Raw genomic sequence first — 115343 nt, 5'->3', positions numbered from 1 at the left:
ACTAATTTGACAGTATCTTTTATCAAAGTCAGGGTTTTCAAACCCAAGAAGTCCATCTTCAGCAATCCGGCACTTTCTACCACCGAGTTATCAAATTGGGTCACATACAAATCCGAATCTTTGGCGGTAGCCACAGGAACAAAATCAGTAATATCGCTTGGCGTAATAATCACTCCACAAGCGTGAATACCTGTATTTCTTAGGTTCCCTTCTAAAACTTTAGCTTGCTGAATGGTTTCACCTCCCAAATCATCTTCATTAGCAAGACCTATTAATTCTTTGATTTTATCGTATTCCTCGGGACGAACCGCTTTTTTAATGATATCTTCTTTTTCATTTAAAAAACGAGCCAAATTCCACTTGGACGGCATCATTCCCGGAATCAATTTCGCAATTTTATCTGCTTCAAATAAAGGCAAATCCAGCACACGAGCGGTATCTCGAATGGCTGATTTGGTTGCCATTTTACCATACGTGATAATTTGTGCCACTTGTTTCGAACCGTATTTTCGGATTACATAATCCATTACACTGCTTCGGCCTTCATCATCAAAATCGATATCAATATCGGGTAGTGACACACGATCGGGATTCAAGAAACGCTCAAAAAGCAGGTTGTACATCAATGGATCAATATTGGTAATTTTCAAACAATACGCCACCACCGAACCCGCAGCAGAACCCCTTCCTGGTCCTACAGAAACTCCCATACTTCTCGCCTCGGCTATTAAATCCTGTACAATCAGGAAGTATCCCGGATAACCAGAATTGGAAATGGTCAATAATTCAAAATCCAATCGTTCCTGAATTTCTTCAGTAATTACGGGATAGCGTCTTCTTGCTCCTTCAAAAGTAAGATGTCTTAAATACGCATTTTCACCTCGTACTCCGCCATCAACTGCATCTTCGGGATTATTAAATTCAACCGGGATTTCAAATTTTGGAAGCAAAACTTCACGTGCCAGATCAAAGATTTCAATCTTATCTACAATCTCCGAAATATTCGAAATCGCTTCCGGCAAATTTGCAAAAAGCTGCTTCATCTCGTCTCCCGACTTGAAATAGTATTCTTGATTGGGTAATCCGTAACGGTAGCCACGACCACGACCAATAGGCGTAGTTTGTTTTTCACCATCACGCACACAAAGCAAAATATCGTGTGCATTCGAATTTTCCTTGTCTATATAAAAGGTATTGTTTGTCGCTATAATTTTGACATCATGTTTTCTTGCCAATGAAATCAAAGACGCATTCACCCGATTTTCGTCCTCTTGATTGTGACGCATTACTTCGATGTAAAAATCTTCCTTGAATTCTTTTTTCCACCAAAGCAACGCTTCTTCGGCTTGATTTTCACCAATATTTAAAATTTTATTTGGGATTTCACCATAGAGATTTCCAGACAAAACAATAATATCTTCTTTGTATTCCTGGATGACTTTCCTGTCGATTCTTGGCACATAATAAAATCCTTCGGTGTACGCGATGGAAGACATTTTAGCCAAATTATGATAGCCTTTTTTGGTCTTCGCCAAAAGCACTATTTGGTATCCATTGTCCTTAACCGACTTATTTTTATGGTCTTCACACACAAAAAATTCACAACCCACAATTGGTTTCATCGGAACTTCAGTAGGTTCTTCACCATTTTCTATTGCCGCTTTATTTTTAGCTTCAGCCGCCTTATTGTGGTATAAAATATCGCGCACAAAATGAAAAGCACCCATCAAATTCGCATGATCCGTCATGGCAACCGCAGGCATTTTTTGCTGAGCTGCCGCTTTTACTAATGCCGCAATACTAATTGTAGATTGCAACACGGAAAATTGGGTGTGATTGTGCAAATGCACAAAAGGCGTATCAATAAGCACCTTTTTATTCTCAGAAAGTTCTTCTCTTGAAACCGCAGGCGCTTGTTTTTCTCCAAACTGCTGACGGATTTTATCAGACGCTTCCTTGAGATTAATATGTTTTAAACCAATGAGTTTGATCTCACTTGGATTCTTACTTTGAAAATCTTTAAAATAACTGGCTGGAACATCCAGTTCCTCTTTTGTGAAAACATCACGACGAATTAACTCCAAGAAACAACGCGTAGTTGCCTCCACATCGGCAGTGGCATTGTGCGCTTCGCCGAAAGGTTTATTAAAAAGATAAGAGTGCAATTCCGTTAACGTAGGCAACTTGAATTTTCCTCCTCGACCACCCGGCAATTTCAATAAGGAAGCCGTAACTTCAGTACAGGTATCCAGAATTGGCATCGAACTCATTTGGCTTTCAACACCCATTCTATAAAACTCACAACCCATAATATTGATATCAAAACCTAAATTCTGACCCACAATAAATTTGGCTTTGCCTAATGCAATATTAAATTTTTCTAAAACTTCCGCCAAAGAGATTCCATCAGCTTCCGCTAGTTCCGTAGAAATACCGTGAATTCGTTCCGCGTCATACGGAATATTAAAACCTTCGGGCTTGACCAAATAATCTTGATGCTCGATGAGTTTTCCCATATCATCGTGCAACTGCCAAGCAATTTGAATACAACGCGGCCAGTTATCCGTATCTGAAATGGGAGCGCCCCAACGCTTTGGTAATCCTGTAGTTTCGGTATCGAATATTAAGTACATATCTGGAGTTGAAGTGTTTGTGATTTAAAAAAATCGCAAAAAATGAATTTCAAATTTAGTTTTTTTTGAATAGAATAGAAGTTAAGTTATCAACAAAAAACAAATTTATTTTCGAAGACTATTCTCCTACTAAAACTACAATCACTTTGAACAAATCATCTTAATCGTACCTTGTTATAAAGATAAAAAGAGTCCGTATTGATTTTTTGGATGTCGTAGTATTTCATCAAAAAAAAATACTAAAATACAGCTAAAAAATATGCCATTTATAAAGAAAAACACATTGAAAAATAACTTCAACAAAATTCAAATAGTCAATTTAAAATTAAAAAAAAGTCGATTTTTATTCCATTTAATTAAACATTCACAAATATAACAGCTTTTTATAAGTATTTTTTATCGATTCTATAAATATCAAAAACAGCAAGAAATTGATTTTTTATTGTATCTAAATAAAAAATCACACTAATAAAAAAGAAGCCCAAAAGATAAAAATCAGCAAAGAAATACACTAATACGATTTTGGGTATCGTATATAATGCAATATTAAAAAATAAAGACTTCATTCTTTTTTTAGTTTTGCTTTCATTGTTATCATCTTAGCCAACTTGGCTATAAAAAAATACATTAAAAACATATTAAAATGAGTACTACATTATTTGACAAAGTATGGGATTCGCACGTGGTGCGTAAGATAGAAGATGGACCGGACGTGTTTTTTATTGACCGTCATTTCATCCATGAAGTTACTAGTCCTGTAGCTTTTTTAGGTTTAAAAGAACGAGGGATTTCGGTTTTATACCCAGAACGCACTTTTGCTACTGCGGATCATAATACACCTACCATAAACCAACACTTGCCAGTTGAAGATGCATTATCTGCCAATCAACTAAAAGCATTAGAAGACAACGCAGCAGAATATGGTATTTCGCACTGGGGATTAGGTCATAAAAAAAATGGAATTGTACACGTTGTAGGTCCTGAAAACGGGATTACTTTACCAGGCGCCACTATTGTTTGTGGAGATTCTCATACGTCTACTCATGGTGCTTTTGGCGCAATTGCTTTTGGTATTGGAACTTCTGAGGTTGAAATGGTTATGGCTACACAATGTATCATGCAACCAAAACCAAAGAAAATGCGCATCAACGTAAATGGTAAATTGAGCAAAGGTGTTGGTCCAAAAGACGTTGCACTTTATATTATTTCTCAATTAACAACTTCTGGAGGTACCGGATATTTTGCAGAATATGCTGGAAACGTTTTTGAAGATATGTCGATGGAAGGTCGTATGACTGTTTGTAACTTGAGTATCGAAATGGGAGCTCGTGGTGGTATGATTGCACCTGACCAAAAAACATTCGATTTCTTAGAAGGAAGATTATACGCTCCAAAAGGTGAAGCTTGGACAAAAGCAGTTGAATATTGGAAAACATTGAAAACCGATGCTGACGCCGTTTTTGACGCTGAATTAAACATCAATGCTGCAGACATTGAACCAATGATTACGTATGGCACGAACCCTGGAATGGGAATTGGTATCTCAAAAAATATTCCGAATGCCAACCAAGTAGAAGGTGGCGAAGAAACATATAAAAAGTCTTTGGCCTATATGGGCTTTGAAGAAAATGACGTAATGATTGGCAAACCAATCGATTTTGTTTTCTTGGGAAGTTGTACCAATGGAAGAATTGAAGATTTCAGAGCTTTTACAGAAATTGTAAAAGGGCGTAAAAAAGCTGATAACGTTACGGCTTGGTTAGTTCCAGGTTCTCACGTAGTAGAAGCCCAGATTAAAGAAGAAGGCCTTTTAGACATTCTTACTGAAGCTGGTTTTGTATTGCGTCAGCCTGGTTGCTCGGCTTGTTTAGCTATGAATGATGACAAAGTACCTGCAGGAAAATATGCAGTAAGTACATCCAACAGAAACTTCGAAGGTCGTCAAGGTCCAGGTTCAAGAACATTATTGGCAAGTCCAATTATGGCCGCTGCTGCTGCAGTGACAGGAGTATTGACAGATCCAAGAGATTTGTTTTAAAAGATTTCAGATTTATGATTTCTGAATTCTGAATTCAGATTTCGCTAGTCCACAAATCACAGATTTCTTTAACAGCATTCATATTAGAACAGACAATTTACATTACACAAAATAATATTAGCGCTTAAGATTACATTTTCCTAGCAGTAAATCTAAAATCAGAAATCGTTAATCAAAAATCAAAAATTAAATGGCATACGATAAATTTAATATCCTTACGAGTAGCGCAGTGCCGCTACCGATAGAAAATGTAGATACCGATCAAATCATTCCAGCACGTTTCTTAAAAGCAACCGAACGTGTTGGTTTTGGAGACAATCTTTTCCGTGACTGGAGATACAACGGAGATGGCACTCCAAAAGCAGATTTTGTACTAAATGACGCAACGTATAGTGGAAAAATATTAGTTGGCGGAAAAAACTTTGGCTCCGGTTCTTCAAGAGAGCACGCAGCTTGGGCGGTTTACGATTACGGATTTCGCGCCGTTGTTTCTAGTTTCTTTGCAGATATCTTCAAAGGAAATTGCTTGAATATTGGTGTTTTACCAGTACAAGTGAGTCCAGAATTTGCCGAAACTATTTTCAAGGCTATTGATGCTAATCCAAAAACAGAATTGGAAATCAATCTTCCGGAACAAACCATTTCACTAAAAGCGACCGGTCAACAAGAATCTTTCGCTATATCTGGTTACAAAAAAGATAACATGATTAATGGTTTTGATGATATTGATTATTTGCAAAACATCAAAGAGGAGATTGTTGGGTTTGCAGACAAACTTCCTTACTAAAAAACAAACAATAAAAAAGCAGTTATCTAAAGTTCAATAGTATAATTAAGCCAGAGAACTGCTTTTACCTTTTTATAAAAACACAAAAGCAAGATTTCAAATTACTGAAATCAAAACTACTTTTAGCATCAAATTTATAATGGAAAAAAGAAAAATTGAAATAATGGATACGACACTCCGTGACGGTGAACAAACCTCGGGAGTATCATTTTCTGCTGCAGAAAAACTAACCATTGCGCAATTATTGCTGGAAGAATTAAATATTGATAGAATCGAAATTGCTTCGGCACGTGTAAGCGAAGGAGAGTTTCAAGGCGTAAAAGGGATTATGACTTGGGCCAATGAGAAAGAGTATTCTAATAGAATAGAAGTTTTAACCTTTGTAGATGACGGACTTTCAATAGATTGGATGAAAAAAACCGGAGCTAAAGTCCAGAATTTATTAACCAAAGGATCTTTGAATCATTTAACACATCAGTTAAAAAAAACACCTGAACAGCATTTTACCGAAATTGCTCAAGCCATAGCTTTGGCTCAGGAAAATAATATTGAGACCAATGTATATTTAGAAGATTGGAGTAACGGAATGCGCAATTCACCAGAATATGTGTTTCAATATTTAGATTTTTTGACCAAACAACCTATAAAAAGAGTCTTACTACCGGATACTTTAGGCGTTTTGATTCCTTCAGAAACTTTTGCATTTATTTCGAAAATTATAGCAAGATACCCTGATACTCATTTTGATTTTCATGCCCATAACGACTACGATTTAAGCATCGCTAATGTAATGGAATCAGTAAAAGCAGGAATACAAGGACTTCACGTGACCGTAAATGGAATGGGAGAACGCGCTGGAAATGCTCCACTTGAAAGCACTGTTGCTGTAATCAATGACTTTTTTCCACAAATAGAAATTGGCGTAAAAGAATCTTCATTATATTCTGTGAGTAAGTTGGTCGAAACTTTTACAGGATACAGAATTCCGGCAAACAAACCAATTGTTGGTGACAATGTATTTACACAAACAGCCGGTATTCATGCTGACGGAGACAACAAAAATAATTTATATTTTAATGATTTACTTCCGGAACGTTTTGGACGAAAAAGAAAATATGCTCTTGGAAAAACATCCGGAAAAGCTAATATTGAAAAAAACCTTCAGGAATTAGGCCTTCAATTAAACCCTGAGGATTTAAAATTAGTTACGCAACGTATCATTGAATTAGGTGACAAAAAAGAAACGGTTACCAAAGAGGACTTGCCTTATATAATCTCTGATGTTTTAGACAGTCAAACTTATCAGGAAAAAATTGTTGTTGAGTCCTATATATTATCTCATGCAAAAGGCATGCGTCCATCGACCACTTTATCTCTAAAAATAGACGGCGAAATCATTGAAGAGCACGCACAAGGTGATGGACAATTTGATGCTTTCATGAATGCTTTGGCAAAAATATATAAAAGCAAAAATTTAGAATTGCCTAAATTGATCGATTATGCCGTACGAATTCCGCCAGGAAGTAGTTCTGATGCCTTATGCGAAACCATAATCACCTGGACAAATAATGAAAAAGAATTCAAAACCAGAGGACTGGATTCAGACCAAACAGTTGCCGCAATAATAGCAACCCAAAAAATGTTAAATGTTGTTGCTGCTCAATAATAAATAGAAATACATTAATATAAAATAGACCTAATGAAATTTAACATAGCCCTTTTAGCCGGAGACGGAATTGGACCTGAAGTAATCAATGAAGCTGTAAAAGTTTCGGATGCTATTGCAAAAAAATTCAACCATGAAATCATTTGGACGCCAGCTCTTACAGGAGCTTGCGCCATTGATGCCGTTGGAGTTCCTTATCCTGACGAAACGCATGAAATTTGCATGAAAGCAGATGCTGTTTTGTTTGGAGCCATTGGACATCCAAAATACGATAACGACCCAAGTGCGCCCGTAAGACCCGAACAAGGTTTATTATTGATGCGCAAAAAATTAGGTTTGTTTGCCAATGTACGTCCAACCTTTACATTTCCATCTCTGATTGACAACTCTCCTTTAAAAAGAGAACGCATTGAAGGAACTGATTTGGTTTTCTTAAGAGAACTTACTGGAGGAATATATTTTGGAGAAAAAGGAAGAAAAGACGATGGCGAAACAGCTTTTGACACCTGTACGTACAACAGATCTGAAGTACAACGTTTAGCAAAAAAAGGTTTTGAATTAGCAATGACACGAACTAAAAAATTATGTTGTGTGGACAAAGCCAATGTAATGGAAACATCCAGATTGTGGAGAGAAACCGTACAAGCCATGGAAAAAGACTATCCAGAGGTGGAGGTGAGCTATGAATTTGTTGATGCGGTTGCCATGCGGTTGGTACAATGGCCAAACTCTTATGACGTTTTGATTACCGAGAATCTATTTGGTGATATTTTAACGGATGAAGCTTCTGTAATATCAGGTTCTATGGGATTAATGCCATCAGCATCTGTTGGAGAACATACTTCATTATACGAACCTATTCACGGATCATATCCACAAGCAACTGGATTGAATATAGCTAATCCGTTAGCGACCGTTTTATCTGCTGCAATGATGTTTGAAGATGCTTTTGGATTAAAAGAAGAAGCAGAAGCTATTAGAACAGTAGTTAACAAATCATTGGAACAAGGAATTGTAACCGAGGATTTAGCTTCTAAAGACTCAAAAGCATACAAAACTAGTGAAGTTGGTGACTGGTTAGTTGCTAATCTATAAATTTTAAAAGTTTCATTTGTTTAAAAATTGAGTAATAGCTAAGATTACAACCTAAAAAACAATACTCCCTTTTAGCTTTTACTCAGCTTTAAACAAAATGATAAACAATAAAAAAGGTGTCAATTTTCATTGACACCTTTTTTTATAGCTAGAAAAAAATATTAATATCCTCCTCTGTTTCCACCACCACGGTTTTCTCCACCACGGCTGTTTCCACCACCATAACCACCGCGTGAATCTCCACCACGACTGTTATTGTTAAAACTTCTTCTTTCACCTTCTGGTTTAGGCTCAGATTTGTTTACTACGATTGCACGTCCTTGAACAGTAGCTCCGTTCAATTCGTCAATTGCTTTTTGAGCTTCGTCATCATTTGGCATCTCAACAAAACCAAATCCTTTACTTCTTCCAGTAAATTTATCAGTAATAATTTTAACTGAATCAACTGCTCCGTAAGCCTCGAAAGACTCTCTTAAATCTGCTTCCTCAATACTGAATGGAAGGCTTCCAACAAAAATATTCATATGTACTTATTTAAATAATACAACAAATGTACTGCATTTTTTTTCTAATCTACTATATATTAGCTTATTTATGATTTTATTTTAAATCCTCAACTAAAATGATTCTAACAAAACATCTGAGTTTTGTAATTTAATACTCTAATTTATCATAGTTTATGGAACTTGCGCACTTATTGGAACCTTATAAAAAACGCCCTGTTGAAAATTCAAAACATCACCTGCTAACGGATTGCCATCTGCATTTTCTGCGTTAAATTTAAATGTTCCAGATACGGTATTATTCACATCATCATACTCAGTGATAACAATTTCACCGCTGCCAATCCCAATTCCAGTTGTAAATGAAATTTCATCCGCGCCAACAGTCAATACATAAACGGCTGTTTTAGAATTACTGGTGCCCAAGGGATATCTTTGAGCGGTTGTAGAAGTGGTTCTTAAAGTTAAAACCTCACTTCCAGTATATCCTTCAATTATCAAAGAACCATCAGAACCCAAGAAAGCTTTAGAGTCAACTGCTCTCCAAAACACATTGTCTTTCATACCTTGAAACGAAGGATTGTTAAAACTCACATCTTCCTCACAAGAAAGCGCAGTAAAAATCACTATCAGAAATATCAAATATTTTTTCATAAAAACTCTTTTGAACTAACAAAAATAAGGCAATAAAGCGTAAAAACTAGAATTTCATTAAAGAAAATCCAATCAAAATCGACTTAACCCTTTACTATTCATTAAAATACATATCGAATTAGCATTTATCGATAAAAGATGTATCTTTGCACCCTTAATTAATCGAGGTCGAGTACCTCAAAATTTAATCACAAGATTATGTCAGTAAAAATTAGATTACAAAGACACGGTAAAAAACAAAAACCTTTTTACTGGGTTGTAGCAGCAGATGCTCGCTCAAAAAGAGATGGTAAATACTTAGAGAAAATCGGTACTTACAATCCAAATACTAACCCAGCAACTATCGAATTAAACCTTGATAGCGCAGTAAAATGGTTGCACAATGGTGCTCAACCTACTGATACTGCTAAAGCAATTCTTTCTTACAAAGGTGCTTTATTGAAACACCACCTTGATGGAGGTATCCGTAAAGGAGCTTTAACTCAAGAACAAGCTGATGCAAAATTAGCTACTTGGTTAGAAGCTAAAGCTGGAAAAGTGGATGCTAAAAAAGAAGGTTTGACTAAAGCTCAAGCTGCTGATAAAGCAAAAGCTTTCAAAGCAGAACAAGATGTTAACGCTAAACGTTTAGCTGCAGCTGCTCAAGCAGAAGCTGACGCTATCGCTGCTGCAACACCAGCTGTTGAAGAAGTTGCTGAAGTTGAAGCTGAAGAAGCTCCTGCTGCAGAAGAAAATAACGAAACAACTGAAGCATAATTTTAGAAGGCGAAGATGCGTAAAGAAGATTGTTTCTACTTAGGTAAAATCGCTAAAAAATTTAGTTTCAAAGGAGAAGTTCTTGCCTATTTAGACACGGACGAACCTGAGTTATACGAAAACTTGGAATCAGTGTTTGTTGAATGCAACAAACACTTGGTTCCTTTTTTTATTGAAAGCAGTTCGCTGCACAAAAACGATTTCCTTAGAATTAGTTTTGAAGATATGAATACCGAGGAAGCTGCTGATGCCATTATAGGCAATGCCATTTATCTTCCTTTAAATATGTTGCCAAAACTTACCGGCAACAAATTCTACTTCCATGAAGTAATTGGTTTTGAAGTGGAAGACAAACGTCTTGGTATTGTTGGAAAAATCGAATCGATAAATGATACTACTGCCCAACCTCTTTTTGAAGTTTTAAACGGTGAAGTAGAAATCCTTATTCCTATGATTGACCATTTCCTTGTGAAAATTGACCGGGAAAACAAAAAAGTCATCATGGATTTACCAGAAGGACTTATTGAAATGTATCTTTAAAAGATTTTTAGATTCGCTGCGCTTTTAGATTATTAGAAACGTCTGCGACTTTAGAAAAAATCTAAGTTGTCTAATATTCTAAAAAATCTAAGTTGTCTAAATTCCAATTCAAACAATTTTCAGTAGAACAAGATCGTTGTGCCATGAAAATTGGAACCGACGGCGTTTTATTGGGTGCTTGGACACCAATTGAAAACAATCCTTTTAGCATTTTAGATATTGGAGCCGGAACTGGAATAATCGCTTTAATGCTTGCACAAAGAAGTAACGCGGAACAAATTGACGCTTTGGAAATCGACGAAGAAGCTTATGAGCAATCCGTAGATAATTTTGAAAACTCCCCTTGGAGTGATCGCTTATTCTGTTTTCATGCCGGTTTAGATGAATTTGTAGAAGAACCGGAAGACGAGTACGATTTAATTGTTTCCAATCCCCCATTTTATACCGATAATTTTAAATCTGCAACCGAACAAAGAGATTTAGCCCGTTTTGCTGACGCGATGCCTTTTGAAGATTTGATTGAGGCTGCTGATTTATTACTTTCGGAAAACGGAATATTCGCTGTAATCATTCCTTACAAAGAAGAGCAAAATTTCTTGGCTTTAGCCAAAGATTATGAATTATATCCTTTAAAAATCACTCACGTAAAAGGAACTCCAACTACAGAAATCAAACGCAGTTTATTGGCTTTTAGCCGAAATGAAAATGTGAATTTTATAATTGATGAATTAATAATTGAAACTTCAAGACATCAATACACTCCCGAATACATTGAATTGACTAAGGATTTTTACTTGAAGATGTAAGTATCATAAAACCGAACAATAAAAGATTCTAAATAAATGTAACACCAAAACGCAAACTATTTTTGAATTATTTTAGCAATCAACTCTAAGGAAATCTTATCTCCAGCACCGACAAATTTAATTTCACCTCTTTTATTTAGCAAAACGACTGTTGGATATGTTTTTATATTTAGTTGCTCTATAAAATTATTTCTGCTACTTAATTTCATAAATGCTTGCTGCCATTTGACATTATTTCTTTTCACATATTCTAATACTTTTTCATTTGATTTATCAACAGCAATACCAAGAATACTTATTTTTTTTTCGTTTAAATTATAGAATTCTCTAAGTAGTGGATTAAATTTAAGACAAGGACCGCACCAAGTACCCCAAAATTCTAAAAGTAAAAAATCCTTATCTTTTAAAACATCTTTTAGAATAAAATTATTGTTGTCTAAATCTTTAAAAGAATAATTTAACGGTATTTTATTATCAATTGCAAATCGTTTTATAGACCCTTTTTTGATTGGACTTAGATACAATGAATCCATTTTAGACTGTCTTTTAATGGTGTAATGTGAATTATTGATAGTAATTGTATCATTAAAGGAATATTTGTACTGATTATTAAAAACAAAATCTTCCGAAAAATTAGTGTTTTTATCTTTAACATAGAATTGACTTTTAGCATAAAAATCAGAAAAATAAAACTCATAATCATCTACTTTCCCTACCCAAGCATCTACAAATTTAATAAAGGATAAATAAGGAATATCTTCTTTACTAATCTTTTGGGCTATTGCATTCTCTCTATCAGGTTTTAAAACAAACTTTCTTTCAAAATTTTTAATTTGATTATTTTCAAAATACTCAAATTTATAAACCGGAGGTAAATAACTATTCACCAAAGCTTCCTCGTCAGCATTTTGATTTACTTCATATTCATATTTAATTTCATCACTAAAATCCTTATTCTTATTGGTATCTGCAATTAGTATTTGTTTATTCTTTTTAAACCCTATTAGTATAATTAGTTCTTGATCAATTTTCTTTTGCGATAGGGTTAGCGTATCTATTTTTAATTTTCTAAAATATTCAAGCACTCTTTTCTTTTCGATTTTATTATTTTTAAGCAGATCGAAAGTATTTTGAACATAATCAATTGCCACGAAATGAAATCTTAAGGAATCTAGCAGAGGGATCCCTATGAAATTATCAGTATAGGACAAAGGTCTTAAATCCAACTCATGTTGATTTAGGTTAAAGGTGTCAGCATTACTTGTTAACTTTAATTTTATTTGCTTTGTTTGAGAAATTGAGACTTGTGCTAACAAACCAAATAGAATTACTGTAATTCGCTTTAATTTCATATCCATGCTTAAGGGCAACTTTTTAGTTATTGAAATGCAATAATTTGATTCTAATCATTAGCAAATTAGGTATAAATTACAGAATTTTACCAATATACAAACCTACAAATTTATGATTGTCAAAATAACAAATGATTTTTTTCCAAGAGGTATAAAAGTTGTTTTTATACCAATTCCCAAAATTTCATAGTTTCCTATTTAATTGAACCTTTAGTTGTACTTTAGACACTCGAATTCATTACAAAACAAATCGAATTCGTAAAAATATAACATTTGTTAATGCTTTTGTTATATTTCTTTATGTAAATTTGCAATACATTAAAATTAACATCCATGAAACCAGACTTATTTCAATCTCCAGATTATTACTTACTAGACGACTTACTAACCGAAGAACACAAACTAGTGCGCGACTCCGCACGTGCGTGGGTAAAAAAAGAAGTTTCTCCTATCATAGAAGAATATGCTCAAAAAGCGGAATTTCCAAAACAAATCATAAAAGGTTTAGGCGAAATTGGAGGATTTGGCCCTTACATTCCTGAGGAATATGGAGGAGCTGGTCTTGATCAAATATCCTATGGTTTAATTATGCAGGAGATTGAACGTGGAGATTCTGGAGTTCGTTCCACTTCATCTGTACAATCCTCTTTGGTAATGTATCCAATCTGGAAATACGGAAATGAAGAGCAACGCGTAAAATATTTACCAAAGTTAGCCACTGGCGAATACATGGGCTGTTTTGGATTAACGGAACCGAATTACGGTTCAGATCCAGGAAGTATGATTACCAACTTTAAAGATATGGGAGATCATTATTTATTGAATGGTGCCAAAATGTGGATTTCAAATGCTCCCTTTGCAGATATCGCAATTGTTTGGGCAAAAAATGAAGAGGGAAGAATTCACGGTTTAATTGTAGAACGCGGAATGGAAGGTTTTACCACGCCGGAAACCCATAACAAATGGTCGCTTCGTGCGTCTTCAACTGGAGAACTGATTTTTGACAATGTAAAAGTGCCAAAAGAAAACTTATTACCCAATAAATCTGGATTAGGAGCGCCACTTGGCTGCCTTGATTCAGCGCGTTACGGAATTGCCTGGGGTGCAATTGGAGCAGCAATGGATTGTTATGACACAGCATTACGTTATGCAAAAGAAAGAATTCAGTTTGACAAACCGATTGCAGGAACGCAATTGCAACAAAAGAAATTGGCCGAAATGATTACTGAAATCACCAAAGCACAATTATTGACTTGGCGTCTGGGTGTTTTGAGAAATGAAGGAAAAGCTACAACGGCTCAGATCTCAATGGCAAAAAGAAATAATGTAGATATGGCGATTCATATTGCCCGCGAAGCCAGACAAATGTTAGGCGGGATGGGAATTACCGGAGAATATTCTATCATGCGTCACATGATGAATTTAGAATCCGTGATTACTTATGAAGGCACACATGATATTCATCTGTTGATTACAGGAATGGATATTACTGGAATTCCAGCTTTTAAATAGTAGTAAACGATTATTAAAGTATTTGTAAAATTGATAGAAAAAGCTTCTTGGAAACAGGAAGCTTTTTTATATTTACATAAAAAATACCACCTATGAATATTGAAACAATCAACAATAGCATTCAGCCCCAAAAAGAACTATTGTTACAACATTCTTTATACAAAAAAGTTAGAACCATTGAAGATTTACAGTGTTTTTTAGAAAATCATGTTTATGCCGTTTGGGATTTCATGTCGTTATTAAAAGCACTACAATCTAAGTTGACTTGCACAACAACTCCATGGTTTGCAACTCAAAATCCTCAAACCAGATATTTGATAAATGAAATAGTCCTTGCCGAAGAGTCTGATTTAACACTAGACGGAAACCGTTCCAGTCATTACGAAATGTACATTGAAGCAATGAAAGCTTGTGGGGCAAACACCGCTGGAATTGAAGATTTTTTATCCGAAGTAGATTCGCTTAAAAACATATTTGTTGCCATCAAAAAAAGCAATTTACACCCTAACATAAAAGCTTTCTTAGATTTTACTTTCAGAGTTATTGAAGAAGGAAAATCTCATGAAATCGCCGCCGCTTTTACTTTTGGAAGAGAAGATTTGATTCCAAGTATGTTCACCGAAATCTTGAAAAACTTTCAAGCAAATTTCCCAGAAACGGACTTGAGTAAACTCATTTACTATTTTGAAAGACACATCGAATTAGATGCTGACGAACACGGCCCGATGGCTATGAAAATGATCACAGAACTTTGTGGAACTGATGCGCAAAAATGGTCTGATGTAGAAGAGGTTTCAAAATTAGCCTTAGAAAAACGCATCGGTCTTTGGGATGCAATCGAAGAAACAATTACTATGAATGTTGCATTGGCGTAAATCCAACACACCCAATTAAATGTAACTATTATTTAGAAATGTATTAAATCTAATTTCAAAATAATGAAAAAACAATTCCAAATAATAGTTGCGTTCTTTTTACTGTTTTTTATTGCAAGTTGCAGCACAGAAAACCCAATTCCCGAAACAAATCCGGTACCGCTATTACCAAACCCTACACCCAATCCTGTATCCGTAACCGTTCCACAAACACAAAATCAAACCTTTAGCTATTTAGCTCTTGGAGACAGTTACACAATCGGACAAAGCGTATGCGAAACATGCAGATTTCCGGAACAACTGAGGAAAAGCCTAAGGAACTTGAATCCAAATAACACCTATCCAATAAAACTTATTGCACAAACAGGATGGACAACCACCAACTTAATTTCGGCGATTGATTTACAGAATCCAAACTCAGATTATGACTTGGTTACCTTACTAATTGGTGTAAACAATCAATATCAAAACAAACCTTTTACTTTATACCAGAAAGAGTTTCCTGAATTAGTTAGTAAAGCTATTGCTTTTGCAAAAGGAGATAAAAACAATGTCATTGTAGTTTCGATACCAGATTATGCCTATACCCCTTTTGGCCAAGGATCAGGAAATCCATCCAGAATTTCCAAGGAAATTGATGAATATAATGCTTTCGCCAAAAAGTATTGCAATGACAACACAATTGAATTTATAAATATCACAGATATCACGAGACAAGGTTTAACAAATTCTAATCTTGTAGCCCAAGATGGACTTCATCCTTCAGAATCAGTCTACTCTTTATTTGTGGAACGTATCCTGCCAAAAGCAGCTGTAGCAATACAAAAATAAAAACTCCTTTCTAAATAAGTTATGCTATAAAACCGCTTTAATTAGAGTTTTTATATATCTTTATTTTTTTAAAACAAACAAATGTCTTCTCAAGAACGATTAACAAAAGCCTATAAAGAAGCTGAAAGGATTCCTTTTGACGACCAATCCAAATTCATTCTTTTTAGTGACTGTCACAGAAGCGATAACAGTTTTGCGGATGACTTTGCAAGCAATCGAAACGTATACTTTCATGCAATGACTCAATATTACAATGATGGTTTTTCATATTGTGAATTGGGTGACGGAGATGAATTATGGGAGAATATTTTTTTTAAAACCATCTTTGAAGCGCACAAAAACGTTTATCTTTTACTAAAGAAGTTCCATGATTCAAATAGATATCATAAAATTTGGGGAAATCATGAAATGACTTTTCGGGATAAAGATCATGTAGCAAAAACACTTACAACCTATACAAATACACAGAACGACAGAATTGAACCTTTATTTACCGGCATAAAATGCCATGAAGCTATTGTTTTAGTTCATCAGGAAACTAAGCAGGAACTATTTTTGACTCATGGACATCAAGCTGATTTCATGAATTATGTGGGTTGGAAAATCAACAGATTTATGGTACGTCTATTATGGAAACCGCTCCAAATTTGGGGAATATCAGATCCTACAAGTCCCGCCAAAAATTATGTGGAACGAATAAAAATCGAACTCCGAATTAAAAAATGGATTGAAAACAATAATCGTAAAATAACCATTGTAGGACATACGCATCGTCCCAGTTTTTCCTATCCAAGTCAGAACACCACGCCTTATTTCAATGATGGGAGCTGCGTACATCCAAGAAGTATTACTGGTATCGAGATCGTAAACGGAACAATCACATTGATAAAATGGTCCATTGACACGAAAGAAAATGGCATCCTTCAAGTTGTTAGGGAAGTCCTTGAAGGCCCAACAAATCTTAAGGATTATAAATAAAAAAAAGCGTTTGCTAAGAACAAACGCTTGATCATTAATTTTCCGGAGCCAACTCCAGTTCTAATCCTTCGAGACTTTCGGTGATTGGTATTTACAAACTAAATTCTCTATTTTGATTTCCATATGAATCCATCCAAAATATAATGGGTAAACTGCGGTATGGTAAACAAAGGAACAAGGAATACTTGCCAATTTGAAAAATCAGAATTGTTCCATGAAAATTGTTCATTCCAAACAAATACCTCCCAAACATACTCTTCAAAAAAAGCAATCATCAATAAAAATGCTATAAAGACAAAAAAACCTCTGACTCCTTTTACATAATTTAAAATTCCTAAATCACGTTCCGATTTCTTATCTATTTCATTAAGATAAATCAACGCTATATATGGTATACCGTGAGAAACTACATTAAGTAAAGTAAAAACTAAATCACTATTAAAATATACAATACCAAAATACCATGACAAAAAAGTACCTGTAATAATTGTATTTTTAGGAATATTAAAATACCTTTCCTTAATACTTTTATAAATTGTTCTTACAATATAAAAGATTACAATCAGTCCATAAATCCAGCCCAGAATCCCTAGTAATAATTGATTTTCAAATCGAATAAAATCTTTTTCAGTAAACCAATTGTATGCTCGAGGTGAAGAAAAAAACCAATACAACATTGGGTAAACTGTAGCCGAATAAATAATTAAATTATCAATAGCAACACTGCAATTTGTTTTAACTTCTTTTCTAGAATAAAGACGCATAAAACCATATTGCTGTCTTATAAAATGAAAAACAGCTATGTATGCCAAAACTGACCAAAAAACAACACTACCTAAACTGAAAAGAATTATCCCGACAACAAAACAAACTATCGGCAGTACAATGAGTAATTTACTTCTTTTTTTAAACTCTTCACGAACGAAATAGGTTTTAAATAATGTAGCATAAACATGTGCTACATCTATAAAAACGATTAAAAAAAGCCAGGTATAAAAAGAATATTTAGCCTCAATAACGTTCAATTTATCATGAAACAAAAATACAACAGCAGTAACAAAAAACGAAGGTGCTAAAATAAAAAAACCATCTGTTTTTGCTTTATCAATCCAAGGTTGAGCCATCTATTATTTGATTTACAATATTAATACCTTGATGAAATGCTTCTTCAAAAATTGAAATTCCAGACAAATCTGAATGTGCAAAGAAAATTTTGCCTTCAATATTTTGTGATGCTTCTTTCTTATGTTTTCCAAAAATAAAACCAGGGACAGGACTAATCATTCCGTGTCCTAAAAGATGAATATTTATTTCTTCTGTAACACTTTCAATATTGGGATGTGCAATTTTTAAATCATCAAAGACTAATTGTTTCCAATATGTACTTTTCTTTTGATACAAATCCTTTCTGCTTTTCTTTACATCTGAAGATGAAAAACTATAATAGTATGTAATTACTTTTTTGGACTGTACTTGTTGCAAGGATTGGTGTTGGTCATAAATATAACCTAACCCATTTGCACCATATATCACATTATCCCAACACAAAGGATAGTTACCATTATCCGCCAAATCAGAAACAACCAAAGTTGCCAAAAGCCATGGAGCGTAATGAAAATTTTGAGTCATGATTTTTCTGTTTCTAATTAAATATTGATTCACAAATTGCGGCGTAGCCATAATCACTCTATCAGCAATTATTTCTATTGTTAATTTTTTATCCGCGTCAAAAACAGTGGCTACAACTTTTCCATCTATACTTTTTACTTCATAAACTAAATGATTTTTCAGCGTTTTATTTTCAGCATATTTTTGCAAATGATGGGCTAATCTGGCATTACCTTCCGGCCACGTAAGTACATTATCCTTATTGTCTTGTGTGCTATCTTGCTTTCTTGCTGCGAAATAATGAATTCCTGCCCAAGCAGAAACGTAACTAATTCCCAACCCAAAATCATCCCTACAGCAATAATCTATGTAATCGAATAGTGGCTTCGAATTGAATCCTTCCTCCTCGAACCATTGTTGCATTGTAATTGTATCAAAAGCTCGGATAGTAGCTTCACTGGAAGATAGTGATAGCGGAATATCAAAAAAATATTTGCCATCTGCACCTTTTCCTGTACGGAAAGTATCCATTTTTAAAAAGAACTTCTTGAATTGAATATCATCTTCTGCAGCGTTTCCAATTTTAGGAATTAATCCTTCTTGCCAATTATTTTTATAAAACAAACGTTCGTCAGGTGCAAACGTAAGTTGTTCCTCATCAAATTTTGGAAATCCTTTTGAATCATATCCTATGATTATTTTCTCTTCTTCAAGAAACTGAAGCAATGCTGCATCTTGTTTATTAGGAAGTGGCAAGTAATGAGCTCCCAATGGAAATTTAGAATATTTATTCTCCCCATTTGAGGAATTTCCTCCCAAATGACTTTCTAATTCTATCAATAAAAAATCATTGATTCCTTTTTTTGAAAATTGACGCGCTGCGCTTAAACCAGAGATTCCTCCACCAACAATTAAGTATGGAATATGGATTTGACTAGAAGGTTTTGGAAAGTTTTTAACCCGCAACCGATGTCCTAAAATATGATTTGTCCCTGACAAACGTATCAATAAAGTAATTACTTTTTCTTGACACGATTGCAAAAATGGAATCACAAGTAAGGAAGTAGCAATACCTTTTAGAAAAAAACGCCTGGAATAACTATAATTTTCCCCACTCTTCATCGAAATAACGTACTAGAATTTGATTGTCCAAACGATTAATTTCAATGTCTTTTGAAATCATATCTTTGGAAAAATAATTGAATTTATCAAACTGGAAATTATAAAAGCGCAATCCTTCAACTTGTCTGTTAACTTTGTTGAAATTAGTTTCGAAACCATTCATTGCGATGGAGAAACCCCATTCACCAAATGACGGAACATAAGCGTGATAGGCATCGACTTGAGGAAAAATATCCATTAAAGTTTTATTAATACACCAAAAAGATTTTGGCGCAAAATAAGGAGAAGTAGTCTGCACCACCACTACTGCATCAGAAGCAAGAATACCTTTTAAAGTACTGTAAAAATTCAAGGAATATAGTTTCCCTAAACTATAATTTGATGGATCCGGAAAATCTATAATTACTACATCAAACTTAGATTTACTGTTTTTAGCCCATATAAAAGCATCCTGATTATAGACTTTTACTTTGGAATTATTAAGAGAGTTATGATTAAAATCGGTTAGAATTTTATTTGTTTTAAACAATTTTGTCATGCCTTCATCTAAATCTACAATGGTAACATTTTTAACTTCTTCATATTTTAATATCTCACGAACTGCCAATCCATCGCCTCCACCAAGAACTAATACATTATCTACTTGCTTTGCCATTGACATGGCAGGATGTACTAATGCCTCATGGTAACGGTATTCATCTGTGGAACTGAACTGAAGATTATTATTCAAATACAACCGATAATCACTTTTGTTGTGTGTCAAAACAATGCGTTGATATTGAGTCGAATTTGAATAAATAATATTTTCACCATACATTTTTCCTTCTGAATACGACAAAATAGTATTTGAAAACAAGTAAACAACAAATAACAAAACAAAAGACGCAATTGCTTTTGCTCTAAGCAAATAGACTTTTTTGAGTTCTGATTTTAACAGGAAACACAAAGCAATAGCAATACTAATATTAATCATCCCAAAGAACAATGATGTTCCCATGATTCCTAATTGAGGAACTAAAACAAGCGGAAATAATATGGATGCTAATAATGCTCCAATATAATCGAAGGTAAACACATTAGATACCAAATCTCTGAATTCGACTTTATCTTTCAGGATATTCATTAACAAGGGGATTTCCAGTCCTACCAAACAACCAGTCACAAAAACCAACAGGTAAAGGATAAACTGAAAGGAATACACGCTTTCAAACAACATGAAAAGCACTACAGAACTCAATCCTCCTATTAAACCAACCAGAATCTCAATTTCAACAAAAGTGTTGAGCATATTCTTTGTGAGAAATTTTGAGAAATAAGAACCCACACCCATCGAAAAGAGGTATACTCCAATGATAAATGAAAATTGTTTTACAGAATCTCCAAGAAGATAACTTGCTAAAGTACCCGCTACTAATTCATAGACTAATCCACAAGTTGCAATAGTAAATACAGCGAAAAGAAGTAAATATTCAAATTTTAAAAACTTCTTACCCATGAATAGCTGCGCTAATAATCATTGAAATCCCAATAATAAAGGCTCCAAAAACAATGGCTACAGCAATATTATTTTTCTGTGTCACTTCTTTCCAAGTGTTTTCTGGAGTCAATTTTTCAATAATAAAATAAGCAATCAATAATATAATGATTCCTAAAAGAGAAAAAATAATAGAATTGAAAATTGGTTTTAATGTAAGAATATCCATGATTAGGTAGTTTTAAATTGTTATTTATGATAAAAAGTATTTATTGGTCTTCGACCCAAAGTTTGACCGGAACTGTATTTTTCAGTAGTTTCACAATCACAGATTCTATTTCCTGAATATGTGAAAAACAAATATGCCGAATAAACAAACAATCCTATCGCAATTGAAAACACATTATTTTTCAAAAATTTTAATGCTTCATCCATAGTTTTAATTATAAGGAGAATGATCTGAATCTTCCCATCTTTTTTGTTCAAAATTGACATTTAGATAGTAGAGAGCAACTAGTAGAACTGCCATGAAAATTATGGTTAACCAACGATTTCTGCCTGAAGGCTGATCCCATACTGCTTTTATTGTCAAAGAATTATTTTGTAAATCCTCAGGAGCTTTTTGTGGTGTAATAACCAAATGGTATTTTCCGGCTGCAACGCCACAGATATTAAACTCCTCCGAAGAATTTCCCTCACTCCAGCTTTCGCCATCCGTATATCCATGATAATACTCGATATCTTTACTGGCGTAAACCGCATCATTTGTTTTTTCATTTAATAATGCAACCTGCACATTTGCCCAAGAATTATCCACTCCTGAATTAACCGCAATTGTCATAGGTGCAGAACCTCCTTCTAATATAAATGAGGGACTCACAATCTCTTTATTATTAAAAGCATCAACAGTCAGATCTTTATAAAATACCTGTTTCTCTACTTTATCTTTATAAATGAACCAGTGAGATAACAGAATCAAAATAGAAAATATACAAAAAATAATAGCAGTATTCGTTACATTTAAGAAAAAGGGTTGTACTAATCCTGTTCCTACTTTTGATGGTAATGTAAAAAACGGAAAACCTTTTCGAATTTCCTTTGTAGTTATATGTTCTCCAAAATAAGTCGTCTCTGTATCTCCATCTTTTTCAATAGAGATCATATTTGGTACACTAATATATTCTGTTGAGTGTGTCTTTTTCTTTGGTAGTGCAAAATCAAAGAAACCCTGAGCAGAAACAATTTCAACATCAGTATAATCATACAAATTCATCACAACTCCTTCGTAAGTTAGAAATTTAGGATGATTCGAAACATCAAATTTATCTTCTATTTCTTTTAAAAAAATCCAATGCCCATCTGACTCAGACAGAAACACAAACTTGTTCAATTTATCAGTCAGAACATATTCATTCCAATAATAAGCTCCATACACTTTCTTTGTAAGAATTCCAGTTACAATATATTCAATCCCTTTAAGAATTCCTTTTTGACCAATTTGCAAACCAACATGCGGAATTTTGTGATTGAATGCTCTTTCACGGCGTAATTCTTTGCTTGCGTCTGAGATATAAACACTCTGGCAGTTAGGGCAAACAAAATTTTTGACCTCAAAACCAATATCTATAGTAGTAACCGTATTACATTGATAACAAGAAACATCCATACCTATCTGTTTATCTCAAAATCTTTAATTATGACTGCATCAAAATAATCCATATACGCTTGTGTTACAGCTTTGACCTTTGCTGAATTATCTTGTAAATAATTACATAAATAAACATCTAATGTAAGCTGATTGAATTCCGGCCAAGTGTGAATACAAATATGTGATTCTTTTAGGCAAACAGCAATAGTAAAACTGTCATTATCAAAATCATGCACTATTATACCTACTTGCTCTAATCCGTATTTATCTAAAATTTGATTAGTAACAGCAATGTATTCTTTGCTATCAGTGAGTTTTTCAATAGAATCAACCTGAAGAGTAACTAGTTTATGTAAACCAGGGGAGTAAGAATTTGAATTCATTTAAAAACGTCAATTGATTTGCTTAATACTACAATGCGAATATATAGCATTTATATTACAAAAAAAATCCCTATTAAGGGATTTTTTTTTTAATTTTCCGGAGCCAACTCCAGTTCTAATCCTTCGAGACTTTCGGTGATTGGTATTTGACAACCCAAACGACTGTTTGACTTTACGTAGAATGCTTCGGACAGCATCGCTTCTTCATCATCGCCCATTTCTGGTAAGGGCACATCATTTAGCACATAACATTGACAAGAAGCACACATGGCCATTCCGCCACAAGTTCCTTCTACAGGAAGCTCATAGGCTTTGCATAATTCCATGATGTTCATGGCCATATCTGTGGGAGCTTGTAATTCATGCACCACTCCTTCTCTATCTTTAATTTTTATTAATACATCCATAAATCAATTATGAGTTATACGTTATATGTTGTGGGTTTGCAAATTTGCGTGAGTGATAGCAGCTGGCTACCGAAGTAGCGCGGATAGCCCGACCGTTTTAAGAAAAAAGGCTAATACTCGTTATGTTGAGGAGCCTTTTTTCTTAAAAGGGGCACGCACTAATCATTTACAGGATATTTACAACAGTTTCTATTTGTGGTGCAAACTTTTTGATGGTCGTTTCCACTCCAGCTCTAAGTGTCATTTGGTTGACGCTACAACTGGTGCATGCTCCCTCTAGACGTACTTTTACATGTTTGTCATCCTCGATGGAAATCAATGTGATGTCACCGCCGTCAGAATTCAAAAAGGGTCTGATTTCTTCTAGTGCTTTTTGAACTTCTACAAATAATTCTTCTGTTGTCATTTTCTTTATTTAAAGATTGAAAGATTAGAAAATTGAAAGATTAAAAATCATTTCAAACATTCTAATTTCTATTTTTTTACTGCTGAACAACCGGCCATAGTTGTGATTTTAACCGCCTCAGTCGCAGGTAAATTTTCATTTCTATTTACGGTTTCTTGCACTACATTTCTAGTGATTTGTTCGAAAACGGTTTCAATAACGGAACCGGTTTGCATTGCTGCCGGACGACCGTAATCACCCGCTTCACGAATGGATTGTACGATAGGCACTTCGCCAAGGAATGGCACGCCTAAGTCTTCTGAAAGATTTCTAGCTCCTTCTTTACCAAAAATATAGTATTTATTTTCTGGTAATTCTTCTGGTGTGAAATACGCCATGTTTTCTATAATTCCCAATACAGGAACATTTATAGCTTCAGACATGAACATCGAAACTCCTTTTTTGGCATCTGCCAAAGCTACTGCTTGTGGCGTACTTACGATGACAACACCTGTAATAGGCAATGATTGAACGATTGAAAGGTGAATGTCTCCTGTTCCCGGAGGCAAATCAACTAACATGAAGTCCAATTCTCCCCAGTCAGCATCAAAAATCATTTGGTTCAAAGCTTTAGAAGCCATTGGTCCTCTCCAGATTACCGCTTGACTTGGAGCTGTAAAAAATCCGATTGAAAGAATTTTTACTTCGTAACTTTCAACCGGTTTCATTTTTGATTTTCCATCAACGGTTACCGAAATTGGTTTTTCACTTTCTACGTCGAACATGATTGGCATCGATGGTCCGTAAATATCCGCATCAAGAATTCCTACTGAGAAACCCATTTTAGCCAATGATACCGCTAGATTTGCTGTAACAGTAGATTTTCCTACTCCACCTTTACCAGAGGCTACACCAATAATATTTTTGATTCCCGGTATTGATTTTCCTTTGATTTCCGGTTTGTCCGGAACCTCAACTTTACTATTAATTTTGATTTTAGCATCCGGAGATACTAATTCGAGAATTGTTTTTTTGATATCGTCTTCGGCACGTTTTTTTATGTGCATCGCCGGTGTGTGCAATACTAAATCAACTACAACCTCATCGCCAAAAGTTATCACATTTGCTATTGCGCCACTTTCCACCATGTTTTTTCCTTCTCCAGCTATAGTAATCGTTTCTAAAGCTTTAAGAATATCTTTTCTATCTAATTTCATTTTTAGTTTATTGTTTTCTGTCGGCATTTCATGCCAAAATATTATCTTTATTTAAACTGATTTCAGATTACAAAGATACTATGAAAAGTTCTTATTATAAAGGATTTGTATCGCATTTATTGATGTGAGGATTGACGGCAATTATCAGAGAAATATCGTTTTTTAATCTCAAAAAATCTCGCGTTTTGAATTTTCAGCTTTACACCACCCTAACTTCCGGTTGCCAAAAATGTTTCTCGAAATCTAAAATTTGGTTATCCACCACAACAATTCCTTCGTTTTCCAATAATTGCTGCATCAAATTTGTTCCGTCAAAATGTAATTTACCGGTAAGCAAACCCTTTCTATTCACCACGCGATGCGCCGGAACATCTTCCAGATTATGAGAGGCATTCATTGCCCAACCTACCATTCGAGCAGAACGAGCTGTTCCTAAAGCCTTTGCAATAGCGCCATAAGAAGTTACTTTTCCGTACGGAATTTGTCTGACTATGAAATATACTCTCTCGAAAAAATTGTCGTTTGACATGATGCTGAATCTAATAAAAAGTCTGTTTATTGTTCTTTAGCGGTAAAAAATTATCGCAGATAATACCGTATAATATTGATTAAGGTGATCAAGGATATCAATCCGGTAATGCTTCCTATGATGGTATTCATATTGCGCATCAGATAATCCGTTTTGTCTTGAATTTTTTGAAAGAAAGTGATGTAACAATAAAACACAAAAAAAGATCCTAAAACCACACCTGTTACAAAGGTAAAAACATTGGTCGTATCAAAATAAAACAAATTGTATGACGCCAATGTAACGCTTACAAAAACATAATAAGGGATAGGGAAAAAATTAAGTGCAGAGAGCAACATCCCAAGAAAAAAACGAGTGGAAGTACTCTTTTTTTTCATTTTACCTTTTTTCTTTTTTGGCTTTTTAGCAATCAGTAAGAAATAGATTGTCAATGCTGCAAAAATCCCAAAACCAACTTCGCGCAGCAAAACTATAACATCCGGACGCTCTTTTATAAATTGTGCAAAAAATATAGCAAGTGCCGCCTGAAAGAAAATTATAATTACTGCACCTAAAACAAACCAGTACGCACTTCTTTTTCCTTCCTTGAGATTCACTTTAGCGGCTGTCATATTGATTAACCCCGGAGGCGTAATCCCTACAAAGGCCGTAACGAAACCCAAAAGCAAAGAAGTGATTAAATTCATAGGCAAGGTGCAAGATTAAAAAAAGAAATCTGTTTCAAATATAAAACTATTCTTTGATTTTGAATCGAATATAGGTAATTGCTTTGTTAATTTCTAAATATTGTTTTTCATAGAATGTCTGAAAAGCAGTTACTTCCTCCGGACTTCCTTCATTTACATACACATTATGATTGGCATACAAAACCTCATGCCCTTCTCCATGCAACAACCCTAAAGTATACCCATGCATGAACTCACTGTCGGTTTTTAAGTTTACCACACCGTCTTTTTTGAGGATTTTTTTATACAATTGCAAAAACTCTGAATTTGTCATTCGGTGTTTTGTTCGTTTGTATTTTATTTGTGGATCCGGAAAAGTTATCCAGATTTCATCTACTTCGTTTTCAGCAAAAATATGGTTAATCAATTCAATTTGGGTTCTGATAAAAGCCACATTATACATTCCGGTTTCAACCGCTGTTTTAGCTCCACGCCAAAAACGAGCACCTTTGATATCGATTCCCACAAAATTTTTATTTGGATATCGTTCCGCAAGCCCAACAGAATATTCCCCTTTTCCACAGCCTAATTCCAGCACCAATGGATTTTCATTTTTAAAGAATTCTGAGTTCCATTTCCCTTTCAAAGGAAATAAATCGCCTACAACTTCTTCTCTTGTTGGTTGAAAAACATTGTTGAATGTCTCGTTTTCTTTGAACCGCTTTAATTTATTTTTGCTTCCCACTTTTTTAGAATATTTCGGCAAAATTAAGGAAATATATAAGACCGAATGCCGAAGCGGTAAAAAAATGAAAAAACGTTTTCAAAATCGCTATTTGTAAGCTACTTTTTTATGCAGTTCTTCAAAAAATAACAGCCAAAGTAATGACTTTTGTACTATTTCCATTCTTAACATTCCTGTTAATGCGCTTTTCGCACACAAAATATTACTGTACCTTTATACAAATAAACTTGCTATGAAAAACTTCGTTTTATCTATTGCAGTACTATTATTCAATTTTTCAATTGCTTCTGCTTACCGTCCAAATTCCAAAACGGTTACCAACACTTCTTTTGCTCAATCAATGCTGAAATACAAACCAGAAAGAAATTTCGTCAAAATTGACAGTACAGTTATTTCCAGATTTTTCAAAGCATATCCAAATGTAAAAAAATACAAATCAGATGTTATTGCTTTGTACAAAAAAAGAAATTACAGTTCCATTTGGTTTGACAACCAAGGAATTATTGAGTTTGCCAATTTATTATATTCCAAAGTAAATCAGCTGCAGGACGATGGGTTAAAGTCCCGATTCGCTTATAAAGAAAAAGCCGACCTGATTTTTAATAAAAACCCGCAAAGCAACCTCACGACTACCGAAACGGAACTTTTACTATCCGCAATGTATATTTTTTATGCAAAAAAAGTATACAAGGGAATTGACCTTGAAAAAATCAGAGAGATTGGATGGTTTTTACCCACAAAAAACCTTTCGTACGCGAGCCTGCTCCAAACTTTGTTAGCAGATCCTCAATTATTAGATAAAAATGAGGAACAGCTCTTTAGTCAATATTACAAACTGAGAACTGTTTTAAAAAAATACCGACAAATAGAGCAAAATGGCGAATGGAATTTGATCATTGCCGATTCTTCAAGGAGAGAATACAAGCCGGGTGACAACTCAGCAACCATTAGTCAAATCAGACAAAGACTCGCCGTAACCGGAGATTTACAACACGATTCCAAAAGCACCTTGTACGATGCCGAATTAATGACCGGAATCCTGAACTTCAAGAAAAGAAATGGTTACAAAATAGATCCTATTATTACTTTGAGTCACATTCAGCGGATGAATATTCCCATTGAAAATTATATCAAAACCATTATGGTCAATATGGAACGCTGTCGTTGGATTGCTCCAGAGTTGACAAAAGCGGACGAATACATCATAATAAATATTCCTTCTTTTAAACTAATTTATAAAAGAAACGGCAAAACTGAACTAGAATCAAATGTATTTGTAGGCGGAACTATGAATGAAACCGTAATTTTTAGTAGTAATATCAGCCATCTAATATTTAGTCCGTACTGGAATATCCCAACGAGTATCGTTCAAAGCGAAATAAAAACAGCTATGGATCGTGACCAAAACTATTTGGCTGATAATGATATGGAATGGAACAAAGGAAGAGTAAGACAGAAACCCGGTCCAAAAAATCCCTTGGGGAAAGTCAAATTCATTTTTCCAAGTGCTTCCGATATTTATTTACACGATTCGCCTGCTAAAAGCTTATTTGAATCTGAATATAGAGCATACAGTCACGGATGCATTAACGTGAATAAAGCACAGGAATTAGCATACTTAATTTTAAAAAACAATCCGGATTGGCCCGCAGAACGCATTAAGAAAGCCATGGACAGCGGAAAAGAAACTACTTGTATCCTGAAAAATAAAATTCCTGTTCACATTGGATATTTTACCACATGGGTCAATGATTCCGGTGAAATCAGTTTTTTTAACGACATCTATTTAAGGGATGATCGTCTGGCCGAAATTCTTTTTTCTGACGACTCCAAATAAAACAACTACAGTTAAATTTTCAATTTGATTTATTTAATCAGTTGGATAGAATTCTATTTTTTATTTCAACTTGCTAACAATCAAATAAATACATAGGCGTAACTTTTTTTTAATTATATTTGATATTCTAAAAAACCACCCTATGAAATCAAAACCATATCCAATGAAAACCCAACTTGTGTTGGCATCCTCCATTTTATTGCTAGCTGCTTTTACCACATTTGAAAAAACAGACAAAACAATTTCCGGAATTAATAAAAACAATATGGACACATCCGTTCGACCAGGCGATAATTTTGATGCCTATGTTAACGGTGCTTGGCTGAAAAAAACTAAAATACCGGATGACAAAGCCTCATATGGTGTTGGCTATATGGTCCATGAAAAAGCACAAGAAGACGTAAAAGCCATTATCGAAGCGTCCTCCAAAGGTGATTTTGCAACAGGTTCTGATGAGCAAAAAATTGGGGACTTTTATGACGCCTTCATGGATACTAAAATGAGGGATCAAAAAGGAATTGCACCGTTACTTACTGAATACAAAAAAATTGATGCTATTACCAATTACACGGATTTAGCGGCTTATTTTGGATATGCAAATACCTCCGGAAGCAATATCCCTTTTTCAGTTTCGGTGATGGAGGATTTAAAAGATCCAACCCAGTACATGCTTATTTCCTGGCAAGGCGGTTTAGGATTACCCGACAGAGAATATTATGCTCTTGAAGATGCCAAATCAAAGGAAATCCAAAAGAAATATGTAACCCATATCGCGAAGATGCTAGAAATCGGCGGAGTAGCGAATGGGCCAGATCTCGCCAAAAAAATCATGGCATTAGAAACGGTTTTAGCCGCTCAGCATATGAAAAAAGAACAAACCCGTGACATTGTAAAACTGTACAATAAATATAAGATTACCGATTTAAAACAACTCATGCCTGATTTTAATTGGGACAGTATGCTAAAAAATGCTGGAATTCTCAATCAAAAAAACATTGTCATTGCGCAAATTGATTATCTAAAAGCGCTCAACGGAATCATAAAAACAACTCCTTTAACCACATGGAAAGCGTATCTGAAATGGAATACAATTCACGGAGCGGCAACATCATTAAACACCGCTTTAGACAAGGAAAATTTTGACTTCTATGGCAAAACACTTTATGGAATCCAAGCACAACAACCAATGTGGCGAAGAGGCGTTGATAGAGTAAACGGTAGCCTTGGTGAAATCGTTGGAAAGGTTTATGTAAAAAAGCATTTTTCCCCTGAGGCCAAAGAGCAAGTAACTTTACTAGTTAAAAACTTGCTTAAAGCGTATGGCGAAAGCATAAAAAATCTGGACTGGATGAGTCCGGAAACTAAAAAGCAAGCCTTAGACAAACTCTCGAAATTCACTCCAAAAATTGGTTATCCAGACCAGTGGAGAGATTACGCTGCCTTAAAAGTTGTTCCTGGAGATTTGTACGGAAACCAACAAAAAGCCACCACTTTTGAGTACAACAGACAAATTAATAAATTAGGAAAACCAGTTGACAGAACCGAATGGGGAATGACTCCACAAACCGTAAACGCCTATTACAACCCACCGCTTAATGAAATCGTATTTCCTGCAGCCATATTACAGCCTCCTTTCTTTGATTTAAAAGTAGAAAATGCAGCAAATTACGGTGGTATTGGAGCTGTAATCGGTCACGAAATAGGTCATGGCTTTGATGACCAGGGAAGCACCTTTGATGGTGACGGAGTTCTTAGAAATTGGTGGACGCCAGGTGATTTAGCAGCTTTCAAACAAAAAACGGGCGCATTAGTAGCTCAATACAATGATTTCAAAGTATTTCCAGATCTAAATGTAAATGGTGAATTTACTCAAGGCGAAAATATTGGTGATTTAGGCGGATTATCCATTGCAATAAAAGCGTACAAAATGAGTTTAGAAGGAAAAGCATCCCCGGTTTTAGAGGGATTTTCAGGCGAGCAGCGCGTATTATTGGGCTGGGCGCAATGCTGGTTGAATAAATCTCGTGAGGAAGCGTTACGAAATCAAATCGCAACCGATCCACATTCCCCGGCGAGATTCAGAATTAATGGTGTCGTGAGAAATATTCCTGAATTTTATACCGCTTTCAATATAAAACCCACAGATTCCTTGTATTTAGCTCCAGAAAAAAGAGTCAAAATCTGGTAATTATCATTTTATTTTAAAAAACCTCTGCTAAAAACAGAGGTTTTTCTATGCAAAAAAGTCCAAACCTAAAACATTACTTCCAGAATATTATTGTTTAGACTTCAATGTTTTTATCATCGAATCTTCCAAGGCGGATTTGACTTTTATAACTTCATTCGAGTTATCGTTGGGAATTGTCATCGATAGAACATAGTGTTGAATTTTCCACTGGTTCCCTATTTTCACCAAAACTCCAGAACCACGACAAATTTTCATTTGGGTATCCAGCAATTCATCAAACCAAGCTGTTTTTCCGGTTTTATCAAAAAAGACATGTCGTTCCAGAGCCGTAAAATTCCACGCTTTCCCTTTGTCAAAATGTGGTTTTGCATAGGCTTGAAAAGCTGTCTTATCCCAATTTTCTGTTGCATCGGTACCAATGAAGACAGCATCATCAGTCATTAAACTGAAATAGTCGTTGTAGTTAGCTTGCGCTGCGGCTTTGTGCCAAGCATCGAGTGTTTCATTTACGTTTGCTTTCGAAAGTGTCTGTTGGTCCATGCTGCTTTTGCATCCGGACAAACAAAAAACGATAAGAACTGCCAGTAGTTTTTTCATACAATTAGAGTTTTTCATGATCTTTATTCCATCTTATTTTTATTTTTCCATCGACATCAACGGCCAATAAATGCAGCACAATTCCTTTCGTACGCTTTTCGGCTTTTTCCGCTTCATCGGTGATAAGTTCATCGTTTTTTGGATTTCTCAACGGAATAGTCATCGCTAAATTTGTACCTCTATTGAACGAATAAACGCCATTTACGTCTAAATTCAATACATTGGAACTCACTTTCAAATCATTTACATTTACTAAATCTCCATTAATTTTAAAATTTCCTGACAAATCACTAAAAACGATATGGTTCACATTTCTAAAAGGAAAAGCGAACTTACCTATGTTTGTAATAGGTTTAAAATCGATTAAAGCGCCTTGAGCCACCTTAAATTTAGCAGCACCGGAAAGAGAGTTCGTTTTTAATTCTCCGCCGGAAAGTAGTTTTCCTTTAAGCGCTGCCGAAGCTGTTAAAAATCCCTCTATATTTTTAGGTTCAAAAGATTGAATACCAAAATTATTTAAGCCGGCAAGGAATCGGCCAATGTTCACGCGGTTGATTTTCGCATTAGATTCGAGCAGAAAATCATCTCCATCAGGAACTAATTCCCCATCAAAAGCAATGTTTCCGCCAACGCTTTGAACCCAGCCATTTTTGACAATTAATTTATTGTTAAGCAACAAAATCGTTGCTTTTGCATTCGTCGCCTCGAGTTTACTGTAGACTATTTTGTCCGCTTTAACATTTAACGCCATTTGGCTCATTTCAATCACGGAATACAATTCGTCTGAAAAATCATCTTTTTTATCCTTGGTTTTTGGAGCTTTTTTACCGGTACTTGTAAAAACACCTATAAACTGTTTCACGTCCAAAAAGGGAGCATAAATATCCCAGTTTACCACCATTTTTTCTGGATTCTCGTAATACAATGTCAGGAAATTGTCAATTTTGCCTTCCATAAAAACCATGTTCCTACGGTCTTTAAAATTAATTTTTTTGATTAATAATGCTTGCTCCGTAAAATCAAGCTGAATATCTGTTTTCACAAAAGTCAAATTCCGTGGACCATAATTTACAGTTGCATTTTTAACAGCTACACTTCCAGTGAACAACGGTTTTTGTATTTTTAAATTCACTACATCAAATTTGAAATCCAAATTCACTTTGGCTTGACCGTCAGAAAAATGCATCAAATCCTCATTGACTATCTCATTTAATCTGGAAACGGGAAAGTCAGATTTAAAACTTCCTGCCGCAGTGGTTTTTTCAAAATTGGAAATAATCCCGATTGGAATTGCAAATGGAATAGTTTTGTATTTCCCAGAAAAATCCGTTAAAGTTATGGTCGAGTTAATATCGTTACAGCCTGCTCCTTTTTTATATTGGTTGGTGAATGTAGCGCCAAAGCTGCAGTCCGTAATGATTCCGTCCGGTATTTTGAGTTCATTATTTTTAATTTTTGTCGTCACCACAATTTCAGGATCGCCAGTGACATTCATATCGCCAATAATCGTGCAACCCACGTCAATCGGTTTTTTTAAATCAAACTGATTTATTTTAGTACTGATATTAGCGCTCAATAAAGCGGAAGCATCACGCCACAAAATCGTAGTTTTTATGGCAATATCAAAAGGAGACTTGTTTTTATCCAAACTAAAATGAGCGTTGATATCAAAAAACTCTTCCCCAATTCCGAAATTCTCCGTGGCAACACTAATTTGGTTTTTGGGTTCAGAGAAATCAACTTTCAAAACCCCTTCTACCATTCTATTTTGAATAAAACTTCCTCTTTTAGTATTGAAAGCCATACTTTTGGCAAGCGTTTTCAAATATAAATTCGTGTGCCAATTCTCGTTATCATGATCTATCTGGCTTCGCAGTGCCACGATATTAAAATCAAATAATTTATGTCCCATTTGATTTTCGGAAATAAAATGTACTTGGTCTAAAACGACTTCTTTTACTTTAGAATCGGTGGAGCTTTTTGATTTTTTGCTTTTTGGCTTAGGTCTAAAAATATTCGTATTTACAATTCCATTTTTTCCTTTGAACAAATGCAAAGTGGCCTGCTGGATTTCTATTTTATCGATGTTTATCTCATTAGAAAGCAATCCCAAAACATTGACGCGCACCTCAATTTGTTCCGCTTTGAGTAGCGTTCGCTTGTGTAAAGCCCACAAACTGTCTTTTAATTCTACTTGACTTAACGCCAAAGTCATATTGGGGAAACCCTTAAAAAACTTATAATTAATGTCACCAATAACAATTGTACCCGTAATATTTTCGTTAATTTTCGCATTGATTTGCGTGACAATTTCCTCTTTATTATTCTTAAAATAAACCGATAAAACCGCTGACGCTATCACCAAAAAAGCCACAATTCCCAGAAATAAAAAACCAATTCTTTTGATTATTTTTCGAAAATTTATAGTTTGAAAATAAGACTTTGTGCGCTGCAAATATTGATTCATACGTATTCCTTTACTATTTTAAATAAAGGTAGCTAAAAACATTCGGTTTAGGAATTAATAATCCAAAAACGGATTTCACACCCCTTTTGAACTGCTGGAATGCCATTTTGATTTTTGGGATTTCAGGTTGTTAAACGGCATTTTTAAAACAAAATTCTATCAATTCCCAATCGTTTTTTAAGAGCTATAACGTTCCATTTCTTAAGTTTTTCACTTGACTAAAACCACCTGAAATAGTATAATTATTGGGTTTTATCATCTGATTTTAGTTTGGTAAAAACCATAACATTATTCGGTTTTTTGTCAATAACGAACTTTATTATTATGCTCTTTCAACAAAATTGAGTTGCAGGAACAATTTTACATATCGCAGAACTATTTATTTCATAATTTTTGGATTTCTGAAAATATATTGGACCAAAAAAACTATCATAAAAACAAAATTAAATTCATAACTAATTAAAAAACAATAACTTAATTTAAAATTTAATTCGATAAATATACTTAAAGTAACGATTGAGATGCGCTTTGTAAAAGCACACGCAGTCCAAGGCTGGTAGCACCTCACTGGATTTGATGTATTTTTGTAATGCCTTAAATGCATTCAAGGCGAATTAAAAGTTGATTTATGAAAAAGTTACATTCCCCAATCCTATTGGTTGTATTTATACTGCTGTTTACCATTGTTTCCTGCAAAAAGAAAGATGGAAATATTGTGGCATCCAATACTCAAACGAGTTTAAATGCGATAGAAGTTGCGTTTGACAGCACGCAAATCAAAACATTCTTTGGAAAATATCCAAAACTGCAGCCGTATCAAGGTGAAGTAGAAAAATTATACCGCAAACATCAGTTTCATTACATCTGGTTTGACAAGGATGGTCTTAATGAATTTGCAGGTTTGCTGTACAGCAAAGTGAATAATTTGAGTAAGGAAGGTGTAGAAACCGTGATTCCGTACAAGGAAAAACTGGATGATATCTATGACAATCCTGAAGAAAATCAGAAAGCAACTATTGACACTGAATTGTTGAGTTCTGCGCTGTACTTTTTTTACGCGGATAAAGTATATGATGGTATCGATGCTCAAAAAACGAAAGATTTAGGTTGGTTTTTACCTCGAAAAAAACAATCGTATGTCAATTATTTAGATTCGTTGTTAATCGACCCTTCGTTAATCAACAAAGAAGAAAAAGGAGTGTTGAAACAATATTATCTGCTTAAAGACGTGTTGCAGGAATACCGCACCTTAGAAAAAAAGGGCGGTTGGAAAACCATTGCATTGGATCCAAATGTAAAATCGTATAAGCCTGGCGACAGCGCCACAGCCATTGCACAAATCAGAACGCGTTTGTTTATCACCAATGATATTTCCAGAGATTCTAAAAGTGCCGTATACGATGACGAATTAGCGACAGGAATTTTAAAATTCAAGAAAAGAAGCGGGAATTCGCTCAACAAAACGATTCTGCCGGAACATATCAAATACATGAATGTTTCTATTGCGGAACGCATCAAAACACTGATGGTGAACATGGAACGTTGTCGTTGGATTTCGAATGACATTACCAAATCTAAAGAATTAATTGTGGTGAATATTCCAGCTTATGAATTAACTTTTTTCCGAGACGGAAAACCAGAATTACATTCCAAAGTGGTGGTGGGAAAAGCAATGCACAAAACCGTAATTTTTAGTGCTCCTATGAAGTACATCGTGTTCAGACCGTATTGGAATGTACCCACCAGTATCCTGAAGAAAGAAATTCTTCCGGCCATTGAAAAGAATCCAAATTACTTGGCCGAACACGACATGGAATGGAAAGACAGCAATGTAAGACAAAGACCCGGACCGGAAAACTCATTGGGATTAGTGAAGTTTTTATTCCCCAATTCGAATGCGATTTATTTGCACGATACACCGTCCAAAAGTCTATTTGGAAAGGAAGACCGAGCTTTTAGTCACGGTTGTATTCGTGTCGCCAAGCCGAAAGAACTGGCCGCCGCGATTATGAAAGATGACAAGAAATGGAATCCTGCTAAAATAGAAACCGCAATGAACGGCGGAGAGGAATATTGGTACGCGCTAAAAAATAAAATTCCGGTATACATTGGTTATTTTACCTCTTGGGTTGACGAGGAAGGCGTGGTTCATTTTTATGAAGATGTTTATAAAAGAGATGAAGCATTGGCAACCTTGCTTTTTGATAAGTAAAAACAGAAGCTCTTTTTCCAGAGAATAACAACAAAAAAAAAATGACACTATCTTATTTAGACAGTGTCATTTTTTTGTTTGCCAAAAGGCAACTATTTAATACGTTTTCTTTTTCTCGAAAGTTGTTTCCAACACTTTTTTGATTTTGTCTAAGGCTCCGTGAAAGGCTTTTTCAGTTGTATCCGCATGATTGGTAACCGCTACCGGTTGCATGTTATTTGGTCTTGCTTCAATCAGGCATCGTTTGTCGTTTACACCACCTTTATCGCTGTTTTCGTCACCAAGATGCACTTCTAAACGGGTTACTTTATCTTCAAAACGCGCTAAAGTCGCTGCTATTTCATCGGCTATATACGCTTTCAAACGTGCGTTTCCTTCTACATTGTTGTCTGTGTTGATTTGTACTGTCATGTTTTTATATATTTAATGTTCTCTTTCAAATTTACCGATTGCGGTATGAAAAACCGAACCAATTAATAAAACATTGGGAAAATATAAGAGAGAATTTGTGGAGTTAAGGAAGGGAATGGATTAACCATTTTCTAAATAATTATAAATGAAGTCATTCTCAGTTTCAAACTCTGAATCAAATTTCATTACAAATCGAGAAGTCAATCTATCAACCCAAATTTCAATTTCTTGTTTTGAATTTATATTGTCCAAAAACTGTAGTTTGGAATTTTCTTCAGAAAAATCATCATCAAAGAACATTGTAACGTCAGCTTTGAAAGTGTCAGCGTAATTCTCTTCTGTTTGATTAAGAAGTTGTTCTAAATATTCGATTTTATCAAGTCGTGTCATTAATATAAAGTTTGAATTAAGTTATCCAATTGACATTTTTGCTGATTCTTTCCAAAGATAATTTGGCATTGGCTCATTAAGTTCCCATTTAATACTCATTGGTTTTGACCCTTCTGTTTCTCTAAAATTAGCTTCTCCTATAAAAACATAACCAAGAGTATTTCCGTTTTCATCATTTGCTTTCTCTCTAACAAAAAGAAGTATTTTTTTATTTTGCTTAATATGATTTATATACGACAATCCTTTGCTGGTTTTGGGTCCATAAGCATTATGTGATTGCCAATGAAATAAAGTTTCGCTAATTGCATAATCGTCATACATTGTTGTTGGAGAAAAATTCTCTTCTGATTTTATCAAATTAATAAAAAGAATTTCTGTGTTTAACTTATCATTAAAGGCTGCTCCTTCTCTATTAGATGATTTTTTTTCAAAAGTACTTAAGCCAAAAGCAACTAATATTTGATCTCTTGTGTAACGAGCATGCAATTTTAAAGGCTGACTGTATGGTAATTGTATATCAATTTCTTTAAATCCAATTTTATCAATCAGCATCTCTAATACTTCAATAATTTCATTGACAAGAATGTTATTTTTACCAATTTGTATTATACTTTTTTCTAAAGAATCAAAACCTCCTGCACTTTGCCAAACATCATAATGCAACATTAACAACATGATTTTTTGATTTTCATTAAAATCATTTATTCTAATATTAAAACCTTGTTTTGCAATCTTTAAAATGAAATTGAAATAACTCGTCGAATTAGTTGACAACCATTTATTACTAATAGCTGAATATATTTGCTTTTCATTTATGTTTTCAAAATCTTCGATTACTCCAGCTCTTTGACATAATCTTGACCAACTATCTTTTTTGTAAATAGTTTCAATTGAAATATGGTTTAACGTTATGAAATTATTTAATGTTAAAGGTAAATTAGTTTGATGTTGGAAATTTATAATTTTGGTTATTAATTGATTTACATTTAAAGATGTCGCCTTTTTTATGTTCTCAAGAATTGTTTCTTTTGTCTTTTTCTCTAAAACTATTGAACAGCCTAAAGGCAAATGCGGAAAATCATCTTCAATTTCTTTTTGAACCGAAGTTGTTGTTTTTCCAATTAACGCTCTAAATTTACTTTCAAAATCATATTCAGGTCTTGAATTTCCAACAAAATCTAGAACTGTCAAACAATCTTTTCCTTCTGACAAACGTAATCCACGTCCTAATTGTTGAAGAAAAACCGTCAAACTTTCTGTTGGCCTTAAAAACAAAACTGTATCAATTTCAGGAATATCTACACCTTCATTAAAAATATCAACAACAAATAAATAATTGAATTCTTTTTTCTTGAATTGTTCTCTAATTCTATCTCGCTCACTAGAATTTTTAGCCGTTAAACATTCTGCTTTTAATCCTGCTAAATTGAATTTTTCAGCCATAAAAGAGGCATGTTCTATTGTCACACAAAATCCAATTGCTCGAACATCATTTATATCATTTGTATACTTATCAAGATTGCTAATTATCTCTCCAACTCGAATATTGTTCTTAGTGTATAAGCTCGTTAATTCACTTGCTACATACTTCCCTTTCTCCCATTTTACATTAGTTAAATCTATACTATCAGTAATACCGAAATATTGAAATGGACTTAATAATTTTTTATTTAATGCTTCGGGAAGTCTAATTTCAGCAGCTATGCGATTACAAAAATCTTCAAGTATATTTTCATTATCCATTCTTTCAGGAGTCGCTGTTAATCCTAATAAAACTTTTGGCTGAAAATAATTTAAAAAAGGTCTATAACTAGACGCGGGTCCATGATGAGCTTCGTCTAAAATTATAAAATCGAAATAATCTGGCGATAGATTTAAATCTTTCAGTCTATTATTTAACGTTTGTACTGAAACAAAAAGATATTCATTAGATTTTGGTTCCATTCCATCAACCCATAAATCTCCAAAATTATTATCTTTTAAAACTCCTTGAAATGTGGCTTTTGCTTGTTGCAAAATTTCTTTTCTATGAGCCACAAAAAGTAACTTTGATGTTTCACTATTACTTCTAAAGTTTTTATAATCAAATGCAGAAATAACTGTTTTTCCAGTTCCTGTAGCGGCTACTATAAGATTTCTATATCTATTATGAACCGTTCTTTCAACTTCTAATTTTTCAAGTATTTCATTTTGATAATGAAACGGTTTTATATCAAAATAAGATGTTGTAAAAGTGTATTCTTTTGAAAACTTGCCCTGTTTTAAAGCTTCGACTAATTTTACAGAATGAATATTTTTATCATATAATTCAAATTCAGTATTTTGCCAGTATGCCTCAAATGTTTTCTTGAATTTATCAATTATATGCCCCACTTCTTTAGTCGTCACTTTTAAATTCCACTCTAAACCATCCGTTAAAGCAGAACGGGAAAAATTAGAAGAACCTATATATGCCGTATGAAAACCTGTGTTTCTTTGAAACAAATAGGCTTTTGCATGTAATCTTTCATTGCCTGTATTGTATGAAACTTTTACTTCTGTATTTTCTAAAGAAGCCAAAAACTCTACCGCTTTAGCATCTGTAGCTCCAATATAAGTTGTTGTAATTACTCTTAATTTTCCTCCTCGACTCGTAAACTCTTTAAGTTCACGCTCTAGAATTCTAATTCCTTTCCATTTGATAAAGGAAACTAATAAGTCAATTCTATCTGAAGATAAAATCTCTTTTCTCAATTCGCTTTCAAGAGTTGTCCCTGAATTTCCACCTGTAAAAAGTTCACTGTGAATCAATCTTGTGTAAGGAGTAATTTCTTTTAAATGCAAATCCAAGTCAGTGAAATGAGCATCCACTTTTGTAAAAACAGCTTTTAGAATTTTACCTTCTGTTTCTATTAGATCATCCTCAAACTCTTCTTTTTTTAGTTCTTCTTTCAGAAATAAAATAATCTTGTTAGCGATTTCTATTTGTGTCTCTACAACATCATCACCCTTAAGTAAAGTGAAAGCATGTTTAATTGTTTTACCGATATGTTGCGATAATAATTGAGCAGCTTCGGCTTTATCAATTGAAGTTTTCTTAACCTGAAAAGTATCTTTATCTAATTCGTTTATTTTATAGTTGATTAGCTTAGTAACTAATTCCTCATACAGTCCTTGGTTCATAATTCGAGTTTTAAAAATTCTTCAACGATTGGCAAATCTGCTTCTGCCCAATCAAGACTTAATAGTTCAACTTTTTCTAATAACTTGTAATCTTTATGCTCTGCCAATCTAATTTCACCATAAATATATTTTGCTATAAAAGGAATTAAATTAATTTTAAAAGTTCCATAATCATAAATAGTGTTTGACAATTTTCTTAAAACTTCTATTTCAATATTTATCTCTTCTTTAATTTCTCTTTTAATACAATCTATTTCAGTCTCATTTTCTTCTAATTTACCACCTGGAAATTCCCATTTTAAAGGCAATTTCATCTTTTCACTGCGTTGAGCAACTAAAATTTTATTCTCAACTAAGATAATAGCACAAGTGACGTTTACAATGTTTGACATTTTATGAATAATTATAAGAAAGTAATATTTAATTTGTACGAAAGATAGTCTGTTTTATATCAATATTAAAAAACTAACTGACAAAAAACGCTACTCTTTCGAATAGCGTTTTTTTTAATATTTATCGATTTATGATGTGATTGCCACGTTCCTCGCAATGACAATAGTCTGAGGAATCAAATGCCCTAGCCCTGATAGAAGTGAAAATCCTTTATTTCCGCCTTTTCGGCGGATATAAAGATTGTAACGGATAGCAGGAAAAAGCTTCTGAAATAAATTCAGAATAAATCCTGAAATAAATTCTGTTATTCCAACTCTGGCAATAACACCACTCCCATGTTGAATAAGGTAAAGGCCTGAATATCGACATTTTCCTGAATGGTTGCTGCTACGGATTTTCCGGCGCCGTGTCCTGCATTGATATCAATACGGATTAGGGTTGGGTTTGTTCCGGTTTGTTTTTCCTGTAATTCGGCAGCAAATTTGAAACTGTGCGCCGGCACTACTCTATCATCGTGATCGCCCGTTGTGACCATGGTTGCCGGGTATTGAATCCCTTTTTGTATGTTGTGTACGGGAGAATATCCCTTGATGTAGTTGAACATTTCCTTGCTGTCCTGCGCAGTTCCGTAATCATACGCCCAACCTGCTCCTGCGGTAAAGGTGTGGTAACGCAACATGTCCATCACGCCCACTGCCGGTAAAGCAACTCGCATCAAATCCGGTCGTTGCGTCATGGTAGCGCCCACGAGCAATCCTCCGTTTGACCCACCACGAATGGCCAGATATTGTGAAGAGGTGTATTTTTGAGCAATCAGATATTCTGCCGCTGCGATGAAATCATCAAATACATTTTGTTTTTGCATTTTGGTTCCGGCATCGTGCCATTTTTTCCCGTATTCGCCACCGCCACGTAAATTAGGCACGGCATAAACGCCTCCGTTTTCCATCCAAACGGCATTGGCAATACTGAAACTTGGTGTCAAACTCACGTTGAATCCTCCGTAACCATAAAGCATCGTTGGATTAGTCCCGTCAAGTTTTAATCCTTTTTTGTGGGTGATAATCATCGGGATTTTGGTTCCGTCTTTAGAAGTATAAAATACTTGTTTAGACTCGTATAGCTCGCTGTCGAAATCTACTTTTGGTTTTTCATACACAGCAGATGTTCCTGTTGCTGGTTCGAATGAAAATATAGAACCCGGCGTAATGTAATTTGTGAAAGAATAATACAATGTTTTCTCTTTTTTCTTTCCGCCAAAACCACCGGCAGTTCCGACGCCAGGCAATTGGATTTCACGCACCAATTTCCCGGAATAATCATATTGTTTCACCACCGAAACGGCATCTTTCATATAATTAGCAAAGAAATATCCGCCACCTGTTGATGGAGACAACACATTTTCCGTTTCTGCAATAAAGTCTTTCCAGTTTTCCGGTTTCGGATTGTTGACATCCACAGTAACGATGCGTTTGTTGGGCGCATTCAAGTCGGTTTCTATGAATAATTTCCCGCCTTCGTTTTCGATGATGTTGTTGTCACTTTTGAAATTATCCACAATCGTCACAATAGGACTGTTGGGCTTTGTCAAATCTTTGATGTACAATTCGTTTCCGTAGGTGGAATTAGACGCTGTGATAACCAAATAACGGTCATCCTCAGTCACGCCACCGCCTACATAACGGCGTTTTTGGTCGGCACCAAAAATTACTTTATCATCTTTTTGTGCGGTTCCTAACTTATGGAAATACAGTTTATGTTGGTCGGTTTTTGCTGATAATTCGCTTCCTTTTGGTTTGTCATAACTGGAGTAGTAGAAACCTTCGTTTCCTTTCCAAGACACGCCACTGAATTTTACATCGACAATCGTATCTTCAATAATTTTTTGGGTAATGGCATCCATAATAATTACTTTTCTCCAGTCGCTTCCGCCTTCTGAAATGGCATAGGCAACTTTAGAACCATCTTTAGAGAAATTTAATCCGCCAAGCGATGTAGTTCCGTCTTTAGAAAAGGTGTTTGGATCCAAGAACACGGTTTCGGTTCCTTTGGCGTCTTTTCTGTACAACACCGATTGGTTTTGCAAACCGTTGTTTTTATAGTAATACGTAAAATCTCCTTCTTTGAAAGGCGCTCCTATTTTTTCGTAATTCCACAGTTTTTCCATTCTTGCTTTTAGCAAATCACGAAACGGAATTTGGGATAAATACCCGTAGGTTACTTCGTTTTGGGCTTTTACCCATGCACCGGTTTCGGCAGATTTGTCGTCTTCAAGCCAGCGGTACGGATCCGGAAGCTTGGTATCGAAATAAACATCAACAGTTTCCCCTTTGGTGGTTACGGGATAAGTTACCTGTTTTGGTTTTTGGTTTTGTCCAAAAGTCGCCATTGCAGAAGATACAGCCATTATTAAAAAAGTTTTTTTCATATGTTGATATTTATTGTTTTTCATCGGTCATATGTAATTTGCATATCATCATTGGTGCTTGCGACCCAATTACCGTCATGCTCATTTCATTAGATTCTGTTTTAGGTTGTTACAAAAATAGGGAAATAGTTATTGTTGTAAAGGTGGGAAAGTCTTAAATAAAACAAAAAAAGCGTTTGGTTTATAAATAGCATTTGGTTTGAATGAGATAGCAACTATTTTTTTTGCCACGAATTGTACGAGTTATAGTTTAGGTTTAAAGTTTAATGAATTTTAAAGCCAGTACAATTGTGTCCGCACTGCGGACGTAATTCAAATATGGCCACAGATGACACGGATTGAACGGATTTAGACTGATTTTACAGCGAGATAGCTCTTTATTGAGATTATCATTTGTGTCCAAACGGTGCGTTATTCACTTTCTTTTCCTTGCTCAAAATTCTGGAGTTCTATATTCACAGCTTCCAACAACTGTTGTTCCGTGGGCAGGTATAATTCATATTGACTGGCAACTATATTTTTCTCGTTTTCCGGCAGCGTAAATTTCACGACTCCGTCATTTTTATTAGCACAAAGCAAAATACCAATAGTTGGATTTTCACGAGGCAGTTTTTCTACTCGATCATAATAATTGACATACATCTGTAGTTGACCTATATCCTGATGCGTAAGTTTATCTGTTTTGATTTCGATAATGACAAAGCATTGTAATATTCGATTATAAAAAACTAAGTCTGCAAAAAATTCATCACCATCAATGTGTATTCTTTTTTGTCTGGCTACAAATGAAAAACCATTTCCCAGTTCCAATAAAAAATCTTGCAAATGAGTAATTATGGCGCTTTCTAAATCCCTTTCATAGTAAGCCGCTTCCCGTTTTAACCCTAGAAATTCCAGATACATCGGGTCTTTTATAATCTCTTTAGCATCTGAAGGCAATTTTTCATTTTTGGCAACTGCTAATACGCTTTCTTTATCATTGCTGATTAAAAGGCGTTCGTATAAACTACTGTTGATTTGACGTTCAAGTTGTCTTGACGTCCAATTATTTTTTACGCTTTCCGCAACATAAAATTCTCTTTTATACTGATTTTCAATTGCCAAAAGGAATTTATATTGTGTCCAACTCAATTGCGTCCGCAGTGCGGACGCAATTGGAAACATTCGGTAAAACTGTCGGTATCTCTCTAATTGCCTCACAGAAAAACCACTTCCATATTCTGGCTGTAATTGTTGCGATAGGAATTTAATTAAGTATGTTCCATAATCTGCACGGTCCTTTCCGTCTTGTTCTTCCTCGAAAATACGTTGCCCAATATACCAATACATTAAAGTTCTTTCATTGTCTACAGCTCTAATTGCTTTGTCTTTCGAAGCTGCTATAATGGCTTTAATATCAGGAATTACAGATTGGTTTTGTAGCATCATTATTTTGAGTTATAAAAATTCATTCGATTCTATATACAATAATACGAAAAAAGCACTGAAATAGTAATCAATGATTTTTGCCCTAAAACTAAAAAAACGCTACTCTTTCGAATAGCGTTTTTTTGTTTTTTTGCTCATGCAAATGAATTACAAATTAAAATTCACACCCAAAACGATGTTTCTTCCAATGTTTGGAATGCCATCCGTTTTTAGACGGGAAAGATGTGCAATGTATCTTTTATCAAATAAATTATTCCCGTTGATGTTAACATCAAAAGCGGTTTTACCCAGTTTTACTGTTCCGCCAAAACCTAAATTCACCAAGTTATAGCCATTTGATTCTGTTTCAAATCCGCTTACATTTTTTTGGTTGAATGTGCTGGAAACATTCAAAGTTGCAAAACCATCTTCTAACCAGTTTTTGATTTTGAATTCGGTTCTAATAGTGTTGTTCCAATTGTTAGCCGGTATTAACGGCAAGTAATCTCCGTTTTCTTTTTCGCCGGTCACAGTTTCAAAACTCGTTTCAAAATGCAACCAATCCAATGGATGTGGGTGAAAATGCAATCCGATTTCGCCTCCATATAATTTGGCGTTATTCTGAATATAATCAAACACCGCATTTTCGTCAATCACTTCTCCTGTTGGCGAAGTGTAGATATAATTGTTGATGTGATTGTAAAATCCGTTGACAAAAAACTCAAAATGATCCGTTTTGTATTCTAAATTTAAATCCGTTTGTACGTTTTGCTCGGTTTCTAAATCGCTATTTCCTACTTCATAGCGATTCGTTCCCTCATGCACTCCATTTGAAGTTAACTCAGCAAGATTTGGCGCTCTAAATCCAGAAGCTACATTCAAACGCAACGTCAAATCATCGGCCAGATTGGTTTTGTAACCCAACGACGCATTAAAACTGTCGTATGATTTATCGATGGCTTCAAAAGAACCTTCTTCTCCTGCAATTCCCTGTGCATCCGTAGTAATATTTCTATTGTCGAAACGCAATCCGGCTTGCAACACATTTGAATTCCACTCATAATTAGCCGTTCCAAAAACACCAAAATCATTTGTAACAGCATCCGGAATTAAATATTCTTCTCCTGAATTTGTGTTGGTTTGATGCATTCCCTGAACTCCCACAATGGTTTCTATTTTTCCCATTTTTGGAAAATGGTATTTTGCATTGTAATTGAATGTCTTCAATTTCATATGTAAAACGGCCACATTGCTGTCTTCAAACTCACTTCGATCATTAGCAACATACCCTAAATCAAGATCTAATTTTGATTTTTCGAAAAAGAAAATATTGTTTAAACTCAATAAATGGTTAAAAACACCTTGTTTTGGAAATCCGGTTTTCTTGCTCGTCGTTTGATCTGCTATGCCATCTTCCGGAATTCCTAAATCCAATTCATTGTAATTGTAACGCAATACACTTGAAAATTTAGCATTGCTGTAGCCAATTCCTGTTTTGAAATCGGTTTCATTGTAACGGGTATTTGTCACTCGGTCACCATCTGCAATTTTATAATCAGAATGCGTGTTGTAACTTCCACGAGCCATGAATTTCCAGTTGTCTGTAGATGTTTTCAAACCCAAAGAAGAACTGCTTCCGGCAGTATTCGAGAAATATTTTTGACTGAAGTTTGCTTTAAAAGTATTCGCATCGGCAAATTTTTCCGGGTTAAAATACAAAACACCACCCAAAGCATCTGAACCGTACAATAAAGAAGCTGGCCCTTTGATTACCTCAACACTTTCTATTCCTGAATCATTCAATCCCAAACCGTGTTCGTCACCAAACTGTTGATTTTCTATTCGAACGCCTTGCGAATACACCAAAACACGATTGCCGCTCAACCCGCGAATTACCGGTTTCCCGATAGAAGTTCCAGTAGAAACCTGAGAAACTCCCGGAATAGTAGCCAATCCTTCGATTAAAGTGGCCGTTCCTTTTCGTTGCAAATTTTTGATGCTTTCATGCTCCACTTTCATGACGTTTTGCGATTGAATTTTGTTGAAAGCCGTAGAGACGATTACTTCGTCCATTTCGAAAATTGCTTCTTCAAGAATAATATCAAGTGTGTTTTCTTTTTGAAGACTGTTTATGGTTTTATTTTGGGTTGCAAATCCTACGAACGTAAAGCTGATTTTTAAGTTTCTATTTGGCAGATTTGAAAACGTATATTTTCCGTTTTCATCTGTTGTGGTTCCTTTATGCAATTCTGATGCATAGACTGAAACACCTTTTATGGGTTGGTTTTTTAAATCGGTTACGGTTCCCGAAAGGGTATTTTGCGCTTGAAGCATCGCCGAAAACCCCAAAAATAGGGCTATTATAAATTTTTTCATTGAAAATGATTGTAGTATCCATTATATCGGCTTTATCCAAAGAAAGTTTACCGAAATTGGAATTATTTAGTAAATAAAAATGCTTCCAACAAAATCAAATTATTGAAGTTGTATGGAAAATAAATTCAACAAAAGCTGAAAAGTATTCAGCCTAAATTATTTACCGGAGGACCTCTGAGGGAATACAAACTGCCTGAAAACGAAATAACCGTTTCCGCTGCAGTAAAAAAATAAGGGATTTCTTCAATAGTGGAGTACAATTGATAGGAGAAATCTTTTGGGGTAATGTAACTTCCAAAAGCAAATTCACAAACATAACAATGCTCTAATTTGTGATGTTGGTGCGTGATTTCAGTACCTGTAACATTGTATTTATGGTGACACTGCTTTTGCGTAAGCTGTTTTTCTAAATGCTCATACGTATGCCAAGACTGGAACAGCATTGAAAACAATACTGTAACAACCAGAGAAAGACTTAGTATGAGTTTATTCTTTTTCATTCGAGCCAAAGGTAATAAAAACAAGAAAAAAAGAAAACCATTTGTGTCACAAAATATATTTTTGCGAAACAAATGGTTTCATTTTAAAAATAAAAATTGATTTACACCAATTTAGCTGCAATCAAATATTCAGCAATTTGGATTGTGTTTGTTGCTGCCCCTTTTCTCAAGTTGTCTGCAACAATCCACATGTTCAATGTGTTTTCCTGGCTTTCGTCACGACGAATTCTACCTACAAAAACGTCATCTTTTCCTTGTGCATACATTGGCATTGGGTACGTATAAGTATCGTTATTATCCTGAACCACTACGCCATCGGTGTGATGCAAAATGTTTCTTACTTCGTTTACGTCAAAATCATTCGAGAATTCTACGTTTACCGCTTCACTGTGTCCGCCCACAATTGGCACACGAACCGCAGTTGCTGTAACGGCAATCGTATTGTCACTTAAGATTTTTTTAGTTTCACGAACCAGTTTCATCTCCTCTTTGGTATATCCATTTTCTTCAAAAGAATCACATTGTGGAATCGCATTTCTGTGAATTGGGTACTTATAAGCCATTTCACCTTGAACACCTGCGTATTCATTTTCCAATTGCTGTACTGCTTTTACACCTGTTCCAGTGATGGATTGGTAAGTAGAAACAATCACACGTTTGATGTTGTATTTTTTGTGCAAAGGAGCCAAGACCAATACCATTTGTATTGTAGAACAGTTAGGATTTGCAATGATTTTATCTGCTGCAGTCAATTCAGATGCATTAATTTCCGGAACGATTAATTTCTTGGTCGGGTCCATTCTCCAAGCCGATGAATTATCTATAACAGTTGTTCCTGCTGCCGCAAATTTTGGAGCCCACTCCAGTGAAGTATCGCCACCCGCAGAGAACAAAGCAATATCTGCTTTCATATCAACTGCCGTTTGCATGCCTACTACTTTATATTTTTTACCCTTGTATTCAATTTCTTTACCCACTGATCGCTCAGAAGCAACCGGAATTAATTCTGTTACAGGGAAATTTCTTTCTGCTAAAACTTTCAACATTACTTCGCCAACCATTCCGGTAGCGCCTACAACTGCTATTCTCATCTTATATTTATATTATTGAATATTAAATTTGAAGTACAAAAGTAAGTAATATTAAAATCAAAACAAGTGACCTCACAAAAAATAACAAAATGTTAAATTTATAACACTTAAATAAAAAACATGAAAAAAGAACGTAAAATTGTTTTAAATACTTGTTTTCTTTTTGAATAGCAAAGCTTGTGAAATAACGTTCTATATAATTTTTGAACCATTACGAAATTAAGAAGATTAAGTTTTAAAGTGCTTTGTAATGTAACTTAATTTCTTGATGGTAAAAAAGCCGATACTGTTTTAGACAAACTTTTAAAGAAAAACCGCTTCGGTTATGAAGCGGTTTAGTCCTGAAATGAATTCAGGATAAATTAAAATATATAATGTAGCGGAATTTACTTTTTCAATAAATCTCTAATCTCAGCAAGCAATTGTTCTTGAGTAGGGCCAGCAGGAGCAGCCACAACAACAACTTCTTTTTTCTTAGCTTTTTCAGCAGCTCTTAAAACCACAAAAATAAAGAAAGCGATAATAACGAAGTTAATAATAGCTTGCACCAAATTTCCATAAGTTATCACCGCAGCTCCTGCAGCTTTAGCAGCAGCTAAGTCAGCATAACTATTACCATCGAGTGTTACGAATTTTTGCGTGAAATCAATCCCACCAGTAAGTAATCCGACGATTGGCATAATTACATCATCCACTGCTGAACCCACTATTTTACCAAAAGCACCACCAATTACAACTGCAGTAGCTAAACTCAATACATCTCCTTTCATTAAAGAAGCCTTAAAATCACCGAAAAATCCCATAATTTTTTTTTTAAATTGTTAAACATTAGAAAACGAAAATAATAAAATTTTAACATACTTTTAATATTTAACATAAAAAACCAAGTTTTATCGATAAAAGACCCGTTTTACACGCTGAGAAACACTAGTAAGGATTTCGTAGGGAATAGTATTTAATTTTTCGGCGATAAAAGATACCGTTGGGTTTTCCCCAAAAATAAGTATTGAATCGCCCTCTTTACATTCGATTCCAGTAACATCAACCATAAGCATGTCCATGCAAATACTGCCAACTATATAGGCTTTGGTGTTTTTTATCATTACAAATCCTAAACCATTTCCCCAGCCTCTAGAAATCCCATCGGCATAGCCAATAGGAATGGTTGCAATTTTTGTTGGTTTTTCAGCTACAAAACGGCGACCATAACCCACGCTTTCACCAGCTGCAATGGTTCTTATTTGTGAAATCACTGATTTCAGCGTACCTACATTTTCGAGTTGTTTTTGTTCCTCGGCGTCATTTGAAACGCCGTACAATCCAATTCCCAATCGCACCATATCGTATTGCGAATCTGAGAAATTACTGATTCCCGATGTGTTTAAGATGTGTCGCAACGGTTTTATTTGTAATTCGGACATCAATTTAGATGACAATTTTTCGAATAAATTAATTTGTGAATGAGCAAAATCCATGAGTTCAAGATCATCACTCGTGGCCATGTGTGACAAAATACTTTTTATTTGAACTGTAGTATTTCCTTTCAGCGCGGCTATCAGTTCATCAATCGTGTTTTCCTCAAAACCCAATCGATGCATTCCCGTATCAAATTTAATATGAATCGGAAAGTGCTCTAAATTTTTCTTTTTCGCTATTTTCAAAAACGCATAAAGTCCTTTCAAGCAGTAAATTTCCGGCTCTAATTGATGTTGGATGATGGCCGAAAAACTCGTATTCTCCGGATTAAGAACCATAATTGGCACCTGAATCCCTCCGTTTTTCAATGAAATACCTTCATCGGCAAAAGCCACTCCTAAATAATCAACCTTATGATATTCCAGTAATTTGGCTATTTCGAGTCCACCATTTCCATAACCAAATGCTTTTACCATCACCATAATTTTCACCTTTGGCTTAAGCTTGGATTTAAAAAAATTCAAGTTGTAACTGATTGCATTCAGGTTGATTTCCAAAACCGTTTCATGTGTTTTCTCTTCTAACAAATACACAATTTCTTCAAACTGGAAGGATCTCGCCCCTTTTATCAAAATGGTTTCATTACCAAAATCCAAGTTTTCAAAATCAGCGACAAATGCAGCAGTATTTTCGAACGTTATACAATTGGTAAATTTATTTTTAAAAGCCGAAATGGTTTCTCCAATACCAATAACACGGTCAATTTTATTGGAAATGATCAACTCGGAAACTTTAGCGTAAAGCGCCTCCGTAGCCAAACCACTTTGGAAAATATCAGACAAAATCACCGTTTTCTTCTTGTATTGTTTTTGACTTTCGAGAAAATCCAATGCAATTTTCAACGACTGAAAGTCCGAGCTGTAACTGTCATCAATAATACTGCAATTATTAATTCCGTTTTTGACTTTCAAGCGCATTTCTACCGGATACAGCAATTCCATTCGGTTTTGAATGGTGGCTGCATCGTATTCAAAATACAGCAAAACCATCAAACAGGAGATGGCATTTTCGACCGAAGCCTCGTCTTGAAACGGTATTTTAATCTCAAAATGGTTCTGCCCAAATTCAATATTCAAAACAGTCTTGTCTAAAACGTTATTTTTGGAAACAAAAACAGATGCACTTTTATCATTGAAACTCCAGGAAAACAAATTGATTTCCGGATTGATAAGAGCATCTATACTTTTATTTTTATGATAAACTAAAACCTCAGCGTGCTCAAAAAGTTTTAATTTTTCGATAATTTTTTCTTCTGTGCTTGCAAACCCTTCATCGTGTGCAGTTCCAATATTCGTAAGAATTCCAATAGTCGGCTTGATAATTTGCTCTAATTTATCCATTTCAGAACGGGTAGAAATACCCGCTTCAAAAATCCCTAAATTGTGTTTTTCATTAATCGCAATCACGGACAGCGGCACTCCAATTTGGGAATTATAACTCTTTGGACTTCGAATAACGTTATAATCAGGACTCAATAAAAAATTGAGCCATTCCTTGACAATCGTTTTACCGTTACTTCCGGTCAGCCCGATAATAGGGAAATCAAAAAGACTGCGATAGTTCGCGGCAAATTGTTGTAAAGCAGCCAATGTATTTTCAACAACATAAAAATTCGCTTTCTCCTTACAATCATCCGGAATATGGGTCACAACAAAGTTTTGAACGCCATTCGCTATTAAATCTTTGATATAAAAATGTGCATCAATGTGAGCGCCAACCAATGCAAAGAACACCGTATGAGGGCCGTTTTGCAACGAACGACTGTCTATAGAAACACTGTCTAAAGTTACATTTTCTTGATTACCAATATATTTGGCGGTGATTCTTTGAAGGCTATTTAGGATTTTTTGACTCATGGAATTAAAAGAGATTGAGATGAATTTCTTTTCTGGAAAATATATTTATTACAGTTCTTACTGCTCTATAACTTCTCCAAAAATACCACTTCTTTTCAAAACGAGAACCTCGATATAATATAATTATCAGCAATTCCGTTTATAAACCATAAAGAAACAACAGAATTATGCTGTACTGTTTTTGACAGATTGCTTATATTTGTTTTTGAAAAAAAAATAACTCTTGAAAAAAATTCTTCCCTTTTTCTCTTATGTTTTCCATCCGATATTCATACCGGTAATGGCTACATTGTTCTATCTTTTTTTTAATGGAACTGAATTTGTGACTCAAGAAAAGTTGTTTGTTTTTTTCCAGATTTTAATAGTAACTATATTTATTCCCGTCCTGGTTTTCCTGCTTTTGCGGGCAACAGGAAATGTTGATTCGGTTATGGTATCCAAAGTGTCACAGCGTAAAATTCCGTTGCTATTACATTGCTTTTTAATCATCTTGCTAGTTCGAAAAAGCATTACCATAGATCGCTATCCCGAACTGCATTTTTTCTTGTTGGGTGGACTTTTGAGTAGTCTCTTAGCACTGATACTATTGTTTGGAAATATAAAAGCGAGCCTTCACATGATTGGCATGAGCTCCTTGACCGTCTTTATAATTGGCTTGAGCATGCATCTGCAAATCCAGAGTACTTTTACTATTGCAGCGTTGATTCTCCTTAACGGAATTGTAGCTTCGTCCCGCCTGGAAATGAATGCACACACTAATAAAGAACTGATTATTGGCTTTATTTTAGGCGCAATCCCTCAGTTACTTTTATTAGTTTTATGGTTATAAAATATAGAATATAATTCCAAAATTCAGTGATTTCATATCAACGGATTCACCATCGACTTTAGCGGATTGAAACAACGGGTTCAAACCATAATATGCATATAAATTTATCGTATTGTACCCAGATGAAATATAGGCACCGTACTGAAATTTATTCAAATCTTTGTTTCCGGTTAGTACTACTTTGCCGGTGCTACCATCAAAAATAGACTTATCATACAACAAATAACTGAACTTTATTCCGGTATAGATACGCCAGAACTTGTGGCTTTGATAGGTCGAAGTTCTCCATCTGAATTCAAGCGGAACATCCACAGAGAGTAGCGAGAATTTATTTTTATTATATTGGGTATCTGAATCAATAATGGTATAAACCGGTGTTTCGGCAGTAGAAGAAATCGCCAGATTCTGATTGTAATTGTTATAAGTAAAACCTACACCGGCAGCAAGAGCAACTCTTCGGTTCTTATTGATGGGCATGTCTCTCAAAAAACCCGCTGAGAATCCTGAAGAAAATTTACTTTGCGAAAAACCCGCAGGCTTATTGGTTAGCGTGTTATATGTTATTGCAAAATAAAATTGATCTTCTCGATACAGAGAATCCACTTTTACGAAGACCGAGTCTTGAGTTGCCGTATTTTCTTGGGAAAAAACATTCAAAACCGATAAAAGAAGAAAACAACTAAGAAAAATTCGCATATTGTTTTGGGTTTAAATTGCTCAATGGTTGTTTAAAACACCTTCTAGGTTTCAATTCTCATTATAACGTTACAAATATAACATTTTGATGGTTTTCTTATAGATAATGGTGACAAATAAACTTTCACAAAATGAATCGATACAAAACCAAAAAATAATTAACATATTGACTCTGCCAAGTTTAATATTTTTCGAATAAATTGCTTGTTAAAAAATTAAAACCAATATTTTTACTTTAAAATATTTTTACGATTACTCAAAAACGTCTTCAAATCAGACTTAAAACAATACAACGATGCAAATTGGAATTATAGGATTAGGAAAAATGGGCTTCAACCTTGCCCTTAATTTACAGCGAAATGGCTACGAAGTAGTAGCCCAAGATGTCAATACTGACTTTGTTACAAAAATTGGTCAGGAAGGAATCACAACCGCACTTTCCGTGAAAGAATTATGTCAAAAATTGAACAATCGAAAAGTGATTTGGTTAATGGTTCCTGCAGGAGAAATTGTAGATGGAGTAATCACTTCATTGCTTCCTTTTTTAGAAAAAAACGATATTATCATTGACGGAGGAAACTCTAACTATAAAGATTCCAAGCGTCGTTATTCACAACTAAAGGAACTTGGTATTGACTTTTTGGATTGTGGAACTTCAGGCGGAACTTCGGGAGCTTTGAATGGCGCTTGTACCATGATAGGCGGAGAACCAGCCGTATTTGATTATGTCGCGCAAGTTTTCAAGGATATTTCTGTTGAAAATGGTCATTTATATACTGGTGCAGCCGGAAGTGGACATTTTACTAAAATGGTTCACAACGGCATCGAATACGGAATGATGCAATCTATTGCTGAAGGTTTCGAAGTTTTTGAGCATTCTGAATTTGACATTGATTTCGAAAAAACAGCCAAACTTTTCAATCACGGTTCCGTGGTGCGCAGTTGGTTAATGGAACTCACCGAAAATGCCTTCTCAAAAGACCCAAAACTAGACAGCATCAAAGGAATCATGCATTCCTCCGGCGAAGGAAAATGGACTCTGGAAACCGCTTTAGATTTAGGTGTTCCAACTCCTGTGATTGCTTTATCGATAATGATGCGCTACCGTTCCCAGATGCAAGATACGTTCTCCGGAAAAGTGGTAGCGGCACTTCGCAATGAATTTGGCGGTCACGCTGTCGAAAAAAATGAATAATTGATTACACAAACTAACCAATTCGAATATCATTTCTAATTTTTCAAATTCAAGTACATGTCAATACTGATCTTAATTGCAAGTATCCTTTTATTACTTGTCTTGATATCCGCAGTAAAACTCAATGCGTTCATCTCCTTAATTATCGCTTCTTTCTTTGTGGGAATTGCCAAAGGCATGCTATTTCCTGACATCCTAAATTCCCTCCAACAAGGAATTGGCAGCACTTTAGGTTCTTTGATTTTGATTATTGCTCTTGGAGTTATATTGGGAAATATCCTTTCAGACAGTGGTGCGGCACAACGAATAAGCTCGGTGATGATTCGGTCTGTTGGAGTGAAACACATCAAATGGGCAATGTTACTTACCGGTTTTGCCGTAGGAATTTCTATGTTTTACAATGCCGGTTTTGTGATTTTGATTCCAATGGTTTTCGCTGTCGCAAAAAGTACGAAGCAGCCTATAATCTATCTTGGAATTGCCATGGCATCTGCACTTTCGGTAACTCACGGTTTTTTGCCACCTCATCCGGGACCTACAGCCATTGCGGTAATTTTCAAGGCTGATATTGGCAAAACGCTGCTATTCGGATTGATAATTGCCATTCCTACTTTATTGATTGCGGGAATTGTGTTCCCAGAGTTTATTAAGAAGATAGTCGCTAATCCACCCAAAGGATTATTCGAAAGTAAAACATTCGCTGAAAACGAAATGCCTTCTTTCATGATCAGTTTTATAACGGCTCTGATTCCTGTTATCTTAATGGCTATGGCAACAATAAGCGAGTTGACCTTACCTGAAATATCTTCTATACGTCAGATTCTTGGATTTATTGGAAGTCCAACCACTTCTATGCTTCTTGCAGTATTGTTTGCAATTGTTTTTTTAGGCATCAATCGCGGTCGAAAGATGCAGGAAATTATGGACAAATCCAGTTCAGCACTGAGTTCCGCCACGATGATTATTATGATTATTGCGGCCGGAGGCGCTTTCAAACAAGTACTGATTGACAGCGGTATTGGTAGTGATTTAGCTGTTTTTTTCGAAACCTCAACACTTTCTCCATTAGTATTGGGCTGGCTTGTGGCAACTATTATCAGGATTGCTCTGGGCTCAGCAACTGTAGCGGGATTAACTGCGGCAGGGATTGTACAACCTTTAGTGATTAGTTCTGGGATAAGTCCAGAATTGATGGTGTTATCAATTGGAGCCGGAAGTTTAATGTGTTCTCATGTGAATGATACGGGATTCTGGATGTTTAAAGAGTATTTCGGAATCAGTATTTCGGATACCTTTAAAACATGGACTGTAATGGAAACAATCATTGGAGTAATGGGATTGATTGGTGTACTATTACTGAATTTACTAGTGGGATAACCCCAATTAAACTAAAAAATGGAGCAATTTTACATTGGAATAGACATTGGTACCACAGCAACAAAAGCTGTGTGTTTTGACAGAACGGGAAAAGTGATTCAGGAATGTAGTAAATCCTACTCTATGTATCATCCTAAGCCAGATTGGAGCATTCAAAAACCCGATGAAATTGTAGCGGCTGTTTTAGGATGTATCCAAAAAATCACAAAAGGAATTCAGCCTGAATTTATCAGTTTTAGTTCGGCTATGCAAAGTATAATAGCAATCGACAACAATGGAAAACCGCTCACCGATGCTATCATTTGGGCCGATAATAGAGCGCATGCATTAGCCGAAGCGTTAAAAGCATCCGAACAGGGAAAAAATTTCTATCAAAAAACAGGAATTCCTATTCATACCTTTTCACCCATGACCAAAATTGCTTGGTTAAAAGAACACGATACAATCACTTTTTCTAAAACGTATAAGTTCATTAGCATCAAAGAATACATTTGGCATCATCTTACCGGCGAATATGTAATTGATTCATCGATGGCATCAGGTACAGGTTTAATGAACATTCATACAATACAATGGGAATCGGATATTTTAGATTATTTGAAAATAGAAGAATCATACCTTTCCACCATTGTTAGCCCAACCCACAAAGCAAAAGGACTATCCGATGGTTTTGATTATATTTTGGGTGGCGGTGACGGCGTATTGGCAAATTTAGGAACCGGAGCTATGCAAGCCGGCCGAATGGCGTTATCCATTGGAACCAGCGGCGCAGTTCGTTTACCAACTGAGAAACCTTTTATTGACCCGGAAATGCGAACACAATGTTACCATTTAATGGACAATCACTATTTGAAACTGGGAGCGGTCAATAATGGTGCAATTGTTTTACAATGGCTCAAAGAATCCATATTAAAAACAGATGAATCTTTCGAAGAATTATTTAAACAGGCTGAAACTATTGCTGCCGGATCCGAAGGCTTGCTTTTTGTTCCTTATTTATTGGGAGAAAGAGCGCCTATTTGGGATGCTTCTGCACAAGGAACTCTTTTAAGAATCCGAATTATCCATGCCAAAGCGCATTTGATTAGGGCAACACTGGAAGGTATTTTATTTGGACTATTGAGCATTACCGAAATCTTACTCCCAAATCCTGAGGAAAGACACAAAATCACCATAATGGCGAGTGGCGGTTTTGGAAAAAGTGAACTTTGGCTACAAATGGTCGCTGATATTTTTCAAATGAAAGTAATCGTAGCCGAAACAATCGAAGCTTCTGCTTGGGGAGCTGTTTTGATTGGTTTTAAAGCTACTGATATTGCCGTTCCATCCGAAAATAAAGTTGGAAAAACTTTTTTACCAAATATAGATTCCAAAGAAATCTACGAACAAAGCTTTGAAAAATTTAAAAAGATTTATTCTCTGTTGAAAGATATTTAAAAAGAAGAAACTAATGCTCGGCATTTCATGCCTGATCTTTTTTTGTTTTATAGCTTAAACAAACTAAAAAGTTTGCCAAGCCATAAAACAAAAAATGCTTCCCTTTCGGAAAGCATTATTTTTTTGCAGAGAGGATGGGATTCGAACCCACGATGCAGTTACCCACATACTAGCTTTCCAGGCTAGCTCCTTCAACCACTCGGACACCTCTCTATTTTATTTGAGGTTGCAAATAACAATAAAAAAAATGAGTTAGAAAAGTAAAATCGAACTATTATGCTATTTCACCGCGCAAAGAAGTTTCAAAAATAGTTTTGAAATCTTTTTGATCTATTTTTTGGCCTAACAAATACATTAATTTAGTGATTGCAGCTTCAGTTGTGATGTCTTTTCCAGAAATCACCCCTATTTTTTTCATCCCTGTACTCGTTTCATACTGTCCCATACTCACGCTTCCACCGGAGCATTGTGTTACGTTGATAATATGTAAACCTCTACTGATTGCTTTTTTTAATAAGTTTAAAAACCAATCTTCCGTTGGTGCATTTCCCGCTCCGTACGTTTCTAAAACAATTCCTTTAAGATTTGGAATATCAAAAATCGCTGCCAAAACTGCTTCGCTAATCCCTGGAAACATTTTTATAATAGCAACATTGTTATCTAAATTTTTATGAACCTTGAATTCTTCATTTTCACTTTTAGCCAGAAATAATTCTGGATTCAATTTCAAATGCACACCAGATTCTACCAATTCAGGATAATTTGGAGAGGTAAATGCTTTAAAATGTTCCGCATTTATCTTTGTGGTTCTATTGCCTCGGTACAATTTGTATTCAAAATAAAGACACACTTCGCTAATAACTGGCTCATCATTGTTTCGTAAAGATGCAATTTGAATTGCCGTAATCAGATTCTCTTTGGCGTCCGTACGTAAATCTCCAATGGGTAATTGAGATCCGGTAAAAATTACAGGTTTAGATAAATTTTCAAGCATAAAACTCAAAGCCGATGCCGAATAGGACATCGTGTCTGACCCATGAAGCACCACGAATCCGTCAAATGAAGTGTAGTTATCCTCAATAATAGTCGCAATTTTAGCCCATTTTTCAGGATTCATGTTCGAAGAATCAATTGGATTTTCGAAAGAAATAGTTTCTATTTCACAATCCAATTGTTTTAATTCCGGAATGCGCTGCAACAATTTACTAAAATTGAAAGCTTTGAGCGCTCCCGTCTCAAAATCTTTTCTCATACCGATGGTTCCTCCGGTATAGATTAAAAGTATTTTGGCTTTATACAACATCGTGGTATTTTAATTTATTCACAACCGGGTTGGCATACATCGCCAGAAAACCGTCTAAGGCCACTGGATTATCGTGATCAATTCGCATTTCAAGTCTACGCTCGAATAACGACTTTTCATTTTCGGTGTATAAATGAGCAAAGCGATTGGTCTTATTTACAATATCAAAGGCGATGAAATTTGTTGGCCACAATTTATAATTGCTCAATATGGCATCATCAATTACTTGTGCCAAAGCTACTATTTGCTTATTTGAACTGTCATTTTCAGTTTTTATGGCTTCAATTTCTTGATCTAAAACTTTGCCTACATGAATATGAATTCTTTTCTTTTGTCCCAAAGCACCGCTAAGAATCGTCATGAAATCTTCATTTTTCTCTTTAACGTACACTTCATTATTGGCTTCAGCCATTAATTGCGGCATTTTCAAAGCATCAGTAGGATCGTATTCGTATGAAATAGAAACCGGTACAATTTTTATTTTCTTAAAATAATCCATCAAATTCTTTTCATCAGAACCCATTCCAAGCATTTTCAAAACACCAGGATTTGTCTCGTCATTACCGTCTTTAGTCCTTCCTTCGCGTTGTGCAATCCAAACGGAACGGTTTTCATGAAGCAACAAATTCCCAATATATTCTGCCAATAGCTTTGAACTTTGCAGCATTTCCCTTGGCGTTAAGCCACGTTGCACCAGAAAGTTCCGGTTCAGTTTTGCTAACGTATTCAAAAAAGCTTTTTTGACTAAATTATCGCCAATCGCTGAAGCAGTCATCACTAAACCGTGCTCAAACAAAGCCGTATTCAACAACGTTGTGTCTAAAAGAATATCGCGATGATTGGATATAAATAAGTAAGAAGTATTAGGTTCTAAGTTTTCAAAACCGGAAGTAGTCAATCCTTCAGAGCTTTTCTCGAGCACTTTTTGTACCGATTTGTAAATGAAATTACACTGAAAATCACGAATAGAATGCGTTTTGCGAAGTTGTTCTTTCCAAACTTCATCCGCAACATCCGGGAAAGTAAAATTCATCAATGCTTTCATCATTGGATGATTAACTACATTATGAAGTGCTTCGTTTATTTCGGAATCATAAAATGGCCGAATAGCGTCAAATTTCTGCATTTTGGTTCTCAATTTTTGTGTGGGCAAATGAACAAAAAAAATATCAAAATAAGGTAAATTCTACTTTAAATCCCAAAAATAGCTTTAGAATTCTCTGTGGTGACCGCCGCAATTTCATTTGCCGAAAGGCTATAAATTTGCGCTAACTTATCTACTACGTTAACAATATAACTACTTTCGTTTCTTTTCCCTCGAAAAGGAACCGGAGCTAAATACGGGGAATCAGTTTCCAGAACTATATGTTTTAAATCAATTTGGTTCAGGAACTGGTCGATTTTTCCATTTTTAAAAGTCACAACACCACCTATTCCCAACTTCATGTTATACGAAATCGCTTGTAAAGCCTGCTCATAAGTACCTGTAAAACAATGAAAGATGCCAAACAATTCCGGTGATTTTTCTTCCTCCAAAATTTCAAAAATTTCTTCAAAGGCTTCTCGGCAATGAATCACAATAGGCAATTTGTACTGCTTGGCTAATTGAATTTGCTTTTTGAAAGCGATTTGTTGCTGAGGCAAATGGGTTTTGTCCCAATACAAATCGATTCCTATTTCACCAACCGCATAAAATTTTCTTTTGGCCAATTCATTTTCTACATGCTGTAATTCCTCCAGAAAATTGTCTTTTACATACGTTGGGTGCAAACCCATCATCAAAAAAACATTTTCAGGATGATTTTTCTCCAATTCATACATCGATTCTGTGCAGGTAGAATCGATTGCGGGAATAAAAAAACGCGAAACACCGGCATCAATGGCGCGTTGTATCATTTCGTTTCTATCTTGATCAAATTCCTCTGAGTATAAATGGGTGTGCGTATCGGTAATTGTACTATTTGTTTCCAAGTGTAAAGTTTAAGTGTACAAAATTACAAGAATAATAGTTGTTGAAAAAATGGTTTTAAAAAGATTCGCGGATTCCTTCGATAACTCCATGTATCTTTGTAAATTGAAAATTTAGGAAAATAAATTCCGCATCAATGAAGAACCTACACGAAATCCTTAAAAAGGAAAATTACAGAAAAGTAAAATTTAAAATTACTAAAACACAACATCTTTTGATAAAAGCAAAAATCAATGGCGTTACAGGAAATTTCATTCTGGATACAGGAGCTTCAAACAGTTGTGTGGGATTTGAAAGTGTTGATTTATTTTTATTAGAAGCAAAAAAATCCAAAACGAAAGCCGCTGGTGCAGGAGCCACTGGAATGTTTACCCAGCTGGCTTTAAAAAATCAATTACAACTTGGTTCTTGGAAAGACATCACTTTTGATATTGTTATTTTCGATTTGTCTCACGTCAATGAAGCGCTAACACAGCACAAAGCAAAACCGGTTCATGGAATTATAGGTGCTGATATATTGATGAAAGGAAAAGCAATTGTAGATTATTACAATCATTATTTGTATTTATTGAAATAAAAAAATCCTGTTTAGAAAACTAAACAGGACTCTCAAATATTTCCAAAACCTTAAAACTATAGTTCTAACGCTTTTTTAGGATTATTGTCCATCAATAATTCCATTGGGTTTTCTAATGCTTCTTTTACCGCTACCAAGAATCCAACAGACTCACGACCATCAATAATTCTGTGATCATAAGATAAGGCTACATACATCATTGGGTGAATTTCCACTTTTCCGTTTACGGCAATTGGGCGCTCAATAATGTTGTGCATTCCTAGAATTCCAGATTGTGGAGGATTGATAATTGGCGTACTCAACATACTTCCAAAAACACCACCGTTAGTAATCGTGAACGTTCCACCAGTCATATCATCCACTGTGATTTGACCATCACGCGCTTTGATTGCTAATCTTTTAATATCAGCTTCAACTCCACGGAAAGTCAAATTCTCTGCATTGCGAACTACAGGAACCATTAATCCTTTTGGTCCCGAAACTGCAATTGAAATATCGCAAAAATCGAAAGCAATCTTATGATCGCCATCCATCATTGAGTTCACATCTGGGAATAATTTTAATGCTCTAGTTACTGCTTTAGTAAAGAAAGACATGTATCCTAAACCAATTCCACCATGTTTTGCTTTGAACGCATCTTTGTATTCATTACGCAAGGTGTTAATTGGCGTCATGTTTACTTCGTTGAAAGTAGTCAACATGGCTGTTTCATTTTTAGCAGCAACTAATCTCTCAGCCACTTTACGACGCAACATCGATAATTTAGTGCGCTCTGTTCCACGAGAACCACCTGTAGGAGTTCCCATTGAAGGCACTGCATTTACGGCATCATCTTTAGTGATTCTTCCGTCTTTTCCAGTTCCTGTTACGGAAGCTGGCGCTATATTTTTCTCGTCTAATATTTTTCTTGCTGCTGGAGATGGAGTTCCTGAAGCATAAGTCGCTGCTGGAGCTGCCGCTACTGGTGCCGCTTTTGGCGCTTCTGCCTTAACTTCTGCTTTTGGTGCTTCAACTGTTTTTACAGCTTCAGCAACTGGCGCATCACCTGCTGGTTTTGCTCCGTCCGTATCTATGTGGCAAACTACTGCTCCTACCGCAACTGCATCGCCTTCTTCTGCTTTTAAAGTAATGATTCCGCTTGCTTCTGCTGGCAATTCTAAGGTTGCTTTATCAGAATCAACCTCAGCAATTGCTTGGTCTTTTTCTACATAATCTCCGTCTTTTACCAACCAAGTTGCAATTTCAACTTCCTTTATAGATTCCCCTGGTGACGGGACTTTCATTTCTAAAATCATGTTCTATTATTTTAAATTATGAATTTTAATTCTTCTTACAATTACTTATGTTTTTATTTATTAGTAATTGAATTATTTACCTGTTTCTAAATTCGAAACATAATTACTATTTATTGTCATGGTAGGATAAACTTCCCCTTCTGCCTTTCGCTTAGTGTATTTCTCCATCGAACGCTTCACTAAATCTTCTTGATTTTTTTTGGCTTCCGCTAAATCATCTTCACTTATTGTATATTCTTTAGCTCCTGAAATAGCTTTTAATATCGCTTCCTTTTTTCTTTCATATTTATTGATATTCTTATAATTTTTCGGATCATTATCAAAAGGGTCTAATTTTACAGCTGCTTTAAAAGCACCCATTTGAGGTTCCGAATCAATTATATAAACTTTACCCGCTTCTAATTCTGCTTCTAAGAAATCTGTGTTTTCAGATTTAGACCAAAATAAATGTTTCCCAGGTTCACATTCGTAAACCAAGTATTTTCCATGATTAAATTTGCCTAAATATTTATCCCCATCAAAATATTTAAAATTGATTAAAAAACCTGTCGCTGATGCTCTTGTAAAATAAACCAATGACTTTCCTTCGCTAGGTTTTTTTAATTCTTGAGAATAAGAAAAACTAAAAATTAAACTAAAAATTAATAAAGCAAAAAGTTTCTTCATAATTAAAAAATTGAGGTTATCTAAATAAATTTTTATCAAAAACCATTCTTAAAGCATCCGCCTGACGACGTTTTGCTCTTGTATAACTTCCAGCCGCTGGAGCTGCGTATGCTTTTAGTGAAGCCAATCTCCATTTTACTAAATCGAAATTCATCAACATAAAGCTGTACGCTCCCATGTTTTTTGGCTCTTCTTGTGCCCAAACATAATCATCAGCGTTTGGATATTTAGCAATAATTTCTTTTAATTGTTCCACTGGCAATGGGAATAATTGTTCGATTCTAACAACCGCAACATCATTTCTACCAAGATTTTCTCTTTCGGCAGTGATGTCATAATAGAATTTTCCGGTACAGAAAACTAGTGTTTTCACCTCATCCTTATTCACTGTTTCATCATCGAATGTTTCCTGGAAACTACCTGTCGCAAATTCTTCAACTGTAGAAACCACTCTTGGATCACGCAACAAACTCTTTGGTGTAAACACGATAAGCGGTTTACGGAAGGTTGTTTTCATTTGTCTTCTCAACAAGTGAAAGAAGTTAGCTGGCGTTGTACAATCCGCAACATACATATTATGTCTGGCGCAAAGTTGTAAATAACGCTCCATTCTGGCTGATGAATGTTCTGCTCCTTGCCCTTCATATCCGTGAGGCAATAATAAAACAATTCCGTTCTGGTTGTTCCATTTATCTTCTCCACAAGAAATGTATTGGTCAATCATAATTTGAGCTCCATTACTGAAATCTCCAAATTGTGCTTCCCAAATGGTTAGTGTATTTGGGTTTGCCAAAGCATATCCGTAATCAAATCCTAACACTCCATATTCAGACAAAAGTGAATTGTAAATATTGAATTTTCCGGTTGCTCCTTCTAAATTACTTAATAAAGTAACTTCTTCTTCTGAATCCTCCACTTTTACAACGGCGTGACGGTGAGAGAATGTCCCACGCTCCACATCTTGTCCGGAAATACGAACATCGTATCCTTCTTTTAAAAGTGAACCATACGCTAAATGTTCGGCCATAGCCCAATCCAGCTTATTCGTTTCGAAAAACATTGTTTTTCTGTCGTTTATCAGTTTTTGTATTTTGCTTATAAATTTTTTGTCTGTTGGCAAGTTACAAATCACGTTTGCAACTTCAGTAAGTCCTTCTTCTGGAAAAGTAGTGTCTACTTTTTTAAGCATTTCAACATCAGAAACCTGTTCAAAACCTTTCCACTCATTTTTCATGAATGGGGTAATAATGGTCAAATCCTTTTTACGAGATTCTTCTAAGTTTATTTCCAGGTTTGATTTGTATTCTTGCTCCAATCCTTTTACAAAAGTGTTGTCGATTACTCCATCAGCAAGTAATTTCTCCATGTAAATATCTCTTGGATTTTTGTGCTTAGCAATAATTTTATACAATACCGGCTGCGTAAAACGAGGCTCATCACCTTCGTTGTGTCCGTATTTTCTATATCCTAATAAATCGATGAAAACGTCACGTCCAAATTGCATTCTGAAATCTAAAGCAAATGACATTGCGTGAACGACAGCTTCAGCATCATCCGCATTTACGTGCAATACTGGCGAAAGTGTTACTTTAGCAACGTCCGTACAATAAGTTGATGAACGCGCATCAAGATAATTAGTCGTAAAACCAACTTGATTATTGATTACAATATGGATTGTCCCTCCGGTTTTGTAACCGTCCAATTGCGCCATTTGTACAATTTCGTACAAAATTCCCTGACCAGCAATTGCGGCATCCCCATGAACGGCGATTGGCAATACTTTTGAGAAATCGTTAGGGAAATATTTGTCTTGTTTCGCTCTAGTAATTCCTTCGATTACTGCACCTACAGTTTCAAGGTGAGAGGGATTTGGCGCTAAATTGATATTGATTTTTTTACCAGTGCTAGTCACTTTATCAGCAGTAAGTCCCAAATGGTATTTTACATCACCGTCAAAATATTCTTGATCGTAATCTTTACCATCAAACTCCCCAAAAATGTCTTGGGTTGATTTGCCAAAAATATTTGCCAAAACATTCAAACGGCCACGGTGTGCCATTCCCATTACAAATTGTTCCACTCCTTTTTCGGCTGCTTTTTCAATTAAAGCATCCAAAGCCGGTATGATTGATTCTCCACCTTCAAGAGAAAAACGTTTTTGACCTACATATTTAGTATGCAAAAAGTTCTCAAAAGAAACGGCTTGGTTTAATTTATTCAGTATTGATTTTTTTTCATCCAAAGAAAACTTAGGCTGATTGTCATTGAAACCTAATTTTTTCTGAATCCACTCTACCACTTCCGGTTTACGGATATACATATACTCCACCCCAATGTGCTGGCAATATATAGTATCTAGATGTGTGATGATTTCCTGAAGCGTACAAGGCTGAATATTAATCACCTTAGCGGCATCAAAAACAGTATTCAAATCTGCGGAAGAAAGTCCGAAATTCGTGATTTCTAATGTTGGCGATGTTGTACGTCTTTCACGAACCGGATTTGTTTTAGTGAACAAATGACCGCGAGAACGATATCCATCTATTAGTTTTAATACGTTGAATTCTTTTTGAAGCTTTTCAGAGACCAAACTTACATCCGTATTATTAGATGCAAAATTTGCTATTTGTTCAACAGGGTTTTCCTCATTGTAAGTCGTCATTCCAAAGTCGAAACCCTGAAAAAAACTTCTCCAACTTGGCTCTACGCTATCTGGATTCTCTAAATATTGATCGTATAATTGTGCGAAAAATTCTGTGTGTGCTGCGTTTAAAAATGAAAACCTATCCATAATATTTAGTGAATATACCTTTTTTGTTAAAATAGTTTGGCAAAAGTACGATAATACAATAAATTTATAATTTATTTTAAGATACTTTTACATTGAATATTGTTAAAAAACCAAAAACTTATGACAAAGAATTGCTTTTTGAAGGATTCCAAAATCTTTTTGGCGCTAATTGCTTTGTTTTTTTCAAGCTGCGCATTTGCGCAACAAAATGATATGCAACCAGAAATGGAAAATCAGTTTTGGCGAAATGTACAATTTGGAGGTGGAATCGGTTTAGGTTTTGGTTCTGGCTACACGGACATTTCTTTGGCACCAAGCTCCATTTATAATTTCAATGAATATGTAGCTTTAGGTGTTGGCTTACAATATAAATATTTAAAACAAAGAGATTTTTATGCTTCCCATTTGTATGGTGGTAGCGTTATAGGTCTTTTTAATCCGATACCTGAAATCCAACTTTCGGCTGAACTGGAACAATTAAGAGTCAATGTAAATCTGGATGGATCCAATACTAATTCACAGGATTATTGGAATACGGGATTGTTTATTGGAGCCGGTTACCGCTCCGGAAATGCTACTATTGGCGGACGATACAATGTTTTGACAGACAAAAACAACATTTACGGCAGTGCCTTTATGCCATTTATCCGAGTGTATTTTTAAATCCTCTTTCTTAAGGTTTAAGGAATCTAAACTGAAAAAAGATTAACGATATTTATTCCTGAACCAAACTTTTTGCCATTCTCTTTTTAGAATCAGAAAAGCGACTTGTTCTGCCAGAATTACTAAATCAGAACCATCGAGTTTTTTTATTTCTTCTTCGGAAACATCAATTATGTACAATAAATTGAGGTATTCCGCAAATTTGTATTGAATGAGTCGGTAGATTTTTTCATGAAGCTGTAACTTCAATTCATTAGGAGAAATACTCAAAGGAAAATCAATGGCTTCATTAGCCAAATTGAAATCCTTAATCATTTGTTCGATTAATTTCAAATATAAGTTTTCACCTTCGGCTTCAGAAAGTAGTAAATCGGTATTTTTTGGAACTATAAACATTTGATTTCAGATTGTTGATTAACGATTTTTGATTTTAAGAAACACTCTAAATGTTTGATTTTTTTTTGAATTATACTGATTTTTGAAATAAACCATTATTTACCCGAAGTAAAACTTCTGCGATCATAAATCGTTAATCTGCAATCAAAAATCTAAACTTTTCTTCCCATTAAGTTTTCACCAAAAGTCTTCAACATTTCTTTTTTCTCTGTGCTGATATTCATTTTATCCAAAGTTTGAAAAGCTTTGAACGTAAAATCCTGTATCGCATCCTGAGTTGCTTTTGAAGCACCAGAACTATTGAATAAAGCTTTTACACGTTCTATTTTATCAGTATTATCTTCTGGTTGAATTGAAAATAAGCTTTTCAATTCCTGCGCTTCTTCTTCATTTGAAAACGCAACCGCTTTAAGATACAAATAGGTTTTTTTGTTTTCAATTATATCACCGCCCACTTGTTTTCCAAAGGTTTCCGGATTACCAAATGCGTCCAGAAAATCATCCTGCAACTGGAAAGCTAATCCTAAATTTAATCCGAAATCATAAATTAAATTGGCATTTTCTACAGAAGTTTCCGCAATTATTGCTCCCATTTTCATCGCTGCTGCCACTAAAACCGCTGTTTTATATTGAATCATTTTCAAATATTCCGCAATTGTTACATCGGTGCGCTCTTCAAAATCAACATCCCATTGTTGTCCTTCGCAAACCTCGAGTGCCGTTTTGCTAAACAACTTTGCTAAATCCCTAAATATAAGAGGCTCGTATTGTTCGAAATATTGGTACGCTAAAATTAACATAGCGTCGCCTGATAAAATTCCAGTGTTTAAATTCCATTTTTCATGCACGGTTTCATGTCCTCTGCGCAAAGGAGCATCATCCATAATATCATCATGTACCAATGAAAAATTATGAAAAACTTCGACAGCCAGAGCAGCAGGAAGCGCTTTCTTGTAATCTGCATCAAAAACCTCCGCACTCATTAAAGTAAGTACCGGACGCATTCTTTTTCCGCCAAGATCTAAAATGTAATGTATAGGCTCATATAAATTTCTAGGTTCTTTGGTTTCGTATTGTGATTGCAAATAATCCGAAAGGAACTCCTGATACTGAAAAATGGTATGCATAAAATAAATTTTCGGCTAATTTACAGTATTCAATTTGCATTACAAACTCCGTTTCATTATCAAATGTTAAATAAATCAAAATACAATGGAAACTATTTTGGTATTCAAAGTTTCCGTCTTACATTTGCACTCGAATTTAACATTTCAAATCCTTAGCTACTTTTTTTTAAGTGCTTGTTAGATCAATTAAATTTTAATACACCCGATGAATTATGAAAACTAAATGGACAATTGACTCCAACCAATCTGATGTTCTGATTAAAATGAGGCATTCAATAATTGCCTATTTAGCGGGAACCATCAACAAATTCAACGGGCATATCGATATTGAAAACAATGAAATTGAAGACGCCTCGATCGAATTTTCATTGGATGTAAACAACAAGGATGGAAAACTGGAGCAAATTGACACGCATTTAAAAATGAATGACCTCTTTGATGTCACTGAATATCCTATTATTAGTTTTAAGTCAACTTCATTCGAAAAAGTAAATAAAAACATCAATTTCTTGAAAGGGAATTTAACCATCAAAAACATTACAAAAGTCGTGGAATTAGATGCGGAATTCATCGGAATAAACGCTTACAATGGCGATCAGAAAGCAGCATTTGAAATAACAGGTAAAATCAACCGTAAAGATTTTGGACTGACATTTAATTCTTTCAATCAAACCAGTGGCTTGGCTTTGGGACAAGATATCAAACTGATTGCTAATCTTGAATTTACGGTTTAATTAACATATTTAAACTAAATGTTAAATAATTACAAATTAAAAGGAAACTATTTTAGTGTTCAAAGTTTCCTTCTTACATTTGCACTCGATTTGATTAGTCCACCTTCACAATAGAACTTAATTAAAACATACTGAAACTATTTCAGCATAAAAAGATGAAAGAAAAAATTATAAATAAAGCAAAAGATATGTTTTTGAGACTTGGTTTCAAAAGCATAACAATGGATGATATTGCCGGTGAAATGTGCATATCAAAGAAAACAATTTATAAATATTTTGCCAATAAGGAATTGCTGATACACGAAAGCACACAATTGCTTCACAAGGAAGTTCACGAAATCATCACCGAAATTATCTCTCGAGATTACAACGCAATAGAGGAAAACTTCCAGATTAGAAAAATGTTTGCTGATATGTTCAAATCTACAGACACCTCTCCTATTTATCAGCTAAAAAAGCATTATCCAGAAGTATATGAAAAGGCTTTAGAGTATCAAGTTCAAGAATGTGAAAGCTGCTTTAAACAAAACATTGAAAAAGGAATTGCTCAAGGCTTGTACAGAAAAGACATCAATATTGAAGTCTATGTTAAACTTTATTACGCTTTAATTTTTACCATTAATGAAAATACGCGTTCCGAAAGAGAAGCTGCGGCCTTAGAAATGGAAGCACTGGAATACCACACCCGAGCAATGGCGACAGAAAAGGGAATTGCCGAATTAGAAAAAAACTTACTTAACCCAATTACATAACAATGAAAAAAACAATTCTTTTTATAATCTTAACATTTACTCTTGGCGTCAATGCCCAGGTAGTAAGAACACTTACGCTCAAAGAGGCAATAAATTACGCTTTAGAGAATAAAGCCGATGCCAAAAAAGCAAAACTGCAAGTGGAGAACAGCGAATACCAAATTCAGGAAGTGCGCTCCAGAGCATTGCCACAAATATCGGCAAACGGAAATTTGACTTACAATCCTGTGATTCAAACTACTGTAATTGACGGAGCTGGATTTGGACAACCAGGAACAACTATTCAGGCCGCTTTTGGTCAAAAATGGGTTTCAACAGCAGGTGTTTCTTTGACTCAAGCAATTTTCGACCAAACGGTTTTTACCGGTTTGAAGGCGGCAAAATCTACTAGAGAGTTTTACCAAATCAACAACCAGTTGAGCGAAGAACAAGTAATTGAACGCGTAGCCAATAATTATTATCAAGTTTATGTTCAAAGACAAAAACTGACAGTTATTGATAGTACTTACAAAAATACCAATAAAGTAAAAGACATTATCAAAGGGCAATTTGACAACGGATTAGCTAAGAAAATTGATTTGGATCGAATTTTAGTAAAGATTTCAAACATCAATACGCAACGTCAACAAGTGCTGAATGCGGTTCAAATTCAGGAAAATGCGTTGAAATTTTACATGGGAATGCCGATAGAAACTCAAATTGAGATTCCACAAACTGCATTTGAAGTAGGACCACAAGCACTATCTGAAATTCCAAATACAACTAACAGAACGGAATACTTGCTTTTGAAGAAACAAGAACAACTTTTATTTTATCAAAAAAAGGCTGTTGAAGCTTCTTATTACCCAACATTATCATTGAACGCCGGATACAATTATATTGGTCAAGGCCCAAAAATGCCTATTGGAGGAAAACCTGCTGACGGAGTTTATTGGTCTGATTTCTCATCAATTGGACTGAATTTGAAAGTACCTATTTTTACTGGTTTTGGAACTCGTGCCAAAGTAAGACAAGCCGATATTGAAATTAGAACTGTTCAAGAAGATTTACTTGACACTAAATTAGCGCTTGATCTGGCTTTCGCCAATGCAAAAACGCAAATTGATAACAGTTTAACTACCATCAACAATCAAAAAGAGAATGCGCAATTAGCCAAAGAAGTTTTAGACAATACTAGAAATAATTATGTTCAGGGATTAGCTTCTTTAACTGACTTATTGGATGCCGAAAACTCTTTGACGGAAGCACAAAACAACTACACATCGGCCGTATTGGAATACAAACTGGCAGAAATACAATTAATCAAATCAAAAGGCGAATTAAAAACACTTATAAATAATTAACAAAATGAAAAAAAGCATACTTACCATAGTACTAATTGTTGCCACTTTAGGGGTTATTGCCTACGTTTTAACCAATAATAAAAAAGAAAATGAAGCAAAAACTGCTGTAGTAGCAGAGAAAAATGCTAGCATTTCAGTAAAAGTAGCAACGGTAAAAACCGAAGAAGTTTCTCTTGATTTTGTAGCCAATGGAAATTTTGCACCGCTACAAGAATTGAGTTTTTCTGCTGAGAAGCCAGGAAGAGTAGTTCGTGTTTTAGTTGATGAAGGCGACAGAGTGCGCATTGGTCAAACGCTGGCAATTGTAAGAAGCGAACAAATTACAGCTGATTTACAAACCGCACAAGCTTCGTATCAAAATGCATTGACTGATTACAGTCGTTTTGAAAATGCTTTCAAAACTGGAGGTGTGACTAAACAACAATTGGATCAGGCTAAATTGAGTTTAGTGACTTCAAAATCAAGGTTGCAACAAGCAAAAGTGAATATTGGCGATACGAACATCAAAGCGACAATCAACGGAATTGTGAACAAAAAATACGTTGAACCAGGATCGGTTCTTGGTGCCGGAACACAATTGTTTGACATTGTTAATGTTTCTAAATTGAAACTAAAGGTCAATGTCAATGAAAATCAGGTTGCAGGTTTAAAAGTAGGAACGACACTATCTGTAAAAGCAAGTGTGTATCCAGATGCAACATTCTCAGGAAAAATCTCGTTCATCGCCCCAAAATCGGATGCGAGTTTGAACTTTCCTGTAGAAATAGAAATTGCTAATAATGCAGCAAATGATTTGAAAGCAGGAATGTACGGAACTGCTGAATTTTCTGCAAATCAAGGAAAACAATCGTTGATGGTTGTTCCTAGAAATGCTTTCGTAGGAAGTGTGAGCAGCAATGAAATATTTGTAATCGAAAACGGAACTGCTAAACTGAAAACGGTTACAGCCGGAAGAATTCTTGGTGATAAAGTAGAAGTTTTAAACGGACTTTCAGAGGGTGAAACTGTAATTGTTACCGGTCAAATCAACCTTCAAGACGGATCTAAAGTGGAAGTTATTAAATAAAGTAATTAGTGATTAGTGAACAGTTATTAGCCAAAAGCTTTTTACTATTTACTATTCACTTATCACTTATCACTCTTTTAAAATAAAAAAATGAAATTAGCAGAAATATCCATAAAACGTCCTTCCTTAGTCATCGTATTGTTTACGATACTAACTTTAGGAGGATTGTTTAGTTACAGCCAATTAGGCTACGAATTGATTCCAAAATTTGAAACTAACGTAATTTCGATTGCAACTGTATATCCTGGTGCATCACCTAGTGAGGTCGAAAATACCGTTACTAAAAAGATTGAAGACGCGATTTCCTCTTTAGAAAACATTAAGAAAATCGACTCTAAATCCTTTGAAAGTTTATCTTCGGTGTCTATAACACTGACATCAAATGCTGATGTTAATATTTCGATGAACGATGCGCAGCGAAAGATAAATGCTATTATAAACGACTTACCGGATGATGCGGACGCCCCTTCCCTAAACAAGTTTTCTTTGAGCGATTTACCAATTATGACCATTGGTGCCAACGGAAAAATGGACGAAGTTGAATTTTATGACTTAGTTGATAAAAAATTAGCGCCCGTATTATCTCGTGTACAAGGAGTCGCACAAGTAAACATTACCGGTGGACAAGAAAGAGAAATTCAAGTCAATCTTGACGCTGTAAAAATGCAAGCCTACGGACTTTCGGTACCGCAAGTGCAACAGAACATTTTATCCTCCAACTTGGATTTCCCAACCGGAAATATTCAAACCCGTGAGCAAAAAATATTAATCCGTTTAGCCGGAAAATATAAGAATGTTGAAGAGTTAAGAAACTTAATTGTTTCTTCTAAAAACGGAATCCAAGTTCGTTTAGGCGAAATCGCTGATGTTCAAGACACACAAAAAATCACTGAAAAAGTAGCTCGTGTCAATCAGAAAAGTGCTATTATTTTGCAAATCATAAAACAGTCCGATGCTAATGCGGTTGCGGTGAGTGAAGAGTTGGTGAAAACAATTGCTAAACTAGAAGCGGAGTACAAAACGACTGAATTAAAACTAGAAATAGCAAAAGACAGTACTGTATTTACACTTGAAGCTGCTGATGCCGTGGTACATGATTTACTTATTGCAGTACTTTTAGTAGCGTTTGTAATGTTGTTTTTCTTACACAGTATTCGAAACTCATTGATTGTAATGGTTTCTATTCCAGCTTCGTTAATTGCTACCTTCATCGGGATTTATTTAATGGGATACACCTTGAACTTAATGAGTTTATTAGGATTGTCTCTCGTTGTTGGTATTCTTGTGGATGATGCTATTGTGGTTCTAGAAAATATATACAGGCACATGGAAATGGGCAAAAACAAAGTTCGTGCTGCCTATGATGGTACAGCCGAAATTGGTGGAACTGTAGTATCGATTACGCTTGTAATTGTGGTTGTGTTTTTACCAATTGCATTGAGTTCTGGATTGGTTTCTAATATTATTACGCAGTTTTGCGTAACGGTAATTATATCTACTTTACTATCATTAGTGGCATCATTTACTATTATTCCTTGGTTATCATCTAGATACGGAAAATTAGAACATATTGAAGGTAAAAACCTTTTCGGAAGAATCATCCTTGGTTTTGAAAGTTATTTAACGCGTTTCATCAACTGGATTTCTGGATTATTGACTTGGAGTTTAGATCATTACAAAACAACACTAGCTATTGTTTTAGTTATCTTTTTCAGCTCAATTGCATTGGTTCCTGCAGGGTTTATTGGAGGTGAATTCTTTGCAGCATCAGACAGTGGTGAGTTTTTAGTTCAAATCGAAATGCCAAAAGATGCCTCGCTAGAACAAACTAACTTCATGACACAAAAAGCTGAAGCTTTTCTAGAGAACGAAGCTTTTGTCGAAAGCCAGTTTACTATTGTGGGTCAAACCAGTGGTGGGCTTGGAGCTTCGCAAGCAACTGCATACAAATCAGAAATTAACGTGAAAATGGTCCAATTAGACCAACGCGATGAACCTGCAAATGTTTACGCTGCAAAAACCAAACGTAAATTAGAAAAACTATTAGTTGGTGCAAAAGTTAAAACCGTTCCGGTAGGTATTTTAGGAACGGCTGAAGATGCTACTTTAGGGCTTATTGTAACGGGTCCAGATGTAGCAAGTGCCATGAAATTTGCCATTGCTGCTGAAAAAGAATTGCGTACTATTCCAGGAGCAACAGAAATAGAATTATCTGTGGAAGATGGAAATCCTGAAGTAAACGTAAAAGTGGACAGAGATAAAATGGCCGCACTTGGTTTGAGTTTACAAACAGTTGGTATTACAATGCAAACGGCTTTTAGCGGGAATACCGACGGACGTTTTAGAGCTGGAGAATACGAATATGACATCAATATTAAATACAATGCATTCGATAGAAAAAGTATTGCTGATGTAAGCAACTTGATTTTCATCAATGATATGGGTCAACAAATCAAGTTAAATCAATTTGCAACCGTTACGGAAGGTTCTGGTCCAAGCCAATTGGAACGTAGGGACAAAACGGCATCGGTGACAGTAAAAGGGCAAAACGTGGGAGTTGCTTCTGGAACAATTGTTGCGCAATGGCAAGAAAAAATAGATCAACTAAAGAAACCTACGGGTGTCAACTACATTTGGGGTGGTGATCAAGAAAACCAGTCAGAAGGTTTTGGAACATTAGGAATTGCTTTATTGGCTGCCATTATCTTAGTTTACCTTGTAATGGTTTCCTTATACGACAGTTTTGTGCATCCATTCGTAGTATTATTTGCTATTCCGCTTTCATTCATTGGAGCATTACTAGCATTAGCATTAACGAATAACACCTTGAACATCTTTACGATTCTTGGAGTCATCATGCTTATTGGTCTGGTATGTAAGAATGCGATCATGCTTGTGGATTACACCAACCAACGTAGAGCTGCTGGTGAAACCATTAGAACCGCATTAATTCAAGCGAATCATGCGCGTCTTCGTCCAATTTTAATGACAACAATTGCAATGGTTTTTGGTATGTTCCCTATTGCATTAGCCGCTGGAGCTGGAGCCGAATGGAAAAATGGTTTGGCATGGGTAATTATTGGTGGATTAATAAGTTCCTTATTCCTAACCTTGATTGTCGTTCCAGTAATTTACGAAATCATGGAGAAGCTAATTGCTAAATTCTCTAAAGGAGAAAAAGTTGATTACGAAGCGGAAATGGTTGCTGATTATGACCACATCGAGTTAAGCGAAGATGGTTTTAATCCAAAACATACGGTTTAGGAATATTAGAAGTTGGGTTAAAAAAAGAGGCTGTTCGAAAAGTATTTTTCGAACAGCCTCTTTTTATATAAAAACTCTTAATTCAAAAAAGCTCCTATTTCTTCATTAAATTTCGGAGAAGATGGCCTTGCTGCATCTGCTTTAACAACTTTTCCATTTGGATCTATCAAAATAAATCTTGGAATAGATTTAATTCCGTAAGCTTTTATAAAATCTGAATTCCAATCGTTATCCGCAAAAAGCTGAACGCCGCCTAATTCTTTTTTATTAACCATCGTTTTCCACTTATCTAAATCTTTTAATTTATCAATTGAAATACTTATAAAAACTATATTTTTATTTCGATAAAGTTCTTCTGCTTTTTTTAGAAAAGGAACTTCAGCTATACAAGGACCGCACCAAGTAGCCCAAATATCTAAATAAACGTACTTACCTTTAAAATCTTCCAATTTTGTTTTTCCACCTTTATAATTATCATAATCAAATGATGGAGAAACGGAACCGTTTAATTTATTATTATCCAATACTTGGTTATAATAACTAGTTAAACCAAGTATCGAACTTTCAATGTCCTTTTTTTGAAGTGCTTGAAAATTAAGGTCTAAATTTTTATTTTCTAAACGCGCAAAACTAGATTTTTTTTTGTCATCCACTACTCTTTTAAAAGTCTCCTGATCTGAAGCTAAAAGAGAAGTGTAATCATATTTAGCATCCAAAAGCGAACTTTGCACCATATAATTGTTTTCGACTGCTCCCTTTCCAGAAAACACCATAGATTCATCAAATTTTTGAGCATCGATTTTAAGTTTTAAATCAAACCCATTTTTGATAAATATTTTAGCGTATTCCTTACCGTCATAAAGCATGTAAATCCCTTCAGCAATACTCAAGGTATCTTTAAAAATTCCCTCCTTATTGATTGCTATCGTTTTGAGTAATTTTCCATTTTGTCTGTTTCGAATAAAAATAGAATCCGTGTTTCTATTGGATATTTCAGCCTGAAAAGACATTTTCGATTTCATCTGAGCAATACCGTTAGAAAAGCAAAAAAATGCGAATACGATACAAAATAATTTTGTCATAAAACTGTGGTTTAAATATTGTTAATCAAATCTAATTTAATAATTCCAATTCGAAATAAAAGATTTAATTATAATTTTTTAATCACATAGGTAACAATTCCCCAAATGATTAATTGGTTTTCTTCGGTGACTTTTATCGGAGCATAATTGGGATTTTCAGGCATCAGATACAAACAGTCTTTCTCAACTTGCATGCGTTTCACCGTAAACTCTCCGTCGATAAAACAAATCGCAATTTTATTGTTTTGCGGTTCTAAACTTCGATCCACCACAAGAACATCTTTGTCATTGATTCCGGCATCGATCATGGAATTTCCCTTGACTTTTATATAAAAAGTTGCCAACGGATTTTCGCTTAATTGTTTGTTCAAATCAATGCTCATTTCCATAAAATCAGCCGCCGGCGATGGAAATCCTGCCGAAACACCTTCGCTGATGAAAGGAATTCGCAATTCACTTTCAAAATCAGGGAGAAAAAAAGTCAGTTTTTGATCTTTGTTTATTGACATTTGATTTCGAGTATATCTTTAAAATTAGTGGTGTATTTAGGTGACAAATGCTTCTGATTCATATTCCAGGTCAAACTTAAATTTTGGGTAGCCAACTTCACTTTCTTGTCACCAATTTTTTTATTCAGGCCGTCCATTACTTTCATCAATAGCAAATGTTTTGGATTTTCCTCATCAAACAGCTGCAATTGTTTCTTATTCTCATCAATCAATTCAGTGACAATAACGCCCGCTTTTTTGAATTTCAAATGCTCATTTCCTTGGTGCAGTTTTTTTAACATTACGATAGCAGCATTGGAAATTGTCAACGTAGAATTTGATGCATACGGCAATGTAATCGCCATGTTAAAATAATATTTGGAGGTTTTAACCGTATGTTTATCCACCACAAGCATCACAATAATAGTATGACAGCAGGAGTTTTGTTTTCGCAATTTCTCAGCGCAAACAGAGGCAAAAGTAGCAACACGTTCCCGCAACAAATCAAAATCAGCAATTTGTTTTGGAAAACTTCGGGTCGTGGCAATACTTTTCTTTTGGTCTACGATAGGTTCTAAATCCAAGACTGATTTTCCTTCGAGTTCGTATTTTAAACGCATACCAATCACGCCCATTTCTTTTTTGATCCAAGCTTCGTGTTGCGGTGCAGTAAAATCTAAAGCAGTCACAATATTCTTGGCTTTCATCTTTTTATTCATTCGGTAACCAATGCCCCAAACGTCTTCAATCTTTGTCCATTTCAAGGCTTTGATACGTTTTTCTTCACTATCAATAACGTAAACCCCTTTAGTTCTGTCTTGGAATTTTTTAGCAATTTTGTTGGCTACTTTTGACAATGCTTTGGTTTCGGCAAAGCCAATGCAAACGGGAATTCCTACCCATTTTTGCACACGGGTTTTCATTTGGATTCCATAATCATGATAATTGGAAATCGTCAAACCATCAAAATTCAGGAACGCTTCGTCGATGCTGTAAATTTCTAGATTTGGTGTAAACTGACCTAAAATTGCCATCACGCGATTGCTCAAATCACCATACAACGCATAATTTGAAGAAAATACTTGTACATTTTTCTCTTTTACCAATTCCTTAATCTGGAATGCTGGCGCACCCATAGCAATCCCAACCGCTTTCGCTTCATTACTTCTGGAAATAACACAGCCATCATTATTTGACAAAATCGCAACCGGTTTCCCGTTGAATTTCGGCTGAAAAACACGTTCGCAGGAAGCGTAAAAATTGTTACAATCGACTAATGCATACATGCTACAAAATTACTCAATATCAGTTGAAGCGAGTTCGTAACATAAGTTAATTTTAAGCACTGTTGATAAGTAGTTTTCATACTAAAAGTTTTTAAAAACAAGATGATTTCTCTTTTATTGGAATTATTTAATTGTAAAAACAGCAAGAAAAAGTATAAAACGAACCTTCTATTCTATTAAAAAAATCTTAATATATCGTATTTCATAAAATTACTTTAAAGTCACAAAACATTGATTTAAAACTATTTAAAACCTTAAAAATAACATTCACTCTCAAAACACAAGACCATGATTAAAAATTTTGGCATGCTACTTGAATATCCTAAATCAAATAACACAAAAAGCGAAAGCCGAAAAGCTTAAGAGTAGGCAAAATTCAAAATAACTATATCATGAAAAAAATTACCCTTTTAGTTGCTAGTATCTTCGTTTTTGGAGGTAGTATAGCGAACGCAGCAGAGAAAATCGATTTTTCTGTAGAAAGAAGATCTCCAGTAGATTTTAGAAACGCCGACCCAATTGTGTTCACAGAAAGAGGAATTGAGTTCTTCGTGTTCCCTGACGGACAATTAGATTTTAATACACGCCCTACAACAGGTCGAGATATGTATTACAAATCAAGCCGAAAAAACAGTGTTAATAAAACATTTGGCGCTCCAGGAAATGTTCGAAATGGGAATTATGGTGTAAAAGTGGAACACGACAATATGGGTCGAGTAAGACAAGTTGGGAATGTGTTCATCAATTATGATGCGAATGACAGAGTAAAAAGAATTGGCTCTGTTTACATGACCTACAACCGTTTTGCATTAGAAAGAGTGGGCGGATTAGAAATTATCTACAACCGTCGTGGTCAAATTGTTGATACTTTTGGCGCCGTAAAAGGAGGAAAAGCTTACCAATATGGACAAAATAGTTTTGGCAACAATGATTTTGGTAACAACCAAAACTCAAATGATGACGATTACTACTATTACAAATCAAATGGCACAAAAGCCAAAATTGAAAAAACTAAAGTAGTTGATAACGCTGTCATTGTATTAAATAGAAGATAATTATTTGGTTTGGAATGATTGGTTTGAAAATTCCCGTTGGTATTCGTATCAGCGGGTTTTTTGTTTAAAAAGATACTGCAATAGTACTATTTACGCTACTTAAGCACTGATCGCAATTCCTGACGGTATTGCGAAGCGCTTTTTCCGGTAAATTCTTTGAACGATTTATTGAAGTAACTAAAATTATTGAAACCACTTTCATAGCATATCTCAGAAATGCTGATGGGTTTCTCCGCCAGCAATTTCGAGGCATGAACCAATCGGTAATCATTTACAAATTTGGTAAAAGTTTTGTTCGTAATCTTTTTGAAATACCTGCAAAAAGAAGGTTCTGTCATACTCACCAATTCTGAAACTTCTTCCAGCGTAATATGTTCCTGAAAATTATCTTTTACGTAATTAAAAACAGCGTTGATGCGGTCATTGTCCTGCATTTGCATTTCCATCGAAAATCCATCGGCATTCAAAACAGTGGCTTCATTGGATAATTCCAGCTCATTAAGAATACTCAACATCGTCAACAATCGCTCAAACTGCGGCTGTTGTTCCATCGATTCTATTTTCTTCCCGATATTTTTTTTGGTTTCACCATGAAAAGCAATTCCGGCTTTGGCTTGACTAAAAAGATTCCGAATATTCGTCATTTCGGAAATATCAAAGAAACCATTCCCTAAAAAATCCGGTTTCATTTGGATAACCGTTTCATTTTTATTCCCGGTTTCTTCATTGGTAAACCCACAGTGCGGCAGGTTACTTCCTATCAAGATTAAATCACCATCAGTATAATACGAAATATGGCTTCCTATCTGGCGTTTTCCGGAACCGCCATTTACAAAAACCAGTTCAATTTCAGGATGATAATGCCACAAGTGTGCTTTGCTATTCGCGTTTTCGACATATTTCGAAAAGTAGAAAGAACTCCCAAACGATGGCGCTATAATTTCAAAAGCTGGCGGTATAATTTTCACACGAATCCGTATTTAGAATTACCACAAATTTACCAAAAATAGACACTCAATTAACTTTTTTAACCTTAATCGATTTCGTAAAAGGTAAAATAGCACACAAATCAGAAAATTCAGCACTACTCATACTGAATAGGTTACAGTAATTTAGCCTCAGATAAATATCATTATAAATCTAAAAATTTACAATTATGAAAAAGATTTTAAAATTTAGTTTAGTGTTAGCCGCAGTAGTATTGACTGCCGTACAAGCACATGCAGGAAACGCAGATTTTTCACTGGATTTAATAAAAGAAGAGGGAAAAACGGTAAGTTTTAATTTGAAAGAGACAAAGAAAATTGATTTGTCCATTTATGACACCAATGACAGTTTAATCTATCAGGAAAAAGTTACTTCTGAAGAAAATATCAGCAGAACATACGATTTGACTGCTTTGCCAGACGGAATTTACTTCTTGAAAGCAGAGAGTGATCTTAAAATTTCAAAGTATAAAATTGAAGTTGTAGGTAACAAAGCTAAATTATCAGCTGATGCTATTTCTGAAGTGTATAAACCAGTTTTAGTGAACAAAAACGGAATGGTTACCGTGAACATTTTAAACTTAGAAAAAACTCCAGTTAGTGTTGCCATTTACAACTCAGAGGAAAACGAAGTATATAATGAGACTTTGACTGCTGATCTTTATGTGGGTAAAATATTTGATTTAACTAGCGCACCAAGTTCAAAATATACGTTTGAGATTACTTATAACGGAAAAACATATATCGAAACAGTGGCTATCAAATAGTGATTAAATAAATTATTGTAGTAAAGAGGCTTTCTTCGGATTGCCTCTTTTTTTTGTTTTAAATAGATGAAAATCCTAAAGATTTCCAATAATAGAATCCATAACCCAACTTGAATGGGCTGCTGTTAAACCTGTAGAAGAGTGTTTACTATTCCCCAAAAGGTCTTCTCGCATTTGCTGCACATGATACAACTGGATATTTTCAGGATGTTCAATGAATAATTCTGTCTGCCCTTGTTCGTTAGAAAGCACTACAGGATCATTTTCAAATACAGAAAACATTATTTTTCCTTTGCTTCCATAAATGTCCACTTTATCTTCCCGTTCAAAACAACCAAAGTTCCAGCTTCCTGAGCCGGTAATTCCAGACTCATGCAACCAGCAAGCAGAAACGGCATCTTTAGCTGAATACAATCCCTGTTGATTGAGGCTTAAGCCCGAAACCTCTTTTATGTTTCCCAATAAATGTGTGAATAAATCCAGTCCGTGACTAGCTAAATCATCAAAATAACCACCTGTAGCAATAATGGCATCGGTTCGCCAATTGTATTCTCCAGATAAATCTTTCGCATTTGCCGATTTACTCAGATGCCATCTTATGTGCCTGATTTCGCCAATGCAACCTGTATCCAACCACGTTTTCACTTGTTCAAAACGAGGCAATGTGCGCCTGTAATAAGCAACAAACAAAGGAATATTTTTTGCGGCAAAGGCATCGTAAATTGCCAGACTGTCTTGGTAATTTGGAGCTAAAGGTTTTTCGATACAACAAATCTTACCGACTGCAGCGACTTTAAGTCCGTAAAAATTATGAACATCGGGAGGTGTGGCAATGTAAATGGCATCAATTTCAGGATCATTAATCAAATCATCGGCATTGGTGTAACACTTGCTTATTCCGTGTCTTTTGGCATAATCAGCAGCCTTGACCGCATCTCTTCGCATTACTGCAACGACTTCAAAGCCATCCGTTTTCTGGTACGCAGGACCACTTTTCAGTTCGGTAACATTTCCACATCCCAATATTCCCCAACGGATTACTTTTGTACGTTCACTCATAATTACTAATTTTTCAATACTTCTGACAATTTAGAAAAAATGGTTTATAGTCTTAATTACAACCATCGATTCCACAACTGTCTCCATCTGTAGTATTCAATACCGTTACTTTCGAATCAAATTTGCCTTCTTCCCATACTTTTTCAAGTGTTTTCACAAATGTTTCGACATGTTGCGCACCCGAAACCGCATATTTATTATCGAAAACAAAGAACGGAACACCTTGGACACCGATAGATTGTGCCTCATCAATATCTTGCTGCACTTCTTTTGCGTAGGAATTAGAATGTAATACTTCATCAATGGATTCAGCATTCAGTCCTACTTCCAGTCCCAATGCTTTCAAAGTATCTAAATCATTTATGTTCTTGCCCTCCGTCAAATAGGCTTTGAATAATAATTCTTCTAAGTCATTTGCCAAATTATATTTTTTGGCCAAATGCAACAAGCGATGCGCATGCAATGAATTCGCCATAACAGCTTTTTCAAAATGGAAATCCAATCCTGAATTTTTAGCATTTTGAGTCATATTATCCAGCATCTCTTGTGCCCAATCAGTATCTTTTCTATATTTTTCTGCCAAATGCTCTACCATATTATCCTCCGGAGAAGCTATAAAACTGGGGTCCAACTGAAAGCTTTTCCATTCAATTTCAACTGCATCTTTATGTTCGAAATTCTCTAAAGCACCTTCTATTCTCCTTTTTCCTATATAACAAAACGGACACATGATATCCGACCAGATTTGTATTTTTAATGTATTTGCCATCTTACTTTCTTTAATTAAATTCAAAATTAATTCTATGTTACAAAATTAATAAATTCAGTTTTGAGCTTTTTGTGTTTTAGTATTTAATTATAGATACTGGAATAGTAAATATTTATTCCAATCAAGAAAACCCGTTTAAACCAAAAAAAACCATCAAAATTGCTCTTGATGGTTTTCTGTATATTTTTAAAACTTTGGTTTATGCCAATAAATCCAAAATAAATGAAGGATACAAACCTAAGGCGATATTCAAAACAATTGATATAACAGCAACGGCATAAATGATAACCGGAGTTCCTTTTCTTTCTTCATTTGGTTCTTTGGTATACATCGCCAAAATCAATTTGAAGTAGTATCCAACGCTAATAATAGAGTTTATAACTGCTACGATTACTAAAGCCAAATAACCCGCTTGAATCGTTTGATTGAACAAAACCAATTTGGCAAAAAATCCGGCGAAAATTGGAATACCAGCCATCGAAAGTAAAGCTGCCGTAAGAATGGCTGCTAACAATGGATTCGTTTTTCCTAAACCGTGGAAATTAACCACATCTTCATTCTCTCTATTTTTACAAACATATAAAATTACACTAAAAGCAGCGATTCCAGATAAAGAATACGCTGAAGCATAATACAACAAACTTCCTGCTGATGTAGACAAACTCAATAAAGTCATCAACATAAACCCAGCGTGGGAAACCCCTGAAAAAGCCAACATACGTTTTACATTCGTTTGTCTTAATGCCATAATATTACCCACGGTCATAGAAGCCATAGAAATAATAACTACTACCATTTTGAATGACTCTGAAACATCAGCATTCATAACGGATAATAATTTGTACAAAGTCGCCATAGCAACAACTTTGGCTAAAGTACTCATCAATGCTGTTGTCAATGCCGGAGAACCTTCGTAAACGTCCGGTGCCCAGAAATGGAATGGAACTGCAGCCACTTTAAATAACATTCCGATAGTTACCAATACAATTCCTATTGGAAACCAAACCGGCAATTCGGCTGATTGCGATAATTCACTGATTTCAGTAACATCAAAACTTCCCATAGCTCCGTAAATTAAACAGATACCAAAAAGAATGATTCCCGAAGCAAAAGATCCCATTAAGAAATACTTCATTCCAGCTTCGTTACTTTTTAAATTCATACGGTCACTTGCCGCAAGAATATAAAGTGCAATTGATAATACTTCAATTCCTAAAAAGAACATTGCTAAGTTTCCAAAAGAAACCATCGCCACTGCTCCTGCCAATAAAAATATTTTTATGGCAATATAATCAGAGATTTTAGATTGATGATTTTCGTAAAAGTTATGTCCTAAAGCCACCAAGAAAATAGTAAGCACAATAAACAAAGACGAAAAAGTACTAGAAAATTTACTCACAACAATCATGTTATTGTAGTAGCTTTCCGTTGAATTAAATTCAGATATAGTTAAACCCAACACTCCTAATAATCCAAGTATTGTTATTGGAACAATGGCTTTCCTTAAATTAAAAATTTCAAATAAAAGGCATAAAACACCTAATCCTATTATAGCTATTAATGTATTCATTTTCTTATTTGACTTAGTTAATTCGGTTTATTTGAGTTAAAATTTCTTCCAGACTTGGCGTAATCAAATCGGTAATTGGCTTTGGATACATCCCAAAAAAGAATAAAACACCAATTATAAGTACCAATGTTATTCCTTCATTGACAGTTACATCCGCAAAAGCCTTTGTATTGGTTTCTCCCAACATTGCATGTTGAAACATTTTCAGCATATAATACGCTCCTAAAATAATGGTTGTTCCTCCTAAAATGGCAAACCAAATATTAATTTGTGAAAGACTGTATAAAACAGTAAATTCTCCAATAAAGTTAAAAGTAGTTGGCAAGGCAACAGATGCTAAAACCAAAATCAAAAACATCGAAGTGAATTTTGGTGATTGCGTACGGATACCTCCCATTTCAGCAATTGCTCTGGTTTCGTATCTTCTGAAGATAATTTCAGCGGCATAAAACAATCCAACAACTACAAACCCGTGAGCAATCATTTGTAAAACTGCTCCACGCAATCCGTCTAATGTCAAAGTGTATGTTCCTGCTGCAATCAAACCAACGTGAGCCAAAGAAGAATACGCTAATAATTTCTTTAAATCTTTTTGTTTCAATGCTACGATAGATCCGTAAATCACACCTGCAATTCCAAGTCCTATGAAAATATACATGTACTCTTTGGCTGCCAATGGCGCCAATGGCAATTGCCAACGAATAACGCTATACAATCCCATTTTTAGCATGATACCAGATAAAAGCATCGTACCAACAGTTGGCGCTTTTTGGTACACATTTGCTTGCCAAGTGTGGAAAGGAATTAATGGAATCTTGATCGCATACGCTAAGAAGAAAGCCAAGAATATCCACAATTGTTCCGTTGCTGATAAATTTAATTTGTATAAATCTTCTAATAAAAGACTTCCTGCTTTTTGATACATATAAACAAAAGCAACCAACATAAATAAAGAGCCGGCAAGTGTGTAAATAAAGAATTTAACTACCGCTTTTTTACGTTCTTCTGCATCTCCGTTACCCCAAATTAAGGCGATAAAGTAAATAGGAATCAATGCTAATTCCCAGAAAATATAATACAACAAACCATCTGATGCCAAGAAAGTCCCTGCCATAGCAAACGCCATAAACAAGATTAAAGCATAAAATGATTTTGAATTTTTATAGTCATTTCCAAAAGAGGAAAATATAATTATTGGAGTCAAAACTGTGGTCAATAAAAGCATTGCCATTGATAATCCGTCTGCTTTTAGAGCAAAAGAGATATTAGGTTGCGTAATCCACTGGTTGATGAAACTGATGTTTTCACCTAAATTATAGTGATTTAATAATACAATAGATGCGCCTGCAGCAGCTAACCCAAAGAACAAAGCCAGTTTTGAAGCCAGTTTATCGCCTGCAAGAAAAGTTGCAAACGCACCAACCAAAAGTATAATTAATATTAGAGATACATTCATGATATATGATTATTGTTGAGCTAAAAATAAATAAGAAACAATGGCGCAAAGCCCCAATACGAAAGCAAAAAGATAAAGACCAATGCTTCCATTTTGTATTTTCTTTCCTTGGTAACTTATTTCGTTGGTAACTTTTCCGAATCCAAAAACTAAAGCTGATAAACCCGTTTCTACAGTGTCTCTGAAAAAACGAGACAAGAAATTAATTGGTTTAACAAAAATAGCGTCATAAAATTCATCAACATAATATTTATTGTAAAGCACTTTAGAAAATCCTGTAATAGCAGCATCTTCTGTTGGAACTGTATTTTGTTTGATGTATTTGGCGTAAGCAATACCAATTCCTACCAATCCACCCACAACAGCAATGGCCATCAAGATATATTCAGTAGTTCCTAAATGGTGTTCAGCGGTTGCTAATTTTGGTAAAATTGGAATCAGATAATGATTCAACCAACTGTTTCCTGGTAAACTGATCAAACCACCGATAGTTGCCAAAATTGCTAAAACAATCAAAGGAATGGTAATCAAAAATGGACTTTCGTGCAAATGGTGTTTTTGTTCTGCGGTTCCTCTGAATTCTTGGAAGAATGTCAAGAACATTAGACGGAACATATAAAAAGCAGTCATTATAGAAGCAACCGAAGCCACAATCCATAACGGAATATTATGATGGAAAGCCACTAATAAGATTTCGTCTTTCGAGAAAAATCCTGAGAATAAAGGAACTCCAGAAATCGCTAATGAAGCAATCAACATCGTTGCAAAAGTAATTGGCATTGCTTTTTTCAAGCCGCCCATATTTCGCATGTCTTGTTCTCCATGCAAAGCATGAATTACAGAACCTGAACCCAAGAACAAACAAGCTTTGAAGAAAGCGTGAGTGATTACGTGGAAAACAGCCACTTCATAAGCGCCTAATCCTAAAGCCAAAAACATTAATCCCAATTGAGAAACGGTAGAGTAAGCTAAAACTTTTTTGATATCGTTTTGAACTAATCCAATGGTTGCAGCAACTAAAGCAGTAACAGCTCCAACTATCGCAATTATAGACTGCACATCTGGAGTCAAATCAAATAAGAAATTCAATCTTGTAATCATAAAAATTCCTGCAGTTACCATCGTAGCCGCGTGAATCAATGCTGAAACTGGTGTTGGACCTGCCATCGCATCCGGCAACCAAGTATACAATGGTATTTGTGCTGATTTACCACAAGCTCCAATAAATAAAGCGAAAGCAGCAACAGAAAGCCAATACATATCAAGATTCGTTGCACCGGCAATAGCCGTTTTTAAAGTAGCATAATCTAAAGTTGAGAATAAATTTCCAAGAATGAAAATCCCAACTAACAACCCTAAATCACCAATACGGTTCATGATGAATGCTTTCTTAGCAGCGTCATTGTACTCTTGGTTTTTATGCCAAAATCCAATTAACAAATACGAACAAAGACCTACACCTTCCCAACCGATGAACAATACTAATAAGTTACTTCCTATTACTAATGTAATCATGAAGAATATAAACAGATTCAAATACGCGAAAAACTTGTGCATATTTTCATCATCGTGCATGTAACTGATGGAATACAAATGAATCAAAGATCCAATTCCAGTTACGAAAAGCAACCATAAAATAGACAATTGGTCCAATTGAAATCCAAAATCAACATTGAAGTTACTGATTTGAATCCAGTCAAAAAGTGAAATACGAATTCCTTCCGGTTGTGCCGATATTCCACTAAAGAAATAAGCCGTTGCTATAAAAGAAACCAAAACGGAAAGCGTTCCTATTATTCCTGAAAGTGATTTTCCAAGGCTTTTGCCAAAGAAAACATTGATTAAAAATCCTAAAAAAGGAGCGAGAACTAAAACTAAAGCTATATTGGTATTCATTTCCATTTATCCTTTTAAGTTTTTTAAATTATCGATAGTAATTGAACCTAGATTTCTAAAAATAGAAACTAGAATTGCCAATCCTACCGCAACTTCTGCCGCAGCAACAGCCATCGAAAAGAACACAAAAACTTGTCCTTGCGCATCTTGATGATAGGTCGAAAATGCTACAAACAATAAGTTTACTGCATTCAGCATAATTTCAATTGACATAAATACGATAATGGCATTTCGTCTGTACAACACTCCGAAAACCCCAATACAAAAAAGTATTACGCTTAGGAATATATAATTTTCAATACCAATGTGGTTTAAAATATTGTTCATCTTATTTTTGCAATTTTTCTTTTTTAGACAATAACACAGTTCCAATCATAGCAACCAAAAGTAATATGGAAGCAAATTCAAACGGAACCATATATTCATTCAGCAAGATTTTACCCAATACTTTTATAGACTGATAATCTTCGCCGGTAGTTACGTATTCTCCAACAATAGGTTTTGAATTGATGAAAATAGCTATCAAAACCAAACATATTAAACAAAAAGAAACAATAGCTCCTAATCGTGTAATTCTAGGTCGGTGCACTTCTCTTTCCTCATTTAAATTCATCAACATGATGGTGAATAAAAACAAAATCATAATCGCTCCAGAATACACAATGATGTGCACTATCGCCAAGAATTGAGAATTCAATAATAGATAATGACCTGCAATCGAAAAGAAACAAATCACTAAATAAATAGCGCTGTGAATGGGATTTCTGCTAAAAATTGTCAAAAATGCGGTTGCTAATGTGATAGCAGCCAATACACAAAAAATTATAAGTACTGTAGACATTAGTTAGCGTTTTTAAGTTGAGCATTTTGCATTGCGATATCTAAAGGCATGACTAATTTATCTTTTCCAAAAATAAAATCTTCTCTTTCATAACTTGAAGGAACCAAAACTTTAGAAGTTGTCAAGTAGATAGCGTCTTTCGGACAAGCCTCTTCACACAATCCACAAAAAATACAACGCAACATATTGATTTCATATATCGACGCATATTTTTCTTCTCTGTACAAATGTTTTTCGTCAGCTCTGCGTTCTTCAGCTTTCATCGTAATCGCTTCTGCAGGACAAGACAACGCACACAAACCGCAAGCCGTACAGTTTTCACGACCTTGTTCATCACGTTTCAACATGTGCTGACCGCGATAAACCGGACTCATTTCACGTACTTGCTCCGGATATTGAATCGTTACTTTTCTGGTAAACAAATGCTGAATCGTTATTATCAAACCTTTGACAATCGCAACAAGATACATTCTTTCCCAAAAAGTCATCTCCTTGTTAGAGACTTGCTTTTTTCTTCCTGATAAGGATATAGTTTCTATTGACATTTTTTATTTTTATTTGAAGCTTAATCCTGCTATTCGTTTCAATCTTTTATGTTTTTAAACAAAAAACATAAAAGGATTTCCACTGCTATCAGGGCTAGGGCTTTTCGGTACTAATTAAAATCCTAAATAAGCAGCAATTTCTGCTCTCAAAATTACAATTCCAGTAATTATAATATTAATGATTGACAGTGGAATTAATATTCTCCAACCCAAATGCATCAATTGATCGTATCTGAATCTTGGAATAGTCCAACGAACCCACATATAGAAAAAGATGAATCCACACAATTTGATAAACAAAGCACCAAATCCTAAAATGTTGGCAATATTTACACCCCAATTTTCAACAACCCAACTCATTCCAGGATAATTATATCCTCCAAAGAATAAAACCGCTAAAATCGTAGAAGAGATAAACATATTCGCATATTCAGCAAATAAATAGAATCCCATTTTCATCGATGAATATTCCGTGTGATATCCTCCAATTAATTCACTTTCGCATTCCGCTAAGTCAAAAGGAGTTCTGTTCGTTTCTGCAAAAGCACAAATTAAAAATATAATAAAAGATAATGGTTGGTAAAATACATTCCAGTTCATTCCTGCTTGTTGTGCTGAAATCTCTCTTAAACTCAACGTTCCAGTCATCATCAACAAAGCAATCATCGAAAGTCCCATGGCAACTTCATAAGATACCATTTGCGAAGCAGCACGAACCGCACCCATCAAAGAGAATTTATTATTAGATGCCCAACCACCAATCATGATTCCGTAAACACCTACTGAAACAACTCCAAAAAAGTATAACAATCCAATGTTCAAATCAGTAGCCTGTAATAAAATATCTCTTCCAAACAAATGCAGTTTATCTCCCCAAGGAATTACGGCACTGGTCATTAAAGCAGTACTCATTGCGATTGCCGGACCTACAAAAAACAAAAATCTGTTTGGTGTATTAGGCTCAAATTCTTCTTTCGAGAATAATTTTAAACCATCGGCAAGCGGTTGAAACAATCCAAAAGGACCGGCTCTATTTGGTCCAACACGATCTTGAAGCCAAGCGGCAACTTTTCGTTCAGCCCAAGTGGAATACATTGCCATCAACATTGTCAAAGCAAAAACTGCAATAATAATGACACTTTTTTCTATGATAATAGTACTATCCATTATTACCCAAGCTTTTTTGATTAATAATGTCTTCTTCGGTCAATGGAATCTCGACCATGCTTATTTTCTTACGGTCTTCTTCTCTACCTAAAAGAATATTTTCTTCAGTAGCGATTTCCACTTTTTGTAATTTTCTGTTGTATTTATTTTGGTTGATAACCGAATCTTTTTCGAATGCTCTTGGTCCTTCAATAGTCCAATCAGCAATATCTTTGTGATCAAAACGACATCCATTACAAATAAATTCATCTACTTCATGGTATTCGTCTTTTCTTCCGGTAACACGTTGGATTTCGTCACCAAACATCCAAACGGTAGTTTTTCCAGAACAAGTAGGGCAATTTCTGTGTGCGTTATAAGGCTTACTGAACCAAACTCTAGATTTAAATCTAAATGTTTTATCAGTTAAAGCACCTACAGGACAAACATCAATCATATTTCCAGAGAATTCATTATCAACCGCTTTAGAAATACAAGTTGATATATTAGAATGATCTCCTCTGTCCATTACTCCATGAACACGATCGTCAGTCAATTGATCTGCCACCATTACGCAACGGTAACAAAGAATACAACGGTTCATGTGTAATTGAATATTTGGACCAATATTTTCTGGTTCAAAAGTTCTTTTTTCTTCGATAAAACGAGTTTCTGATTTCCCGTGCTCAAAGCTTAAATTTTGCAAATCACATTCTCCTGCCTGATCACAAACCGGACAATCTAACGGGTGATTAATCAATAAAAATTCTGTTACTGATTTTCTGGCTTCTTGAACTCTCGGTGAAGATTTACTGTTCACTTCCATTCCGTCCATACAACCTGTTACACAAGATGCCATTAATTTAGGCATTGGTCTTGGATCAGCTTCACTTCCTTTTGCAACTTCCACTAAACAACAACGGCATTTTCCACCGCTACCTTTTAGTTTAGAATAATAGCACATTGCTGGCGGAACTACTTCTCCACCTATCATACGTGCTGCCTGCAGGATTGTTGTTCCTGGTTCTACTTCTATGCTTTGACCGTCTATGGTTACTTTCATTTTCTGAAATTCTTGACTTTATACGATTACTTTAGAAACTAAATGCTTTACTTTTTCAAAAGGTTCCGCAACAAAATGATCTCTATTCTTTATTTTTTCCGGGAAACGAATATGGTATTCAAACTCCTCTCTAAAATGACGAATTGCTGCTGCCACTGGCCAAGCTGCCGCATCACCTAATGGGCAAATGGTGTTTCCTTCAATTTTACTTTGAATGCTCAACAACAAATCAATATCTTCTTCACGACCGTGACCATTCTCGATTCGGTGCAATACTTTTTCCATCCATCCCGTGCCTTCACGACAAGGAGAACATTGTCCACAGCTTTCATGATGATAAAAACGAGAGAAATTCCAAGTATTACGAACGATGCAAGATGTGTCATTGTAAACAATAAATCCGCCTGATCCTAACATAGAACCCGTTGCGAATCCACCGTCACTTAAAGATTCATATGACATCAAACGATCTTCACCGTTTGCCGTTTTATAAATTAAATGAGCAGGTAAAACGGGAACAGAACTTCCTCCAGGTACAAATGCTTTCAAAGGTCTATCAGAACTCATTCCGCCTAAATACTCATCAGAATTCATGAATTCGTAAACACTTAAACCCAATTCAATTTCATAAACACCAGGATTTTTAATATGTCCTGAAGCCGAAATTAATTTAGTTCCTGTAGAACGTCCAATACCAATTTTAGCATATTCTGCACCTGTATTATTGATAATCCAAGGCACAGCGGCAATTGTTTCCACATTATTTACGACCGTTGGATTTGCCCAAAGTCCTGAAATTGCAGGAAATGGTGGTTTGATACGAGGATTTCCTCTTTTTCCTTCCAAAGATTCGATTAAAGCAGTTTCTTCACCACAAATGTAAGCTCCGGCACCACAATGAACATAAAGTTCTAAATCGTATCCTGAACCTAATATATTTTTACCCAAAAATCCAGCAGCTTTTGCTTCGTTAATGGCTCTTTCTAATATTTTATACACCCACATGTATTCTCCACGAATGTAGATGTAAGAAAGGTTTGCACCCAAAGCATAACTGGAAGTAATCATTCCTTCAATCAATAAATGAGGAATAAATTCCATCAAATAACGGTCTTTGAAAGTTCCTGGCTCTGATTCATCCGCATTACAAACTAAATGTCTTGGTTTTCCTGATTTTTTATCAATAAAACTCCATTTCATTCCTGCTGGGAATCCTGCTCCACCACGACCACGCAATCCTGAAGTTTTCACTTCTTCGACAACTTCGTCTGGCGTTAATGTTTTTAGGGCTTTTTCTACTGAAGCATAACCCCCGTTTTGACGGTACACTTCGTAGGTTTTAATTCCTGGAATATTTATTTTGTCTAATAATATTTTTTGTGACATATTATTTATCGTGTAATATTATTGTATCGTTTTTGCAATCTTCAATTAACTGGTCGATTTTTGCTGCCGTCAAATGTTCTTTGTAAAAATCGCCTAATTGCATCATTGGAGCGTAACCACAAGCACCTAAACATTCAACTCCTCTCACTTCAAATAGACCGTCTGGAGTAGGCTCACCTACTTTTACACCTAATTTTTCACAGGTATAATCCATTAAATCTTCCACTCCATTCAAACAACAAGGAGAAGTTTGACAAAATTCAAACATGTATTTTCCAACTGGTCTTTGGTTGTACATCGTATAAAACGAAACTACTTCATAAACTTCAATTGGCTTAATCAAAAGAATTTCAGCGACTTTATCCATTAATTCAATACTCAACCAATTCTCGTGAGCATCTTGAACTTCATGTAAAACAGGCAATAATGCCGATTTTCTTTTGTCTTCAGGATAATGACTAATCAATTCATTGATGCGGGTCATCAATGCTTCAGTCATATTTATTTCTTGTTTGTGATAAGTTCTTTCCATTTTTTTTAAATCTGAAATGCTTCGCCAGTTCGCTGACGCTCGTGTCTAAAATCGTTAATCAACAATCTGATATCTTTTATGCGTCTAATTCTCCGGCAATAACATTTAAACTTGACAAAATAACAATTGCATCTGACAGTAATGAACCTTTAATCATTTCAGGATACGCTTGATAGTAAATAAAACAAGGTCTGCGGAAATGTAATCTATAAGGAGTTCGACTTCCGTCCGTAACCAAATAAAAACCTAGCTCTCCGTTTCCACCTTCAACAGGATGGTATATTTCGGCAACTGGAACAGGAACTTCACCCATCACAATTTTGAAATGGTAAATCAACGATTCCATACTCGTGTAAACATCTTCTTTTGGAGGAAGGTAATAATCCGGAACATCAGCATGGAAGTCATTTCCTTCCGGCATTTTTTCTAATGCTTGACGAATGATACTCAAACTCTCCCAAACTTCGGCATTACGAACACAAAAACGATCATAAGTATCGCCTGATTTTCCAACTGGAATAATAAAATCAAAATCTTCGTAAGAAGAATATGGTTGCGCTACACGAACATCATAATCAACACCTGCAGCACGTAAATTTGGACCTGTAAACCCATAAGCCATAGCTTGTTCAGCCGTTATAGCTCCAACATTTACAGTTCTGTCAATAAAAATTCTGTTTCTTTCGAATAAGTTTTCAAATTCTTTCCAAGCAGCTGGAAAGTCTTGTAAAAACACATCTAATTTTCTAAAAGCTTCTGGTGACCAATCTCTTTCGAAACCACCAATTCTTCCCATATTAGTAGTCAAACGAGCTCCACAAATTTCTTCGTAGATTTCATACACTTTTTCTCTAAATTGGAATACATATAAAAATCCGGTATACGCTCCGGTGTCCACACCAAGGATTGAATTACAGATAATATGATCCGTGATTCTTGCCAATTCCATTACAATAACTCTTAAATATTGTGCTCTTTTAGGAACTTCAATATCCAACAATTTTTCTAATGTCATCCACCAACCCATATTATTTATAGGTGATGAACAATAGTTCATTCTATCTGTAAGAGGGGTGATTTGGTAAAAAGGACGGTTTTCGGCGATTTTTTCAAAAGCTCTGTGAATGTAACCAATGGTTGGTTCCGCTTCCAGAATTCTTTCTCCATCCATCAACAGAATATTTTGAAAAATACCGTGTGTAGCTGGGTGAGTTGGCCCTAAATTCAGAATCGAAAGCTCGCTTCCATCTTCGTTTAGCTGTTCTTTTATTCTTTTAGCATAGCGATGCTCTGGTGGTAATAATAGTTCTGACATTTATTTAATGTGAAAAATTATAATAGTGTGTGTTTTTAATAATTGTCGGTTGTTCTTCCAAAGAAACGATCATCTTTATCAGTTCTTCCGCTATCTTCCATCGGGAATTCCTTACGCATTGGAAAAGAAATCATTTCATCCATATTCAAAATACGTTTCAATTGTGGATGACCAATGAAGTTTATCCCATAAAAATCATACGTTTCTCTCTCCATCCAATTAGAACTTAAGAAAATGTTTGATATCGTTTTTATTTCTGGGTTTTCACCGTTGATAAATGCCTTAATTTTAATTCTTTTGTTTTCGTACCAATTATGCAGATGATAAACTACTGCAAATTGATGATCAACATCATTGTCTGGATAGTGAATCCCACATAAATCAGTTAAAAAATGAAAACGTAATATTGGGTCATTTTTCAAAAAAAGAATAACCGCTGTAATTTTATCAGCAGCAACTTCAAATGAAAATATATCTTTTTCCTGATTGAATTCAAAAACAGCCGAATCAAATGTTTCAACTAATTTTTCTTGGATTTGTATCGTTTCTAGCGCCATTATTTATTTGATGTTATAAGAAGCTAATAATTCTTGGTATTCAGGAGAACTTCTTCTTCTTACCGATTCCGTTTTAACCAACTCTTGCAATTTCATAACACCGTCAACAATTTGTTCTGGTCTTGGCGGACAACCCGGAACATAAACATCAACCGGAATTACTTTATCAATCCCTTGCAAAACAGAATAAGTATCAAAAATTCCACCAGATGAAGCACAAGCTCCAACAGCAATTACCCAACGAGGTTCTGACATTTGCTCATAAACCTGACGTAAAATTGGCGCCATTTTTTTCGAAATCGTGCCCATTACCATTAGCATATCCGCTTGACGAGGAGAAAAACTCACTCGCTCCGAACCAAATCGTGCCAAATCATAATGCGAAGCCATTGTTGCCATAAATTCAATTCCGCAACAAGATGTTGCGAAAGGCAAAGGCCACAATGAATTTGCACGAGCCAATCCCACAACATCATTCAGTTTTGTAGCGAAGAAACCTTCACCAACAACACCTTCCGGAGGGGCAACCATATTTATATTTGAATCACTCATTTTTTATTTTTTTTGAATTATAAATTCTGAATCAATAGTAAACCTATTTTAAAATTCAAAATTCAGCATTTAAAATAAACTTTATTCCCACTCTAATGCTTTCTTTTTGATGATGTAGAAAAAACCCACCAAAAGCAACATCATAAAAATCACCATTTTCACCATTCCTTCCATTCCCAATTCCTTGAAGTTGATTGCCCATGGATACAAGAAAATCACCTCAACGTCAAACAAAACAAATAAGATAGCAACTAGAAAATATTTTACTGAAAAAGGAATTCTTGCGTTTCCAACAGATTCAATACCACATTCAAAATTTTTATCCTTTGCTTCAGACGAACGTTTAGGACCTAATTTACCTGAAACCAATATAGTACCAACAACAAAACCTACAGCCAAAATAAACTGCATGAGAATTGGAATATAATTTAATTGATCCGATTGCATATTGTGTGTTTTTTGATTAAGAGTAAGTCGCAAAGATAACTTTCAAATTATTAAATAACAATTAAAACTTAAAAATACATCCGTACTACATCGATGTAAATTTACAATTTTTATTAATTATAAATAAGAAAAGGCCATTTTCTTAAGATGTGTTTAACGTTTATTTTATTTGACAATGTTAAATACTACGCTTATTTTTTCGGATTTTATAGGTACAAAAAAAAACGTTCCGATATAAATCGAAACGTTTTTACCATTCGTAGGCAAAAAAAATTAATTTTTTATGCTTAGATAACTGCTACTTTCGCAGCAACTTTTCCTTTTCTTCCTTCTTCTTCTTCATAACTTACTCTGTCACCTTCGCGTAATTCTTCCGCGTTGATTCCTGATGCATGAACAAAAATGTCTTTTCCTGTTTCTTCGTCTGTAATGAATCCGTAACCTTTAGACTCATTGAAAAATTTAACTGTACCTGTACGCATTGTAATTGTAATAATAATTTATAATGAAGCAAATGTAATATTTAATATAATACGAAATGCTATCTTCTGTTTTTATTTTGTAAAAATATTGATATTCAACGTTTTCTAACAAATTATTCCGACCAACTACAACTAAGCTAATTTTATATGCAGCTCTTTCAACTGTGATTCATCAATTACAGATGGCGCATCGATCATAACATCCCTTCCGGAATTGTTTTTGGGAAAAGCAATAAAGTCCCTGATTGTTTCTTGCCCTCCAAGAATAGCAACCAATCTATCCAATCCAAAAGCCAAGCCTCCATGAGGTGGCGCACCGAACTGAAATGCATCCATTAGGAATCCGAATTGCGCTTTCGCATCTTCCTCTGTAAAGCCTAAATACTTAAACATTAATTGTTGTGTCGCCTTATCATGAATACGAATTGAGCCTCCGCCAATTTCATTGCCATTCAAAACCATATCATATGCATTGGCACGAACTTTCCCTGGGTCTGTTTCTAATAAGTGCATATCTTCCGGTTTTGGAGAAGTAAACGGATGATGCATCGCATGGTAACGACCACTTTCTTCATCAAACTCTAATAAAGGAAAATCAACTACCCAAAGCGGAGCAAATTCAGCTGGATTTCTCAATCCTAAACGAGTTGCTAATTCCATTCGTAATGCGCTTAACTGCGTACGTGTTTTATCGGTAGGACCAGAAAGTACAAAAATCATATCTCCAGGTTTTGCACCAGTGATTTTTGCCCATTGCGCTAAATCATCTTGATCGTAGAATTTATCAACGGATGACTTATAAGTTCCATCTTCATTGCATTTTACATAAACCATTCCGGATGCACCAACTTGAGGACGCTTCACCCAGTCAATTAATCCATCAATTTCCTTACGGGTATAATTTCCAACACCAGGAACTGCAATTCCAACCACAAATTCCGCAGCATTAAAAACCGGAAAATCTTTATGTTGTGTTACTTCATTTAATTCTCCAAACTCCATTCCGAAACGGATATCCGGTTTGTCATTCCCATAGGTTTTCATTGCATATTCGTAAGTAATTCTTGGGAATTTCTCTACTTCTATACCTTTTATTTCTTTTAATAAATGTCTTGTCAATCCTTCAAAAACATTTAAAATATCTTCTTGTTCCACAAAAGCCATTTCACAATCGATTTGTGTAAACTCCGGCTGTCTGTCTGCACGCAAATCTTCGTCACGGAAACATTTCACGATTTGGAAATACTTATCCATTCCGCCCACCATCAATAATTGCTTGAACGTTTGCGGAGATTGTGGCAATGCATAAAACTGTCCTTCATTCATTCTTGAAGGGACCACAAAATCTCTGGCTCCTTCGGGAGTAGATTTGATCAAATACGGCGTTTCTACTTCACAGAAATCCAAATCCGAAAGATATTTACGCACTTCCATGGCCACTTTATGACGAAACATCAAACTATTTTTTACCGGATTTCTACGGATATCGAGGTAACGGTATTTCATTCTGATGTCTTCTCCACCGTCCGTTTCATCTTCAATTGTAAATGGAGGCGTAAGCGAAGCGTTTAGAATAGTAAGTTCTGTCACTAAAATTTCGATTTCACCAGTCGTCATGTTTTTATTTTTGGCTTCACGCTCAATAACAGTTCCTTTTACCTGAATCACAAATTCACGACCAAGTGTTTTCGCCAACTCAAAAACAGATTTTTCAGAACGTCCTTCGTCAAAAATTAACTGCGTAATTCCATAACGGTCCCGTAAATCAACCCAGTTCATAAATCCTTTATCACGCGATTTTTGTACCCATCCCGCAAGTGTAACTTCAGTATTAATGTGTGAGGCATTCAATTCGCCACAGTTATGACTTCTATACATGTTCTAAATTTTTGATTATTTTGTCCTTTGGACATCGCTGCAAATTTAGGACTAATTATGAATAATGAATTGAGAAATAAGAAATTTTAGCGATTGGTTTATAACCAAACTTTCATTCCAATGTTAAATTTTATTTCAATGTTACTAAATTGTTAACTTAAAGTTTTTTTATTGTAAAATGTTTTATACATTTGTTAAGCTAATATGAATTTAAAATCCAAACACCATGAAAAAATATATAATATTAACGGCATTACTTTTCTCAGGAATAGCATTTGCACAAGAAAACAATCCAAAATTAGAAGCTGTAGGTGAATTAGTTAAAACCACATACTACTTTGAAAACGGAAAAGTACAGCAAGAAGGTTTCTTTAAAAACGGGAAACTGGAAGGAGTTTGGACTTCATACGATACAAATGGTAACAAACAATCAGTTGCAACTTATAAAGACGGAGAAAAAACTGGAAAATGGTTTTTCTGGAATGGAAATAACTTAAGTGAAGTAGATTATTCTAATAGCAGAATTGCTTCTGTTAAAACCTGGAAACAAGACGCTTTGGTTAACAACTAAAAAGAAATTAAAATATCACTAAAGCTTTCGTTATTCGGAGGCTTTTTTTTTGTGCCTTACATTTTTTGTTCAAGCTACACTTTAGAAGATTATTGCTTCTAAAAAACAACACGTTTAGCATTGAAACAACCTTTATAGGAATCTATATCATTTGCAACAATTGTATTTCAACCTTATTATCAAATAAAAAAGCGATGAATTCAATACAATTGAAACCATCGCTTTTTTGAATTTAGTTATTTTCTACCAGAAGATAGTATAGAAAGCCGCAATAAGCGAAAGTACAATCAACATCCCGACTGTAAAACCTGGAGACATTTTAAACATGGTACGATCAATTTCCAGACCATTTGTTTTAACGCCTCTTGCTGTTTCATACATACTAATGCTGTACATTCCGACAACGCAAATCAAGAAAACAAATCCCATTCTGTCAATAAAAGGAATTTCATAAACGCCATCAGCATTTGGAACTGAAAAACCAGTTGAATGAAGGAACGATAAGTCTACAAAAGCCGGCATGAATTTGAACAGAATAGAGAACATAAATCCACCGATTGTTGCAAACAAAGCCGCATTAGAAGTTGTTTTTTTCCAAAAGAATCCTAAAATAAACATGGCAAAAACTCCTGGACTTACAAAACCCGTATATTCCTGAATGTATTGAAACCCTCCTTTTTTATCAATTCCAAGAAAAGGCGCTACCACAACTGCAATTAACATCGCAACAACAATAGCTTTTTTCCCCACATTAACTAATTTCTTTTCATCGGCATCTACATTCAATTTTGTTTTGTAAATATCCAAAGTGAAAATTGTAGCAATACTATTCGCTTTTCCAGCTAAAGAAGCAACAATCGCCGCAGTAAGAGCTGCAAATGAAAGTCCTTTTAATCCTACGGGAAGCAAGTTTAGCAAAACTGGATACGCACGATCAGGATTTACTGTACCATCTTGCAACATTTCGACACCAAAATGTCCGTTCTGATACAATACAAAAGCAGCTATTCCGGGCAAAACAACAATTATAGGCATTAACAATTTCAAGAAAGCAGCAAACAAAATTCCGTTTCTGGCCGTTTTTAAATCAGCTCCTAATGCACGTTGCGTAATGTATTGGTTGCAACCCCAATAATTTAAATTGATGATTAACATTCCTCCAATCAAAACTGACAATCCCGGTAAATCCATATAGTTAGGATTAGATTTTTCAAAAATCATGTGGAAATGATCGTTTGCATGTGTCGTCATTAAATTGAACCCGTTTATAACTCCTGTAGATCCGAATTCTTCGGCAACTAAATTCAACGCCAAATAAGTAGTTACTAATCCACCTAAAATCAAAAAGAAAACCTGAATAACATCCGTATAACCAATCACTTTCATTCCGCCCAATGTAATCATCACCGCAAAAAACGCTAAGAAAATCATACACAAAGTAATGTCCAGACCAGAAATACTACTTATTGCTAAAGCTCCCAAATACAATATGGAAGTAAGATTGACCAAAACATACAATAACAACCAAAATACGGCCATAATCATGGCAACATTACTGTTATACCTTTGATTCAGGTATTGTGGCATGGTGAAAATTTTGTTTTTCAAATACACCGGAATAAAGAAAATAGCAACAATAATCAATGTAAAAGCCGCCATCCACTCATAAGTAGCAATCGCTAATCCCATCTTGAAACCGCTACCACTCATTCCTATAAATTGCTCTGCACTAATATTACTGGCAATTAATGATGCGCCAATTGCCCACCAAGTAAGTGATCCTTCGGCTAAAAAATAATCTTTACTACTCGTTTCTTCTTTCTTTTTCTTATTGTAAATCCATATTCCATAACCTACAATCAGGATGAAATAACATAAAAAGACAATATAATCTTGGATTGCTAAAGTTTGCATTGGTTAAATGTTTTTAGTTTTAGGTTAGTATTTTATAATGAACGTTCGATTGGTTTTTTAAAATTTCAGCACTTTTCTCCGGTGTAATATCTCGTTGTGATTCGCCCATCATTTCATATCCGACCATAAATTTCTTTACGGTTGCCGAACGCAACAATGGTGGATAAAAATGCATGTGAAAATGCCATTCCGGATGCAACTCTCCATCTGTTGGTGACTGATGAATCCCTGATGAATACGGAAAAGTCGTTTCAAAAAGATTATCATATTTGGTTGTCAATTGTTTTAAAATAACAGCAAAATCAGTTACTTCCATTTCCGTGAAATCAGTTATTTTATTTACATTACGCTTGCTGACAACCATCGTTTCATACGGCCAAATCGCCCAGAAAGGCACCAATGCCACAAAATGATCGTTCTCAATAACGATACGTTCGTTTAAATTCAACTCTTCTTTTACATAATCCTCTAAAAGCGTTTTGTTGTGTTTGTCAAAATAGGCTTTCAGATTACTTTGCGTTTTCTCGACTTCTGTTGGTAAAGACGACTGCGCCCAAATTTGTCCGTGTGGATGCGGATTACTGCAACCCATAACACTTCCTTTATTTTCGAAAATCTGAACATGGTTGATATAATCAACATTACCCAAATCTATATATTCTTTTTGCCAGGTATGAATGATATTTTCAATCGCTTCAGCTGGCATTTCTGGCAATGTCAAATTGTGTTTTGGCGAAAAGCAAACCACTCTGGAAATTCCTCTTTCTGGTTTAGCTCTAAAAAAAGTCTGGTTTTTATTTTCTTCAAAAGCAATTTCTTCTTGCTTTAAAGCAGCAAAATCATTTTCAAAAACAAAAGAACTTTCATAATCCGGATTGACCATTCCATTCGCTCGAACATTTCCCGGACACAAATAACAAGTCGGGTCATATTCCGGCAATGCATCCGAAGTTACTGTTTCATTTTGCCCTTGCCAAGGACGTTTCGACCGATGTGGAGAAACCAAAACCCATTCGTTGATTAACGGATTATAACGTCTGTGCGGATCTTCGTTGATGTCAAAATTTTTCATTTATTTCGCAATATAAAGTGATGTTCCATTCCCAATTTTGACATCATAAATTTTTAATTCTATTCCAAATTCGTCCTGATACAACTTTGACAATTTGTTTTTCACAGCTTCTTCTTGTCCTTTTTTGATCAAATTAATAGTACAACCGCCAAAACCGCCGCCCATTAATCGGGAACCTATCACTGAATTATCCTCTTTAACCGTGTTTACTAAAAAATCTAATTCGGCACAACTCACTTCATAATCCAATGATAATCCTTCGTGCGTTTCGAACATTAATTGCCCTAAAAGTTCAATGTTTCCAGAATCCAAAGCGTCACATGCCAGTTTCACGCGATTAATTTCTTTCACCACAAAAAGGCTTCTTTTGAAAACATTCGCAGACATTTTATCTTTCAGACTCAAAACTTGCTCTTCTTTACAATCTCTAAAACTACTAATTTCCGGGAAATTAGCACTAATTATCGAAATTCCTTCCTCACATTCTTCTCTTCTGGTATTATAAGCCGAGCTAAACAAGGAATGTTTCACATTCGAATCGAATAAAACTAAGGAATAATCACTAAAATTAGCGTCGTGATATTCGAATTCCAATGTTTTACAATCAATTTTTATGACTTTATTTTCTTGTCCCATGACGCTCGAAAACTGATCCATAATACCACAATTGATTCCCACCCAATGTTCCGCTTTTTGTCCCAAAAGCGCAATATCAATGGGTTTAATTTTCAAATTGAAAAGTTCATTTAAACCAAACAAAAAGCCACATTCTAAAGCCGCCGAAGAGGACAAACCAGAACCAACAGGAATATTACTGCTAAAAACACAATTGAAACCCTCCACGGAATAACCCTTCATTTTCAACTGATTCAGAACACCACGCAGGTAATTTGTCCAAACACTATCTGTCTGCTTCTGCTCATTATTTACACAAACTTCGAACTCGTCATTCAAATCTATGGCCACAATTTTAGCTGTATCCGAATTGTTTTTTTCGAAAGCAAAACAAATGATTTTATCGATGGCTGCCGGTAAAACATAGCCGTCATTGTAATCAATATGTTCCCCGATAATGTTGATTCTACCAGGCGAAAGAACCGTTTTTGATGGTTCTGAACCAAAAGTCTGCTGAAAAAAATCAGTTGTTTTGTGTATTAAAATGTCATTCATAATTTAAAAATTATCCATTTCCTTTTTTTAGGAACTCGCTGTTATTGTTGTTATTTTTTTAAAATATTCTGTAAAAATTATATGGATTTTTCGTCTATTTCGTCGCATTCAAGGTCAATTTTCCGCTCTTAAGCCCAGCACCATTTACTTCAAGTTTTATATCTCCTTCAGTTATTTTCGATTTTACAAGCACTACTAATTTTCCGCTAAAAAGTTTCATGGTATCTTTATGGAACATTTCGAGTGAAGTAGCATCGCCATTGCAGGCAGCTCGGTAAGTACCCGCTCCTGTAACCTGAAATTTCAATTGGTTTGTCGCTGTAGGACAAATAATTCCATTTTTATCCACTACAGATACGGTTATGAAAGATATATCCTCGCCATCAGCAGTGATTGTTTTCCTGTCTGCTTCTAAAACAATTTGATAAGGCTTGTCGGCAGTACGCACTTCTTCTTCAGCAACAGCTTTACCATTGTCATCAAAAGCCACCACTTTTACTATTCCCGGCTCATATTTTACATCCATCCACATCAAACGATAGCGATTTTGTGGAGTGTTTTTGTTTTTCGTCTGAATTCCCATACTTTTTCCATTAATAAAAAGTTCAGCGCTGTTGTAGCTAGTGTAAACAAAAACGGGAGTTTTTTCTCCTTCACGTCCTTCCCAGTTCCAATGTGGTAAGATGTGAAGAGTTGATTCTTTGGTATTCCAACGGCTTCGGTATAAATAATAACGGTCTTTAGGTAAACCCGCTAAATCGTTAATTCCAAAATAAGAACTTCGGGAAGGCCAGCTTTCATCATAAGGCGTAGGTTCTCCTAAATAATCAAAACCAGTCCAGACAAACTCGCCAATTACCCATGGTTTATCATCTTGAAGCACAAAATCCTCGTCAGGCACATTAGACCAGCTGCAAGCTTCCAAATCATAAGAAGAAGACTGAAAATCTGGATATTGTTTCATTTTTTCTTGAACCACAGGGAATTTGTAGATTCCTCTCGAGCTAACCGTTGAAGCGGTTTCTGAACCTAAAATAAACCCTTGCGGAAATTTTTTATAGGCTTCATCGTATAAATGTACCCGATAATTCAACCCTGGAATATCTAACAAAGCGCCAAAACCAGATTCAATAGTTGCTTTTACCTGATCCATTCCAACAGTTACCGGTCGAGTTGGGTCTTCCCTATGAAAGATTTCCTGCAACCATTTAGCGCGTTTCACTCCTTCTTCACCCCACTGATCCGGCACTTCGTTTCCAGAACTCCACATCACAATCGAAGGATGATTTCGTGTCGCTTGTACTAAATTCACGATATCTTTTTCGGCATATTCCTCAAAAAAACGATGATACCCATTTTCTACTTTTGGCTTTGCCCATTCATCAAAACTCTCTGCTAAAAACAGAAAACCCATTTCATCCGCCAACTCTAACTGCTCGAAAGAAGGCATGTTATGAGAACTGCGAATCGCATTGCAACCCATGTCTTTTAAAATCTTCATTTGTCTGCGCATCGCGGCTTTATTTACCGCAACTCCCAGTGGACCCAAATCGTGATGCAAACAAACTCCCTTGAATTTGGTTATCTTTCCGTTTAGGCTAAAGCCTTTATTGGCCTCGAATTTTATTTCTCGAATTCCAAAACGTGTTGATATCTCATCTTTCAGTTCTTTTCCAACATACAATTGGGAAACCGCTTTGTATAAATATGGAGTTTCAGGACTCCACAATTTAGGTTTTTCTACTTTTATATTTTGATCAAATTCTTTTCCGAATTGTAAAGTCGACTCCACAGAATTTAGTTTCTTTCCTTCGGCATCAAAAATAGTGGTGACTAAACGAGTATTTTCGCCGGAGACTTTAGTCTTGATATTAACTTTAGCAACTTCCTCACTGATAAAGGGTGTCGTTATAAACTGACCCCATTGGTCAATGCTTTCGTTATTTTTTATAATAACACTTACATTTCGATACAAACCTGCACCAGGATACCAACGAGATGCAAATTCTTTATTAGTTAGTTTTACTGATAATGTATTGGTTCCTTCTTGTATAAATTGGGAAACATCAAAATAGAAATAACTATAGCCATAGGCCCATTCTCCCACTTTTTTTCCGTTTAAATACACTTGAGGCTCACTCATCGCACCTTCAAAAAGCAAAATTATTTTTTTACCTTTTGCATCTTTAGGCAAGTTGAATGTTTTGCGGTACCAAGCAGTTCCTATATGAGGTAACGCTCCTGTTCGTCCTGTTTTTTCGGTGGCAACTTTTTCTCCGTTTTGAACAATAGCAACTTTTTGTATGTCTACATTTTTATCAAAAGGTCCGTAAATTGCCCAATCATGCGGAACGGTTACAGATTCCCATTTCGAATCATTAAAATTTACTTTGTGCGCCGCTTCAAAATCGCCTTTTTGAAATTTCCAATTGGCCTTTAGTACTTTAACTTCTCGTGATTGAGACAAGGCAACTTGTGTACATACTAAAATCACAACAAGAAAACATATCAATTTCTTCATTTTTATAATAAATTAGAATTTATTTTTTTGAAACACATAAGTCATTTAAGCTTTTAATTTGAGTAATTAAATTGAAAATCCTAGTGAATTTAAGTAATATCTGATGGCTTTGTAAAAAATAATTTCGGTCTATACTCCCCTTTATACCTTTGACATAAGTCAACTGATTTTAAACACTTAAATGACTTATATGTTTACAATTCTTTAAACGCGTCTAAAGCCATTGTTGGTTTCCCGTCAGATTGCCAAGCGCTCAAGGAATAACCGCTCCAACTTTTTTCTCCCTGCGGCTCCCAATATATCACGCCTAGTCCTTTATTATTAGGCACAGCTTTTACCGCTTTGATTGTTGCTGCTAACATTTCGTAGGTATTTTGTACTTTGTCATATTCACCACCAACTTCCACAACCATCACTTCTTTGTTGTATCTGGCAACCATATCGTTTAGATTATACGCTAAATCCGAAATAGTTTCCGTGTAATCTTTCTTGATCCAAAAAGGGTAATAAGACAATCCAATCACATCGTACTTTACATTATTTGCTGTAGCATTATCAAAAAACCAGCGAAATTTTTCATTGTTATTTCCTTCGTCAAGATGAACAATTACTTTGATTTTAGGATCAATGGCTTTTGTTGCTTCGTAACCTTTATTGAGTAATTGTGCTAATTGGCTCCAATTTTTAGTGCTCCCTTCCTGCCACATCATACCGCCTGGAATTTCATTCCCAACTTGAACCCATTCCGGAGTAACTCCTGCTGATTTCAATGCGCTCAAAACATCAAAAGTATGGTCATATACATCCGTCATTAACTCTGAAAAAGTATGGTTTTCCCATGCTTTTGGCTTAAATTGTTTAGCAGGATCGGCCCATGAATCGCTGTAATGAAAATCGATCATGATACGCATTCCCATTTTTTGGGCACGCAAAGCCATAACAACGGTTTCTTCTTTACTGCAGTGTCCACTGGCTTTATCATCATTTGGATTTACCCAAACACGCAGCCGAATGGTATTCATTCCTCTGTCCTTTAGGAGTTGCAAACAATCTTTTTCGGCGCCATCGGTATCATAAAATTTATATCCTGTGGCTTCCATCTGCGGCAACCATCCCACATCAGCTCCTTTTGCAAAAGAATTTTTGGACGTTGATTGCACATTTTTGGATGTACTGCAAGAAAAAAGTACTGAAACCAGTAAAGACATCAAAACGAATCGCAAATGTATTTGTAAATTTTTCATATTTTCTTATTTATTAAACGCCTGCAAAACAGGTAATGCTCTATTATTAAAATCATAAAAAGCCTGGTTTTCAAAAGTAGAGCCATTTGCAGCCTGATTGCCTTTGAAAGAAATCCATTCGCCTCCCCAATACGCAAATCCCAAACCGTATTCAGACTCTTTAACGAGTGTTTTTATTGCCAACACAAAGTTTTTTTGACCATCAGGAGTAGCAGGGTAACCGGAAACGAGTTGCGAATCTAAACCCACTATATTATTCGTCCAATCATTGTATCCTAACGTAAAAGGATAAGCGGTTTCAGCGATAATAACTTTCTTATTGTACGTTTTTCCTAATGTATTGATGGCAGTTTTTACAACTTCTAAATCTTTTCCGTGCCAAATTGGATAATACGACAACCCAATGTAATCGTAATCTACACTTTTAATTTTGTTAAAAAACCAATTCGTATCCGAAGCTTTCACGCCTGCATAATGAATCATGATTTTGGTATTTGGCGCTTTGGCACGAATAGTTGCGCTGGCAGTTGCCAATAAAGAAAGACTTTGTACTTCCTGATTGATTAAATTTCCTTGTGGCCAAAGCAATCCGCTGTTTATTTCGTTTCCAATCTGGATAATATCCGGATTAATTTCCGTGAGGATTGTGGAAGTATAATTGGCGACAGCCGTTTTTAAATCGGTAAATGATAAATTTTTCCATTCTGCTGGCGTAGTTTGAACCGCAGGATCAGCCCAAGTATCGGAGTAATGTACCGTTAACCAGACTTTCATTCCGGCTTTTTTTAAACGTTCTGACAGCGCTTTAACCTCTGTCATTCCGGAACGTCCATTTGCTGGATTTTTCCAAAGACGAATTCGAACCGTGTTACAACCTGCATTTTTCAGAGTTGTAATCATATCCTCCGCTTGGTTGTTGCTGTTGTATAAAGCCGCACCCGATGTTTCTATTTCCGGTAAAAAAGAAATGTCTGCAGCTCTAATAAAAGAATCAACTGCAATTGGAGGTTCCACTACTGGAGTTTCTGCTGTATCAGTACTATTAGAACAGGAAAAAAGAAGTACAAAAAGGGTCAAGAATCCTGAAATTAGAATATTTTTCTTCATCTTAAAAAGATTGAAATTTATAAATAGTTTTATGATAATATAATTCTCCTTTTCTCAAAACAGAAGATGGGAAATGTTCGTGATTAGGCGCATCAGGGAAATTTTGAGTCTCAAAACAAATACCGCTGGTGGGATGATAATTAGCATTTTCTTTCCCTTTTATTGTATTAAAGCAATTTCCTCCTACATAAATATGAACCGCGGGCTGATTCGTGTAAACAGACATTTTCAAAGTTTTGTCACTATTGTAAAGAGACGCAGCGTATTCTTTTTCCTTATTTAAAACAAAAGTGGTGTCAATTTTTGACGGACAGGTTCTCGCCGAGGTGAAATCAAAAGGACAATTGGCAACATTTAGAAACCGTCCCGTAGGAATTCCCGAAGCTGCGGTTTCTAATATTCGTTGAGAATTTACACGCATTTCCTGATTCGCAACGCTGGATTGATGACCATTAAGATTGAAATAACTGTGGTGCGTTAAATTTATAATAGTATCTTCTGTTGTGCTGGCGATGTATTCTATAATTAATTCATTATCGTCAGAGAGCATATAAGTCAAATCAACCGACAGTTCTCCTGGAAAATGCTCCTCATTATCCGGACTAACACATGTAAAAGTCACGGAAGGATTCTTGCCTTCAGTATGTTTTTTTATTTTCCAATTTTTCTGGCTAAAGCCAATAGTACCGCCATGCAGCGAATTCCCATTGTTATTTTTGTTGAGGGAAATTAATTTTCCGTTCAGTTTAAATTCACCTTCATTTATTCTTCCGGCAAATCGTCCTACAGTTGCTCCAAGATAAGGCGCGCTTTCTAAATTAAAGGACTGCATGTAGGCCTCTAAAGTGTCAAAACCTAAAACTACATCTACCAGATCTCCATTTTTTAATGGAACTTTTAAGGAAGTAAGTGTAGCACCATAACCCATCACTTTCATTCGCATGCCATTCTTGTTTGAAAGTTCGCATACAGAAACCTCTTCCCCATCTGGCATCAAACCAAATGATTCCATTACAGAATTGGTTTTAAAATGTGATATGTGTTTTATTTTCATGGTTTAATTATGAAATGTGAAAAACCAAAAGTAAAATAATTGTTATCATTAACATACCAGTACCTACCAGTTTTTGTATATTGCCAAGAAATTCACTGCTGCATGAAAATAATTTCGATTCAAAACAACCTTGGAGTTCCTAAATACAGACAAATAATTAGTTCCGTAGAGAAGGCAATAGAAGACGAAAATTTACAAAAAGGGGACAAACTTCCATCGGTAAACAAAGTCTGTCTCGAATTTTCCTTGTCCCGAGACACGGTTTTACAAGCCTATGAAGAATTGAAGAAAAGAGGAATAATTTATGCTATTCCAGGTAAAGGATATTATATAAAAAGCGTTGAAGTCACCATAAAACAAAGGATATTTTTACTTTTTGACGAATTGAATATTTTCAAGGAAGACTTGTACAATTCGTTTCTGGAGAACATTGGCACAAATGTTCAGGTAGACATTTTCTTTCATCATTTTAACACGCCTGTTTTCAAAAAACTAATCAATGACAGTAACGGCAATTACACCAAATACATCATTATGCCGACCAATTTAGCCGAAGCCGCTGCAGTGATAAAAACCCTACCAGTTAATGAAGTATATATATTAGACCAGACTAATCCCGACCTAAAATCGTTTCCGGCAGTGTATCAAAATTTCGTAAAAGACATTTATGACGGCTTGTTGAAAGGAAAATCTAAGTTGAACAAATACGAAAAACTGATTATGATTTTTCCGGGATTCCGAGAGCCGCTGGGTATGAAAATAGGTTTTGAGAATTTCTGCAGAGACTTTGCATTCGATTATGAAATCATCACTGAATTCAAGAATCGGGAAATACAAAAAGGCGAAGTGTATATCATTCCGAGTGACAGGGATTTAGTAAGCGTTATAGAAAAAGCAAAAATTCAGAAACTGCAACTGGGCAGTGATTACGGCATCATTTCATATAACGAAACGCCGCTGAAAAAAGTAGTAGAAAACGGCATCACAACGATATCAACCAATTTTGAAGTCATGGGAAAGTTACTGGCAGAGATGATTTTAAAAGGCAAAAAAGAACAAATTGAGAATAAATGTGCTTTGATTATCAGGAATTCGTTGTGATTTAAGATTATAAAAAACCACTTTACGGAAAACCTCAAAGGGAATGATTTGTATTAACCTACATTTGGTTTTAATAATTTAAAAAACAGCATTATGAAACTACAATTATCACTTTTATTGATTTTAAGTTTACTTATATTTTCTTGTTCATCAAAAACAAAAAGTGAAAGTGAAAGTGAAAACAATGAAACTCCAAATTCTTTGATTACTACAAATAATGAATATGGTGAAAACGAAACTGTTTCTATAGAAAATATTGATAATGAAACAGCTATTAAAACAAACACATCATCATCAGGTTGCAATTTAGATGACGGAACTTACTCAGCAACTGTAGGGTACAACAATTCTGAAACGGGATATTCAGCTACTTATACTTTAGATGTAGATGTTGAAGATTGCCAAGTAGTCCAAATAAACTTTCCCAATGACGGCTATTTAGATGAGGATCATATTTCAGCTGCTGATATTGATGAAGATGGAAATGCAAATGTCGATGGAGAAGACGGAAAATCCTATGAAATACAAATTGATAATTAAATAAAAATTATGACAAAATACGAAAAATATAAAATTAGTTTATTGGGATTATTTGTAATTGGATCTCTTTTATGTTTGTATGAATACTCTAAAAACGGTAGATATATTTCTAATGAGACTGAATTCACACGGAATGTAATTGACACACGAACCGGTACTGTTTATCGAGTGATTAATGAAACAAAAATAGAAATAAAGAATTTTGAATTAGGCAAATCAAATAAATAACATGAAAAACATTTTAGCATTAATATTATTAATTTTTGTTAGTTGCAGCAAAACAGAACAAAAAAAGGAAGTATCTAAAAAAGAGCAACAAATAGACAAGTATTTTTTAGCCGATTTAGAATTAGAAAGTGAAGAAGAAAAAATCACACTTTTATCAATTCTAAAAAACACTTCTAAAGATTCTATAATTCTTGTAATGAGGGATTATTTATTAAACACAGAAAACGATTCAATACCTTATAAAGACATAATAAATAAAATTTCACAAAAATATAAAATATCTAACAATAAAGTTGCCAGTATCATTTTTAGCTATAAATATGAGATGCTGACAAAAGATGACATTACTAACGAATTTATAGAAAATGAAAGTAATTACCAACAACAGACATCAAATGCAGATAGTGAAAGCAATCCATATTAAAAAAAAACATGAACAACTGAAAGAAAAGTAGAGTAATGAAGTCTAAAACATTGATTAAACAATTAAAAAAAGTTCGCTAAAATGAATTTATCAAGCTTCATAATTAGGAAATCAGTTCTAGTGAAAAATCTAAGAGAACTATATAAATTATCCCCGTGGAATAAATCATCAGTTTTAGAATTGACCATAACAGATGGTAAATTAACATTAGTGATTCCTGGTGCTAAACATATTTTAGAATGCGAAACTAAAAGTACAGCCAAGGCTACTATCAACTTGTCTTATTTTTTAAATATTATCAAAACTCAAAATGACATTAAAATCCAATGTAAAATTACTGAAGGCACACTTGAAATAAAGGGACTATTTGTAAACATACAAACAACATTCTTTGAAACAGATAGTATATTAAGAAGTATTAAAATGCCACTAAACTACACAGACTGGCATTTATTGAAACTTGAAAAAGAAGGTTATACCTATGAAGAAATTGAATTCAATAAATTAAATTTTGAAGTCTATTATGCAAAAAAAACATTGAATTCAAACATACTTAAGACCTTTAATCTACTCAGAATTTACGGATTTACCAAAAAAGACATAAAAGAAATTATTTATAAAAAGGGGGATTTATAAAATAAGCGGTTAACGGTTAAGCAAAGAGAAAATAGAAACCCCTAGAACCAAAAAAACCGCTTCTTTCGAAGCGGTTTTTGTACCCGGAGCCGGAGTCGAACCGGCACGGTTTCCCACAGGTGTTTGAGACCAGCGCGTCTACCAATTCCGCCATCCGGGCTTAGCAGACATGAAATAACGACAGTTATCTCAACGCAATAAAAGATGTGATTGTGTTTAAATCAACCATCAATTCCTTTAACACGGTGCAAATGTAAAAAATAATATTAAATGTTCAACTAAAAATACTTAATTTTTTCCTTTCAGAGTTGAATAAATTTTATAAATTTGCACCTCGTTAAAAACACAACACACAACTAACTACACCCGAGGCAAATACACGCATAAGGCTTTAAATAAAAGACAAAGCCAAACTGTATGGAGCGCATCGGAATAAAAACAACAAATTAAATGTCACACCTAGAACCAGAAGCTAAAATTTTTGCTTGTTCACAAAGTGTATATCTTGCTGAGAAAATAGCAGAGCAATACGGAATCCCATTGGGGAAAATCACCATGTCAAAATACAGCGACGGTGAATTTCAACCTTCTTATGAAGAATCTATCAGAGGATTACGTGTTTTTATCGTTTGTTCGACTTTTCCAACGGCAGATAATCTAATGGAATTATTATTGATGATTGATGCTGCAAAGCGTGCTTCGGCAAGACACATCACCGCAGTAATTCCTTATTTTGGTTGGGCAAGACAAGACAGAAAAGATAAGCCAAGAGTTCCGATAGGAGCTAAATTAGTGGCTAAATTATTAGAAAGTGCTGGTGCAACAAGAGTAATGACTATGGATTTGCACGCAGATCAAATTCAAGGATTCTTTGAAAAACCAGTAGATCACCTTTTTGCATCAACAATCTTTTTGCCTTACGTGAAAAGTTTAGGATTAGACAATTTAACAATTGCTTCTCCGGACATGGGTGGTTCTAAAAGAGCTTATGCTTATTCTAAATTTTTAGAATCTGACGTAGTTATATGTTACAAACAAAGAAAAGAGGCCAACATTATCGACACCATGGAATTGATTGGTGAAGTAAAAGGTAAAAATGTAATCTTAGTAGATGACATGATTGATACCGGAGGCACTTTGGCGAAAGCCGCTGATTTAATGATGGAAAAAGGAGCATTGAGCGTAAGAGCGATTTGTACTCACGCCATTTTATCCGGTGAGGCATACGAAAAAATAGAGAATTCTAAATTATTAGAATTAATTGTTACCGATTCTATTCCATTAAAGAAAGAATCAAACAAAATAAGAGTGTTGAGTTGTGCGCCACTTTTTGCTGAAGTTATGCACATGGTACATCATAACAATTCCATTAGTGGAAAGTTCATAATGTAACCCCAAACAAGTAATATTATTTAATAACTATATTTTTTTTACAATGAAATCGATTACAATTAAAGGATCAGAAAGAGAAAGCGTGGGTAAAGTTGCGACTAAAGCCCTACGTAATGCTGGATTGGTTCCTTGCGTATTATACGGAGGAAATCAGGCAGTTCATTTCTCAGCAGAAGTTATGGCTTTCAAAAACTTGGTTTACACTCCAAACGCTCACACAGTTGAGATCGATCTTGGAAAAGGAAAATCATTTAACGCTATTTTACAAGATATCCAGGTTCACCCGGTATCTGACAAGATTTTACACATTGACTTCTTTCAATTATTTGATGACAAAGAAATCACTATGGAAGTTCCTGTAAAAGTAGTTGGAACATCTAAAGGTGTTCTTGCTGGTGGTGTTTTACGTTTGAACACTCGTAAACTTAAAGTAAAAGCTTTACCAAAAAATCTTCCTGATTTTATTGAAGCTGACATTACTCCACTTGAAATGGGTAACAAATTGTACGTTACTAAATTAGTTAACGACAACTACAAATTGATCCACCCAGACAACACTGTTGTTGCTCAAGTAAGAATCTCTCGTGCGGCTATGAAAGCAGCTCAAGAAGCAGCAAAAGCAGCAAAAGCACCTGCAAAAGGAAAGAAAAAATAATATTTTTTCAATCATTCAAGAAAGCATCAGTTGTAAAACTGGTGCTTTTTTTTTGCGCATTACTTTTTGCTACTACAAGGAACGAAGCAATCTCATTATTCTATTTTAAATTATTAGGAGCACCACTACTCCTTTACACAACAACGCTGCTCCTGCTGTCCGTTGTATCCACGCCAAAAAGCGTGGGATGCCACTTCCATCAGGGCTATTCAGAACTATTTTACTCTCAATAACGATTTTCATAAAATCTAATAGTCCAATATTCTAATTAAGTCTATTTTTGCAGTATGATAAAATGGATTTCAAATTTATTCTCATCAAAAAAAGAGAACAATACAGATTGTATAAAACCAGAAGTTCACGAACACCAAAAAAACAATATAGAAAGCGTGAGTAATAAATTTTTAATAGTAGGACTCGGCAACATTGGCGCCGAATACGTAAACACAAGACACAACATTGGTTTTAAAATTGTGGATTTCCTAGCTCGCAAAGAAGGCGTTTCTTTCGAAACCGTAAAACTGGGCGCACTGGCCCAATACAAATTCAAAGGAAGAACTTTTCTGCTTTTGAAACCCAACACTTATATGAATTTGAGCGGAAAAGCAGTTCAATACTGGATGGATAAGGAAAATATTCCGCTTGAAAACATTCTGGTTATTACAGATGATTTGAATCTGCCGTTTGGAACCATTCGCATTAGACAAAAAGGAAGTGACGGCGGACACAACGGACTTAAAAACATCAATCTGGTACTGAATACACAAAACTACGCCCGATTCCGTTTTGGGATCAGCGATGAATTCAAAAAAGGAAAACAAGTTGATTATGTCCTTGGTGATTGGGATGATGCCGAAAAAACAGCACTTCCAGAACGACTGGAAGTAGGATCTGAGATTATAAAATCTTTTGGAACAGCAGGACTGGAAAATACCATGACCGGCTTTAACGGGAAATAAAAAAAGGGAAACGTTTTATGAACTGCCCCCAAAAAGTTAGACACTATTTGGGGGTATTTTTATGGAAAGAAAAGTCAAATACAATTATGAATTTAAACTTCGCTGTGTAGAAGAAGT

General features: G+C 35.1%; 104 protein-coding genes and 2 tRNA genes (1 of these 106 running past the window's edge). 36 read left to right on the top strand and 70 right to left on the bottom strand.

What is annotated here, in order from left to right; genetic code table 11:
• Nucleotides 1-2633, bottom strand: the 5' portion of a protein-coding gene (gene dnaE, locus DR980_RS12260; RefSeq protein WP_113636561.1) for a DNA polymerase III subunit alpha. 1912 nt of this gene lie to the left of the window's left edge; 2633 of the gene's 4545 nt are visible here — the first part of the coding sequence; the start codon lies at nt 2631-2633; its stop codon lies beyond the left edge, outside the window.
• A gap of 643 nt (nt 2634-3276) precedes the next feature.
• Between dnaE and leuC the strand changes: the two genes are divergently transcribed.
• The 4 genes from leuC (at nt 3277) to leuB (ending at nt 8219) form a co-directional block, all read left to right on the top strand.
• On the top strand, nt 3277-4671 hold the full coding sequence (gene leuC, locus DR980_RS12255) for a 3-isopropylmalate dehydratase large subunit (RefSeq protein ID WP_113636559.1): 1395 nt from the start codon (nt 3277-3279) through the stop codon (nt 4669-4671).
• Between the two features lie 190 nt (nt 4672-4861).
• Nucleotides 4862-5458, top strand: a complete 597-nt coding sequence (gene leuD / locus DR980_RS12250) for a 3-isopropylmalate dehydratase small subunit (RefSeq protein WP_113636557.1) — start codon at nt 4862-4864, stop codon at nt 5456-5458.
• A gap of 139 nt (nt 5459-5597) precedes the next feature.
• A complete protein-coding gene (locus DR980_RS12245) occupies nt 5598-7124 on the top strand; it encodes an alpha-isopropylmalate synthase regulatory domain-containing protein (protein WP_113636554.1) in 1527 nt (508 codons plus the stop codon).
• A gap of 33 nt (nt 7125-7157) precedes the next feature.
• On the top strand, nt 7158-8219 hold the full coding sequence (gene leuB, locus DR980_RS12240; RefSeq protein WP_113636552.1) for a 3-isopropylmalate dehydrogenase: 1062 nt from the start codon (nt 7158-7160) through the stop codon (nt 8217-8219).
• Nucleotides 8220-8380: 161 nt separating this feature from the next.
• On the opposite strand, the gene DR980_RS12235 is transcribed toward leuB, so the two are convergent.
• A complete protein-coding gene (locus DR980_RS12235) occupies nt 8381-8743 on the bottom strand; it encodes an RNA recognition motif domain-containing protein (protein WP_066079550.1) in 363 nt (120 codons plus the stop codon).
• A gap of 153 nt (nt 8744-8896) precedes the next feature.
• Nucleotides 8897-9376 (bottom strand): DUF6252 family protein, encoded by a 480-nt coding sequence (locus DR980_RS12230; RefSeq protein WP_113636550.1) that lies wholly within the window; start codon nt 9374-9376, stop codon nt 8897-8899.
• A 198-nt stretch (nt 9377-9574) separates the two neighbouring features.
• Here DR980_RS12230 and DR980_RS12225 point away from each other — a divergent pair, with 198 nt between their 5' ends.
• The 3 genes from DR980_RS12225 to DR980_RS12215 all read left to right on the top strand — a co-directional run bounded on the left by DR980_RS12225 (nt 9575) and on the right by DR980_RS12215 (nt 11478).
• On the top strand, nt 9575-10132 hold the full coding sequence (locus tag DR980_RS12225) for a 30S ribosomal protein S16 (protein ID WP_113636548.1): 558 nt from the start codon (nt 9575-9577) through the stop codon (nt 10130-10132).
• Between the two features lie 15 nt (nt 10133-10147).
• Nucleotides 10148-10672 carry a ribosome maturation factor RimM gene (rimM, locus tag DR980_RS12220; RefSeq protein WP_113636545.1) on the top strand — a complete coding sequence of 175 codons (525 nt, stop codon included), beginning with the start codon at nt 10148-10150 and terminating at the stop codon, nt 10670-10672.
• A gap of 143 nt (nt 10673-10815) precedes the next feature.
• The gene (locus DR980_RS12215; RefSeq protein WP_113636543.1) at nt 10816-11478 is read left to right on the top strand and encodes a tRNA1(Val) (adenine(37)-N6)-methyltransferase; all 663 of its coding nucleotides are present in this window, start codon (nt 10816-10818) and stop codon (nt 11476-11478) included.
• A 56-nt stretch (nt 11479-11534) separates the two neighbouring features.
• On the opposite strand, the gene DR980_RS12210 is transcribed toward DR980_RS12215, so the two are convergent.
• Nucleotides 11535-12836, bottom strand: coding sequence for a TlpA family protein disulfide reductase (locus tag DR980_RS12210; RefSeq protein WP_113636541.1), 1302 nt, complete (start codon nt 12834-12836; stop codon nt 11535-11537).
• Nucleotides 12837-13163: 327 nt separating this feature from the next.
• On the opposite strand from DR980_RS12210, the gene DR980_RS12205 reads away from it, so the two are divergent.
• The 4 genes from DR980_RS12205 to DR980_RS12190 all read left to right on the top strand — a co-directional run bounded on the left by DR980_RS12205 (nt 13164) and on the right by DR980_RS12190 (nt 17026).
• The gene (locus DR980_RS12205; protein WP_113636539.1) at nt 13164-14342 is read left to right on the top strand and encodes an acyl-CoA dehydrogenase family protein; all 1179 of its coding nucleotides are present in this window, start codon (nt 13164-13166) and stop codon (nt 14340-14342) included.
• Nucleotides 14343-14434: 92 nt separating this feature from the next.
• Nucleotides 14435-15217 (top strand): DUF3050 domain-containing protein, encoded by a 783-nt coding sequence (locus DR980_RS12200; RefSeq protein ID WP_113636536.1) that lies wholly within the window; start codon nt 14435-14437, stop codon nt 15215-15217.
• Between the two features lie 63 nt (nt 15218-15280).
• Complete coding sequence (locus DR980_RS12195) at nt 15281-16048, top strand: SGNH/GDSL hydrolase family protein (protein WP_113636534.1); 768 nt, start codon at nt 15281-15283, stop codon at nt 16046-16048.
• An 81-nt stretch (nt 16049-16129) separates the two neighbouring features.
• On the top strand, nt 16130-17026 hold the full coding sequence (locus tag DR980_RS12190) for a serine/threonine protein phosphatase (protein ID WP_113636532.1): 897 nt from the start codon (nt 16130-16132) through the stop codon (nt 17024-17026).
• Between the two features lie 107 nt (nt 17027-17133).
• Here DR980_RS12190 and DR980_RS12185 read toward each other — a convergent pair whose 3' ends face one another.
• The 13 genes from DR980_RS12185 to trmB all read right to left on the bottom strand — a co-directional run bounded on the left by DR980_RS12185 (nt 17134) and on the right by trmB (nt 27209).
• Nucleotides 17134-18150 (bottom strand): hypothetical protein, encoded by a 1017-nt coding sequence (locus DR980_RS12185; protein WP_113636530.1) that lies wholly within the window; start codon nt 18148-18150, stop codon nt 17134-17136.
• Complete coding sequence (locus tag DR980_RS12180) at nt 18131-19756, bottom strand: NAD(P)/FAD-dependent oxidoreductase (protein ID WP_113636528.1); 1626 nt, start codon at nt 19754-19756, stop codon at nt 18131-18133. Before DR980_RS12180 ends, DR980_RS12185 begins: the two co-directional genes overlap by 20 nt.
• Nucleotides 19734-21251 carry a polyamine aminopropyltransferase gene (locus tag DR980_RS12175; RefSeq protein ID WP_113636526.1) on the bottom strand — a complete coding sequence of 506 codons (1518 nt, stop codon included), beginning with the start codon at nt 21249-21251 and terminating at the stop codon, nt 19734-19736. The genes DR980_RS12180 and DR980_RS12175 overlap by 23 nt, the downstream gene beginning before the upstream one ends.
• Nucleotides 21244-21459: a DUF350 domain-containing protein gene (locus DR980_RS12170; protein ID WP_113636524.1), complete on the bottom strand. Its 216-nt coding sequence runs from the start codon at nt 21457-21459 to the stop codon at nt 21244-21246. The genes DR980_RS12175 and DR980_RS12170 overlap by 8 nt, the downstream gene beginning before the upstream one ends.
• 20 nt (nt 21460-21479) lie before the next feature.
• Nucleotides 21480-21665, bottom strand: a complete 186-nt coding sequence (locus DR980_RS12165) for a hypothetical protein (protein ID WP_113636522.1) — start codon at nt 21663-21665, stop codon at nt 21480-21482.
• 4 nt (nt 21666-21669) lie between these two features.
• Entirely contained in the window at nt 21670-22896 is a 1227-nt protein-coding gene (locus DR980_RS12160; protein ID WP_113636520.1) for a DUF4178 domain-containing protein, read from the bottom strand.
• A 2-nt stretch (nt 22897-22898) separates the two neighbouring features.
• Entirely contained in the window at nt 22899-23261 is a 363-nt protein-coding gene (locus DR980_RS12155; protein ID WP_113636518.1) for an S-adenosylmethionine decarboxylase family protein, read from the bottom strand.
• Between the two features lie 89 nt (nt 23262-23350).
• Entirely contained in the window at nt 23351-23668 is a 318-nt protein-coding gene (locus DR980_RS12150) for a 2Fe-2S iron-sulfur cluster-binding family protein (RefSeq protein ID WP_073205174.1), read from the bottom strand.
• Nucleotides 23669-23834: 166 nt separating this feature from the next.
• Complete coding sequence (locus DR980_RS12145; protein ID WP_113636516.1) at nt 23835-24074, bottom strand: NifU family protein; 240 nt, start codon at nt 24072-24074, stop codon at nt 23835-23837.
• Nucleotides 24075-24142: 68 nt separating this feature from the next.
• Complete coding sequence (locus tag DR980_RS12140) at nt 24143-25270, bottom strand: Mrp/NBP35 family ATP-binding protein (RefSeq protein WP_113636608.1); 1128 nt, start codon at nt 25268-25270, stop codon at nt 24143-24145.
• 199 nt (nt 25271-25469) lie between these two features.
• A complete protein-coding gene (locus tag DR980_RS12135) occupies nt 25470-25799 on the bottom strand; it encodes an MGMT family protein (RefSeq protein WP_113636514.1) in 330 nt (109 codons plus the stop codon).
• 50 nt (nt 25800-25849) lie between these two features.
• Nucleotides 25850-26485 carry a LysE family transporter gene (locus DR980_RS12130; RefSeq protein ID WP_113636512.1) on the bottom strand — a complete coding sequence of 212 codons (636 nt, stop codon included), beginning with the start codon at nt 26483-26485 and terminating at the stop codon, nt 25850-25852.
• Between the two features lie 46 nt (nt 26486-26531).
• Nucleotides 26532-27209: a tRNA (guanosine(46)-N7)-methyltransferase TrmB gene (trmB, locus tag DR980_RS12125; RefSeq protein ID WP_113636606.1), complete on the bottom strand. Its 678-nt coding sequence runs from the start codon at nt 27207-27209 to the stop codon at nt 26532-26534.
• A gap of 232 nt (nt 27210-27441) precedes the next feature.
• Between trmB and DR980_RS12120 the strand changes: the two genes are divergently transcribed.
• Both DR980_RS12120 and DR980_RS12115 read left to right on the top strand, forming a co-directional pair.
• The gene (locus DR980_RS12120; protein WP_113636510.1) at nt 27442-29046 is read left to right on the top strand and encodes a L,D-transpeptidase family protein; all 1605 of its coding nucleotides are present in this window, start codon (nt 27442-27444) and stop codon (nt 29044-29046) included.
• A 142-nt stretch (nt 29047-29188) separates the two neighbouring features.
• Nucleotides 29189-31234, top strand: coding sequence for a M13 family metallopeptidase (locus tag DR980_RS12115; protein ID WP_208630806.1), 2046 nt, complete (start codon nt 29189-29191; stop codon nt 31232-31234).
• Nucleotides 31235-31321: 87 nt separating this feature from the next.
• On the opposite strand, the gene DR980_RS12110 is transcribed toward DR980_RS12115, so the two are convergent.
• Both DR980_RS12110 and DR980_RS12105 read right to left on the bottom strand, forming a co-directional pair.
• Nucleotides 31322-31831 carry a nuclear transport factor 2 family protein gene (locus DR980_RS12110; RefSeq protein WP_113636602.1) on the bottom strand — a complete coding sequence of 170 codons (510 nt, stop codon included), beginning with the start codon at nt 31829-31831 and terminating at the stop codon, nt 31322-31324.
• A gap of 4 nt (nt 31832-31835) precedes the next feature.
• The gene (locus tag DR980_RS12105; RefSeq protein WP_113636508.1) at nt 31836-34298 is read right to left on the bottom strand and encodes an AsmA family protein; all 2463 of its coding nucleotides are present in this window, start codon (nt 34296-34298) and stop codon (nt 31836-31838) included.
• 628 nt (nt 34299-34926) lie between these two features.
• On the opposite strand from DR980_RS12105, the gene DR980_RS12100 reads away from it, so the two are divergent.
• Nucleotides 34927-36510, top strand: coding sequence for a L,D-transpeptidase family protein (locus DR980_RS12100; protein ID WP_113636506.1), 1584 nt, complete (start codon nt 34927-34929; stop codon nt 36508-36510).
• A 96-nt stretch (nt 36511-36606) separates the two neighbouring features.
• Here DR980_RS12100 and DR980_RS12095 read toward each other — a convergent pair whose 3' ends face one another.
• The 11 genes from DR980_RS12095 to DR980_RS12045 all read right to left on the bottom strand — a co-directional run bounded on the left by DR980_RS12095 (nt 36607) and on the right by DR980_RS12045 (nt 52000).
• Nucleotides 36607-36921 (bottom strand): HPF/RaiA family ribosome-associated protein, encoded by a 315-nt coding sequence (locus DR980_RS12095; protein WP_113636504.1) that lies wholly within the window; start codon nt 36919-36921, stop codon nt 36607-36609.
• Between the two features lie 120 nt (nt 36922-37041).
• Nucleotides 37042-37311: a hypothetical protein gene (locus tag DR980_RS12090; protein ID WP_113636502.1), complete on the bottom strand. Its 270-nt coding sequence runs from the start codon at nt 37309-37311 to the stop codon at nt 37042-37044.
• Between the two features lie 21 nt (nt 37312-37332).
• Nucleotides 37333-40473 carry a DEAD/DEAH box helicase gene (locus DR980_RS12085; RefSeq protein ID WP_113636500.1) on the bottom strand — a complete coding sequence of 1047 codons (3141 nt, stop codon included), beginning with the start codon at nt 40471-40473 and terminating at the stop codon, nt 37333-37335.
• Nucleotides 40470-40865 (bottom strand): (deoxy)nucleoside triphosphate pyrophosphohydrolase, encoded by a 396-nt coding sequence (locus DR980_RS12080; RefSeq protein ID WP_244199298.1) that lies wholly within the window; start codon nt 40863-40865, stop codon nt 40470-40472. The genes DR980_RS12085 and DR980_RS12080 overlap by 4 nt, the downstream gene beginning before the upstream one ends.
• A 305-nt stretch (nt 40866-41170) precedes the next feature.
• Nucleotides 41171-43273, bottom strand: a complete 2103-nt coding sequence (locus DR980_RS12075; RefSeq protein ID WP_394335940.1) for a prolyl oligopeptidase family serine peptidase — start codon at nt 43271-43273, stop codon at nt 41171-41173.
• Between the two features lie 432 nt (nt 43274-43705).
• Nucleotides 43706-44719 (bottom strand): PDDEXK nuclease domain-containing protein, encoded by a 1014-nt coding sequence (locus DR980_RS12070; protein WP_113636596.1) that lies wholly within the window; start codon nt 44717-44719, stop codon nt 43706-43708.
• A gap of 150 nt (nt 44720-44869) precedes the next feature.
• Nucleotides 44870-47077, bottom strand: coding sequence for a TonB-dependent receptor (locus DR980_RS12065; protein ID WP_113636498.1), 2208 nt, complete (start codon nt 47075-47077; stop codon nt 44870-44872).
• Nucleotides 47078-47223: 146 nt separating this feature from the next.
• Complete coding sequence (locus DR980_RS12060; protein WP_113636496.1) at nt 47224-47577, bottom strand: hypothetical protein; 354 nt, start codon at nt 47575-47577, stop codon at nt 47224-47226.
• A gap of 101 nt (nt 47578-47678) precedes the next feature.
• A complete protein-coding gene (locus tag DR980_RS12055) occupies nt 47679-48668 on the bottom strand; it encodes an aspartate-semialdehyde dehydrogenase (RefSeq protein ID WP_113636494.1) in 990 nt (329 codons plus the stop codon).
• Between the two features lie 386 nt (nt 48669-49054).
• Complete coding sequence (gene mscL, locus DR980_RS12050; RefSeq protein WP_113636492.1) at nt 49055-49471, bottom strand: large conductance mechanosensitive channel protein MscL; 417 nt, start codon at nt 49469-49471, stop codon at nt 49055-49057.
• Between the two features lie 87 nt (nt 49472-49558).
• Nucleotides 49559-52000, bottom strand: a complete 2442-nt coding sequence (locus tag DR980_RS12045) for a bifunctional UDP-N-acetylmuramoyl-tripeptide:D-alanyl-D-alanine ligase/alanine racemase (protein ID WP_113636490.1) — start codon at nt 51998-52000, stop codon at nt 49559-49561.
• A 223-nt stretch (nt 52001-52223) separates the two neighbouring features.
• On the opposite strand from DR980_RS12045, the gene DR980_RS12040 reads away from it, so the two are divergent.
• Nucleotides 52224-52829, top strand: a complete 606-nt coding sequence (locus DR980_RS12040) for a hypothetical protein (RefSeq protein ID WP_113636488.1) — start codon at nt 52224-52226, stop codon at nt 52827-52829.
• Here the strand turns inward: DR980_RS12040 and DR980_RS12035 are convergent.
• Nucleotides 52824-53525, bottom strand: a complete 702-nt coding sequence (locus tag DR980_RS12035; RefSeq protein WP_113636486.1) for a porin family protein — start codon at nt 53523-53525, stop codon at nt 52824-52826. The two genes, DR980_RS12040 and DR980_RS12035, sit on opposite strands and share 6 nt — an antisense overlap.
• A gap of 295 nt (nt 53526-53820) precedes the next feature.
• Here DR980_RS12035 and gnd point away from each other — a divergent pair, with 295 nt between their 5' ends.
• Genes gnd through DR980_RS12020 form a run of 3 tightly spaced genes read left to right on the top strand, consistent with a single transcriptional unit; the run spans nt 53821 to nt 57534 of the window.
• Nucleotides 53821-54720 carry a phosphogluconate dehydrogenase (NAD(+)-dependent, decarboxylating) gene (gene gnd, locus DR980_RS12030; RefSeq protein WP_113636484.1) on the top strand — a complete coding sequence of 300 codons (900 nt, stop codon included), beginning with the start codon at nt 53821-53823 and terminating at the stop codon, nt 54718-54720.
• Nucleotides 54721-54777: 57 nt separating this feature from the next.
• Nucleotides 54778-56097: a gluconate:H+ symporter gene (locus tag DR980_RS12025; RefSeq protein WP_113636482.1), complete on the top strand. Its 1320-nt coding sequence runs from the start codon at nt 54778-54780 to the stop codon at nt 56095-56097.
• A gap of 18 nt (nt 56098-56115) precedes the next feature.
• On the top strand, nt 56116-57534 hold the full coding sequence (locus tag DR980_RS12020) for a gluconokinase (RefSeq protein ID WP_113636480.1): 1419 nt from the start codon (nt 56116-56118) through the stop codon (nt 57532-57534).
• Between the two features lie 126 nt (nt 57535-57660).
• On the opposite strand, the gene DR980_RS12015 is transcribed toward DR980_RS12020, so the two are convergent.
• The 4 genes from DR980_RS12015 to DR980_RS12000 all read right to left on the bottom strand — a co-directional run bounded on the left by DR980_RS12015 (nt 57661) and on the right by DR980_RS12000 (nt 60808).
• Nucleotides 57661-57747 (bottom strand) — tRNA-Ser (locus DR980_RS12015).
• A gap of 61 nt (nt 57748-57808) precedes the next feature.
• A complete protein-coding gene (locus tag DR980_RS12010) occupies nt 57809-58837 on the bottom strand; it encodes an asparaginase (protein WP_113636479.1) in 1029 nt (342 codons plus the stop codon).
• Entirely contained in the window at nt 58827-59963 is a 1137-nt protein-coding gene (locus tag DR980_RS12005) for a 1-acyl-sn-glycerol-3-phosphate acyltransferase (protein ID WP_113636477.1), read from the bottom strand. Before DR980_RS12005 ends, DR980_RS12010 begins: the two co-directional genes overlap by 11 nt.
• A gap of 65 nt (nt 59964-60028) precedes the next feature.
• Nucleotides 60029-60808, bottom strand: coding sequence for a TatD family hydrolase (locus tag DR980_RS12000; protein ID WP_113636475.1), 780 nt, complete (start codon nt 60806-60808; stop codon nt 60029-60031).
• A 134-nt stretch (nt 60809-60942) separates the two neighbouring features.
• On the opposite strand from DR980_RS12000, the gene DR980_RS11995 reads away from it, so the two are divergent.
• On the top strand, nt 60943-61383 hold the full coding sequence (locus DR980_RS11995; RefSeq protein ID WP_113636473.1) for a retropepsin-like aspartic protease: 441 nt from the start codon (nt 60943-60945) through the stop codon (nt 61381-61383).
• Between the two features lie 56 nt (nt 61384-61439).
• Here DR980_RS11995 and odhB read toward each other — a convergent pair whose 3' ends face one another.
• The 3 genes from odhB to DR980_RS11980 all read right to left on the bottom strand — a co-directional run bounded on the left by odhB (nt 61440) and on the right by DR980_RS11980 (nt 66135).
• Entirely contained in the window at nt 61440-62678 is a 1239-nt protein-coding gene (gene odhB / locus DR980_RS11990; RefSeq protein ID WP_113636471.1) for a 2-oxoglutarate dehydrogenase complex dihydrolipoyllysine-residue succinyltransferase, read from the bottom strand.
• Between the two features lie 72 nt (nt 62679-62750).
• Entirely contained in the window at nt 62751-63383 is a 633-nt protein-coding gene (locus tag DR980_RS11985) for a hypothetical protein (protein ID WP_113636469.1), read from the bottom strand.
• Nucleotides 63361-66135, bottom strand: coding sequence for a 2-oxoglutarate dehydrogenase E1 component (locus tag DR980_RS11980; protein WP_113636467.1), 2775 nt, complete (start codon nt 66133-66135; stop codon nt 63361-63363). The genes DR980_RS11985 and DR980_RS11980 overlap by 23 nt, the downstream gene beginning before the upstream one ends.
• A gap of 120 nt (nt 66136-66255) precedes the next feature.
• Here DR980_RS11980 and DR980_RS11975 point away from each other — a divergent pair, with 120 nt between their 5' ends.
• Nucleotides 66256-66798 (top strand): hypothetical protein, encoded by a 543-nt coding sequence (locus DR980_RS11975; protein ID WP_113636465.1) that lies wholly within the window; start codon nt 66256-66258, stop codon nt 66796-66798.
• Between the two features lie 42 nt (nt 66799-66840).
• On the opposite strand, the gene DR980_RS11970 is transcribed toward DR980_RS11975, so the two are convergent.
• Both DR980_RS11970 and DR980_RS11965 read right to left on the bottom strand, forming a co-directional pair.
• The gene (locus DR980_RS11970) at nt 66841-67194 is read right to left on the bottom strand and encodes a hypothetical protein (RefSeq protein WP_113636463.1); all 354 of its coding nucleotides are present in this window, start codon (nt 67192-67194) and stop codon (nt 66841-66843) included.
• Nucleotides 67195-67346: 152 nt separating this feature from the next.
• The gene (locus DR980_RS11965) at nt 67347-68321 is read right to left on the bottom strand and encodes a polyprenyl synthetase family protein (RefSeq protein WP_113636461.1); all 975 of its coding nucleotides are present in this window, start codon (nt 68319-68321) and stop codon (nt 67347-67349) included.
• 212 nt (nt 68322-68533) lie between these two features.
• Here DR980_RS11965 and DR980_RS11960 point away from each other — a divergent pair, with 212 nt between their 5' ends.
• The 5 genes from DR980_RS11960 to DR980_RS11940 all read left to right on the top strand — a co-directional run bounded on the left by DR980_RS11960 (nt 68534) and on the right by DR980_RS11940 (nt 75480).
• Nucleotides 68534-69055 (top strand): YceI family protein, encoded by a 522-nt coding sequence (locus tag DR980_RS11960; RefSeq protein ID WP_113636459.1) that lies wholly within the window; start codon nt 68534-68536, stop codon nt 69053-69055.
• Between the two features lie 155 nt (nt 69056-69210).
• Nucleotides 69211-69807, top strand: a complete 597-nt coding sequence (locus tag DR980_RS11955; RefSeq protein WP_113636457.1) for a TetR/AcrR family transcriptional regulator — start codon at nt 69211-69213, stop codon at nt 69805-69807.
• A gap of 2 nt (nt 69808-69809) precedes the next feature.
• Nucleotides 69810-71150, top strand: coding sequence for a TolC family protein (locus tag DR980_RS11950; RefSeq protein ID WP_113636455.1), 1341 nt, complete (start codon nt 69810-69812; stop codon nt 71148-71150).
• Nucleotides 71151-71154: 4 nt separating this feature from the next.
• Entirely contained in the window at nt 71155-72216 is a 1062-nt protein-coding gene (locus DR980_RS11945) for an efflux RND transporter periplasmic adaptor subunit (RefSeq protein WP_113636453.1), read from the top strand.
• 90 nt (nt 72217-72306) lie between these two features.
• On the top strand, nt 72307-75480 hold the full coding sequence (locus DR980_RS11940) for an efflux RND transporter permease subunit (protein ID WP_113636451.1): 3174 nt from the start codon (nt 72307-72309) through the stop codon (nt 75478-75480).
• Between the two features lie 77 nt (nt 75481-75557).
• On the opposite strand, the gene DR980_RS11935 is transcribed toward DR980_RS11940, so the two are convergent.
• The 3 genes from DR980_RS11935 to DR980_RS11925 all read right to left on the bottom strand — a co-directional run bounded on the left by DR980_RS11935 (nt 75558) and on the right by DR980_RS11925 (nt 78336).
• Complete coding sequence (locus tag DR980_RS11935; protein ID WP_244199297.1) at nt 75558-76370, bottom strand: TlpA family protein disulfide reductase; 813 nt, start codon at nt 76368-76370, stop codon at nt 75558-75560.
• A gap of 260 nt (nt 76371-76630) precedes the next feature.
• Nucleotides 76631-77071, bottom strand: coding sequence for a LexA family protein (locus DR980_RS11930; protein ID WP_113636446.1), 441 nt, complete (start codon nt 77069-77071; stop codon nt 76631-76633).
• Nucleotides 77062-78336 (bottom strand): Y-family DNA polymerase, encoded by a 1275-nt coding sequence (locus DR980_RS11925; protein ID WP_113636444.1) that lies wholly within the window; start codon nt 78334-78336, stop codon nt 77062-77064. Before DR980_RS11925 ends, DR980_RS11930 begins: the two co-directional genes overlap by 10 nt.
• Nucleotides 78337-78728: 392 nt before the next feature.
• Here DR980_RS11925 and DR980_RS11920 point away from each other — a divergent pair, with 392 nt between their 5' ends.
• Nucleotides 78729-79391, top strand: a complete 663-nt coding sequence (locus tag DR980_RS11920; protein ID WP_113636442.1) for a hypothetical protein — start codon at nt 78729-78731, stop codon at nt 79389-79391.
• 95 nt (nt 79392-79486) lie between these two features.
• Here the strand turns inward: DR980_RS11920 and DR980_RS11915 are convergent, their stop codons facing one another.
• Nucleotides 79487-80359: an AraC family transcriptional regulator gene (locus DR980_RS11915; protein ID WP_113636439.1), complete on the bottom strand. Its 873-nt coding sequence runs from the start codon at nt 80357-80359 to the stop codon at nt 79487-79489.
• A gap of 188 nt (nt 80360-80547) precedes the next feature.
• On the opposite strand from DR980_RS11915, the gene DR980_RS11910 reads away from it, so the two are divergent.
• On the top strand, nt 80548-81144 hold the full coding sequence (locus tag DR980_RS11910; protein WP_113636438.1) for a T9SS type A sorting domain-containing protein: 597 nt from the start codon (nt 80548-80550) through the stop codon (nt 81142-81144).
• A gap of 75 nt (nt 81145-81219) precedes the next feature.
• Here the strand turns inward: DR980_RS11910 and DR980_RS11905 are convergent, their stop codons facing one another.
• The 18 genes from DR980_RS11905 to aspS form a co-directional block, all read right to left on the bottom strand.
• Nucleotides 81220-82203, bottom strand: coding sequence for a Gfo/Idh/MocA family protein (locus tag DR980_RS11905; RefSeq protein ID WP_113636436.1), 984 nt, complete (start codon nt 82201-82203; stop codon nt 81220-81222).
• 52 nt (nt 82204-82255) lie between these two features.
• Nucleotides 82256-82972: a DsbA family oxidoreductase gene (locus tag DR980_RS11900; protein ID WP_113636434.1), complete on the bottom strand. Its 717-nt coding sequence runs from the start codon at nt 82970-82972 to the stop codon at nt 82256-82258.
• Between the two features lie 199 nt (nt 82973-83171).
• The gene (locus DR980_RS11895) at nt 83172-84542 is read right to left on the bottom strand and encodes an NADH-quinone oxidoreductase subunit N (RefSeq protein WP_113636432.1); all 1371 of its coding nucleotides are present in this window, start codon (nt 84540-84542) and stop codon (nt 83172-83174) included.
• A 13-nt stretch (nt 84543-84555) separates the two neighbouring features.
• A complete protein-coding gene (locus DR980_RS11890) occupies nt 84556-85998 on the bottom strand; it encodes a complex I subunit 4 family protein (protein WP_113636430.1) in 1443 nt (480 codons plus the stop codon).
• A gap of 9 nt (nt 85999-86007) precedes the next feature.
• Nucleotides 86008-87894 carry an NADH-quinone oxidoreductase subunit L gene (nuoL, locus tag DR980_RS11885; RefSeq protein WP_113636594.1) on the bottom strand — a complete coding sequence of 629 codons (1887 nt, stop codon included), beginning with the start codon at nt 87892-87894 and terminating at the stop codon, nt 86008-86010.
• Nucleotides 87895-87900: 6 nt separating this feature from the next.
• Nucleotides 87901-88221 carry an NADH-quinone oxidoreductase subunit NuoK gene (nuoK, locus tag DR980_RS11880; protein ID WP_066079401.1) on the bottom strand — a complete coding sequence of 107 codons (321 nt, stop codon included), beginning with the start codon at nt 88219-88221 and terminating at the stop codon, nt 87901-87903.
• 1 nt (nt 88222) lies between these two features.
• Complete coding sequence (locus tag DR980_RS11875; protein ID WP_113636428.1) at nt 88223-88735, bottom strand: NADH-quinone oxidoreductase subunit J family protein; 513 nt, start codon at nt 88733-88735, stop codon at nt 88223-88225.
• On the bottom strand, nt 88735-89280 hold the full coding sequence (locus DR980_RS11870; protein WP_113636426.1) for a NuoI/complex I 23 kDa subunit family protein: 546 nt from the start codon (nt 89278-89280) through the stop codon (nt 88735-88737). Before DR980_RS11870 ends, DR980_RS11875 begins: the two co-directional genes overlap by 1 nt.
• 114 nt (nt 89281-89394) lie before the next feature.
• A complete protein-coding gene (gene nuoH, locus DR980_RS11865) occupies nt 89395-90447 on the bottom strand; it encodes an NADH-quinone oxidoreductase subunit NuoH (RefSeq protein WP_113636424.1) in 1053 nt (350 codons plus the stop codon).
• Nucleotides 90440-91489: a 2Fe-2S iron-sulfur cluster-binding protein gene (locus tag DR980_RS11860; RefSeq protein WP_113636422.1), complete on the bottom strand. Its 1050-nt coding sequence runs from the start codon at nt 91487-91489 to the stop codon at nt 90440-90442. The genes nuoH and DR980_RS11860 overlap by 8 nt, the downstream gene beginning before the upstream one ends.
• Before the next feature lie 18 nt (nt 91490-91507).
• Nucleotides 91508-92875 carry an NADH-quinone oxidoreductase subunit NuoF gene (gene nuoF, locus DR980_RS11855; RefSeq protein WP_113636420.1) on the bottom strand — a complete coding sequence of 456 codons (1368 nt, stop codon included), beginning with the start codon at nt 92873-92875 and terminating at the stop codon, nt 91508-91510.
• 1 nt (nt 92876) lies between these two features.
• On the bottom strand, nt 92877-93407 hold the full coding sequence (locus DR980_RS11850; RefSeq protein ID WP_113636418.1) for an NADH-quinone oxidoreductase subunit NuoE family protein: 531 nt from the start codon (nt 93405-93407) through the stop codon (nt 92877-92879).
• 76 nt (nt 93408-93483) lie between these two features.
• Nucleotides 93484-94722, bottom strand: coding sequence for an NADH-quinone oxidoreductase subunit D (locus tag DR980_RS11845; protein ID WP_113636416.1), 1239 nt, complete (start codon nt 94720-94722; stop codon nt 93484-93486).
• Nucleotides 94723-94757: 35 nt separating this feature from the next.
• The gene (locus DR980_RS11840) at nt 94758-95279 is read right to left on the bottom strand and encodes an NADH-quinone oxidoreductase subunit C (protein WP_113636414.1); all 522 of its coding nucleotides are present in this window, start codon (nt 95277-95279) and stop codon (nt 94758-94760) included.
• Nucleotides 95280-95282: 3 nt separating this feature from the next.
• Nucleotides 95283-95831, bottom strand: coding sequence for an NADH-quinone oxidoreductase subunit B (locus DR980_RS11835; RefSeq protein ID WP_066335808.1), 549 nt, complete (start codon nt 95829-95831; stop codon nt 95283-95285).
• An 81-nt stretch (nt 95832-95912) separates the two neighbouring features.
• Complete coding sequence (locus DR980_RS11830) at nt 95913-96278, bottom strand: NADH-quinone oxidoreductase subunit A (protein ID WP_113636412.1); 366 nt, start codon at nt 96276-96278, stop codon at nt 95913-95915.
• A gap of 287 nt (nt 96279-96565) precedes the next feature.
• Nucleotides 96566-96760, bottom strand: a complete 195-nt coding sequence (locus DR980_RS11825) for a cold-shock protein (RefSeq protein WP_007137066.1) — start codon at nt 96758-96760, stop codon at nt 96566-96568.
• A gap of 132 nt (nt 96761-96892) precedes the next feature.
• A complete protein-coding gene (gene aspS, locus DR980_RS11820; protein ID WP_113636410.1) occupies nt 96893-98638 on the bottom strand; it encodes an aspartate--tRNA ligase in 1746 nt (581 codons plus the stop codon).
• 226 nt (nt 98639-98864) lie between these two features.
• Between aspS and DR980_RS11815 the strand changes: the two genes are divergently transcribed.
• A complete protein-coding gene (locus DR980_RS11815; protein WP_113636409.1) occupies nt 98865-99209 on the top strand; it encodes a toxin-antitoxin system YwqK family antitoxin in 345 nt (114 codons plus the stop codon).
• Between the two features lie 243 nt (nt 99210-99452).
• Here the strand turns inward: DR980_RS11815 and DR980_RS11810 are convergent, their stop codons facing one another.
• The 7 genes from DR980_RS11810 to DR980_RS11780 all read right to left on the bottom strand — a co-directional run bounded on the left by DR980_RS11810 (nt 99453) and on the right by DR980_RS11780 (nt 109291).
• Nucleotides 99453-101123, bottom strand: a complete 1671-nt coding sequence (locus DR980_RS11810; protein WP_113636407.1) for a sodium/sugar symporter — start codon at nt 101121-101123, stop codon at nt 99453-99455.
• A gap of 19 nt (nt 101124-101142) precedes the next feature.
• Nucleotides 101143-102195, bottom strand: coding sequence for a UDP-glucose--hexose-1-phosphate uridylyltransferase (locus DR980_RS11805; protein ID WP_113636405.1), 1053 nt, complete (start codon nt 102193-102195; stop codon nt 101143-101145).
• Nucleotides 102196-103365: a galactokinase gene (galK, locus tag DR980_RS11800; protein WP_113636403.1), complete on the bottom strand. Its 1170-nt coding sequence runs from the start codon at nt 103363-103365 to the stop codon at nt 102196-102198.
• Between the two features lie 94 nt (nt 103366-103459).
• Nucleotides 103460-105886: a glycoside hydrolase family 2 TIM barrel-domain containing protein gene (locus tag DR980_RS11795; protein WP_113636401.1), complete on the bottom strand. Its 2427-nt coding sequence runs from the start codon at nt 105884-105886 to the stop codon at nt 103460-103462.
• 194 nt (nt 105887-106080) lie between these two features.
• Nucleotides 106081-107130 carry a glycoside hydrolase family 53 protein gene (locus DR980_RS11790; RefSeq protein ID WP_113636399.1) on the bottom strand — a complete coding sequence of 350 codons (1050 nt, stop codon included), beginning with the start codon at nt 107128-107130 and terminating at the stop codon, nt 106081-106083.
• Between the two features lie 6 nt (nt 107131-107136).
• Entirely contained in the window at nt 107137-108237 is a 1101-nt protein-coding gene (locus DR980_RS11785; protein ID WP_113636397.1) for a glycoside hydrolase family 53 protein, read from the bottom strand.
• Nucleotide 108238: 1 nt separating this feature from the next.
• Entirely contained in the window at nt 108239-109291 is a 1053-nt protein-coding gene (locus DR980_RS11780; protein WP_113636395.1) for an aldose epimerase family protein, read from the bottom strand.
• Between the two features lie 102 nt (nt 109292-109393).
• On the opposite strand from DR980_RS11780, the gene DR980_RS11775 reads away from it, so the two are divergent.
• From DR980_RS11775 to DR980_RS11755, 5 genes are all read left to right on the top strand, one after another.
• Nucleotides 109394-110392, top strand: coding sequence for a GntR family transcriptional regulator (locus tag DR980_RS11775; RefSeq protein WP_113636393.1), 999 nt, complete (start codon nt 109394-109396; stop codon nt 110390-110392).
• Nucleotides 110393-110485: 93 nt separating this feature from the next.
• Nucleotides 110486-110932, top strand: a complete 447-nt coding sequence (locus DR980_RS11770; protein WP_113636391.1) for a hypothetical protein — start codon at nt 110486-110488, stop codon at nt 110930-110932.
• 9 nt (nt 110933-110941) lie between these two features.
• Complete coding sequence (locus DR980_RS11765; RefSeq protein WP_113636389.1) at nt 110942-111160, top strand: hypothetical protein; 219 nt, start codon at nt 110942-110944, stop codon at nt 111158-111160.
• Between the two features lies 1 nt (nt 111161).
• Nucleotides 111162-111584 (top strand): hypothetical protein, encoded by a 423-nt coding sequence (locus tag DR980_RS11760; RefSeq protein ID WP_113636387.1) that lies wholly within the window; start codon nt 111162-111164, stop codon nt 111582-111584.
• Nucleotides 111585-111665: 81 nt separating this feature from the next.
• On the top strand, nt 111666-112220 hold the full coding sequence (locus DR980_RS11755; protein WP_113636385.1) for a hypothetical protein: 555 nt from the start codon (nt 111666-111668) through the stop codon (nt 112218-112220).
• Between the two features lie 80 nt (nt 112221-112300).
• Here DR980_RS11755 and DR980_RS11750 read toward each other — a convergent pair.
• Nucleotides 112301-112380, bottom strand: a tRNA-Leu gene (locus tag DR980_RS11750).
• Between the two features lie 290 nt (nt 112381-112670).
• On the opposite strand from DR980_RS11750, the gene DR980_RS11745 reads away from it, so the two are divergent.
• The 3 genes from DR980_RS11745 (at nt 112671) to pth (ending at nt 115226) form a co-directional block, all read left to right on the top strand.
• Nucleotides 112671-113612 carry a ribose-phosphate pyrophosphokinase gene (locus DR980_RS11745; RefSeq protein WP_091172416.1) on the top strand — a complete coding sequence of 314 codons (942 nt, stop codon included), beginning with the start codon at nt 112671-112673 and terminating at the stop codon, nt 113610-113612.
• Between the two features lie 43 nt (nt 113613-113655).
• Nucleotides 113656-114267, top strand: a complete 612-nt coding sequence (locus DR980_RS11740) for a 50S ribosomal protein L25/general stress protein Ctc (protein WP_113636383.1) — start codon at nt 113656-113658, stop codon at nt 114265-114267.
• Between the two features lie 287 nt (nt 114268-114554).
• The gene (gene pth / locus DR980_RS11735; protein WP_113636381.1) at nt 114555-115226 is read left to right on the top strand and encodes an aminoacyl-tRNA hydrolase; all 672 of its coding nucleotides are present in this window, start codon (nt 114555-114557) and stop codon (nt 115224-115226) included.
• The last annotated feature ends 117 nt before the right edge of the window (nt 115227-115343 follow it).

This window comes from Flavobacterium psychrolimnae (genome assembly GCF_003312425.1).
Lineage (GTDB): Bacteria > Bacteroidota > Bacteroidia > Flavobacteriales > Flavobacteriaceae > Flavobacterium > Flavobacterium psychrolimnae.
This window is presented reverse-complemented; position numbering and strand designations above follow the sequence as displayed.

Bases quoted from the DNA above. Each gene is read 5' to 3' on its own strand.
- nuoF (WP_113636420.1), bottom strand. From the start codon at position 92,875: ATGTCACAAAAAATATTATTAGACAAAATAAATATTCCAGGAATTAAA.
- DR980_RS11775 (WP_113636393.1), top strand. From the start codon at position 109,394: ATGAAAATAATTTCGATTCAAAACAACCTTGGAGTTCCTAAATACAGA.
- DR980_RS12155 (WP_113636518.1), bottom strand. From the start codon at position 23,261: ATGAATTCAAATTCTTACTCCCCTGGTTTACATAAACTAGTTACTCTT.
- DR980_RS12200 (WP_113636536.1), top strand. From the start codon at position 14,435: ATGAATATTGAAACAATCAACAATAGCATTCAGCCCCAAAAAGAACTA.
- DR980_RS12105 (WP_113636508.1), bottom strand. From the start codon at position 34,298: ATGAATCAATATTTGCAGCGCACAAAGTCTTATTTTCAAACTATAAAT.
- DR980_RS11925 (WP_113636444.1), bottom strand. From the start codon at position 78,336: ATGTATGCATTAGTCGATTGTAACAATTTTTACGCTTCCTGCGAACGT.
- DR980_RS12130 (WP_113636512.1), bottom strand. From the start codon at position 26,485: ATGAATTTAATCACTTCTTTGCTTTTGGGTTTCGTTACGGCCTTTGTA.
- DR980_RS11875 (WP_113636428.1), bottom strand. From the start codon at position 88,735: ATGTCTACAGTACTTATAATTTTTTGTGTATTGGCTGCTATCACATTA.
- aspS (WP_113636410.1), bottom strand. From the start codon at position 98,638: ATGTATAGAAGTCATAACTGTGGCGAATTGAATGCCTCACACATTAAT.
- DR980_RS11940 (WP_113636451.1), top strand. From the start codon at position 72,307: ATGAAATTAGCAGAAATATCCATAAAACGTCCTTCCTTAGTCATCGTA.
- pth (WP_113636381.1), top strand. From the start codon at position 114,555: ATGATAAAATGGATTTCAAATTTATTCTCATCAAAAAAAGAGAACAAT.
- DR980_RS12140 (WP_113636608.1), bottom strand. From the start codon at position 25,270: ATGAAATTAGATAGAAAAGATATTCTTAAAGCTTTAGAAACGATTACT.
- DR980_RS12190 (WP_113636532.1), top strand. From the start codon at position 16,130: ATGTCTTCTCAAGAACGATTAACAAAAGCCTATAAAGAAGCTGAAAGG.
- DR980_RS11795 (WP_113636401.1), bottom strand. From the start codon at position 105,886: ATGAAGAAATTGATATGTTTTCTTGTTGTGATTTTAGTATGTACACAA.
- DR980_RS11895 (WP_113636432.1), bottom strand. From the start codon at position 84,542: ATGAATACATTAATAGCTATAATAGGATTAGGTGTTTTATGCCTTTTA.
- DR980_RS12210 (WP_113636541.1), bottom strand. From the start codon at position 12,836: ATGGATATGAAATTAAAGCGAATTACAGTAATTCTATTTGGTTTGTTA.
- DR980_RS11745 (WP_091172416.1), top strand. From the start codon at position 112,671: ATGTCACACCTAGAACCAGAAGCTAAAATTTTTGCTTGTTCACAAAGT.
- DR980_RS12010 (WP_113636479.1), bottom strand. From the start codon at position 58,837: ATGTTGTATAAAGCCAAAATACTTTTAATCTATACCGGAGGAACCATC.
- DR980_RS12180 (WP_113636528.1), bottom strand. From the start codon at position 19,756: ATGAAGAGTGGGGAAAATTATAGTTATTCCAGGCGTTTTTTTCTAAAA.
- DR980_RS11920 (WP_113636442.1), top strand. From the start codon at position 78,729: ATGAAAAAAATTACCCTTTTAGTTGCTAGTATCTTCGTTTTTGGAGGT.
- DR980_RS12135 (WP_113636514.1), bottom strand. From the start codon at position 25,799: ATGTCAAACGACAATTTTTTCGAGAGAGTATATTTCATAGTCAGACAA.
- DR980_RS12080 (WP_244199298.1), bottom strand. From the start codon at position 40,865: ATGTCAAACATTGTAAACGTCACTTGTGCTATTATCTTAGTTGAGAAT.
- DR980_RS11955 (WP_113636457.1), top strand. From the start codon at position 69,211: ATGAAAGAAAAAATTATAAATAAAGCAAAAGATATGTTTTTGAGACTT.
- leuC (WP_113636559.1), top strand. From the start codon at position 3,277: ATGAGTACTACATTATTTGACAAAGTATGGGATTCGCACGTGGTGCGT.
- DR980_RS12145 (WP_113636516.1), bottom strand. From the start codon at position 24,074: ATGACAACAGAAGAATTATTTGTAGAAGTTCAAAAAGCACTAGAAGAA.
- DR980_RS12150 (WP_073205174.1), bottom strand. From the start codon at position 23,668: ATGGATGTATTAATAAAAATTAAAGATAGAGAAGGAGTGGTGCATGAA.
- nuoK (WP_066079401.1), bottom strand. From the start codon at position 88,221: ATGAACAATATTTTAAACCACATTGGTATTGAAAATTATATATTCCTA.
- DR980_RS11945 (WP_113636453.1), top strand. From the start codon at position 71,155: ATGAAAAAAAGCATACTTACCATAGTACTAATTGTTGCCACTTTAGGG.
- DR980_RS11825 (WP_007137066.1), bottom strand. From the start codon at position 96,760: ATGCGTACAGGTACAGTTAAATTTTTCAATGAGTCTAAAGGTTACGGA.
- DR980_RS11790 (WP_113636399.1), bottom strand. From the start codon at position 107,130: ATGAAAAATTTACAAATACATTTGCGATTCGTTTTGATGTCTTTACTG.
- DR980_RS12095 (WP_113636504.1), bottom strand. From the start codon at position 36,921: ATGACAGTACAAATCAACACAGACAACAATGTAGAAGGAAACGCACGT.
- DR980_RS12170 (WP_113636524.1), bottom strand. From the start codon at position 21,459: ATGGATATTCTTACATTAAAACCAATTTTCAATTCTATTATTTTTTCT.
- DR980_RS11890 (WP_113636430.1), bottom strand. From the start codon at position 85,998: ATGAATGTATCTCTAATATTAATTATACTTTTGGTTGGTGCGTTTGCA.
- nuoH (WP_113636424.1), bottom strand. From the start codon at position 90,447: ATGGATAGTACTATTATCATAGAAAAAAGTGTCATTATTATTGCAGTT.
- DR980_RS11870 (WP_113636426.1), bottom strand. From the start codon at position 89,280: ATGTCAATAGAAACTATATCCTTATCAGGAAGAAAAAAGCAAGTCTCT.
- DR980_RS12165 (WP_113636522.1), bottom strand. From the start codon at position 21,665: ATGGATGAAGCATTAAAATTTTTGAAAAATAATGTGTTTTCAATTGCG.
- DR980_RS12005 (WP_113636477.1), bottom strand. From the start codon at position 59,963: ATGCAGAAATTTGACGCTATTCGGCCATTTTATGATTCCGAAATAAAC.
- DR980_RS11860 (WP_113636422.1), bottom strand. From the start codon at position 91,489: ATGAAAGTAACCATAGACGGTCAAAGCATAGAAGTAGAACCAGGAACA.
- DR980_RS12120 (WP_113636510.1), top strand. From the start codon at position 27,442: ATGAAAAACTTCGTTTTATCTATTGCAGTACTATTATTCAATTTTTCA.
- leuB (WP_113636552.1), top strand. From the start codon at position 7,158: ATGAAATTTAACATAGCCCTTTTAGCCGGAGACGGAATTGGACCTGAA.
- DR980_RS11995 (WP_113636473.1), top strand. From the start codon at position 60,943: ATGAAGAACCTACACGAAATCCTTAAAAAGGAAAATTACAGAAAAGTA.
- DR980_RS12075 (WP_394335940.1), bottom strand. From the start codon at position 43,273: ATGGCTGTATCTTCTGCAATGGCGACTTTTGGACAAAACCAAAAACCA.
- mscL (WP_113636492.1), bottom strand. From the start codon at position 49,471: ATGGGATTTTTCGGTGATTTTAAGGCTTCTTTAATGAAAGGAGATGTA.
- DR980_RS12175 (WP_113636526.1), bottom strand. From the start codon at position 21,251: ATGGGTAAGAAGTTTTTAAAATTTGAATATTTACTTCTTTTCGCTGTA.
- rimM (WP_113636545.1), top strand. From the start codon at position 10,148: ATGCGTAAAGAAGATTGTTTCTACTTAGGTAAAATCGCTAAAAAATTT.
- DR980_RS12205 (WP_113636539.1), top strand. From the start codon at position 13,164: ATGAAACCAGACTTATTTCAATCTCCAGATTATTACTTACTAGACGAC.
- gnd (WP_113636484.1), top strand. From the start codon at position 53,821: ATGCAAATTGGAATTATAGGATTAGGAAAAATGGGCTTCAACCTTGCC.
- DR980_RS12185 (WP_113636530.1), bottom strand. From the start codon at position 18,150: ATGGCTCAACCTTGGATTGATAAAGCAAAAACAGATGGTTTTTTTATT.
- DR980_RS11835 (WP_066335808.1), bottom strand. From the start codon at position 95,831: ATGAGTGATTCAAATATAAATATGGTTGCCCCTCCGGAAGGTGTTGTT.
- DR980_RS11965 (WP_113636461.1), bottom strand. From the start codon at position 68,321: ATGCATACCATTTTTCAGTATCAGGAGTTCCTTTCGGATTATTTGCAA.
- galK (WP_113636403.1), bottom strand. From the start codon at position 103,365: ATGAATGACATTTTAATACACAAAACAACTGATTTTTTTCAGCAGACT.
- DR980_RS12020 (WP_113636480.1), top strand. From the start codon at position 56,116: ATGGAGCAATTTTACATTGGAATAGACATTGGTACCACAGCAACAAAA.
- DR980_RS12215 (WP_113636543.1), top strand. From the start codon at position 10,816: ATGAAAATTGGAACCGACGGCGTTTTATTGGGTGCTTGGACACCAATT.
- DR980_RS11740 (WP_113636383.1), top strand. From the start codon at position 113,656: ATGAAATCGATTACAATTAAAGGATCAGAAAGAGAAAGCGTGGGTAAA.
- DR980_RS12070 (WP_113636596.1), bottom strand. From the start codon at position 44,719: ATGCTACAAAACCAATCTGTAATTCCTGATATTAAAGCCATTATAGCA.
- DR980_RS12025 (WP_113636482.1), top strand. From the start codon at position 54,778: ATGTCAATACTGATCTTAATTGCAAGTATCCTTTTATTACTTGTCTTG.
- leuD (WP_113636557.1), top strand. From the start codon at position 4,862: ATGGCATACGATAAATTTAATATCCTTACGAGTAGCGCAGTGCCGCTA.
- DR980_RS12230 (WP_113636550.1), bottom strand. From the start codon at position 9,376: ATGAAAAAATATTTGATATTTCTGATAGTGATTTTTACTGCGCTTTCT.
- DR980_RS11760 (WP_113636387.1), top strand. From the start codon at position 111,162: ATGAAAAACATTTTAGCATTAATATTATTAATTTTTGTTAGTTGCAGC.
- nuoL (WP_113636594.1), bottom strand. From the start codon at position 87,894: ATGAATACCAATATAGCTTTAGTTTTAGTTCTCGCTCCTTTTTTAGGA.
- DR980_RS11765 (WP_113636389.1), top strand. From the start codon at position 110,942: ATGACAAAATACGAAAAATATAAAATTAGTTTATTGGGATTATTTGTA.
- DR980_RS12245 (WP_113636554.1), top strand. From the start codon at position 5,598: ATGGAAAAAAGAAAAATTGAAATAATGGATACGACACTCCGTGACGGT.
- DR980_RS12195 (WP_113636534.1), top strand. From the start codon at position 15,281: ATGAAAAAACAATTCCAAATAATAGTTGCGTTCTTTTTACTGTTTTTT.
- DR980_RS11850 (WP_113636418.1), bottom strand. From the start codon at position 93,407: ATGGAAAGAACTTATCACAAACAAGAAATAAATATGACTGAAGCATTG.
- DR980_RS12045 (WP_113636490.1), bottom strand. From the start codon at position 52,000: ATGAGTCAAAAAATCCTAAATAGCCTTCAAAGAATCACCGCCAAATAT.
- DR980_RS11830 (WP_113636412.1), bottom strand. From the start codon at position 96,278: ATGCAATCGGATCAATTAAATTATATTCCAATTCTCATGCAGTTTATT.
- DR980_RS12160 (WP_113636520.1), bottom strand. From the start codon at position 22,896: ATGGATGTTTCTTGTTATCAATGTAATACGGTTACTACTATAGATATT.
- DR980_RS11910 (WP_113636438.1), top strand. From the start codon at position 80,548: ATGAAAAAGATTTTAAAATTTAGTTTAGTGTTAGCCGCAGTAGTATTG.
- DR980_RS11780 (WP_113636395.1), bottom strand. From the start codon at position 109,291: ATGAAAATAAAACACATATCACATTTTAAAACCAATTCTGTAATGGAA.
- DR980_RS11930 (WP_113636446.1), bottom strand. From the start codon at position 77,071: ATGTCAATAAACAAAGATCAAAAACTGACTTTTTTTCTCCCTGATTTT.
- DR980_RS11845 (WP_113636416.1), bottom strand. From the start codon at position 94,722: ATGTCAGAACTATTATTACCACCAGAGCATCGCTATGCTAAAAGAATA.
- DR980_RS12085 (WP_113636500.1), bottom strand. From the start codon at position 40,473: ATGAACCAAGGACTGTATGAGGAATTAGTTACTAAGCTAATCAACTAT.
- DR980_RS12235 (WP_066079550.1), bottom strand. From the start codon at position 8,743: ATGAATATTTTTGTTGGAAGCCTTCCATTCAGTATTGAGGAAGCAGAT.
- DR980_RS11840 (WP_113636414.1), bottom strand. From the start codon at position 95,279: ATGGCGCTAGAAACGATACAAATCCAAGAAAAATTAGTTGAAACATTT.
- DR980_RS11975 (WP_113636465.1), top strand. From the start codon at position 66,256: ATGACAAAGAATTGCTTTTTGAAGGATTCCAAAATCTTTTTGGCGCTA.
- DR980_RS11970 (WP_113636463.1), bottom strand. From the start codon at position 67,194: ATGTTTATAGTTCCAAAAAATACCGATTTACTACTTTCTGAAGCCGAA.
- DR980_RS12100 (WP_113636506.1), top strand. From the start codon at position 34,927: ATGAAAAAGTTACATTCCCCAATCCTATTGGTTGTATTTATACTGCTG.
- DR980_RS12090 (WP_113636502.1), bottom strand. From the start codon at position 37,311: ATGACACGACTTGATAAAATCGAATATTTAGAACAACTTCTTAATCAA.
- DR980_RS12055 (WP_113636494.1), bottom strand. From the start codon at position 48,668: ATGAGAATAGCAGTTGTAGGCGCTACCGGAATGGTTGGCGAAGTAATG.
- DR980_RS11755 (WP_113636385.1), top strand. From the start codon at position 111,666: ATGAATTTATCAAGCTTCATAATTAGGAAATCAGTTCTAGTGAAAAAT.
- DR980_RS11785 (WP_113636397.1), bottom strand. From the start codon at position 108,237: ATGAAGAAAAATATTCTAATTTCAGGATTCTTGACCCTTTTTGTACTT.
- DR980_RS11950 (WP_113636455.1), top strand. From the start codon at position 69,810: ATGAAAAAAACAATTCTTTTTATAATCTTAACATTTACTCTTGGCGTC.
- DR980_RS12065 (WP_113636498.1), bottom strand. From the start codon at position 47,077: ATGAAAAAATTTATAATAGCCCTATTTTTGGGGTTTTCGGCGATGCTT.
- DR980_RS11810 (WP_113636407.1), bottom strand. From the start codon at position 101,123: ATGCAAACTTTAGCAATCCAAGATTATATTGTCTTTTTATGTTATTTC.
- DR980_RS11960 (WP_113636459.1), top strand. From the start codon at position 68,534: ATGAAAACTAAATGGACAATTGACTCCAACCAATCTGATGTTCTGATT.
- DR980_RS12110 (WP_113636602.1), bottom strand. From the start codon at position 31,831: ATGAAAAAACTACTGGCAGTTCTTATCGTTTTTTGTTTGTCCGGATGC.
- DR980_RS12060 (WP_113636496.1), bottom strand. From the start codon at position 47,577: ATGAAAAAGAATAAACTCATACTAAGTCTTTCTCTGGTTGTTACAGTA.
- DR980_RS11815 (WP_113636409.1), top strand. From the start codon at position 98,865: ATGAAAAAATATATAATATTAACGGCATTACTTTTCTCAGGAATAGCA.
- DR980_RS11905 (WP_113636436.1), bottom strand. From the start codon at position 82,203: ATGAGTGAACGTACAAAAGTAATCCGTTGGGGAATATTGGGATGTGGA.
- DR980_RS11805 (WP_113636405.1), bottom strand. From the start codon at position 102,195: ATGAAAAATTTTGACATCAACGAAGATCCGCACAGACGTTATAATCCG.
- DR980_RS11900 (WP_113636434.1), bottom strand. From the start codon at position 82,972: ATGGCAAATACATTAAAAATACAAATCTGGTCGGATATCATGTGTCCG.
- DR980_RS12225 (WP_113636548.1), top strand. From the start codon at position 9,575: ATGTCAGTAAAAATTAGATTACAAAGACACGGTAAAAAACAAAAACCT.
- DR980_RS11770 (WP_113636391.1), top strand. From the start codon at position 110,486: ATGAAACTACAATTATCACTTTTATTGATTTTAAGTTTACTTATATTT.
- DR980_RS12115 (WP_208630806.1), top strand. From the start codon at position 29,189: ATGAAATCAAAACCATATCCAATGAAAACCCAACTTGTGTTGGCATCC.
- odhB (WP_113636471.1), bottom strand. From the start codon at position 62,678: ATGATTTTAGAAATGAAAGTCCCGTCACCAGGGGAATCTATAAAGGAA.
- DR980_RS11980 (WP_113636467.1), bottom strand. From the start codon at position 66,135: ATGGATAGGTTTTCATTTTTAAACGCAGCACACACAGAATTTTTCGCA.
- DR980_RS12035 (WP_113636486.1), bottom strand. From the start codon at position 53,525: ATGCGAATTTTTCTTAGTTGTTTTCTTCTTTTATCGGTTTTGAATGTT.